At 67.1% G+C, this 113,413-nt stretch carries 106 protein-coding genes, 4 tRNA genes and 1 pseudogene (1 of these 111 cut by a window edge); 27 read left to right on the top strand and 84 right to left on the bottom strand.

The window, feature by feature from the left end:
- The 14 genes from rplE to rpsJ form a co-directional block, all read right to left on the bottom strand.
- Positions 1 to 516, bottom strand: a 516-nt coding sequence (gene rplE / locus AHIS1636_RS09485) for a 50S ribosomal protein L5 (RefSeq protein ID WP_264795589.1), incomplete at its 3' end; no start/stop codon positions are given.
- On the bottom strand, positions 516 to 881 hold the full coding sequence (gene rplX, locus AHIS1636_RS09490) for a 50S ribosomal protein L24 (protein WP_264795590.1): 366 nt from the start codon (positions 879 to 881) through the stop codon (positions 516 to 518). The genes rplE and rplX, both read right to left, overlap by 1 nt.
- A gap of 3 nt (positions 882 to 884) precedes the next feature.
- Positions 885 to 1,253, bottom strand: a complete 369-nt coding sequence (gene rplN, locus AHIS1636_RS09495) for a 50S ribosomal protein L14 (RefSeq protein ID WP_005267743.1) — start codon at positions 1,251 to 1,253, stop codon at positions 885 to 887.
- 383 nt (positions 1,254 to 1,636) lie between these two features.
- Complete coding sequence (gene rpsQ, locus AHIS1636_RS09500) at positions 1,637 to 1,927, bottom strand: 30S ribosomal protein S17 (protein ID WP_264795591.1); 291 nt, start codon at positions 1,925 to 1,927, stop codon at positions 1,637 to 1,639.
- Entirely contained in the window at positions 1,924 to 2,253 is a 330-nt protein-coding gene (gene rpmC / locus AHIS1636_RS20365; RefSeq protein ID WP_275116372.1) for a 50S ribosomal protein L29, read from the bottom strand. The genes rpsQ and rpmC overlap by 4 nt, the downstream gene beginning before the upstream one ends.
- A gap of 2 nt (positions 2,254 to 2,255) precedes the next feature.
- The gene (rplP, locus tag AHIS1636_RS09510; RefSeq protein WP_264795592.1) at positions 2,256 to 2,672 is read right to left on the bottom strand and encodes a 50S ribosomal protein L16; all 417 of its coding nucleotides are present in this window, start codon (positions 2,670 to 2,672) and stop codon (positions 2,256 to 2,258) included.
- Positions 2,673 to 3,500, bottom strand: coding sequence for a 30S ribosomal protein S3 (gene rpsC / locus AHIS1636_RS09515; RefSeq protein WP_262105799.1), 828 nt, complete (start codon positions 3,498 to 3,500; stop codon positions 2,673 to 2,675).
- Entirely contained in the window at positions 3,501 to 3,866 is a 366-nt protein-coding gene (gene rplV, locus AHIS1636_RS09520; RefSeq protein WP_005267738.1) for a 50S ribosomal protein L22, read from the bottom strand.
- A gap of 39 nt (positions 3,867 to 3,905) precedes the next feature.
- Positions 3,906 to 4,187, bottom strand: coding sequence for a 30S ribosomal protein S19 (gene rpsS, locus AHIS1636_RS09525; protein ID WP_262105800.1), 282 nt, complete (start codon positions 4,185 to 4,187; stop codon positions 3,906 to 3,908).
- Between the two features lie 12 nt (positions 4,188 to 4,199).
- A complete protein-coding gene (rplB, locus tag AHIS1636_RS09530) occupies positions 4,200 to 5,039 on the bottom strand; it encodes a 50S ribosomal protein L2 (protein WP_264795593.1) in 840 nt (279 codons plus the stop codon).
- Positions 5,040 to 5,069: 30 nt separating this feature from the next.
- Positions 5,070 to 5,375 carry a 50S ribosomal protein L23 gene (gene rplW, locus AHIS1636_RS09535; RefSeq protein WP_139005744.1) on the bottom strand — a complete coding sequence of 102 codons (306 nt, stop codon included), beginning with the start codon at positions 5,373 to 5,375 and terminating at the stop codon, positions 5,070 to 5,072.
- The gene (rplD, locus tag AHIS1636_RS09540) at positions 5,372 to 5,974 is read right to left on the bottom strand and encodes a 50S ribosomal protein L4 (protein WP_264795594.1); all 603 of its coding nucleotides are present in this window, start codon (positions 5,972 to 5,974) and stop codon (positions 5,372 to 5,374) included. The genes rplW and rplD overlap by 4 nt, the downstream gene beginning before the upstream one ends.
- A 4-nt stretch (positions 5,975 to 5,978) precedes the next feature.
- Positions 5,979 to 6,632, bottom strand: coding sequence for a 50S ribosomal protein L3 (gene rplC / locus AHIS1636_RS09545; protein WP_264795595.1), 654 nt, complete (start codon positions 6,630 to 6,632; stop codon positions 5,979 to 5,981).
- Positions 6,633 to 6,648: 16 nt separating this feature from the next.
- Entirely contained in the window at positions 6,649 to 6,957 is a 309-nt protein-coding gene (rpsJ, locus tag AHIS1636_RS09550; protein ID WP_003803825.1) for a 30S ribosomal protein S10, read from the bottom strand.
- A 524-nt stretch (positions 6,958 to 7,481) separates the two neighbouring features.
- Here rpsJ and AHIS1636_RS09555 point away from each other — a divergent pair.
- Positions 7,482 to 8,954, top strand: a complete 1,473-nt coding sequence (locus AHIS1636_RS09555) for a GH1 family beta-glucosidase (protein WP_264795599.1) — start codon at positions 7,482 to 7,484, stop codon at positions 8,952 to 8,954.
- A gap of 30 nt (positions 8,955 to 8,984) precedes the next feature.
- On the opposite strand, the gene AHIS1636_RS09560 is transcribed toward AHIS1636_RS09555, so the two are convergent.
- Complete coding sequence (locus AHIS1636_RS09560; protein ID WP_264795600.1) at positions 8,985 to 9,125, bottom strand: hypothetical protein; 141 nt, start codon at positions 9,123 to 9,125, stop codon at positions 8,985 to 8,987.
- A gap of 132 nt (positions 9,126 to 9,257) precedes the next feature.
- Between AHIS1636_RS09560 and AHIS1636_RS09565 the strand changes: the two genes are divergently transcribed.
- Entirely contained in the window at positions 9,258 to 9,659 is a 402-nt protein-coding gene (locus tag AHIS1636_RS09565) for a VOC family protein (RefSeq protein WP_264795601.1), read from the top strand.
- A 105-nt stretch (positions 9,660 to 9,764) separates the two neighbouring features.
- Here the strand turns inward: AHIS1636_RS09565 and tuf are convergent, their stop codons facing one another.
- The 19 genes from tuf to rpoB all read right to left on the bottom strand — a co-directional run bounded on the left by tuf (position 9,765) and on the right by rpoB (position 36,286).
- Complete coding sequence (gene tuf, locus AHIS1636_RS09570; protein WP_264795602.1) at positions 9,765 to 10,955, bottom strand: elongation factor Tu; 1,191 nt, start codon at positions 10,953 to 10,955, stop codon at positions 9,765 to 9,767.
- A gap of 230 nt (positions 10,956 to 11,185) precedes the next feature.
- Positions 11,186 to 13,288, bottom strand: coding sequence for an elongation factor G (gene fusA, locus AHIS1636_RS09575; RefSeq protein WP_264795603.1), 2,103 nt, complete (start codon positions 13,286 to 13,288; stop codon positions 11,186 to 11,188).
- 68 nt (positions 13,289 to 13,356) lie between these two features.
- Positions 13,357 to 13,827 carry a 30S ribosomal protein S7 gene (gene rpsG, locus AHIS1636_RS09580; protein ID WP_264795604.1) on the bottom strand — a complete coding sequence of 157 codons (471 nt, stop codon included), beginning with the start codon at positions 13,825 to 13,827 and terminating at the stop codon, positions 13,357 to 13,359.
- A 1-nt stretch (position 13,828) separates the two neighbouring features.
- Positions 13,829 to 14,203 carry a 30S ribosomal protein S12 gene (rpsL, locus tag AHIS1636_RS09585; protein ID WP_262105810.1) on the bottom strand — a complete coding sequence of 125 codons (375 nt, stop codon included), beginning with the start codon at positions 14,201 to 14,203 and terminating at the stop codon, positions 13,829 to 13,831.
- Positions 14,204 to 14,466: 263 nt separating this feature from the next.
- Positions 14,467 to 16,557: an acyltransferase family protein gene (locus AHIS1636_RS09590; protein ID WP_264795605.1), complete on the bottom strand. Its 2,091-nt coding sequence runs from the start codon at positions 16,555 to 16,557 to the stop codon at positions 14,467 to 14,469.
- 71 nt (positions 16,558 to 16,628) lie between these two features.
- Positions 16,629 to 18,731, bottom strand: coding sequence for an acyltransferase family protein (locus AHIS1636_RS09595; RefSeq protein WP_264795606.1), 2,103 nt, complete (start codon positions 18,729 to 18,731; stop codon positions 16,629 to 16,631).
- A gap of 138 nt (positions 18,732 to 18,869) precedes the next feature.
- On the bottom strand, positions 18,870 to 19,661 hold the full coding sequence (locus AHIS1636_RS09600; RefSeq protein ID WP_264795607.1) for an IclR family transcriptional regulator domain-containing protein: 792 nt from the start codon (positions 19,659 to 19,661) through the stop codon (positions 18,870 to 18,872).
- Positions 19,662 to 19,695: 34 nt separating this feature from the next.
- Positions 19,696 to 20,337 (bottom strand): 3-oxoacid CoA-transferase subunit B, encoded by a 642-nt coding sequence (locus tag AHIS1636_RS09605; RefSeq protein WP_264795608.1) that lies wholly within the window; start codon positions 20,335 to 20,337, stop codon positions 19,696 to 19,698.
- Positions 20,334 to 21,032, bottom strand: a complete 699-nt coding sequence (locus AHIS1636_RS09610; protein ID WP_264795609.1) for a 3-oxoacid CoA-transferase subunit A — start codon at positions 21,030 to 21,032, stop codon at positions 20,334 to 20,336. The genes AHIS1636_RS09605 and AHIS1636_RS09610 overlap by 4 nt, the downstream gene beginning before the upstream one ends.
- 15 nt (positions 21,033 to 21,047) lie before the next feature.
- On the bottom strand, positions 21,048 to 22,259 hold the full coding sequence (locus AHIS1636_RS09615; RefSeq protein WP_264795610.1) for a thiolase family protein: 1,212 nt from the start codon (positions 22,257 to 22,259) through the stop codon (positions 21,048 to 21,050).
- 176 nt (positions 22,260 to 22,435) lie between these two features.
- On the bottom strand, positions 22,436 to 22,852 hold the full coding sequence (gene pcaC, locus AHIS1636_RS09620; RefSeq protein ID WP_264795902.1) for a 4-carboxymuconolactone decarboxylase: 417 nt from the start codon (positions 22,850 to 22,852) through the stop codon (positions 22,436 to 22,438).
- A 48-nt stretch (positions 22,853 to 22,900) separates the two neighbouring features.
- Entirely contained in the window at positions 22,901 to 23,698 is a 798-nt protein-coding gene (locus tag AHIS1636_RS09625; RefSeq protein ID WP_264795611.1) for an alpha/beta fold hydrolase, read from the bottom strand.
- Positions 23,695 to 25,104 (bottom strand): lyase family protein, encoded by a 1,410-nt coding sequence (locus tag AHIS1636_RS09630; RefSeq protein ID WP_264795612.1) that lies wholly within the window; start codon positions 25,102 to 25,104, stop codon positions 23,695 to 23,697. Before AHIS1636_RS09630 ends, AHIS1636_RS09625 begins: the two co-directional genes overlap by 4 nt.
- A 6-nt stretch (positions 25,105 to 25,110) precedes the next feature.
- Positions 25,111 to 25,683 (bottom strand): protocatechuate 3,4-dioxygenase subunit alpha, encoded by a 573-nt coding sequence (gene pcaG, locus AHIS1636_RS09635; protein ID WP_264795613.1) that lies wholly within the window; start codon positions 25,681 to 25,683, stop codon positions 25,111 to 25,113.
- Positions 25,683 to 26,510, bottom strand: coding sequence for a protocatechuate 3,4-dioxygenase subunit beta (gene pcaH / locus AHIS1636_RS09640; RefSeq protein ID WP_373875814.1), 828 nt, complete (start codon positions 26,508 to 26,510; stop codon positions 25,683 to 25,685). The genes pcaG and pcaH overlap by 1 nt, the downstream gene beginning before the upstream one ends.
- Before the next feature lie 121 nt (positions 26,511 to 26,631).
- On the bottom strand, positions 26,632 to 27,828 hold the full coding sequence (locus tag AHIS1636_RS09645) for a 4-hydroxybenzoate 3-monooxygenase (RefSeq protein ID WP_262105821.1): 1,197 nt from the start codon (positions 27,826 to 27,828) through the stop codon (positions 26,632 to 26,634).
- 50 nt (positions 27,829 to 27,878) lie between these two features.
- On the bottom strand, positions 27,879 to 28,694 hold the full coding sequence (locus AHIS1636_RS09650) for an IclR family transcriptional regulator (RefSeq protein ID WP_264795614.1): 816 nt from the start codon (positions 28,692 to 28,694) through the stop codon (positions 27,879 to 27,881).
- Positions 28,695 to 28,769: 75 nt separating this feature from the next.
- Entirely contained in the window at positions 28,770 to 32,660 is a 3,891-nt protein-coding gene (locus AHIS1636_RS09655; RefSeq protein WP_264795615.1) for a DNA-directed RNA polymerase subunit beta', read from the bottom strand.
- 107 nt (positions 32,661 to 32,767) lie between these two features.
- The gene (rpoB, locus tag AHIS1636_RS09660; protein ID WP_264795616.1) at positions 32,768 to 36,286 is read right to left on the bottom strand and encodes a DNA-directed RNA polymerase subunit beta; all 3,519 of its coding nucleotides are present in this window, start codon (positions 36,284 to 36,286) and stop codon (positions 32,768 to 32,770) included.
- Positions 36,287 to 36,762: 476 nt separating this feature from the next.
- On the opposite strand from rpoB, the gene AHIS1636_RS09665 reads away from it, so the two are divergent.
- On the top strand, positions 36,763 to 37,965 hold the full coding sequence (locus AHIS1636_RS09665; RefSeq protein ID WP_264795617.1) for an acetyl-CoA C-acetyltransferase: 1,203 nt from the start codon (positions 36,763 to 36,765) through the stop codon (positions 37,963 to 37,965).
- 15 nt (positions 37,966 to 37,980) lie between these two features.
- Positions 37,981 to 38,457, top strand: a complete 477-nt coding sequence (locus tag AHIS1636_RS09670) for an aminoacyl-tRNA deacylase (protein ID WP_264795618.1) — start codon at positions 37,981 to 37,983, stop codon at positions 38,455 to 38,457.
- An 83-nt stretch (positions 38,458 to 38,540) separates the two neighbouring features.
- Here the strand turns inward: AHIS1636_RS09670 and rplL are convergent, their stop codons facing one another.
- The 11 genes from rplL to AHIS1636_RS09725 all read right to left on the bottom strand — a co-directional run bounded on the left by rplL (position 38,541) and on the right by AHIS1636_RS09725 (position 54,610).
- Positions 38,541 to 38,918, bottom strand: coding sequence for a 50S ribosomal protein L7/L12 (rplL, locus tag AHIS1636_RS09675; protein WP_264795619.1), 378 nt, complete (start codon positions 38,916 to 38,918; stop codon positions 38,541 to 38,543).
- Between the two features lie 71 nt (positions 38,919 to 38,989).
- Entirely contained in the window at positions 38,990 to 39,565 is a 576-nt protein-coding gene (rplJ, locus tag AHIS1636_RS09680; protein ID WP_262105827.1) for a 50S ribosomal protein L10, read from the bottom strand.
- A gap of 316 nt (positions 39,566 to 39,881) precedes the next feature.
- The gene (locus tag AHIS1636_RS09685) at positions 39,882 to 41,084 is read right to left on the bottom strand and encodes an MFS transporter (protein ID WP_264795620.1); all 1,203 of its coding nucleotides are present in this window, start codon (positions 41,082 to 41,084) and stop codon (positions 39,882 to 39,884) included.
- Positions 41,085 to 41,096: 12 nt separating this feature from the next.
- On the bottom strand, positions 41,097 to 41,846 hold the full coding sequence (gene narI / locus AHIS1636_RS09690; protein WP_264795621.1) for a respiratory nitrate reductase subunit gamma: 750 nt from the start codon (positions 41,844 to 41,846) through the stop codon (positions 41,097 to 41,099).
- A complete protein-coding gene (gene narJ, locus AHIS1636_RS09695) occupies positions 41,846 to 42,466 on the bottom strand; it encodes a nitrate reductase molybdenum cofactor assembly chaperone (RefSeq protein WP_264795622.1) in 621 nt (206 codons plus the stop codon). Before narJ ends, narI begins: the two co-directional genes overlap by 1 nt.
- Positions 42,466 to 44,253, bottom strand: a complete 1,788-nt coding sequence (narH, locus tag AHIS1636_RS09700) for a nitrate reductase subunit beta (protein ID WP_264795623.1) — start codon at positions 44,251 to 44,253, stop codon at positions 42,466 to 42,468. Before narH ends, narJ begins: the two co-directional genes overlap by 1 nt.
- Entirely contained in the window at positions 44,253 to 47,972 is a 3,720-nt protein-coding gene (locus tag AHIS1636_RS09705) for a nitrate reductase subunit alpha (RefSeq protein WP_264795624.1), read from the bottom strand. Before AHIS1636_RS09705 ends, narH begins: the two co-directional genes overlap by 1 nt.
- 96 nt (positions 47,973 to 48,068) lie before the next feature.
- A complete protein-coding gene (locus AHIS1636_RS09710) occupies positions 48,069 to 49,772 on the bottom strand; it encodes a glycoside hydrolase family 10-like protein (protein ID WP_264795625.1) in 1,704 nt (567 codons plus the stop codon).
- 91 nt (positions 49,773 to 49,863) lie between these two features.
- The gene (locus tag AHIS1636_RS09715) at positions 49,864 to 50,970 is read right to left on the bottom strand and encodes a GNAT family N-acetyltransferase (RefSeq protein WP_264795626.1); all 1,107 of its coding nucleotides are present in this window, start codon (positions 50,968 to 50,970) and stop codon (positions 49,864 to 49,866) included.
- A 9-nt stretch (positions 50,971 to 50,979) separates the two neighbouring features.
- On the bottom strand, positions 50,980 to 52,323 hold the full coding sequence (locus AHIS1636_RS09720) for an extracellular catalytic domain type 1 short-chain-length polyhydroxyalkanoate depolymerase (RefSeq protein WP_264795627.1): 1,344 nt from the start codon (positions 52,321 to 52,323) through the stop codon (positions 50,980 to 50,982).
- Positions 52,324 to 52,699: 376 nt separating this feature from the next.
- Positions 52,700 to 54,610, bottom strand: coding sequence for a glycoside hydrolase family 15 protein (locus AHIS1636_RS09725; RefSeq protein ID WP_264795628.1), 1,911 nt, complete (start codon positions 54,608 to 54,610; stop codon positions 52,700 to 52,702).
- 188 nt (positions 54,611 to 54,798) lie between these two features.
- Here AHIS1636_RS09725 and AHIS1636_RS09730 point away from each other — a divergent pair, with 188 nt between their 5' ends.
- Positions 54,799 to 56,214, top strand: a complete 1,416-nt coding sequence (locus AHIS1636_RS09730; protein ID WP_264795629.1) for an MFS transporter — start codon at positions 54,799 to 54,801, stop codon at positions 56,212 to 56,214.
- A gap of 149 nt (positions 56,215 to 56,363) precedes the next feature.
- Here AHIS1636_RS09730 and rplA read toward each other — a convergent pair whose 3' ends face one another.
- The 5 genes from rplA to AHIS1636_RS09755 all read right to left on the bottom strand — a co-directional run bounded on the left by rplA (position 56,364) and on the right by AHIS1636_RS09755 (position 59,176).
- Positions 56,364 to 57,071, bottom strand: a complete 708-nt coding sequence (rplA, locus tag AHIS1636_RS09735) for a 50S ribosomal protein L1 (RefSeq protein ID WP_264795630.1) — start codon at positions 57,069 to 57,071, stop codon at positions 56,364 to 56,366.
- Between the two features lie 127 nt (positions 57,072 to 57,198).
- Positions 57,199 to 57,630: a 50S ribosomal protein L11 gene (gene rplK, locus AHIS1636_RS09740; protein ID WP_264795631.1), complete on the bottom strand. Its 432-nt coding sequence runs from the start codon at positions 57,628 to 57,630 to the stop codon at positions 57,199 to 57,201.
- 126 nt (positions 57,631 to 57,756) lie between these two features.
- Positions 57,757 to 58,611, bottom strand: coding sequence for a transcription termination/antitermination protein NusG (gene nusG, locus AHIS1636_RS09745; protein WP_264795632.1), 855 nt, complete (start codon positions 58,609 to 58,611; stop codon positions 57,757 to 57,759).
- Between the two features lie 110 nt (positions 58,612 to 58,721).
- Positions 58,722 to 58,988: a preprotein translocase subunit SecE gene (gene secE, locus AHIS1636_RS09750; RefSeq protein ID WP_264795633.1), complete on the bottom strand. Its 267-nt coding sequence runs from the start codon at positions 58,986 to 58,988 to the stop codon at positions 58,722 to 58,724.
- 115 nt (positions 58,989 to 59,103) lie between these two features.
- Positions 59,104 to 59,176 (bottom strand) — tRNA-Trp (locus AHIS1636_RS09755).
- A gap of 296 nt (positions 59,177 to 59,472) precedes the next feature.
- Here AHIS1636_RS09755 and AHIS1636_RS09760 point away from each other — a divergent pair.
- The gene (locus tag AHIS1636_RS09760; protein ID WP_264795634.1) at positions 59,473 to 60,681 is read left to right on the top strand and encodes a pyridoxal phosphate-dependent aminotransferase; all 1,209 of its coding nucleotides are present in this window, start codon (positions 59,473 to 59,475) and stop codon (positions 60,679 to 60,681) included.
- A gap of 5 nt (positions 60,682 to 60,686) precedes the next feature.
- Here AHIS1636_RS09760 and AHIS1636_RS09765 read toward each other — a convergent pair whose 3' ends face one another.
- From AHIS1636_RS09765 to AHIS1636_RS09775, 3 genes are read right to left on the bottom strand one after another with little or no spacing between them, the layout of a single operon-like run.
- Positions 60,687 to 62,021 (bottom strand): FAD-dependent oxidoreductase, encoded by a 1,335-nt coding sequence (locus AHIS1636_RS09765; protein WP_264795635.1) that lies wholly within the window; start codon positions 62,019 to 62,021, stop codon positions 60,687 to 60,689.
- Between the two features lie 36 nt (positions 62,022 to 62,057).
- Positions 62,058 to 62,708: a LuxR C-terminal-related transcriptional regulator gene (locus AHIS1636_RS09770; RefSeq protein WP_264795636.1), complete on the bottom strand. Its 651-nt coding sequence runs from the start codon at positions 62,706 to 62,708 to the stop codon at positions 62,058 to 62,060.
- Positions 62,705 to 64,111 carry an ATP-binding protein gene (locus AHIS1636_RS09775; protein WP_264795637.1) on the bottom strand — a complete coding sequence of 469 codons (1,407 nt, stop codon included), beginning with the start codon at positions 64,109 to 64,111 and terminating at the stop codon, positions 62,705 to 62,707. The genes AHIS1636_RS09770 and AHIS1636_RS09775 overlap by 4 nt, the downstream gene beginning before the upstream one ends.
- Before the next feature lie 126 nt (positions 64,112 to 64,237).
- Here AHIS1636_RS09775 and AHIS1636_RS09780 point away from each other — a divergent pair, with 126 nt between their 5' ends.
- From AHIS1636_RS09780 to AHIS1636_RS09800, 5 genes are all read left to right on the top strand, one after another.
- A complete protein-coding gene (locus tag AHIS1636_RS09780; protein ID WP_264795638.1) occupies positions 64,238 to 65,917 on the top strand; it encodes a PspC domain-containing protein in 1,680 nt (559 codons plus the stop codon).
- Complete coding sequence (locus AHIS1636_RS09785) at positions 65,914 to 66,177, top strand: hypothetical protein (RefSeq protein ID WP_264795639.1); 264 nt, start codon at positions 65,914 to 65,916, stop codon at positions 66,175 to 66,177. The genes AHIS1636_RS09780 and AHIS1636_RS09785 overlap by 4 nt, the downstream gene beginning before the upstream one ends.
- A 60-nt stretch (positions 66,178 to 66,237) precedes the next feature.
- A complete protein-coding gene (locus AHIS1636_RS09790) occupies positions 66,238 to 66,492 on the top strand; it encodes a PspC domain-containing protein (RefSeq protein ID WP_264795640.1) in 255 nt (84 codons plus the stop codon).
- Positions 66,493 to 66,650: 158 nt separating this feature from the next.
- A complete protein-coding gene (locus tag AHIS1636_RS09795; RefSeq protein ID WP_264795641.1) occupies positions 66,651 to 67,679 on the top strand; it encodes an ATP-dependent 6-phosphofructokinase in 1,029 nt (342 codons plus the stop codon).
- A gap of 26 nt (positions 67,680 to 67,705) precedes the next feature.
- Positions 67,706 to 68,413, top strand: coding sequence for a GNAT family N-acetyltransferase (locus AHIS1636_RS09800; RefSeq protein ID WP_264795642.1), 708 nt, complete (start codon positions 67,706 to 67,708; stop codon positions 68,411 to 68,413).
- A gap of 86 nt (positions 68,414 to 68,499) precedes the next feature.
- Here AHIS1636_RS09800 and ygfZ read toward each other — a convergent pair whose 3' ends face one another.
- The 3 genes from ygfZ to AHIS1636_RS09815 form a co-directional block, all read right to left on the bottom strand.
- Positions 68,500 to 69,582, bottom strand: a complete 1,083-nt coding sequence (ygfZ, locus tag AHIS1636_RS09805; protein WP_264795643.1) for a CAF17-like 4Fe-4S cluster assembly/insertion protein YgfZ — start codon at positions 69,580 to 69,582, stop codon at positions 68,500 to 68,502.
- A 45-nt stretch (positions 69,583 to 69,627) separates the two neighbouring features.
- The gene (locus AHIS1636_RS09810) at positions 69,628 to 70,230 is read right to left on the bottom strand and encodes a nitrobindin family protein (protein ID WP_264795644.1); all 603 of its coding nucleotides are present in this window, start codon (positions 70,228 to 70,230) and stop codon (positions 69,628 to 69,630) included.
- A gap of 207 nt (positions 70,231 to 70,437) precedes the next feature.
- Positions 70,438 to 71,181, bottom strand: a complete 744-nt coding sequence (locus AHIS1636_RS09815; protein WP_264795645.1) for a hypothetical protein — start codon at positions 71,179 to 71,181, stop codon at positions 70,438 to 70,440.
- Positions 71,182 to 71,339: 158 nt separating this feature from the next.
- Here AHIS1636_RS09815 and AHIS1636_RS09820 point away from each other — a divergent pair, with 158 nt between their 5' ends.
- From AHIS1636_RS09820 to AHIS1636_RS09860, 9 genes are all read left to right on the top strand, one after another.
- Positions 71,340 to 72,050, top strand: a complete 711-nt coding sequence (locus AHIS1636_RS09820; RefSeq protein WP_264795646.1) for a winged helix-turn-helix transcriptional regulator — start codon at positions 71,340 to 71,342, stop codon at positions 72,048 to 72,050.
- Positions 72,051 to 72,088: 38 nt separating this feature from the next.
- Complete coding sequence (gene mshD / locus AHIS1636_RS09825; RefSeq protein ID WP_264795647.1) at positions 72,089 to 73,078, top strand: mycothiol synthase; 990 nt, start codon at positions 72,089 to 72,091, stop codon at positions 73,076 to 73,078.
- A gap of 66 nt (positions 73,079 to 73,144) precedes the next feature.
- Positions 73,145 to 75,373 carry an RNA degradosome polyphosphate kinase gene (locus AHIS1636_RS09830; RefSeq protein ID WP_264795648.1) on the top strand — a complete coding sequence of 743 codons (2,229 nt, stop codon included), beginning with the start codon at positions 73,145 to 73,147 and terminating at the stop codon, positions 75,371 to 75,373.
- A gap of 23 nt (positions 75,374 to 75,396) precedes the next feature.
- Positions 75,397 to 76,344, top strand: a complete 948-nt coding sequence (locus tag AHIS1636_RS09835; RefSeq protein ID WP_264795649.1) for an NUDIX hydrolase — start codon at positions 75,397 to 75,399, stop codon at positions 76,342 to 76,344.
- 55 nt (positions 76,345 to 76,399) lie between these two features.
- Positions 76,400 to 76,930: a ferritin gene (locus tag AHIS1636_RS09840; protein WP_275116375.1), complete on the top strand. Its 531-nt coding sequence runs from the start codon at positions 76,400 to 76,402 to the stop codon at positions 76,928 to 76,930.
- An 87-nt stretch (positions 76,931 to 77,017) separates the two neighbouring features.
- Entirely contained in the window at positions 77,018 to 77,851 is an 834-nt protein-coding gene (locus AHIS1636_RS09845) for a thymidylate synthase (protein ID WP_275116373.1), read from the top strand.
- Positions 77,848 to 78,390 carry a dihydrofolate reductase gene (locus AHIS1636_RS09850; protein ID WP_264795651.1) on the top strand — a complete coding sequence of 181 codons (543 nt, stop codon included), beginning with the start codon at positions 77,848 to 77,850 and terminating at the stop codon, positions 78,388 to 78,390. Before AHIS1636_RS09845 ends, AHIS1636_RS09850 begins: the two co-directional genes overlap by 4 nt.
- Positions 78,391 to 78,457: 67 nt before the next feature.
- The gene (asd, locus tag AHIS1636_RS09855; RefSeq protein ID WP_264795652.1) at positions 78,458 to 79,603 is read left to right on the top strand and encodes an aspartate-semialdehyde dehydrogenase; all 1,146 of its coding nucleotides are present in this window, start codon (positions 78,458 to 78,460) and stop codon (positions 79,601 to 79,603) included.
- Positions 79,604 to 79,858: 255 nt separating this feature from the next.
- Positions 79,859 to 80,284: a hypothetical protein gene (locus AHIS1636_RS09860; protein WP_264795653.1), complete on the top strand. Its 426-nt coding sequence runs from the start codon at positions 79,859 to 79,861 to the stop codon at positions 80,282 to 80,284.
- A 16-nt stretch (positions 80,285 to 80,300) separates the two neighbouring features.
- On the opposite strand, the gene AHIS1636_RS09865 is transcribed toward AHIS1636_RS09860, so the two are convergent.
- The 5 genes from AHIS1636_RS09865 to AHIS1636_RS09885 form a co-directional block, all read right to left on the bottom strand.
- Positions 80,301 to 81,410: a UDP-N-acetylmuramate dehydrogenase gene (locus AHIS1636_RS09865; protein WP_264795654.1), complete on the bottom strand. Its 1,110-nt coding sequence runs from the start codon at positions 81,408 to 81,410 to the stop codon at positions 80,301 to 80,303.
- Entirely contained in the window at positions 81,400 to 81,828 is a 429-nt protein-coding gene (locus tag AHIS1636_RS09870; RefSeq protein WP_264795655.1) for a MaoC family dehydratase, read from the bottom strand. Before AHIS1636_RS09870 ends, AHIS1636_RS09865 begins: the two co-directional genes overlap by 11 nt.
- Positions 81,825 to 82,274, bottom strand: coding sequence for a MaoC family dehydratase N-terminal domain-containing protein (locus AHIS1636_RS09875; protein WP_264795905.1), 450 nt, complete (start codon positions 82,272 to 82,274; stop codon positions 81,825 to 81,827). Before AHIS1636_RS09875 ends, AHIS1636_RS09870 begins: the two co-directional genes overlap by 4 nt.
- A gap of 100 nt (positions 82,275 to 82,374) precedes the next feature.
- Complete coding sequence (locus AHIS1636_RS09880) at positions 82,375 to 82,614, bottom strand: DUF3188 domain-containing protein (RefSeq protein WP_264795656.1); 240 nt, start codon at positions 82,612 to 82,614, stop codon at positions 82,375 to 82,377.
- Between the two features lie 118 nt (positions 82,615 to 82,732).
- Positions 82,733 to 83,299, bottom strand: coding sequence for a type 1 glutamine amidotransferase domain-containing protein (locus tag AHIS1636_RS09885; RefSeq protein ID WP_264795657.1), 567 nt, complete (start codon positions 83,297 to 83,299; stop codon positions 82,733 to 82,735).
- Positions 83,300 to 83,709: 410 nt separating this feature from the next.
- Between AHIS1636_RS09885 and AHIS1636_RS09890 the strand changes: the two genes are divergently transcribed.
- The gene (locus AHIS1636_RS09890) at positions 83,710 to 83,997 is read left to right on the top strand and encodes a hypothetical protein (protein ID WP_264795658.1); all 288 of its coding nucleotides are present in this window, start codon (positions 83,710 to 83,712) and stop codon (positions 83,995 to 83,997) included.
- 68 nt (positions 83,998 to 84,065) lie between these two features.
- Positions 84,066 to 84,200, top strand: a complete 135-nt coding sequence (locus AHIS1636_RS09895; protein WP_264795923.1) for a hypothetical protein — start codon at positions 84,066 to 84,068, stop codon at positions 84,198 to 84,200.
- 127 nt (positions 84,201 to 84,327) lie between these two features.
- Here AHIS1636_RS09895 and AHIS1636_RS09900 read toward each other — a convergent pair whose 3' ends face one another.
- The 9 genes from AHIS1636_RS09900 to AHIS1636_RS09940 form a co-directional block, all read right to left on the bottom strand.
- Complete coding sequence (locus AHIS1636_RS09900) at positions 84,328 to 85,182, bottom strand: DeoR/GlpR family DNA-binding transcription regulator (RefSeq protein ID WP_264795659.1); 855 nt, start codon at positions 85,180 to 85,182, stop codon at positions 84,328 to 84,330.
- Positions 85,183 to 85,241: 59 nt separating this feature from the next.
- Positions 85,242 to 86,033, bottom strand: coding sequence for a triose-phosphate isomerase family protein (locus AHIS1636_RS09905; RefSeq protein WP_264795660.1), 792 nt, complete (start codon positions 86,031 to 86,033; stop codon positions 85,242 to 85,244).
- Complete coding sequence (locus AHIS1636_RS09910; protein WP_264795661.1) at positions 86,030 to 86,536, bottom strand: ribose-5-phosphate isomerase; 507 nt, start codon at positions 86,534 to 86,536, stop codon at positions 86,030 to 86,032. The genes AHIS1636_RS09905 and AHIS1636_RS09910 overlap by 4 nt, the downstream gene beginning before the upstream one ends.
- Positions 86,529 to 88,310 (bottom strand): dihydroxyacetone kinase family protein, encoded by a 1,782-nt coding sequence (locus AHIS1636_RS09915; protein ID WP_264795662.1) that lies wholly within the window; start codon positions 88,308 to 88,310, stop codon positions 86,529 to 86,531. The genes AHIS1636_RS09910 and AHIS1636_RS09915 overlap by 8 nt, the downstream gene beginning before the upstream one ends.
- A 72-nt stretch (positions 88,311 to 88,382) precedes the next feature.
- A complete protein-coding gene (locus tag AHIS1636_RS09920; RefSeq protein ID WP_264795663.1) occupies positions 88,383 to 89,375 on the bottom strand; it encodes a D-ribose ABC transporter substrate-binding protein in 993 nt (330 codons plus the stop codon).
- A gap of 20 nt (positions 89,376 to 89,395) precedes the next feature.
- Positions 89,396 to 90,538 carry an ABC transporter permease gene (locus tag AHIS1636_RS09925; protein WP_264795664.1) on the bottom strand — a complete coding sequence of 381 codons (1,143 nt, stop codon included), beginning with the start codon at positions 90,536 to 90,538 and terminating at the stop codon, positions 89,396 to 89,398.
- Between the two features lie 17 nt (positions 90,539 to 90,555).
- On the bottom strand, positions 90,556 to 92,076 hold the full coding sequence (locus AHIS1636_RS09930; protein ID WP_264795665.1) for a sugar ABC transporter ATP-binding protein: 1,521 nt from the start codon (positions 92,074 to 92,076) through the stop codon (positions 90,556 to 90,558).
- Complete coding sequence (locus AHIS1636_RS09935) at positions 92,073 to 92,765, bottom strand: DUF2291 family protein (RefSeq protein WP_264795666.1); 693 nt, start codon at positions 92,763 to 92,765, stop codon at positions 92,073 to 92,075. The genes AHIS1636_RS09930 and AHIS1636_RS09935 overlap by 4 nt, the downstream gene beginning before the upstream one ends.
- Positions 92,762 to 93,781, bottom strand: coding sequence for a zinc-dependent alcohol dehydrogenase family protein (locus AHIS1636_RS09940; protein WP_264795667.1), 1,020 nt, complete (start codon positions 93,779 to 93,781; stop codon positions 92,762 to 92,764). The genes AHIS1636_RS09935 and AHIS1636_RS09940 overlap by 4 nt, the downstream gene beginning before the upstream one ends.
- A 238-nt stretch (positions 93,782 to 94,019) precedes the next feature.
- Between AHIS1636_RS09940 and AHIS1636_RS09945 the strand changes: the two genes are divergently transcribed.
- On the top strand, positions 94,020 to 95,153 hold the full coding sequence (locus tag AHIS1636_RS09945) for a zinc-binding dehydrogenase (protein ID WP_264795668.1): 1,134 nt from the start codon (positions 94,020 to 94,022) through the stop codon (positions 95,151 to 95,153).
- A 207-nt stretch (positions 95,154 to 95,360) separates the two neighbouring features.
- Here AHIS1636_RS09945 and AHIS1636_RS09950 read toward each other — a convergent pair.
- The 8 genes from AHIS1636_RS09950 to AHIS1636_RS09985 all read right to left on the bottom strand — a co-directional run bounded on the left by AHIS1636_RS09950 (position 95,361) and on the right by AHIS1636_RS09985 (position 104,149).
- Positions 95,361 to 95,437, bottom strand: a tRNA-Met gene (locus AHIS1636_RS09950).
- 57 nt (positions 95,438 to 95,494) lie between these two features.
- A tRNA-Thr gene (locus AHIS1636_RS09955) sits at positions 95,495 to 95,566 on the bottom strand.
- Positions 95,567 to 95,847: 281 nt separating this feature from the next.
- A complete protein-coding gene (locus AHIS1636_RS09960) occupies positions 95,848 to 97,767 on the bottom strand; it encodes a DEAD/DEAH box helicase (protein WP_264795669.1) in 1,920 nt (639 codons plus the stop codon).
- 420 nt (positions 97,768 to 98,187) lie between these two features.
- Positions 98,188 to 98,736 (bottom strand): PadR family transcriptional regulator, encoded by a 549-nt coding sequence (locus AHIS1636_RS09965; RefSeq protein ID WP_264795670.1) that lies wholly within the window; start codon positions 98,734 to 98,736, stop codon positions 98,188 to 98,190.
- Positions 98,736 to 100,760, bottom strand: a complete 2,025-nt coding sequence (locus tag AHIS1636_RS09970) for an NADPH-dependent 2,4-dienoyl-CoA reductase (RefSeq protein WP_264795671.1) — start codon at positions 100,758 to 100,760, stop codon at positions 98,736 to 98,738. Before AHIS1636_RS09970 ends, AHIS1636_RS09965 begins: the two co-directional genes overlap by 1 nt.
- 72 nt (positions 100,761 to 100,832) lie before the next feature.
- Positions 100,833 to 101,507 (bottom strand): MOSC domain-containing protein, encoded by a 675-nt coding sequence (locus AHIS1636_RS09975; protein ID WP_264795672.1) that lies wholly within the window; start codon positions 101,505 to 101,507, stop codon positions 100,833 to 100,835.
- 90 nt (positions 101,508 to 101,597) lie between these two features.
- Complete coding sequence (locus AHIS1636_RS09980; protein ID WP_264795673.1) at positions 101,598 to 102,758, bottom strand: cystathionine gamma-synthase; 1,161 nt, start codon at positions 102,756 to 102,758, stop codon at positions 101,598 to 101,600.
- A gap of 14 nt (positions 102,759 to 102,772) precedes the next feature.
- A complete protein-coding gene (locus AHIS1636_RS09985; protein ID WP_264795674.1) occupies positions 102,773 to 104,149 on the bottom strand; it encodes a cystathionine beta-synthase in 1,377 nt (458 codons plus the stop codon).
- Positions 104,150 to 104,254: 105 nt separating this feature from the next.
- On the opposite strand from AHIS1636_RS09985, the gene AHIS1636_RS09990 reads away from it, so the two are divergent.
- Positions 104,255 to 105,223: a DNA-3-methyladenine glycosylase family protein gene (locus AHIS1636_RS09990; protein WP_264795675.1), complete on the top strand. Its 969-nt coding sequence runs from the start codon at positions 104,255 to 104,257 to the stop codon at positions 105,221 to 105,223.
- On the opposite strand, the pseudogene AHIS1636_RS09995 reads toward AHIS1636_RS09990, so the two are convergent.
- Positions 105,220 to 106,708 (bottom strand): annotated as a pseudogene (locus AHIS1636_RS09995) (AMP-binding protein); the annotation flags it as partial. The gene AHIS1636_RS09990 and the pseudogene AHIS1636_RS09995 sit on opposite strands and share 4 nt — an antisense overlap.
- A 15-nt stretch (positions 106,709 to 106,723) precedes the next feature.
- Entirely contained in the window at positions 106,724 to 107,110 is a 387-nt protein-coding gene (trxA, locus tag AHIS1636_RS10000; protein WP_264795676.1) for a thioredoxin, read from the bottom strand.
- 173 nt (positions 107,111 to 107,283) lie between these two features.
- On the opposite strand from trxA, the gene AHIS1636_RS10005 reads away from it, so the two are divergent.
- Entirely contained in the window at positions 107,284 to 107,691 is a 408-nt protein-coding gene (locus AHIS1636_RS10005) for a hypothetical protein (RefSeq protein WP_264795677.1), read from the top strand.
- A 50-nt stretch (positions 107,692 to 107,741) separates the two neighbouring features.
- On the opposite strand, the gene AHIS1636_RS10010 is transcribed toward AHIS1636_RS10005, so the two are convergent.
- The 4 genes from AHIS1636_RS10010 to AHIS1636_RS10025 all read right to left on the bottom strand — a co-directional run bounded on the left by AHIS1636_RS10010 (position 107,742) and on the right by AHIS1636_RS10025 (position 112,446).
- Entirely contained in the window at positions 107,742 to 109,352 is a 1,611-nt protein-coding gene (locus AHIS1636_RS10010) for a hypothetical protein (RefSeq protein WP_264795678.1), read from the bottom strand.
- Between the two features lie 12 nt (positions 109,353 to 109,364).
- Complete coding sequence (locus AHIS1636_RS10015) at positions 109,365 to 111,683, bottom strand: penicillin-binding protein (protein ID WP_264795679.1); 2,319 nt, start codon at positions 111,681 to 111,683, stop codon at positions 109,365 to 109,367.
- 240 nt (positions 111,684 to 111,923) lie between these two features.
- Positions 111,924 to 112,005, bottom strand: a tRNA-Tyr gene (locus tag AHIS1636_RS10020).
- 138 nt (positions 112,006 to 112,143) lie between these two features.
- Positions 112,144 to 112,446, bottom strand: a complete 303-nt coding sequence (locus tag AHIS1636_RS10025; RefSeq protein ID WP_264795680.1) for a hypothetical protein — start codon at positions 112,444 to 112,446, stop codon at positions 112,144 to 112,146.
- A 248-nt stretch (positions 112,447 to 112,694) separates the two neighbouring features.
- On the opposite strand from AHIS1636_RS10025, the gene AHIS1636_RS10030 reads away from it, so the two are divergent.
- Together AHIS1636_RS10030 and AHIS1636_RS10035 are read left to right on the top strand one after the other, a co-directional pair.
- The gene (locus AHIS1636_RS10030; RefSeq protein ID WP_264795681.1) at positions 112,695 to 113,186 is read left to right on the top strand and encodes a YajQ family cyclic di-GMP-binding protein; all 492 of its coding nucleotides are present in this window, start codon (positions 112,695 to 112,697) and stop codon (positions 113,184 to 113,186) included.
- Between the two features lie 167 nt (positions 113,187 to 113,353).
- On the top strand, positions 113,354 to 113,413 hold the start of the coding sequence (locus AHIS1636_RS10035; protein WP_264795682.1) for a DUF7455 domain-containing protein. It continues 99 nt past the right edge of the window; the window shows 60 of its 159 coding nt (coding positions 1–60); the start codon lies at positions 113,354 to 113,356; the stop codon falls past the right edge of the window.

Consider the following 113,413-nt stretch of genomic DNA (forward strand, 5'->3'; position numbering starts at 1 on the left):
CGCGTCGGTCTTGGCGGTGGTGACTACGGTGATGTCCATACCGCGTACACGGTCAATCTTGTCCTGATTGATCTCGTGGAACATGGACTGTTCGGTCAGACCGAAGGTGTAGTTGCCGTTGCCGTCGAACTGCTTGCCGTTGAGGCCGCGGAAGTCGCGGATACGGGGCAGGGCGAGGGTGACCAGGCGGTCGATGAATTCCCACATGCGGTCGCCGCGCAGCGTAGCGTGCGCACCGATCGGCATGCCTTCGCGCAGCTTGAACTGTGCGATGGACTTGCGGGCCTTGGTGACCTGCGGCTTCTGGCCGGTGATCTGGGTCAGGTCGCGGACGGCGCCGTCGATGAGCTTGGAGTCCTTGGCGGCATCTCCAACACCCATGTTGACGACAACCTTGACCAGCCCGGGGACCTGCATCACGTTGGCGTAGTTGAACTCGTCCTGCAGGGCCTTCTTGATCTCGCTGGCGTAGCGAGTCTTCAGACGGGGGACGATCTTCGTGACAGTCTCAGTCATTAGAGGTCCTTCCCGGAGCCCTTGGCAACGCGGACGCGCACAGTGCGCTCCCGGCCATTGCGCTCGACGGTTTCGGTGCGGTAGCCAACACGGGTCGGCTTCTTGGTTTCGGGATCGACAACGGCCACGTTGGAGATGTGGATCGGGGCCTCGACAGTCTCGATGCCGCCGGTCTTCGTGCCGCGCTGCGACTGGCCGACCTTGGTGTGCTTGGTGACGCGGTTGACGCCTTCAACCAGCACGCGGTTGGTCTCCGTGTAAACCTTCAGGACCTTGCCCTGCTTGCCGCGGTCGCCGCCGCGGTCCTGCTTGGCGCCGGTGATGACCTGGACCAGGTCACCCTTCTTGATCTTGAACTTAGCCATGGGTTAGAGCACCTCCGGAGCAAGCGAGATGATCTTCATGAACTTCTTGTCGCGAAGCTCACGGCCCACCGGGCCGAAGATACGGGTACCGCGGGGGTCGCCGTCGTTCTTCAGGATCACTGCAGCGTTCTCATCGAACTTAATGTAGGAACCGTCCGCGCGGCGGCGTTCCTTCTTGGTGCGAACGATGACAGCCTTAACGACGTCACCCTTCTTGACGTTGCCGCCGGGAATTGCGTCCTTGACGGTGGCAACGATAACGTCGCCAATGCCTGCGTAGCGACGTCCCGATCCACCGAGAACGCGGATGGTCAGGATTTCCTTGGCACCCGTGTTGTCGGCGACCTTCAGTCGCGACTCCTGCTGAATCACTTATAACTCCTGTCGTCGCGCCGGTTCTCATGGAAATGAGCCTTGCGGAACGGATATGGGATACCCCGCACCGTGCTCCCCCTGCCCGCGCGTGAGCGCAAAGCCGAAGGCGGTTGCGGGAATTTGCCTATTCTGTCCATGCGGAAAGGTGGATAGTCTTCCCAAACGGCACAGGCAAGATTACTAGTTTATTACCAAGACACCCCGGACGCGAAATTCAGCTGAATCTGCGGCCAGGGGCTCGTATTTTCAAGGGGATCGCTCCCCTTCAAACCCATCCCCGGACAACTCGCCGGCTGCTGCCGGAACGTGACCGGGGCGGGAAACCTAAGGGGCCGGACCCGCCCGCCGTGCGGGCGGGTCCGGCCTGCAGGAACCAGGTCCTACTTAGCCTTTTCGATGATCTCGACCAGGCGCCACCGCTTGGTGGCGGACAGCGGACGAGTCTCGGCAAGCAGAACCAGGTCGCCGATGCCGGCGGTGTTCTGCTCGTCATGGGCCTTCACCTTGGTGTTGCGGCGCATGACCTTGCCGTAGAGGGCGTGCTTCTTGCGGTCTTCGATGTCGACGACGATGGTCTTGTCCATCTTGTCGGAGACCACGTAACCGCGGGCGGTCTTCCGGTTGCCGCGAGCCTGTGCTGCTTCAGTCACAGATGCTTCCTTCTCACTCATTTGGCATCATCCTCGGCGGCCGGGGTCTCGGCGGCTTCCGCGGACTCGGCCTTCTTGGACTTCTTTGCCTTCTTCTCAGCCGGAGCTTCCTGGGAAGCTACAACCTCGGGCCGGATACCCAGCTCGCGCTCGCGCAGCACCGTGTAGATGCGGGCGATGTCGCGCTTGACGGCGCGCAGGCGACCATGGTTTTCCAGCTGACCGGTGGCGGACTGGAAACGGAGGTTGAACAGCTCCTCCTTGGACTTGCGCAGCTCCTCGACGAGACGGTCCTTGTCGAAAGTCTCGAGCTGATCGGTTGCGAGTTCCTTCGAACCAACTGCCATTTCTATTCACCACCTTCGCGACGCACGATGCGTGCCTTCAACGGCAGCTTGTGGATCGCCAGGCGAAGGGCCTCGCGCGCTACCTCTTCATTGACACCGGAGAGTTCGAACAGAACCCGTCCCGGCTTGATGTTGGCTACCCACCACTCCGGCGAACCCTTACCGGAACCCATGCGGGTTTCGGCCGGCTTCTTGGTCAGCGGGCGGTCCGGGTAAATGTTGATCCAGACCTTGCCGCCACGCTTGATATGGCGGGTCATGGCGATACGGGCCGCTTCGATCTGGCGGTTGGTGACGTACGCAGGCGTGAGAGCCTGGATACCCCACTCGCCGAAGCTGACCTGGGTGCCGCCGGTAGCGTTGCCCGTGCGGGACGGGTGGTGCTGCTTGCGGTGCTTGACTCGACGTGGGATAAGCATTTAAGCCTCTCCTCCTTCTGCAGCCGGAGCGGCTGCTTCCGCAGCGGGAGCCTCGGCCTTGGGGGCCTCGGCAGCTGCAGAGCGGTCAGTACGACGGCGGCGGTCACCACGGTCAGCCGGGCCACGGCCCGGACGGTCGCCACGGCCGCGCGAGGACGGAGCGGCGGCCTGCTGGGCAGCCAGTTCCTTGGCGGTCACGTCGCCCTTGTAGATCCAGACCTTCACGCCGATGCGGCCGAAGGTGGTCTTGGCCTCGAAGAAGCCGAAGTCGATGTTCGCGCGCAGGGTGTGCAGGGGCACACGGCCTTCGCGGTAGAACTCCGACCGGCTCATTTCGGCGCCGCCCAGACGGCCGGAGCACTGGACACGGATGCCCTTGGCGCCGGCGCGGGTTGCGGACTGCATGGCCTTCTTCATCGCGCGGCGGAAGGCCACGCGGGAAGTCAGCTGCTCGGCGATGCCCTGGGCAACCAGCTGCGCTTCGATCTCGGGGTTCTTGACCTCGAGGATGTTCAGCTGGACCTGCTTGCCGGTCAGCTTCTCCAGCTCGCCGCGGATGCGGTCTGCTTCGGCGCCGCGGCGGCCGATCACGATGCCCGGACGGGCAGTGTGAATGTCCACGCGAACGCGGTCACGGGTGCGCTCGATTTCAACCTTGGCGATACCTGCACGCTCCATGCCGGTGGACATGAGCTGGCGGATCTTGACGTCCTCGCGGACGAAGTCCTTGTAGCGCTGGCCGGCCTTGTTGCTGTCAGCGAACCAGTGGGAGACGTGGTCGGTGGTGATACCGAGGCGGAATCCGTGCGGGTTTACTTTCTGTCCCACTTACTGGTCCTCCTCTTTCTCCGGGGTAGCGACAACAACCGTGATGTGGCTGGTCCGCTTCTTGATGCGGTACGCGCGGCCCTGGGCCCGCGGCTGGAACCGCTTCATCGTCGGGCCCTCATCGACAAAGGCCTCGCTGATGTAGAGGTCGCTCTCATCGAAGGCAACGCCGTCACGGTCCGCGAGGACGCGGGCGTTGGCGACTGCCGATGCGAGTACCTTCGAAACCGGCTCCGAAGCTGCTTGCGGGGCAAACTTCAGAATTGCCAGAGCCTCATTCGCCTGCTTGCCACGAACAAGGTTGACGACGCGCCGGGCCTTCATAGGCGTTACGCGGATGTGGCGCGCAATAGCCTTGGCTTCCATTGCTTTCCTTCTCTCGTCTTCTGCCGTACGAGCCAGCGCCTAGCGGCGCTTGCCCTTACGGTCGTCCTTCACATGGCCGCGGAAAGTCCGCGTCGGGGCGAATTCGCCGAGCTTGTGCCCGACCATCGACTCGGTGACAAACACCGGAATGTGCTTGCGTCCGTCGTGTACGGCGATCGTGTGCCCGAGCATGTCGGGGATGATCATCGAACGGCGGGACCACGTCTTGATGACGTTCTTGGTGCCCTTTTCGTTCTCTGCAGCTACCTTCACGAAGAGGTGCTGATCGACGAAGGGGCCTTTCTTCAGGCTGCGTGGCATGTTCCCAGGCTCCTATCGCTTGTTCTTGCCAGTACGACGGCGACGCACAATGAGCTTGTCGCTTTCCTTGTTGGGGCGGCGGGTACGGCCCTCGGGCTTGCCGTTCGGGTTGACCGGGTGGCGGCCACCGGAGGTCTTGCCCTCGCCACCACCGTGCGGGTGGTCGATCGGGTTCATGGCCACACCACGCACGGTCGGGCGGATGCCCTTCCAGCGCAGACGGCCGGCCTTGCCCCAGTTGATGTTGGACTGCTCGGCGTTGCCGACCTCGCCGATGGTTGCGCGGCAGCGCACGTCGACGTTGCGGATTTCGCCGGAGGGCAGACGGAGCTGGCCGTACTTGCCTTCCTTGGCGACGAGCTGGACCGAAGCGCCGGCGGAGCGGGCCATCTTGGCGCCGCCGCCCGGACGCAGTTCAACTGCGTGGATAACGGTACCCACCGGGATGTTGCGCAGCGGCAGGTTGTTGCCGGGCTTGATGTCGGCGCCGGCTCCGGCTTCGACAACGTCGCCCTGCTTCAGCTTGGCCGGGGCCAGGATGTAGCGCTTGGTGCCATCAACGTAGTGCAGCAGTGCGATGCGGGCGGTGCGGTTGGGATCGTATTCGATCTCGGCAACCTTGGCGGGCACGCCGTCCTTGTCGTGGCGACGGAAGTCGATCAGACGGTACTGGCGCTTGTGGCCACCACCCTTGTGGCGGGTCGTGATCTTACCGGAGTTGTTGCGGCCGCCCGTCTTGGACAGGGGGCGGACCAGCGACTTTTCCGGAGTCGACCGCGTGATTTCAGCGAAGTCGGCTACGCTCGAGCCGCGGCGGCCCGGGGTAGTCGGCTTGTATTTACGGATTCCCATAATTTATTTCCTCGTTAAAGTGGTCTCCGCTTAGGAAAGCGGACCGCCGAAGATGTCGATTGTGCCTTCCTTCAGGGTGACAATCGCGCGCTTGGTGTTCTTGCGCTGTCCCCATCCGAAACGGGTGCGCTTGCGCTTCCCGGCACGGTTGATGGTGTTGATCGAGTCGACCTTGACGGAGAAGATCTTCTCCACGGCCAGCTTGATCTCGGTCTTGTTCGAGCGCGGGTCGACCAGGAAGGTGTACTTACCTTCGTCGATCAGGCCGTAGCTCTTTTCCGAAACGACGGGTGCAATGACGACGTCGCGGGGGTCCTTAGCGGTGGTCGCGCTCACTTGGCGTCCTCCTTGTTCACAAATGCCTCGTAGGCAGCCTGGGTGAAGACCACGTCGTCGGAAACGAGCACGTCGTAGGTGTTCAGCTGATCCACGTAAATGGTGTGAACTTCCTCGATGTTGCGCAGGCTCAGGGCCGCGACATCGTTGGCACGCTCGATAACGACAAGCAGGTTCTTGCGGTCGGTGACCGAACGCAGTGCCTCGATGGCGCCCTTGGTGGACGGCTTCTCGCCGGACACTACAGCGTCGAGGACGTGGATACGGCCGTGGCGGGCCCGATCCGACAGGGCGCCGCGCAGGGCAGCGGCCTTCATCTTCTTCGGGGTGCGCTGGCTGTAGTCGCGCGGGGTCGGACCGTGGACGATGCCACCGCCGGTCATGTGCGGCGCACGGATCGAACCCTGGCGGGCGCGGCCGGTGCCCTTCTGCTTGAACGGCTTGCGGCCTGCACCGGAAACCTCGGCGCGGGTCTTGGTCTTGTGGGTGCCCTGGCGGGCAGCAGCGAGCTGGGCGACGACGACCTGGTGCAGCAGCGGCACGTTGGTCTGGACGTCGAAGATCTCTGCCGGCAGGTCAACCTTTACAGTGTTAGCCATTGGACTAGGCTCCCTTCACAGCGGAACGGACGAGAACGACCGACCCGCGGGCACCGGGGACGGCACCCTTGATCAAGAGCAGCGACTTCTCGGTGTCAACAGCGTGAACGGTCAGGTTCAGCGTGGTGTGGCGGACGGCGCCCATGCGGCCGGCCATGCGCAGACCCTTAAAGACGCGGCCCGGGGTGGAGGCGCCGCCGATGGAACCCGGCTTGCGGTGGTTCTTGTGGGCACCGTGGGAAGCGCCGACGCCGGAGAAGCCGTGGCGCTTCATGACACCGGCGAAACCCTTACCCTTGGAGGTTCCGACGACGTCGATCTTCTGACCGGCTTCGAAGGTTTCCACGGAGAGTTCCTGGCCGAGCTCGTAGGACTCGGCGTCCGAGGTGCGCAGCTCAACGAGGTGGCGGCGGGGGGTGACACCGGCCTTCTCAAAGTGTCCGGCCAGCGGCTTGGACACCTTGCGGGGGTCGATCTGGCCGTAGCCGATCTGGACGGCGGTGTAACCGTCAGCATCTGCATTGCGCAGCTGAGTGACGACGTTGGAGTCGGCCTGGACGACGGTCACCGGCACAAGGCGGTTGTTCTCGTCCCAAACCTGGGTCATGCCGAGCTTGGTGCCCAGCAGTCCCTTTACCTGGCGTGTAGTGGTAGACATAGTAATCCGCACTCCCCTACAGCTTGATTTCGATGTTCACGTCTGCAGGCAGGTCAAGACGCATGAGCGAGTCAACGGCCTTCGGCGTGGGGTCAATAATGTCGATCAGGCGCTTGTGAGTACGCATTTCAAAGTGCTCACGGCTGTCCTTGTACTTGTGCGGCGAACGAATAACGCAGTACACGTTCTTCTCGGTGGGCAGCGGCACGGGGCCGACTACCGTTGCGCCTGCACGCGTGACCGTCTCAACGATCTTCCGTGCTGAAACATCAATGACCTCATGGTCATATGACTTCAGACGGATGCGGATTTTCTGTCCCGCCATGGCGTCTCCGCTCTCTTTCTCAGTGCTGCTCTGTTAATTTCCAGTTCTGCGCCCCCGGAAGGCCCGCGCGGGCTTACCTGGCGCGCCTCCAACAGGCTGAATCCGGAAATTTCCGGGTTCCTCACCCTGACGAGGCTCCGACCCCCGCGCTCGGGCGTGTCGCATGCATTCTGCATAGCTTCGCCCGGCAAGATTGGGGTGGGTTATATTTGGGCTCCTCGCTTCATGGAACCTGACCCTGCACCGGGCATTATCCCGGCCGGGACGCGGTCGCGCATGAAGACACACGGAAGCGCTTGAACAACTCATCTAGTGTGGCAGATATCGTCACGAAACGCGAATCGAGGGCCGGGTGCCGCAGTTGCCTGTCAGCTGCGGCTAGAATCCCGCCGGCCGTGGCGCGCGCATCGGCCGGCGGCCGGAAAGGGTTCCTGCGGATGGGACCGTGACTAGTCTAACCCGAGGTGAGATGCTACTTGCTACCGGCCAGGGTGCGCCGGTCCAGTGAGCGCAAGGACCAGTCGATGGGTATTTCGCCCGAAAGCCTGGCGGCCATGATTCCGCCCGATTTCACGCTCGGGGTCGCCACCGCGGCCTTCCAGATCGAAGGCGCGCCGGCAGAGGACGGCCGCGGCCCCTCCGGCTGGGACGCATTTGCCGCGGAACCAGGGCGCATCGTGAACGGGGACACCGCCGACGTCGCCTGCGACCACTACCACCGGATGGTCGACGACGTGGGGCTGATTGAGGCGCTCGGCGTCGACTCCTACCGGTTCTCCCTCTCCTGGCCGCGGATCCAGCCGGATGGACGGGGCGCCGCCAATCCCGCCGGCATCGGCTTCTACGACCGCTTGCTCGACGAACTCCTCGAACGCGGCATCTCTCCGATGTGCACGCTCTACCACTGGGACACACCGCTGCCGCTCGAGGGAGCCGGCGGGTGGCTGAACCGTGAAACCGCCTATCGGCTGGCGGACTTCGCGGAGATTGCCGCGTCCGCCTTCGGTGACAGGGTGCACCGCTGGGTCACGGTCAACGAACCGACGACCGTCGCGCTGAACGGCTACGGCCTCGGCATCCATGCGCCGGGACATCCCGGACTCTTCGACGCCGTGCCGGCTGCCCACCACCTGGTGCTCGCGCACGGGCTGAGCCTGCAAGCCCTGCGCGGTGCGAACGTGGCCGGGGAGATCGGCATCACGAACGTCTACTCCCCCGTGGTAGCCGCGCGCGAAGGCTTCATCAACGCCCGCCTGGTCGAACTCTTCGACGTCCTGCACAACGGCATGTTCTCGGACCCGGTCCTGCTCGGCCGCTACCCCGATGTGAACCCGCTGCTCATGCCCTTCCTCCACTACCTGACGGACGTCAGCGGCGAGGACCTGGCGATCATGTCGCAGCCGCTGGACTTCTACGGGCTGAACTACTACTTCCCCACCAGGATCGCTCCCGGGCCGGGACCGAGCACCGGCCCGGACGCCGTTCCAGAGGGACTGCCCGACCATAAGCTCGAGGACACAGCCGATCTGCCTTTCCACATCACCGGCTGGGCGCAGTATGAGCGCACCGGGTTCGGCTGGCCCGTGGCCCCCGACTACCTCGCGGTGGCGCTGACCGAAATGGCCCGCCGCTATCCGGGGCTCCCGCCGGTCTTCATCACCGAGGGCGGCGCAAGTTTCCAGGACGTAGTGGTGCGGGACGCGCTCACCGGCGAGCCCAGCATTGCCGACGTCCAGCGCATCAATTACCTCGCCGACCATCTGGCATCGGCCATCGGCGCGACGTCGCGCGGCGGACCTGCCGAAGCCATCGACCTGCGCGGCTACTACGTGTGGACGCTGATGGACAATTTCGAATGGGCGGCAGGCTACAGCCAGCGGTTCGGCCTGGTCTACGTCGACTTCGAAACGCAGCAGCGGATTCCCAAGTCCTCCTACCGGTGGCTGCAGGACGTTGTGTCCCTGCGGGCCGAGGACCTGAGTATCGGCTCCCGCTGACCTCGGAGGTGCCGGGGCCGGGTGCCCGGGTTACTGCTTGCCGTAGTTATTGGCCCGGCGGATCCGCTTGGCCCGTTCGATCTCGTGCCGGAAATAGCGCCGCCCCCACATCACCGCGCTGGCGACGGCGACGACGACGCCGATGACAATCCAGAAAACGATCCACTCCATGCTCCGATCCTACTGCCGTCCCGGTCCCGGCAGCGGCAAATAGTCCGCCAGCCGCCGGTGGCAAATTCGTGCCGGTTCCACAGGTCCGGGCGGTCCGGACGAGACTAATCTGGATAGTGTCCGAATGCTGCAATGAGGGAGCTGGACTTCATGCTCACCACAACGAAAATGACCACGGTCCTTCCGGTCAAGGACATGGACCGCGCGCGCGAATTCTACGAGAAGTCCCTGGGCCTGAAAGCCAAGGGACTCCTCGATGCGGATACCTTCATCTTCACCAGCGACGGCAACACCGCCCTCGAACTGCTGCGCCGTCCGGATCTTCCGGCGTCGGAGCATACGGCCGTCAGCTTCGAGGTCGCCGACCTGGATGCGGAAATGAAGGATCTGGAGAGCCACGGTGTCAGGTTCGAGGACTACGACCTGCCCGGGCTGAAGACCGAGAACCACATCGCCACCTCCGAGCACGAGCGGTGCGCCTGGTTCACCGATACGGAAGGGAACATCCTCTGCCTGCATCAGAACCTGATGTAACCGGCAGTTAAAACAGGAAGCCCCGCTGCAGTGCAGCGGGGCTTCCTTAGTTCGGTCCGGTTCCGCCAGGACCACTAGGCCGTTGGCGGAACCTACGAAACCAAGTTACTTGGTGATCTTGGTAACGCGGCCCGAACCAACGGTGCGGCCACCCTCACGGATAGCGAAGCCGAGGCCCTCTTCCATAGCGATCGGCTGGATCAGCTGGACGCTCATCTCGGTGTTGTCGCCCGGCATAACCATTTCGGTGCCTTCCGGCAGGGTGATAACGCCGGTGACGTCCGTGGTACGGAAGTAGAACTGCGGACGGTAGTTCGAGTAGAACGGGTTGTGGCGGCCGCCTTCATCCTTGGACAGGATGTAGACGTTGGCCTCGAAGTCGGTGTGCGGGGTGATGGAACCCGGCTTCACGACGACCTGGCCGCGCTCTACGTCTTCGCGCTTGATACCGCGGAGCAGCAGACCACAGTTCTCGCCAGCCCATGCTTCGTCGAGCTGCTTGTGGAACATCTCGATACCGGTGACCGTGGTCTTCTGGATCGGGCGGATGCCGACGATCTCGACCTCGGAGTTGATGGCGAGGGTGCCACGCTCGGCGCGGCCGGTAACAACGGTACCGCGGCCGGTGATGGTGAAGACGTCCTCGATCGGCATCAGGAACGGCTTGTCCTTGTCGCGGACCGGGTCCGGGATGGACTCGTCCACAGCATCCATCAGGTCCTCAACGGACTTGACCCACTGCGGGTCGCCCTCGAGGGCCTTCAGGCCGGAAACGCGGATGACGGGAGCGTTGTCGCCGTCGAACTCCTGGGAGCTGAGCAGCTCGCGGACTTCCATTTCGACGAGGTCGAGGAGTTCCTCGTCCTCAACCATGTCAGCCTTGTTCAGCGCGACCAGCAGGTAGGGAACACCAACCTGGCGGGCCAGCAGAACGTGCTCGCGGGTCTGGGCCATCGGACCGTCGGTAGCGGCAACCACGAGGATCGCGCCGTCCATCTGAGCTGCACCAGTGATCATGTTCTTGATGTAGTCAGCGTGGCCGGGAGCGTCAACGTGTGCGTAGTGACGCTTCTCGGTCTGGTACTCGATGTGCGAGATGTTGATGGTGATACCGCGCTGGCGCTCTTCCGGGGCAGAGTCGATAGCTGCGAAGTCACGCTGCTCGTTGAGATCGGGGTACTTGTCAGCAAGCACCTTGGAAATGGCAGCGGTCAACGTGGTCTTACCGTGGTCAACGTGACCGATGGTACCGATGTTGACGTGCGGCTTAGTCCGCTCGAACTTTGCCTTCGCCACGGGTTCCTCCTAGGACGTTTTGAAAAGACATGCTCTCCGGCAACGCTTCTCGCTGCCGAAACCTGAACAAGTCTACTTCGGGCTTGGATATTTGGGGAAATTACAGGATCCGCCGGCCACGCACGTACTTGTGCGCCCCGCCAGCCTGCGTGCAGTCCCGTAGGCCGCGGCTCAGCCGCATGGACTGCGAGGTGGCTGCCGTCCCGGCGGACCGGGACGGCAACCGGAGATTACTCGCCGCGGGTCTTCTGGATGATCTCGTCGGCTACTGCCTTCGGGACCTCCGAGTAGCTGTCGAACTGCATCGAGTACACCGCGCGGCCCTGGGTCTTGGACCGCAGGTCGCCGATGTAGCCGAACATTTCGGACAGCGGAACGTTGGCGCGTACAACCTTCACGCCCGAGGCATCCTCCATGGACTGGATCATGCCGCGGCGGGAGTTCAGGTCACCGATGACGTCACCCATGTATTCCTCAGGGGTACGCACCTCGACGGCCATCAGCGGTTCGAGCAGGACCGGGTTGGCGCGACGAACGCCTTCCTTCAGGACCTGGGAACCGGCGATCTTGAACGCCATTTCCGAAGAGTCGACGTCGTGGTAGGCACCGTCGAGCAGGATCGCCTTGACGCCCACCATCGGGTAGCCCGCGAGGACACCCAGGCGCAGTGCGTCCTGGATACCGGCATCCACCGAGGGGATGTATTCGCGCGGGATACGGCCGCCGGTGACCTTGTTCTCGAACTCGTAGAACGTGCCGCCAGCGGTGTCCAGGGGCTCGAAGGAGACCTGGACCTTTGCGAACTGGCCGGATCCACCCGTCTGCTTCTTGTGGGTGTAGTCGACCTTTTCGACGGTCTTCTTGATGGTTTCGCGGTAGGCCACCTGCGGCTTGCCGACGTTGGCTTCAACCTTGAACTCGCGGCGCATGCGGTCCACCAGGATGTCCAGGTGGAGCTCGCCCATGCCGCCGATTTCGGTCTGGCCGGTCTCGTCGTTGAGGGAGACGGTGAACGTCGGGTCCTCATCGGAGAGCTTCTGGATAGCGGTCGACAGCTTCTCCTGGTCGCCCTTGGTCTTCGGCTCGATGGCCACGAAGATCACCGGCTCCGGGAAGCTCATGGACTCGAGGACGATCGGGTTCGCCGGATCGCACAGGGTGTCGCCGGTGGTCACGTCCTTGAGGCCGATGGCCGCGTAGATGTGTCCGGTGGTGACTTCGTCAACCGGGTTCTCCTTGTTGGCATGCATCTGGAAGAGCTTGCCGATGCGCTCCTTCTTGCCCTTGGTGGAGTTGATCACCTGGGCGCCGGAGGCAGCCTTGCCGGAGTAGACGCGGATGTAGGTCAGGCGGCCGAAGAACGGGTGCGTGACGACCTTGAACGCGAGGGCCGAGAACGGCGCGCTGGCGTCTGCCTGGCGCTCCAGGACGGTCTCTTCGTCGTTCACTGCGTGGCCCTGGATGCTGGGAACGTCCAGCGGGGACGGCAGGAAGTCGATCACGGCGTCGAGCATGGGCTGGACACCCTTGTTCTTGAACGCGGAACCGCAGTAGACCGGGTAGACCTCGGAGGCGATGGTCATCTTGCGGATGCCGGCCTTCAGTTCCTCGATGCTGGGCTCTTCGCCCTCGAGGTACTTCTCCATGAGATCTTCGGAGGACTCGGCAACGGTCTCGACCAGCTGCGCGCGGTATTCCTCGGCCTTGGCCTGCAGGTCTGCCGGGATCTCTTCGATCTCGTAGTCGGCGCCCATCTTGACCTCGCCGCGCCAGGTGAAGGCCTTCATGGTCAGCAGGTCGACGACGCCTTCGAAGCTGTTCTCGGCGCCGATCGGCAGCTGCATGACCAGCGGCTTGGCACCGAGGCGGTTGATGATGGTGTCAACGGTGAAGTAGAAGTCGGCACCGAGCTTGTCCATCTTGTTGACGAAGCAGATGCGCGGCACGTCGTACTTGTCCGCCTGGCGCCACACGGTCTCCGACTGCGGCTCAACGCCCTCCTTGCCGTCGAAGACGGCAACGGCGCCGTCGAGGACGCGCAGGGAGCGCTCAACCTCGACCGTGAAGTCCACGTGACCGGGAGTGTCGATGATGTTGATCTGGTTGTCGTTCCAGTAGCAGGTGGTGGCCGCGGAGGTAATGGTGATACCGCGTTCCTGCTCCTGTGCCATCCAGTCCATGGTTGCGGCACCGTCGTGCGTCTCACCGATCTTGTGGTTGACACCGGTGTAGAAGAGGATGCGCTCAGTGGTGGTGGTCTTACCGGCATCAATGTGGGCCATGATGCCGATGTTGCGGACCTTCTTGAGGTCGGTAAGCACGTCGAGTGCCACAGTTTCTCCCTTTTTAGGTGAGCAATTGGCGACGGCGGCGGATCACCGCCGTCGCCCGTAAAGCTCTGTTACCAGCGGTAGTGGGCGAAGGCCTTGTTGGACTCGGCCATCTTGTGGGTGTCTTCGCGACGCTTCACAGCGGCACCGAGACCGTTCGATGCGTCCAGGATCTCGTTCATGAGACGCTCGGTCATGGTCTTCTCGCGGCGGGCCTTGGAGTAACCGACCAGCCAGCGGAGGGCGAGGGCCGTGGAGCGGCCCGGCTTGACCTCAACGGGAACCTGGTAGGTTGCGCCACCGACACGGCGGGAGCGGACCTCGAGGGCGGGGCGAACGTTGTCCATGGCCTTCTTCAGGGCGGCCACGGGATCGTTGCCGGTCTTGGCGCGGGCACCTTCGAGGGCACCGTAGACGATGCGCTCGGCGGTGGACTTCTTACCGTCAACCAGAACCTTGTTGATCAGCTGGGTAACCAGCGGGGATCCGTAAACCGGATCTACGACGAGCGGCCGCTTGGGGGCCGGACCCTTGCGGGGCATATTACTTCTTCTCCATCTTCGCGCCGTAGCGGCTGCGAGCCTGCTTGCGGTTCTTGACACCCTGGGTATCGAGAGCGCCACGGACGATCTTGTAACGGACACCCGGCAGGTCCTTCACACGGCCGCCGCGCACCAGCACGATGGAGTGTTCCTGCAGGTTGTGGCCCACACCGGGGATGTAGGCGGTAACTTCGATGCCGCCACTGAGGCGGACACGGGCCACCTTCCGGAGAGCCGAGTTCGGCTTCTTCGGAGTGGTGGTGTAGACGCGGGTGCAGACGCCGCGCTTCATCGGGCTGCCCTTAAGCGCGGGCGCCTTGGTCTTATTGACCTTAGGTGAGCGGCCCTTGCGGACCAGCTGGTTAATCGTAGGCACTTACGTGATCTCCGTTTATCTAGGCTTTGCCTCGCCGGCTTTTCGCGAGGCCAGGCACTGTCGGTCGTCTTCGCAGCTGCGGTGAACGACCCTAGGCATGCAAAGGTGTGGCATTCACCGCGCAAGAACCCCGCGGACCGGAAACAGGCTCCGCCTCCGCCACGCAAGAGCGGGGAAAACGGCCTTCATCCACTGCCACACAAAACAATCGAGTAACAGTCTATCAGACAATCGCCGGCACCCCGCATCGCGGCCGCCTGCCCTCACGCACGGCCGCCCATGCTCTCGAGCAGCCGTTCCTCCAGCGTGGGAACGAGCGTGCGCATGTAGGTCCGGGTGACATGGTTCTGGTCGGCATAGATGAGGACATTGCCGATGACCGCGGGGCAGGTCGTATCGCCGCAGAAGGCGTCCGTGAAGTCGAGCACGCGCGCCTTCGGGGCGAGCCCGGCCGCCTCCCGGGTCAGGTCCTTCCCGGTCAGCCCGTCCCTGCGCGACTGCCCGCACTCCTCGGGCTCCTCGTAGTTCAGGGCCACGCAGTCGCGGGCCAGTCCGCCCTCGCGGCGGGGCAAGGGCGTGTCGACGATCGGATAGACGTCCACGCCGGCCTCGGCGAGCCGGTTCCAGTACTCCGCGAATCCTGCCGCGCCGGGACGGTGGCCGGTCTTCGTATCAACGAAATTGGCGCCGGCGTAGTAGGACGTGACCACAGCGTCGACGTCGCCCTCCCCGGTGAGCCGTTCCATGGTCTTCTTGTTCGGTTCGGTGCACTCCAGGTTTCCGTCCCGTTCCGCCAGCCGCATTTCCGGGTTGAACGGGCAGGAATTGTGCAGGTAGGTCAGCAGCCGCCAGCCGCGTTCCTTCGCGATTGGTTCCAGCGCTGCGAACCACTGGGCAGCGTGGGAATCCCCGACAAGCGCGACGGTGAAGTCCGAGTCCTTGTCGCCGAAGGTGCATTCCCGCGTCTCCGGCGATTCGGCCACGCTGGCGCAGTCCTTGCCGTTGAAGACATCCTTGGCAGCCAACCCGGGGTCCGGCACGATCACGTGGCTGTCGGCGGTGAACGTCCTGTCCGCCGCCCTGGTCATCGCGCCGCCGCCGAGATCCTCGGGCGGAGACGCCAGCAGGGCCTCCCCCTGCTCCGCCCGTTCCGCGAGGATGCGCTCCTGCTGGTTGCCCGGCACGAACGCGAGCGTTCCGACCAGGGCGGTGGCGGCGGCGCCGGCGGCGAGCGGGCGCCAGGCACGGGCGTGGAGCCAGCCGAACTTCCGCACCGGCGTCTCCACCCAGTAGAAGCTGAGGGCCGCCAGCGCGAACGAGGCGGCGAGCAGCAGCAGGCTGGGCGCCGGTCCGGGCTCCTTGCCGGCCAAAGTCTTGTAGAAGACGATCAGCGGCCAGTGCCACAGGTAGAGCGAGTAGGAAATGTTGCCGGTCCACTGCACCGGCTTGAGGTCCACGAGGCGGTGCAGTGAAAGCCTGCCCGAAGTGCGTCCCGCGGCGATGACGGCCATGGTCCCGAGGACCGGCAGCAAGGCGGCGGCCCCCGGGAACGGGTCCGCGCCGTCGAGCAGGAAGGCCGCCGCGGCAATAGCCGCCAGCCCCGCCAGGGCCAACAGGGAACGCAGCCGCTGCCAGCGTTCCGTGTAGCTCAGCCCCGCGGCCAGCAGGCCGCCAAGGCCGAGTTCCCAGATCCGCGTGGGGGTGATGAAATAGGCGGCCGGATTGCCGGTGTAGGTGAACCAGAGCGCGAAGGCCAGCGAGGCCGCCGTCACCAGGGCAAAAAGCACGACGGCGAGCCGCACCGGCGAGGGCGCGGAATGCCGGGAAGCGGAGGCGAAAGTGCTGCGCCGCTTGCGGATGACGGCGACCGCCAGCAGGACCAGCAGCGGCCAGAACAGGTAGAACTGCTCCTCCACCGCCAGCGACCAGAAATGCTGCAGCGCCGTGGCCGAGTCGGTGGCGGCCAGGTAGTCCACCGAGTCCGCGGCCAGTACCCAGTTCTGCAGGTAGAACGTGGAGGCCAAGGCCTGCGTGCCGACCTGCGCCCACTGCGTCATCGGGGCCAGCAGCAGCGTGGCGGCGAGCACCACGACGATGGTCAGCAGGGCGGCGGGAAGAATGCGGCGCACGCGCGCGGCCCAGAAGCTGCGCAGCGAGAGGGTGCCCGTACTTTCGACCTCGCGGAGCATGTGGCCGGTAATCAGGAAACCCGAGATAACGAAGAAGACGTCCACCCCGACGAAGCCGCCCGGCAGCCAGCGCGGCTCCAGATGGTAGGCCACCACCATGAGCACCGCGAGGGCGCGCAGGGCTTGGATTTCGGGCAGGAACTTGCGCCGGGCCTTCAACTGCATGCCTTGCAGTCAGTCATGTCCAGGTGAACAGCGGGTTGATACGACATGAACGCGCCGCGGCCGGACCCGGCTCAGCGGGTCTGTTTGGCCGCCACGAGCGCGCTTTCCAGCCGGTCGGCAAGCGTCAGGATGTAGGTCCGCGTGACGTGGTCGCGGTCGCGGTAGATCATGACGTTGCCGATCACCATCGGGCAGGAGTCGGCGCCGCAGAATTCGTCGGAGAGGTCCACCACCCGTGCCTGCGGCGCAAGCTTGGCCGCTTCCGGGGTCAGGTCCTGCCCGTCGAAGGCGGCCGAGCGCGGCTGGCTGCACTGCTCGGGGTCGTCATAGTTCAGGTCCACGCAGTCGCGCGGGTCCGCGCCGGCGCGGGCCGTGGGCGTGTCCGCGATCGGGTAGACATCGATCCCGGCGCCGGCGAGCCGGTTCCAGTACTCCGCAAAGCCGGCGACCCCCGGCCGGTGCCCAGTGCCCGCATCGTCGAATTCGGAGGACGCGGAGTAGGAGGTGATGACGGCGTCGATATCTCCGCGCCCGAGCAGGCGCTCCATCGTTGCGCGGTTCGGCCCGGTGCACTGCAGGTCGCCCTCGGTTTCCAGCGTGCGCGGCTCCGGATTGAACGGGCAGGAGTTGTGGATGTAGGTGAGCAGCTTCCAGCCGCGCTCCTTGGCGATCACGTCCAGCGCCGGCGTCCACTGTCCGACGTGCGAGTCGCCCACCACCGCCACCGTCGCGGCATCGGCATCTCCCCCGCTGTGGTCGAAGGTGCATTCCGGGGTCTTGGCGTCCGGCTTCTGCGCCACGCAGTCGCCGAACGCGAATTCGTCGTCGACGGCGACATTCGGGTCGGGGACGATCACCTTCTCCGGTCCCGCGAAGCTGCGGTCAGCCGCCCGGTCCATGGCGCCCGCCCCGAAGTGCGCCGGCGGCGCCTGCAGCAGTTGCTCGGTGTGCGCCATCCGCTCGGCCACCAGTTGGTCGCGCTGCTGCATCGGTGCCAGGGCCAGCAGCCCGACGACGCCCATTGCCACGAGCCCGGCTGCGATCGGCCGCTTGGCATGCCCGCGCAGCCAGCCCGCCCGGCGCACCGGCGCTTCCACAAAGTAGTAGCTCAGGGCGGCCAGCCCCACCGAGGCGGCGGCCAGCAGCAGGCTCGCCAGCGGTCCCGGGGCGCGGTCGGCCAGCGTGCGGAAGTACATCAGTACGGGCCAGTGCCACAGGTACAGCGAGTAGGAGATGTTGCCGAGCCATTGGACGGGCCGGGCGTCCGTCACGCGGTGAAGCGACAAGGCGCCGTCGGTGCGTCCCGCCGCGATCACCGCGATGGTGCCCAGGACCGGCAGCAGGGCGGCGGTGCCGGGAAAAATGGTGGCGCCGTCGAACATGAACGCGGCCGCCAGGATGGCCGAAATGCCGCCCAGCGCCAGGAACTTCCGCAGCCGCGGGTGCCCGGCGCCGTCCCTGAGCACCACCGCCAGGACGCCGCCAAGCGCCAGCTCCCAGATCCGGGTCGGGGTGATGAAGTAGGCGGCCGGGTTGCCGGAATGGCTGAACCAGATGCCGAACGCGAGGGACGCCGCCGCCACGATGGCAAGCGCGGGCAGGACGCCGCGGACCATATTCCGTCCGGCCCTGCGGGCGAGCACGGCCGCGGCCAGGACCAGCAGCGGCCAGAACAGGTAGAACTGCTCCTCCACCGCCAGCGACCAGAAATGCTGCAGCCCGGTGGCGCTGCTGGCCGAAGCCATGTAGTCCACGGACTCCCCCGCCAGCACCCAGTTCTGCACGTAGAAGACGGAGGCCAGGGCTTGGGAGCCGATCCGCTCCCATTGCGTCATCGGGCTTAACACGAAGGTCGCGAGGCAGACGACGGCGATGGTCACCAGCGACGCCGGCAGGATCCGGCGTGCGCGGGCGGCCCAGAAGGCGCCGAGCGAGACCCGGCCGGTGTCCCGCAGCTCACGCAGCAGGTGGCCGGTGATCAGGAACCCGGAGATGACGAAGAAGACATCGACGCCGACGAAACCGCCGCGGAGCAGCCACGGCTGGAAGTGGTAGACGACCACCAGCAGCACCGCCAGGGCCCGCAGCGCCTGCACCTCGGGCAGGAATTTCCGGGGCTTGCGGCTCGGGCTCTCCTTCGGGCGTGCGGCATCTGGGCTCGCGGTCGACAGCATGCCCGCCAATATAACAAAAAGGTAACAGGGGGGTCGAAAACCGGCTAGTGCCGGGCGCGATGGTTCCGGCCTGGAGGCTGCCGGGCGCGGAGCGGCCCGGAACCGGCTAGTGCTGGGCGCGGAGCGGCCCGGAACCGGCTAGTGCTGGGCGCGGAGCGCGTCGGTCACCTTGGCCGACGCGGCCTGGAGTTTGGGCAGCGCCGTCGCGACGGCCGCCTCGAGGTCCACGGTGCTGTCCGCCAGCGAGGCCTGCATCGACATGTTCAGCGCGGCGGCGACGCTGCCGTCCGGGTTCAGGATCGGCACGGCGACGGAGCGCAGGCCGTTCTCGAGTTCCTGGTCCACCAGGGACCAGCCCTGCCGCCGGACCTTGTCCAGCTCGGCGCGCAGGGCCTCGACGGTTCCGATGGTCTTGGCGGTCAGCGGCCGCAGCTCGACCTTCGCGAGGTACTCCTCGAGTTCCAGCGGCGGCAGGCCGGCCAGCAGGACCCGCCCCATCGACGTGGCGTAGGCCGGGAAACGCGTGCCGACGCTGATCCCCACGGTCATGATCCGGCGCGTGTGGATGCGTGCGATGTAGACGATCTCGCCGCCGTCGAGAATGGACGCGGACGTGGATTCGTGCAGCTCGGCGGAGAGTTCCTCCAGCACGGGCTGCACCAGCTGGGGAAGGGACTGACCCGCCAGGTACGAGTACCCGAGCTGCAGCACCAAGGCTGTCAGCTCGAAGACCCGCCCGTCCGTCCTGACATACCCCAGGTCGACCAGGGTATGCAGGAAGCGGCGGGCGGTGGCACGGGTCAGTCCCGTTCGTTTCGAGACCTCGCTGAGGGTCATGCTGATGTTGTCGGCATCAAAGGCCCGGATGACGGCCAGGCCGCGGGCCAGCGACTGGACGAACTGGTCGCCCGGCAGTTTGGTCTCGGTCATGTTCCCCTGCTGCAGTTCTGGACGTGCTGTCCGGCTACTCGGCCGGCAGCAGCTTCACATCCATTTTGGACTGCAGTTCCTCGATAGTGGTTCCGAAGGTCTCGCGCACGCGGACGCCGTCTTCGCTGATCAGGAAGACAGCCTCATTAGTGTATACGCGGGTGACACAATTCACGCCCGTCAGCGGGTACGTGCACTCGGGCACCAGCTTGGACTTGCCGTCCTTGGTGAACAGGGACATCATCACGTACACGTCCTTGGCGCCGGTGGCCAGGTCCATCGCACCGCCGACGGCGGGAATGGCGTCCGGCGCGCCGGTGTGCCAGTTCGCGAGGTCGCCGGTGGCGGAAACCTGGAAGGCCCCGAGCACGCAGACGTCCAGGTGGCCGCCGCGCATCATCGCGAAGGAGTCGGCGTGGTGGAAGTAGGACGCGCCGGGCAGCTCCGTCACGGGGATCTTGCCTGCGTTGATCAGGTCCTCGTCGATCTCGTCACCCTGGGCCTGCGGGCCCATCCCGAGCATCCCGTTCTCGGTGTGCAGCGTGACATCCTGCTCCGCGGTCAGGTAGTTCGAGACCAGGGTCGGCTGGCCGATGCCCAGATTGACGAACGATCCGGGGGCAATGTCCTTGGCGACGAGCCGGGCCAGCTCGTCCTTGGTCAGCTTCTCGCTCACTGGTTCACCTCATGTTCCGTAACGGCCGGGGCCTTCCCATCGATCTTCACGACGGTGTCCACGTAGATGCCCGGGGTCACGATGACCTCGGGATCCAGCTCCCCGGTTTCGACGATCTCGTTGACCTGGACGATGGTGTGCTTGGCCGCCGCCGCCATGATCGGGCCGAAGTTGCGGGCCGTCTTGCGGTACACCAGGTTGCCGGTCTTGTCCGACTTCAGGGCCTTGATCAGCGCGAAGTCCGCGTAGATCGGCGACTCGAGCACGTAGCCCTTGCCGTCGATGACGCGGGTCTCCTTGCCCTCGGCCAGCATGGTGCCGTAGCCGGTGGGCGTGAAGAAGCCGCCGATGCCGGCGCCGGCGGCGCGGATCCGTTCGGCGAGGTTGCCCTGCGGCACCAGCTCCAGTTCGATCTCGCCCGCCCGGTACGCGGCATCGAAGTGCCACGAGTCGGACTGCCGCGGGAACGAGCAGATGATCTTCTTGACCTTGCGCTCCTTGATCAGCAGCGCCAGGCCGGCGTCGGCCTGTCCGGCGTTGTTGTTGACCACGGTCAGGTCCTTGGCGCCGCAGGCGAGCAGCGCGTCGATCAGCTCCATCGGCTGTCCGGCGTTGCCGAAGCCGCCGATCAGCACCGTGGCGCCGTCATGGATTTCGGCTACTGCGTCCTGAGCCGATTTGGCAATCGTGAGCATACGCTCCGTGCCTCCTTACTTCTTGGTTGCGTTGACGTTTTCGAGCACGACGGCGAGGCCCTGGCCGACGCCGATGCAGATGGCGGCGACGCCCCAGCGGTCGCCGGTGGCCTCGAGCCGGCGGGCCAGCGTGCCGAGGATGCGGATGCCGGAGGCGCCCAGCGGGTGGCCGATGGCGACGGCGCCGCCCCAGGCGTTGACGATCGCCGGGTCGATGTCCCAGTTGTCGATGCAGGCCAGGGACTGCGCGGCGAAGGCCTCGTTGAGTTCGACGGCGGCCACGTCGGCCCAGCTGATCCCGGCGCGCTTGACGGCCTGGTTGGCTGCCTCGACCGGCGCGAACCCGAAGAACTGCGGCTCCAGCGCGGCGGCGCCGCGGCCGGCGATGCGGGCCAGCGGCTGCAGGCCGAGCTCGGCGCCCGCGGCCTCGCTGCCCAGCAGGGCGGCGGACGCGCCGTCGCTCAGCGGGGAGGCGTTGCCGGCGGTGACGGTTCCGCCCTCGGGGCCGTCGGAGACCGCGCGGAAGACGGTCTTGAGGCCGGCGAGCTTCTCGGCGGAGCTGTTCGGGCGGATGGTCTCGTCACGGGTGAGTTCGGTGCCCGGGACGGTGATGACCTGGTTGTCGTACTTGCCCTCGTTCCAGGCGGCGTCGGCGAGGTTGTGCGAGTTCGCGGCGAACTCGTCCTGGCGTTCGCGCGAGATGCCGTGCCTCTCGCGCAACTGCTCGGTGGCCTCGCCCAGGGAGACGGTCCACTCCTTCGGCATCTTCTTGTTGACCAGGCGCCAGCCGAGGGTGGTGGAGGCGAGCGTCATGTCGCCGGCCGGGTACGGCTTCTCGGTCTTGGGCAGCACCCACGGGGCGCGGCTCATGGATTCGACGCCGCCGATGAGGATCATGTCCGCATCGCCGGTGTTGATCTGGCGCGAGGCGATGATCGCGGCGTCCAGGCTGGAACCGCAGAGGCGGTTGACGGTGGTGCCCGGGATCGAGGTGGGCAGGCCGGCCAGCAGGGCCGCCATGCGGGCGACGTTGCGGTTCTCCTCACCGGCGCCGTTGGCGTTGCCGAAGATGACCTCGTCGATGCGGGCCGGGTCCAGGCCCGGAGCGCGCGCTACCGAGGCCTTGACGACCTCGGCGGCCAGATCGTCAGGCCGCACGCCTGCCAATCCTCCGCCGAACTTTCCAAACGGGGTGCGGATAGCGTCATAAACGTACGCCTGGTTCACTATGGGCTCCTTCGACCGCACCTCGTCCGGGCACGGGCTCTGCTCCGGTGCGGCCGCCGCGTCCACCGACAGCCGCGGCCGCACCACTGGAAATGCTCGTCATGCCGCACTGGGGCCGCCTTCAGGAACCTTTTGGGGTTCGTATGACGAACACCTGTACGACATAAGAACTATAGCTAGTCCGTTCCGGCCTCGTCAAGGGTGGCGAAGACGCCCTGGGCGACCTTGAAGGCCACGTTCGCCGCCGGGACGCTGCAGTAGATGGCCGACTGCAGGATGACCTCCTTGATCTCGTCCCGGGTCATCCCGTTGGTCAGCGCGGCACGCACGTGCATGGCCAGTTCTTCCCAGTACCCGTTGGCGATCATCGCCGTGAGCGTGATGGCGCTGCGGGTGGTGCGCGGCAGGCCCGGGCGGGTCCAGATGGTGCCCCAGGCGTACCGGGTAATCAGCTCCTGGAAGTCCTGGGTGAAGTCGTCGATCCCGGCGTTGGCGCGGTCGACGTGGGCGTCCCCGAGGACCTCGCGGCGGACGGCCATGCCGTCGTCGTATACGTCCTGCTGGGTCTTGGCCGGATCGAAAGTCCGGGTCATTTCACTCACTTGCGAGTGCTCCTTCGGTGTGGATTGCGGGTGGTCTGCTCAGGCGGCGAGGAAGAACTCGCGCAGCAGCTTGGCGGTTTCCTCCGGTGCCTCCAGCGGCGCCTGGTGCGCGGCGGAAGCAACGACGGCGGCGCGTCCGTTGCGCACCCCGGCCGCCGTGGCCTCCGCGAACGGCGGCGGGCAGACCTCGTCCTGGCCGCCGGCGATCGCGATCACGGGCGTGCCGATTTTGCCGAGGCGGTCACGGACGTCGAAGCCGGCCAGTGCCTCGCAGGCGTGGGCGTAGGCGAAGCGGTCGGCGTTCTGCAGCGTGTGCAGCAGCCGCGTGGTGGCCTCGGAGTTGGCCTCGATGAAGCCCGGGGCGAACCAGCGCTGGGCCGAGCCAACGACCATGGTCGGCGTGCCCGAGTTCCGGACGGTCTCGGCCCGGTCGAGCCAGGCCTGCGGTTCGCCGATCTTGGCCCCGGAGCAGAGGACGCCGATGCCCTTGAACAGGTCGGGGTAGTCCAGGCCCAGCTGTAGGCCGAGCGCGCCGGCCAGCGAGACGCCGGCATAGTACAGCGGCGCTGCTGCCTCGATGTCGCCGGAGGCACGCAGCTTCTCCACGACGTTGGCGACAGCGGTGGCCAGTTCCGCCACCGTGAACGTTTCCGCCGAGGCCGGGCTGGCACCGTGGCCGGGCAGGTCGAGCCCAACGACGTGGAAGTCCGCGAGGAAGGGCACCGCGTCGATCCACAGGGCCTGGGCGCCGGTGCCAAGCCCGGCGCCGGCCAGCAGGACGGGCTTGCCGGCGCCGCCGGCCGAGAGCAGGGTGGGGGTGATTTCGGGGACGGTCATGCTTGGCTCCATTCTGCAAAGTGCTTGGTGATCCGGTTGATCAGTTCGTCGCTCTGGCCCAGGTAGTTCGCCGGGTCCAGCAGCGCCTCCAGCTGCGCGTCCGGCAGGTCCTGCTCCGGCACGGCGCGGCGCAGCTGCTCGGCGAACGGCGCTCCCCCGGAGAGGGAATCGTTCACCAGCGCCTGGACCTTGGGCTTGCCCGAACCGGGCGTCCCGCCGTCCAGCAGCGGGGCGACCGCGGCCATGATCTTCTCGCTGACCACGAGCGGCCCGGTGATGGCGAGGTTCTGCTGCATGCGGTCCCGGTGGACCACGAGGCCGCCGGCGAGTTCGGCCAGGTGTTCCGCCGCTCCCCCGGCCAGCCGCAGCAGCTGGCGCAGCGCCTGCCACTCGACGTGCCAGGAACCGTCCGGGCGCTCGTCGATCGCGCCCGCCGCGGCGGCCTGCACCTGTGCCAGGTAGCCCGGCGCGGCCAGCGCAGCGCTGCGGATCAGCACGGACAGGACCGGGTTCTGCTTCTGCGGCATCGCTGAGGAGACGCCCCGGCCCTCGGCGCGGGGTTCGGACAGCTCGCCGAACTCCGGCCGGCTCAGCAGCAGGACGTCGTTGGCGACCTTGCCGGCGGCCGCCAGCACGTCCGCCAGTGCCGCGGCCAGCGCCGTCACGGGCAGGCGGTTGGTCTGCCAGGGGGCGACCGGATCGGCCAGTCCCAGGCGCCCGGCGAGCCGCGCCGCAAGACCCAGCGCCCCGCCGTCGTTGTTCTCCCGGGAGTCAGCGACCGAGGTCAGCGCGGCCATGGTACCGGCCGCCCCGCCCCACTGCAGCGGAAGCCGGGAGGCGGCCTCGGACAGCTGCACGCCGGACTGCCCGACGCCGGCAAGCCAGTTGGCTGCCTTGAGTCCGAAGGTCGACGGGAGCGAGTGCTGCGTCAGCGTCCGCGCCACCGTGACCGTGCCGCGATGGTCCTCGGCAAGCTTGGCCAGGGAACGGGACGCCGCCTTCAGGTCGTCCGTGATGACCTGGAGGGCGCGGGAGGCCATCAGCAGCAGGGCGCTGTCCAGGATGTCCTGGCTGGTGGCGCCCTTATGGATTGCAGCCGCCGCGGCGGGGTTCCCGGGCTTCACCTGCGCGCGCAGGTCAGCCAGCAGCGGGATCACGGGGTTGCCGCCGCCCTGTGCCCGCTCGGCCAGCGACGCGGCGTCGTACTGCTCGGCCACCGACGCGGCCGCCACGGCGGACGGGATGCCGGCGTCGATGTAGCCGGCATCCGCCAGCACGCGGACCCACTCCAGCTCCACGTCCAGCATGGCCTGGATGAACTTGTAATCGCTCGTTAAACGGGACACTGCTGTCCCGGCCGAGGCCGGGGACAGCAGCCCGAAATCAGCGTTATCCGCTGTATTCATCTGTAATTAGGCTCCCGGGTAGCTCAGGAAGACCGTCTCGTTATTGCCCTGCAGCCGGATGTCGAAGCGGAGGTCGCCGTTCTCCTCACGGGTGGCGATCAGCGTCCGGCGCCGGTCCTCGGGCAGCGAGGACAGCAGCGGGTCGTTCGCCAGGGCCTCGGTGTCCTCCGGCAGGTAGATGCGGGTGAACAGCCGGTTCAGCAGGCCGCGGGCGAACACCGTCAGCAGGATGAACGGCGCCTTGCCCTCTTCGGTGGGACCCGGGTTGACGGTGGTGAAGGTGTAGTGGCCGACGTTGTCGACGGCGACGCGGCCCCAGCCGGTGAAGGTGTGGTCGTCGCGCACCAGCGAGCCGTCCTTGCGGGAGATCTTGCCGTGCTCGTCCGCCTGCCAGATCTCCAGCATGGAGTCCGGGATCGGTTCGCCGTGGCCGTCGCTCACGACGCCGTGCAGCCGGATGGAGCCCGGGTGGGCGCGGTGCACCAGTTCGTGGCCCTTCTCGAAGGGCAGAGCGTAGCCGTAGAACGGGCCGATGGTCTGGCCCGGGGTGGCGACAAGCTTGGTGGTTGCCTCAGTCATTATTCTGCGTCCTCGTCTTCCATCCAGGTCCGGTTGCTGCCGGTGAGCACGATGTCCCAGTTGTAGCCGGTGTTCCATTCATGGCTGGTGATGCTGTGGTCGTAGGTGGCCACGAGGCGGTCGCGGGCCTTCTGGTCCGTGATTGACTGGTAGATCGGGTCCAGCGAAAACAGCGGATCGCCCGGGAAGTACATCTGGGTGATCATGCGCTGCGTGAAGTCCGTGCCGAACAGGGAGAAGTGGATGTGGGCCGGGCGCCAGGCGTTGTGGTGGTTCTTCCACGGGTACGGGGCCGGCTTGATTGTGGTGAACCGGTAGGAGCCGTCGTCGCCGGTAATGCAGCGGCCGACGCCGGTGAAGTTCGGGTCGATCGGGGCCGGGTGCTGGTCGCGCTTGTGCACGTAGCGGCCGGCGGCGTTGGCCTGCCAGATCTCGACGAGCTGGTTGCGGACCGGGCGGCCGTCGCCGTCGAGCACCTTGCCCTGGACCACGATGCGCTCGCCCAGCGGTTCGCCGTTGTGCTGGATGGTCAGGTCGGCTTCCAGCGCGTGCACGTCGCGGTGGCCGAAGGCCGGGGACCAGAGTTCAATGGTCTCCGGGTCCGTGTGGTGCAGGTCCTTGGTGGGGTGGCGCAGCAGCGAAGAGCGGTACGGCGCGAAGTCGATCCGCGGCTGCGTCTCCTCCGCGCCGCCGTCCTCGACGCTCTTGCGGTACGCCGCGTGGATGTCGTTGATTTCCTTGTTAATGGTCTCCTGCGAGTCCGCGGTGGCGGCAGGATCCAGTACATGGCTGTTCTCGAAACTTTCCGACTGCATTTCGGTGCTCATCGAGAACTCCTTTCTTGCGTTGCTTGGAACGTGGATGGACGCAGATAAATCGTAGATCGCGGATCGGACCCGCGGGCGGCCGGCTGTGGCCGCCCGCGGGTCCAATCGACGGAACCTGGTGCTAGCTGTGCGGCCAGCCGGTGTAGGACTCGGCCAGGTACTGCTGGCCGTAACGCGAGCTGACCACGGTCTGCAGCTCGCCCAGCGCGCGCTTGACCTCGAAGGGGTTGGCGTCCTTACGGGTGTGCAGCATGTTGGTCATCCAGTAGGAGAAGTTCTGGGCCTTCCACACGCGCTTCAGGGCGCGGTCGCTGTAGCCGTCGAGCAGTTCCTTGGACTTGGTGCTGTAGTACGAGTCGATGGCCTCGAAGAGGACCTTGACGTCGGCCAGGGCGAGGTTCAGGCCCTTGGCGCCGGTCGGCGGAACGGTGTGTCCGGCGTCGCCCGCCAGGAACATGTTGCCGTAGCGCATCGGCTCGCAGACGTAGGAACGGAACTTCAGGATCATCTGCTCGAAGATCGGGCCGCGCTTGAGCTGGAAGCCGTCCGGGCCGTCCACGCGCTTCTGCAGTTCGTCCCAGATCTGGTCCTCGGTCCACTTCGAGGCGTCCTCGTTGGGGTCGGCCTGGAAGTACATGCGCTGGACGGTCTCGCTGCGCTGCGAGATCAGTGCGAAGCCGTGCGGCGAGTTTGCGTAGATCAGTTCGTCGGAGCTCTTCGGGGCCTCGGTGAGGATGCCGAACCAAGCGAACGGGTACTCGATGAAGTTGTCCGTACGGTACTCCTGCGGGATGGCCCACTTGCAGATGCCCTGCGAGCCGTCGGCGCCCACGAGGATCTCGCAGTGGATTTCGAAGAGCTGGCCCTCGGAGTCAGTGAAGCGGATCTTCGGGGTGTCCGTGGTCATGTCCAGCACCTCGGTGTCGGTGACCGAGTAGCGGACGTCGCCGCCGTCGCGCTTGCGGGCCGCGGCCAGGTCGACGAAGACCTCGTTCTGCGGGTAGAGCGTGACGGTCGCGCCGACGAGATCCGGGAAGTTAAGGCGGTGCGATTCGCCGTTGAAGCGCAGGTCGATGCCCTCGTGCTCCATGCCTTCGGTCAGGACGCGGCCGTTGACACCGGTGTCGGTGAGCATCTTGACGGAGCCGGCCTCAAGGATCCCGGCCCGGTGGGTAGTGCGGATCGTCTCGTGGTCGCGCTTCTCCACCACGATGTTCTCGATGCCGGACTTCGCCAGCAGGTGGGACAGCATGAGGCCGGCGGGGCCGCCGCCGACGATGCCGACCTGCGTCTTGATGATCTGCGCGTTCGCGCTCATAATGCTCCTTCAGTGGATCAGGGGAGGACTTTGATCCAGTGTGACTGAGCCTACAAGCGGTCCGCCTTCCCAATCTCATTCAATGGGAATTGCGACGGCGGCGCTTCTGTTCCGCTCGGGATCTCCCCTACCGCGCGGGCAATCCCGCGGGCTCCGGCCATCAGCACCGGCACGAGCGACTGCAGGTTTTCGAAGCCGAGCGGCAGGACGACGCCGATCGCAGCGATGGCGTGCCCGCTTCGCCCGAGGACGGGCACGGCGAGGCCGGTCGTATCGGTGTCCACCCGCCCGTCGAAGGCGGCATAGCCGCGTTTGCGGATTTCCACCAGGTGGCGGCGGAAGTCGAAGGAGACGGCGTCCACGCTGGCCACGGCCTCGGGGTGCCGGGTCAGGTACGACTCCTGGACGTGGTTCGGCGAGTATGCCAGCTGGACCATGCCCAGCGCGGTCCGGTGCACGGGCATCCGGCCCGCGATCTTTGCCTGGTTGACCACGGACGTGCGGCTGGACAACCGCTCGATGACCAGAACGTCGTCGTCCTTGAGGATGGCCAGCTGGGTGTGCTGGCGGACCACCGACTGGATGTCTTCCATGAAGGGCATCGCGGCCTGCGCCATGTCCACGGCCGGCGAGCTGCGGTTGGCCAGCTCCCAGAGCCGCAGCCCCAGCCGGACCTGGCCGTTAGGTTCCTTGCTCAGCAGCTCGTGCCGGGCCATCTCGTCCACGAGGCGGTAGGCGGTGGCCAGCGGGACGTCGGCACGGCGCGAGAGGCTCGCCACGGTCATGGAGGACTTCGTGGCGTCGAAGGAGCTCAGGATCCGGACGAACCGTTCCAGCATCGAATCCCCGGAACGCGAATTGGCCATATGCCTAGGTTCTCACGTTAACGCGGCAGCGCCCCCTGCTCCCGCGGTGCGGGTGCAGGGGGCGCTGCCGGATCTTTAGCGGTAGTCGCCGCCCATGTCGTAGTCATCCAGCGGGATGGCATGGAACTCGGGCGTCAGGCCGCCGTCGACTCCGGGGTAATCGAAGTCGCTGAAGGCGCTCGGGCCTGTGAAGAGGTTGGCCTTGGCCTCCTCGGTCGGCTCGACCGTGACATTGTTGTACCGCTCCAGGCCGGTGCCGGCCGGGATCAGCTTACCGATGATCACGTTCTCCTTCAGGCCCAGCAGCGGGTCGGACTTGCCTTCCATGGCCGCCTGGGTCAGGACCCGGGTGGTCTCCTGGAAGGAAGCCGCGGACAACCAGGACTCGGTCGCCAGCGATGCCTTGGTGATGCCCATCAGCTCGTCACGGCCGTTGGCCGGGGTCTTGCCTTCGGACACAGCCTTGCGGTTCTCGGCCTGGAAGCGGCTGCGCTCGGCGAGCTCACCCGGCAGCAGGTCCGTCTCGCCGGACTCGATGACGGTGATGCGGCGCAGCATCTGCCGGACGATGACCTCCACGTGCTTGTCGTGGATGCCGACGCCCTGGCTGCGGTACACGCTCTGGACCTCGTCCACCAGGAACTTCTGCGCCTGGCGCGGGCCGAGGATACGCAGCACCTGCTTCGGGTCCTTGGCACCGACCACCAGCTGGTCGCCGACGTTGACGTGCTGGCCGTCTTCGACCAGCAGCCGTGCACGGCGCAGCACCGGGTAGGCGACTTCCTCGGATCCGTCGTCCGGAGTGACGATGATGCGCATCTGGCGCTCGCCGTCCTCGATGGACACGCGGCCGGCAACCTCGGACATCGGAGCCACACCCTTCGGGGTACGGGCCTCGAAGAGCTCCTGGATACGCGGCAGACCCTGGGTGATATCGCCCGCGGAGGCTACACCACCGGTGTGGAAGGTACGCATGGTCAGCTGGGTGCCCGGCTCGCCGATGGACTGTGCGGCAATGATGCCGACGGCCTCGCCGATGTCCACGGTCTTGCCGGTGGCCAGCGAACGGCCGTAGCAGAGCGCACAGGTACCGACGGCGGACTCACAGGTGAGCACGGAGCGGATCTTGACCTCGGTGACACCGGCGTTGATCAGCTGGTCGATCAGCACGTCTCCGACGTCCGAACCGGCGGCGGCCAGCACGTTGCCATCGGAGTCGACGACGTCGACCGCAAGGGTACGTGCGTACGCCGAGTTCTCCACGTCCTCGTGCCGGTGCAGCTCGCCGTTCGAGTCCACGGTGGCAATCGGCGTGTTCAGGCCGCGCTCGGTGCCGCAGTCCTCTTCACGGACGATGACGTCCTGCGACACGTCCACCAGGCGTCGGGTCAGGTAACCCGAGTTGGCGGTACGCAGCGCGGTATCGGCCAGGCCCTTACGGGCACCGTGCGTCGCGATGAAGTACTCCAGCACCGACAGGCCCTCGCGGTAGGAGGACTTGATCGGACGCGGGATGATTTCACCCTTCGGGTTTGCCACCAGGCCGCGGATACCGGCGATCTGGCGGACCTGCAGCCAGTTACCACGGGCACCGGAGGACACCATGCGGTTGATGGTGTTCTCCTTGGTCAGGCTCTTGCGCATCGCGTCGGCAACCTCGTTGGTGGCCTTGTTCCAGATGTCGATCAGTTCCTGGCGCCGCTCGTCGTCGGCGATCAGGCCCTTGCCGTACTGGGACTCGACCTTGGCAGCCTGAGCCTCGTAGCCTTCCATGATGGCGGGCTTCTCGGCAGGTGCGGCGATGTCGGAGATAGCGACGGTCACGCCGGAACGGGTCGCCCAGTAGAAACCGGCGTCCTTGAGGTTGTCCAGCGTGGCCGCGGTGACGACCTTCGGGTAGCGCTCGGCCAGATCGTTGACGATCGACGAGAGCTGGCCCTTGTCCGCAACCTTCTCCACCCAGGGGTAGTCCTCAGGCAGGGTCTCGTTGAAGAGCACCTGTCCGAGCGAGGTTTCGATCAGCGCCGGCTGTCCTTCTTCCCAGCCTTCCGGAGCCGCCTGGTCCGGGCCCGGAACGAAGCCCGGGACACGAATCTTGACGACCGCGTTCAGGTGCAGCTCGCCCGCGTCGTGGGCCATGATGGCCTCCGCCGGGCTGCCGAACACGCGGCCTTCGCCGGCGGCACCTTCGCGCTTAGTGGTCAGGTGGTGCAGGCCGATGATCATATCCTGCGAGGGCAGGGTGACCGGACGGCCGTCGGACGGCTTCAGGATGTTGTTCGAGGACAGCATCAGGATGCGGGCCTCGGCCTGGGCCTCCGGGCTGAGCGGCAGGTGCACGGCCATCTGGTCGCCGTCGAAGTCCGCGTTGAACGCGCCGCAGACCAGCGGGTGCAGCTGGAGTGCCTTGCCTTCAACGAGCTGCGGCTCGAAGGCCTGGATGCCGAGGCGGTGCAGGGTTGGTGCACGGTTGAGCAGCACCGGGTGTTCGGTGATGATCTCTTCCAGCACGTCCCAGACCTGCGGACGGTAACGCTCCACCATCCGCTTGGCGCTCTTGATGTTCTGGGCGTGGTTGAGGTCCACCAGCCGCTTCATGACGAACGGCTTGAAGAGCTCCAGCGCCATCTGCTTCGGCAGGCCGCACTGGTGCAGCTTCAGCTGCGGACCGACGACGATCACGGAACGGCCCGAGTAGTCGACGCGCTTGCCCAGCAGGTTCTGGCGGAACCGGCCCTGCTTGCCCTTGAGCATGTCGGAGAGCGACTTGAGCGGACGGTTGCCCGGTCCGGTGACCGGACGGCCGCGGCGGCCGTTGTCGAACAGCGAGTCGACCGCTTCCTGCAGCATGCGCTTTTCGTTGTTCACGATGATCTCGGGCGCACCGAGATCCAGCAGGCGCTTCAGGCGGTTGTTGCGGTTGATCACACGGCGGTACAGGTCGTTCAGGTCGGAGGTCGCGAAGCGGCCGCCGTCCAGCTGGACCATCGGGCGCAGTTCCGGCGGGATCACCGGGACGGCGTCCAGCACCATGCCCAGCGGGCTGTTGGTGGTGGTCAGGAACGCGTTGACGACCTTGAGGCGCTTGAGCGCACGGGTCTTGCGCTGCCCCTTGCCGTTCTTGATGACGTCGCGCAGCGACTCGGCCTCTGCGGCCAGGTCGAAGGTCTCCAGGCGCTTCTTGATCGCCTCGGCGCCCATCGAGCCCTCGAAGTACAGGCCGTAGCGGTCGCGCAGCTCGCGGTAGAGGCCCTCGTCGCCCTCGAGGTCGGCGACCTTGAGGTTCTTGAAGCGGTCCCAGACCTGCTCGAGGCGGTCGATGTCCGCATCGGCGCGCTTGCGCACGTTGGCCATCTGGCGGTCCGCGGAATCGCGGGCCTTCTTCTTGTCGGCGGCCTTGGCGCCTTCGCCTTCGAGGCGGGCAAGCTCGTCCTCGAGGTCGCGGGCGATCGCCGCGATGTCGGAGTCGCGGGTGTCGGCCAGCTGCTTCTTCTCCAGGTCGTGCTCAACCTGCAGGTTCGGCAGTTCCTCGTGGCGGCGTTCCTCGTCCACGCTGGTGATCATGTAGGCAGCGAAGTAGATGACCTTCTCGAGGTCCTTCGGCGCCAGGTCCAGCAGGTAGCCGAGGCGGGAAGGAACACCCTTGAAGTACCAGATGTGCGTGACCGGAGCGGCCAGTTCGATGTGGCCCATGCGCTCGCGGCGGACCTTGGCGCGGGTGACCTCGACGCCGCAGCGCTCACAGATGATGCCCTTGAAGCGCACGCGCTTGTACTTGCCGCAGTAGCATTCCCAGTCGCGGGACGGGCCGAAGATCTTCTCGCAGAAGAGGCCGTCCTTCTCGGGCTTGAGCGTGCGGTAGTTGATGGTTTCCGGCTTCTTGACCTCACCGTAAGACCAGTCGCGGATTTCTTCCGCGGTGGCAAGGCCGATTCGCATGAGGCCGAAGGAGGATTCGCTGGACATATGGTCCCTGTTCTCTCTTGTTCTCTAGATCTGAATGTCTTTGACGGGTACGGAAAGAGGTACGACGGCGGGCGGCCGGCTTGTCGGCGCCGGCCACCGCTGCGTCGTTAGACCTCTTCTACAGAGCTCGGCTCGGCCCGCGACAGGTCGATGCCCAGCTCTTCCGCGGCCCGGAAGACTTCTTCATCCGAGTCACGCATTTCAATCGTGGTGCCGTCCGTGGAGAGCACTTCCACGTTCAGGCACAGCGACTGCATTTCCTTAATCAAGACCTTGAAGGACTCGGGAACACCCGGCTCGGGGATGTTCTCGCCCTTGACGATGGCCTCGTAGACCTTCACGCGGCCGTGGATATCGTCGGACTTGATGGTCAGCAGTTCCTGCAGGGTGTACGCGGCACCGTAGGCCTCGAGGGCCCACACTTCCATTTCACCGAAGCGCTGGCCGCCGAACTGTGCCTTACCGCCCAGCGGCTGCTGGGTGATCATGGAGTACGGTCCGGTGGAACGGGCGTGGATCTTGTCGTCCACCAGGTGGTGCAGCTTCAGGATGTACATGTAGCCCACCGAGATGGGGTCCGGGAACGGCTCGCCGGAGCGGCCGTCGAACAGCCGGGCCTTGCCGGAGGAACCGATCAGGCGGTCGCCGTCGCGGGTGACGTTGGTCGAGGCCAGCAGCCCGGTGATCTCGTGCTCGCTGGCACCGTCGAACACCGGCGTGGCAACCGTCGTCGAACCCGACTGGCGCGGCAGGTTCGGCAGGTTCTTGACCCACTCCGGATCGCCCTCGATGTTCCAGCCCTGCTTGGCGACCCACCCGAGGTGGATTTCCAGCACCTGGCCGACGTTCATGCGGCCCGGAACACCCAACGGGTTCAGGACGATGTCCACCGGGGTACCGTCCTCGAGGAACGGCATGTCCTCGACCGGCAGGATCTTGGAGATGACGCCCTTGTTGCCGTGGCGGCCGGCGAGCTTGTCGCCGTCCGTGATCTTGCGCTTCTGGGCAACGTAGACGCGGACCAGCTGGTTCACGCCCGGGGGCAGCTCGTCGTCGTTGTCGCGGTCGAAGATGCGCACGCCGATGACGGTGCCGGACTCGCCGTGGGGCACCTTCAGGGACGTGTCGCGGACTTCGCGGGACTTCTCGCCGAAGATCGCGCGCAGCAGGCGCTCTTCCGGGGTGAGTTCGGTTTCGCCCTTGGGGGTCACGCGGCCCACCAGGATGTCGCCGGCCTCGACCTCGGCACCGATGTGGATGATGCCGCGCTCGTCCAGCTGGGAGAGCACTTCCTCGCTCACGTTCGGGATGTCGCGGGTGATCTCCTCGGCACCAAGCTTGGTGTCGCGGGCGTCGACCTCGTGCTCCTCGATGTGGATGGAGGTCAGCACGTCGTCGGAGACGATGCGCTGGCTCAGGATGATGGCATCCTCGTAGTTGTGCCCTTCCCAGGACATGAAGGCCACCAGCATGTTCTTGCCCAGTGCCAGTTCGCCCTGGTCCGTGGAGGGACCGTCGGCGATGATGCTGCCGAGCTCGAGCCGCTGGCCCTCGGCCACCAGGACGCGCTGGTTGTACGCGTTGCCCTGGTTCGAACGGGCGAACTTCATGATCGGGTAGTGCGTCTCGGTTCCGTCGTCGTTCAGGACGGTGACCAGGTCGGCGGACACCTCGGTGACCACGCCGGCCTTGGCGGCCACGACGGAGTCCCCGGCGTCGACCGCCGCGTAGCGCTCCATGCCGGTACCGACCAGCGGTGCCTCCGAGCGCAGCAGCGGCACGGCCTGGCGCTGCATGTTGGCGCCCATGAGCGCGCGGTTGGCGTCGTCATGCTCCAGGAACGGAATCAGGGCGGTCGCCACGGACACCATCTGGCGCGGGGAAACGTCCATGTAGTCCACGTCCGTGGCCTCGATCAGGACCGGCTCGCCCTCGCCGCCGCGCTGGCGAACCAGCACGAGCTCTTCGGCGAAGCGGTTGCCCTCGTCCAGCGGCGCGTTCGCCTGGGCGATCACGCACTCGATCTCGTCATCCGCGGTCAGGTAGTCGATCTGGTCCGTGACCAGGCCGTCGACGACCTTGCGGTACGGCGTCTCGATGAAGCCGAACGCGTTGATGCGGCCGTAGGAGGCGAGCGAGCCGATCAGGCCGATGTTCGGGCCTTCAGGGGTCTCGATCGGGCACATGCGGCCGTAGTGCGACGGGTGGACGTCACGGACCTCCATGCCGGCGCGGTCGCGGGACAGGCCGCCCGGGCCGAGCGCGGACAGGCGGCGCTTGTGGGTCAGGCCGGCCAGCGGGTTGTTCTGGTCCATGAACTGCGACAGCTGGGAAGTTCCGAAGAACTCCTTGATGGCTGCCACGACCGGGCGGATGTTGATCAGGGTCTGCGGAGTGATGGCCTCCACGTCCTGGGTGGTCATCCGCTCGCGGACCACGCGCTCCATGCGGGACAGGCCGGTGCGGACCTGGTTCTCGATCAGCTCGCCGACCGCGCGGATGCGGCGGTTGCCGAAGTGGTCGATGTCGTCGACCTCGACGCGGATCTCGTGGTCCTCGCCGTCCCGCTTGCCCGGGATGGCCTTCTCGCCGGCGTGCAGCGCGACCAGGAACTTGATCATGGCGACGATGTCGTCCAGGTTCAGGACCGAGGCGTTCGGATCATCCAGCGGCGTTTCGACGCCGAGCTTGCGGTTGATCTTGTACCGGCCGACCTTGGCCAGGTCGTAACGCTTCGGGTTGAAGTACAGGTTCTCCAGCAGGGAACGTGCAGCGTCGACCGTCGGCGGCTCCCCCGGACGGAGCTTGCGGTAGATGTCCAGGAGTGCGTCTTCCTGGGTTTCGGTGGTGTCCTTTTCCAGGGTGGCGCGGATGGAATCGTACTCGCCGAAGGTCTCCAGGATCTGGCCTTCGGTCCAGCCCAGGGCCTTCAGCAGCACGGTGACGGACTGCTTGCGCTTGCGGTCGAGGCGGACGCCGACCTGGTCGCGCTTGTCGATCTCGAGCTCGAACCAGGCGCCGCGGGAGGGGATGATCTTCGCGGTGAAGATGTCCTTGTCGCTGGTCTTGTCCGCGGTGCGCTCGAAGTAGGCGCCCGGAGAACGGACCAGCTGGGAGACGACGACACGCTCGGTGCCGTTGATGACGAAGGTGCCCTTCTCGGTCATCAACGGGAAGTCGCCCATGAACACGGTCTGCTGCTTGATCTCGCCCGTGTTGTTGTTCATGAACTCCGCCTTGACATACAGCGGAGCGGAGAAGGTGGCGTCGCGGTCCTTGCACTCCGCCATCGTGTACTTGGGATCGGCAAATTCCGGCTCGGAGAAGCTCAGGGACATGGTGCCCTGGAAGTCCTCGATCGGGGAGATCTCTTCGAAGATGTCGGACAGACCGGAGGTCGTCGCTACGCCCTGGTTGTTTTCTTCCTGGGCCTTCTTGACCCGCGCCTTCCAGCGCTCATTGCCGACCAGCCAATCGAAGCTGTCCGTCTGAAGGGCAAGGAGGTTGGGGACATCCAGCGGTTCGTGAATCTTAGCGAATGAGATCCTGCGGGTGGCTCCATCGTTCGACGAGGCGTCCAGCAGGCTGTTAGCGGTATCAGTATTAGAGGTGCTCGAGGCGACCAAGAGAGGGATCCTTCCACAGACCTTCAGGCTTGTACGCGCCTCCTCACTTCCGGCACACCGAAGTGCCGGTACAACCTGACCGGATCCGCTATATGATCCAAGCCCACGCCGGATTCCTGTTAAATACAGGAAGGCGTGGCAATGCCCACCGCTATATGAAGGCCGAAGGTTAAGAGGGAAGACGCAAATAATTATTCTACGCCGCGGTTTTGTGATTGTCCAGCGGACGGCAGAATAGCCGGAGGATGCTTCGGCCGCAACGGTCTTCCTCCGGTGTGTCGGCGATTGACGCCCAACCGACGCCAACCCCGGACCAGCGGGCCGGCCCGAGCGTGCGTGCCTCTCCCCCGGCATCAGCTTGGAACAACGCTTCGGTCCGCCGTGTTCCATTCTATGGGAACGCGTCGATTTCCGGCGCCAGCTAACTGTAGCCTTTGTGCAACCGCAATTTCAAGGACGAAAGCGAGCAAACGGCAGTGTCAGAGAACCAAACGGACCGGAACGACGTCGTCATTCTGGGCGGCGCACGCACTCCCCTCGGGCGCCTCAAGGGGCAGCTGGCCGCCTTCAGCGCGGTCGAACTCGGCGGCAAGGCGATTGCCGGCGCCTTGGAACGCGCGGGTGTCTCGCCGGACGCGGTGGACGCGGTCATCATGGGGCAGGTCGTCCAGGCCGGGGCCGGCCAGAACCCCGCGCGCCAGAGCGCCATCGCGGCCGGGATCGGCTGGAACGTCCCGACGGTGACCATCAACAAGGTCTGCCTTTCCGGGCTCGCCGCCATCACCGACGCCGCCCGGCTGATCCGCAGCGGCGAGGCCAGCGTCGTCGTCGCCGGCGGCCAGGAGTCGATGACCAACGGGCCCCACGTGCTTCCCGGCTCGCGCCAGGGCTTCACCTACGGCAGCGTCAACCTCATCGACTCGGTGGCCCACGACGGCCTCACCGATGCCTTCGACCATGAGTCCATGGGCTCTTCCACCGAGCGGCGGAACGCGGAGCTCGGCATCGGCCGCGAAGCCCAGGACGAAGTCGCCGCCGCCTCGCACCAGCGGGCCGCCGCCGCGGCCGAGGCCGGGATTTTCGACGGCGAGATCGTTCCGGTCACCGTGCCGCAGCGCAAGGGCGACGACCTGGTGCTCACGCGGGACGAGGGCGTGCGGCCGCAGACCACGGTGGAGACACTGGCCCCGTTGCGGCCGGCCTTCGCGAAGGACGGAACCATCACCGCCGGAAACTCCTCCCCGCTCTCCGACGGCGCCGCCGCCGTCGTTGTCACCTCCCGCGGATATGCCGAAGACAACGGACTGCCTTGGCTGGCGGTTGTGGGCAAGCCCGGACAGGTGGCGGGCCCGGACACATCACTGCATTCGCAGCCGTCGAACGCGATCTCACAGGCCCTGAAGCGGGCCGGCTGGACCACCGCGGACCTGGATTTCATCGAGATCAACGAAGCGTTCGGTTCCGTCGCCGTGCAGTCGCTGAAGGACCTGGACTACCCCGCGGAGAAGTGCAACCTGCACGGCGGCGCCATCGCGCTGGGCCATCCCATCGGGGCTTCCGGCGCACGCCTAGCGCTGCATGCCGCGCTCGAGCTGCAGCGGCGCGGCACGGGCAAGGCGGCGGTGTCCCTGTGCGGCGGCGGCGGACAGGGCGAAGCCCTGCTGCTCTACCGGGACTAGGGACCAGGAGGGCACATGCCCGAAGAGACCGGGATGGAACGCTTCCTGGCGGACGCGGAGCAACGAGGCCTCGACGTCGAGGTTGTACCGCGTCCGCCGGCGCGGAGCCTCGCGGAAGCGGCGGAACTGCTGGGCATCCGGCCCGCGGACATCGTCAAGTCGCTGGTCGTCAAGCACAAGGACGGTTCGTTCCTGTTCGTCCTGGTCCCGGGCGACCGGCAGATTTCCTGGCCCAAGCTGAGGGCCCTGCTGGGCGTCAACAAGCTCTCGCTGCCGCCGGCGGACGTCGCCTTCGAAGCCACCGGCTACCCGCGCGGGACCATCACGCCGCTGGGCAGCACGACGGCCTGGCCCGTCTTCGCCGACGCGGCGATCGCGGGGCGGCGCATCTCGATGGGCGCCGGGGACCACGGCCACTCGGCCTTCCTCCAGGCCGATGCGCTGATCGACGCCCTCGGCGCCACCACCGCCGATATCAGCGAGCCGGCCTGACCGGCGGACCGGGCGTGCAGCCCGGAAACAGCAGAAGAGCCCCGCACAACAGTGCGGGGCTCTTCTGCGTGAAGCTAAGGAACTTACTTGACGGTGACGGTAGCACCGGCAGCTTCGAGGGCTTCCTTGGCCTTCTCGGCGGCTTCCTTGTTGGCGCCTTCGAGGACCGGCTTCGGAGCGCCGTCGACGAGGTCCTTGGCTTCCTTCAGGCCCAGGGAAGTCAGGGCACGAACTTCCTTGATCACTGCGATCTTCTTGTCGCCGGCAGCCTCGAGGATGACGTCGAATTCGGTCTTCTCTTCGGCGGCCTCAGCGGCGCCACCGGCGGCCGGGCCCGCAACGGCAACGGCAGCAGCGGTAACATCAAAGGTCTCTTCGAAGAGCTTGACGAAATCGGACAGCTCGATGATGGACAGTTCCTTGAAAGCTTCGATGAGCTCTTCGTTGGTGAGCTTCGCCATGGTAGGCGTCCTTCCTGTAAGTGGTGTTCAGCGCTTCGGCCTGGCACCAAGAGTTGTGGTTGGGAAGAGAATCAGTTCTCTTCTGCGGCAGCCTCGGCCGGAGCCTCGGTTGCCTCTGCAGCGGGAGCTTCTTCGGCGGGAGCCTCGGCTGCGGCCGCGCCCCCGTTCTCCTCCAGCTTGATGCGCAGAGCGTCGACGGTGCGTGCCAGTGCGGACATCGGGGCCTTGAGCACACCGGCCACGCGGGCCAGCTGGAACTCGCGGGACTCGAGAGCGGCCAGCGCTGCAACAGCGGAAGCGTCCAGGGACTTGCCCTCGAAGAATCCGGTCTTGATGACGAGCTGCGGGTTGGACTTTGCGAAATCCGTCAGGGACTTGGCGGCTGCAACAGCGTCACCCTTGATGAAGGCGATAGCAGTAGGTCCGGCAAGCTGGCCTTCGAACGCGTCGATGCCGGCTTCCTTGGCTGCAATGCCAGTCAGGGTGTTCTTGACGACGGAGAACTTGGTGTCCTGGCCGAGAGAAACACGCAGCTCCTTGAGCTGTGCAACAGTAAGCCCGCGGTATTCGGTTAGGACTGCAGCGTTGGATTCCTTGAAATCAGTGGTGATTTCCGCAACTGCTTCCACCTTGTTTGGCGTTGCCATAACCCTCCTTCCGGGGAATAGTGCCGGTGGATCGGGCCGCACGCATAAAAAACGCCCCGGGCAGATGCACGGGGCTTCGCCTCGACATGCGGAGCCAGGTCCGGCATGGAGGATTGCTTCGTTCACCTGCGCAGGCCGTCCCAATGCATGGGACTTTCGGTTCATTTCCAAGGGAAATCAACGACCGGCGGTCTTTGGTGCCTCAAGCTTACGGGATGCGTCCCCCGCTCACCAAATTGACGACGTCGTCCGCCTCGCGACGGCGCGAAGCCGGCCCGCCGCCGGGGTGCTGCGCCTGGGACCTTGGGCCGCGGCATCAGCGGGATACCGGCACCTTGCGCCGGTCGCCCTTCAGGAAGATCAGCGTGTAGGCGAAGGCGACCAGCGCCGTGCCGACGAGCAGCAGCAAGCCGATGGCATAGCTGTTCTCCTCGGCATCGTACGTGGCCCCCATAATCAGCGGCGGGAAGTAGCCGCCCAGTCCCCCGGCCGCGCTGACGATTCCGGTAACTGCGCCGACCCGCTCCGGCGGCGAACTCGTGCCTACCCAGGCGAAGACACCGCCGGTGCCGAGGCCGAGGGCGCCGGCCATGGCGAGGAAGGTCAGGCCGGCCGGGATCTCGCCGTCCGGCCGGAGGTTGACCACGAAGGCGAGGACGGCGACCGCGGCGAGGGACAACAGGACGACGGGCTTGGACCCGATTTTGTCCGCAATGACGCCGCCGATGGGCCGTGCGATGACCGCGGCGAGGGCGAAGCCTGCGGTGCGGGTGCCGGCCCCGGTGGGATCCATCGCGTAGATGTCGCGCAGGTAGGTCGGGAGGTAGTTGCTGAAGGAGACGAAGCCGCCGAAGACGATGGCGTAGAGGAAGCACATCTCCCAGGTCACCCTGAGCTTGGCCGCCGCCACGAGCTTGGGCACCACCGGATTCCGGTTGGGCTGCCAGTCCGGTGCCTCCCGCATCCGGAACCAGACGAGGGCGGCGACGCCCACCAGCAGCGCCGCCACCAGCAGGTGCGTGGGCAGGTAGCCGATCCAGCCGACGAGCCGCGGCGTCAGGAAGGCCGAGAGCGCAGTGCCGCCCATGCCCGCGCCGAAGACGCCCGTTGCGAAGCCCCGCCTGGACGGGTGGTACCAGGGGCTGACAAAAGGAATGCCCACCGCGAAGACGGTTCCGGCCACGCCGAGCAGGAAGGCGCAGGCCACCAAGAGCACGTAGGACTCCATCATGCCCGCCATGGCTACCAGCAGGACGGCGGGCGCCGCGGCCAGCAGCACGGCCGTGAACATCTTCCGTCCGCCGAACCGGTCCGTCAGGGCGCCCGCGACAATGCGGCCGAGCGATCCCACGAATACCGGCATGGCGACCAGCACCGAGGTCTGCGTCGGGTTCAGGTCCAGTATGTCGGTGTAGCGGGCGCTCAGCGGCGCAATAATCGTCCAGGCCCAGAACGCCGTGACCGAGGCGGTCGTGGCCAGCGCCAGGTTCCCGGCCTGCCCGGGGGTGCGAGGTTCCATCGCGGCGTCTCCCTACTTCCGTTGCCGGTCCCGCGTTCCGACGGGTTGCCAGCCGGGATGCTGTTCGCGGCTCCCGGGGCCGCGGCGCACGTCCCGGCTGCGGTAGATGATGTACGGCCGGAACAGGTAGTGCAAGGGGGCCGTGAAGGCATGCACCAGCCGGGTGAACGGCCAGATCATGAACAGCAGCATGCCGATCAGCGTGTGCAGGTGGAAGGACAGCGGCGCGCTGGCCATGGCGGCGATGTCCGGCTGGAAAATGAAGAGGGACCGGAACCACGGCGCCACGGTCTCGCGGTAGTTGTGCCCGTGGCCGCCCAGGAAGACGCTCGCCAGCGTGGTCCAGAGGCCGAAGACGATGGCCGCGACCAAAACGACGTACATCAGCTTGTCGTTCTTCGTCGTCGCCATGAAGACCGGCCCGGTCCGGCGCCTGCGGTAGACCAGGATGATGATGCCCCCCAACGTGCAGACCCCGGCTATCCCGCCGACGAACAGCGCGTTGAAGTGGTAGAAGTCCTGGCTCATGCCGACGGCTTCGGTCCAGGACTTCGGGATGACCAGGCCGAAGAAGTGGCCGGCGATCACGGCCAGGAGGCCGAAGTGGAAGACCGGCGAGCCGATGCGCAGCAGCCTGGACTCGTACAGCTGCGAAGAGCGGGTGGTCCAGCCGAACTGGTCGTACTTGTAGCGCCAGATGCTGCCGCCGACCAGGATCGCGGCCATGACGTAGGGCAGGACGCCCCAGAGCAGAATGTCCATCAGTGCCTTCCCTGCATCGGAAGCAATCGGGGATCATAGGGCTCCAGGCCCACGCTTTCGGCCGGCGGGCCCAGGCCGGCCATCTTCATCACTTCCTGCCGGTCCGCCGGCGAAGCCCCCGGCAGCGTGCCGCAGACAGCCCGCAGGATGCCCGCGTGGGGCAGGCCGTCGTCGACTAGCGCGAGGCGTAGCATTTCCAGGCTCGCGCGGTACTGGATCAGCAGCTTCCGCCCGGCCTCAAAGTCCACCGTGGCGGCAAACTCCAAGACCATGGGCAGGTAGTCGGGCAGCTCGCCCCGGGTGTTGACCAGCATCCCGCTGTCCCGGTAGACCCGCTTGAAGCGGGCCAGGACTTCGCCGCGGCGCCGGGTGTCGCCGTCGGTCCAGTAGGACAGGTGCAGGGCGTGCCGCTTGCTGAGGTCGAACTCCTGGACGTAGCTGGCCTGGACTTCGGCCAGCGGCGTGGAGGCCAGGCCGTCCAGCACGTCCGCGAAGGCGCTGCCGAGTCCGCCGGATTCCGCCAACGCCGCCTGGATCAGGGGGACGCGGGCCAGCAGTTCCCCGTCCGGATAGCCCAGGCACCAGGAGGCCGCTTGGTAGGTCACCCGCTGCTGCCGCATCACGGCTCCCGGCCCTGCCGGCCCTCCGCGGGGCTTCCGTCCGGTCCCTCGGCCACCGGCGGCCCGTAGTCCGGACCCGGGCCCGCCGTTCCGCCCCCGTGGGCCGGGGAGTCCGGCGCCATCTGCGGAGTGTCCTGCGACTCCGGGAACAGCCCGCGCGGAACGCCGCGGCCGTCCCAATTGAGCAGGTTGACCCGCCCGCGCAGCTCTCCGGGTTCGGCCTGCCCGCCCGAAGTCTGCCGCTGCTTCAGGGCGTAGAAGTTCTCCACGGCCACGGGCGTGGGCCTGCCGCTGGCTTCTCCGAACGGCTCGGACGGATACATGCCCGGCCCCTCGTCAAAGTCCAGCGAGCAGCCCATCTCCTCGAGGTTGTGGGCCTGCTCAACGTGCGCCTTCGGGATCACGTAGCGTTCGTTGTACTTGGCAATCGCCATCAGCCGGTACATCTCGTACATGGCCTCGGATTCCATCCCGACCGCTTCCGGGATGGAATCGTCCGGGTCATTGCCCAGGCTGATTCCGCGCATGAAGGAACGCATGGCGGCGAGCTTGCGGAGCACACCGGTCACGATTCCGGTGTCCCCGGCGGTGAAGAGCTCGGCGAGGTACTCGACCGGAATGCGGAGCGACTCGATCGCCCCGAACAGGTTGCCAGCGTCCTCGGCGTCGTGGCCCTGTTCGCTGAGCAGGTCGACCACCGGGGACAGCGGCGGCACGTACCAGACCATCGGCATCGTCCGGTATTCCGGATGCAGGGGCAGCGCCACCTTGTAGACCTTGGCCAGGTTGTAGACCGGCGAGCGCCGGGCGGCATCCAGCCAGTCTTCCGGGATGCCTTCCCCGCGGGCCGCGGCGACCACCTCGGGATCATTGGGATCCAGCATGAGGTCCAGCTGGGCCTGGTACAGCAGCTTCTCGTCCTCGATCGACGCGGCGGCGGTGACCCGGTCCGCGTCGTAGAGGAAGATGCCGATGTAGCGCAGCCGGCCCACGCAGGTTTCCGAGCAGACGGTCGGGATGCCCACCTCGATGCGCGGGTAGCAGAACGTGCATTTTTCGGCCTTGCCGGTCTTGTGGTTGAAGTAGATCTTCTTGTAGGGGCACCCGGTCACGCACTGCCGCCAGCCGCGGCAGCGGTCCTGGTCCACCAGGACGATGCCGTCTTCCGCCCGCTTGTAGATCGCGCCGGAGGGGCAGGAAGCCATGCACGACGGATTCAGGCAGTGCTCGCAGATCCGGGGCAGGTAGAACATGAACGTCTGCTCGAACTCGAACTTGATCCGCTCCTCGGACTCCTTGCGGATCCTTTCGACGACGGGATCCAGGTGGCCCATTTCGGCGGCCCCGCCCAGGTTGTCGTCCCAGTTGGCGGACCACTCGACCTTCGTGTCCTTGCCGGTGATCAGCGACTTGGGCCGTGCTACCGGAAAGTCGTCCCCCAGCGGGGCATCCGTCAGCGTTTCGTAGTCATAGGTCCAGGGCTCGTAGTAGTCCTCCAGCTCCGGCTGGACCGGGCTGGCGAAGATGCCCAAAAGTTTCTTCAGCCGGCCGCCCCCCTTGAGCTTGAGGCGTCCGCGGCGGTTCAGTTCCCACCCGCCGCGCCACCGTTCCTGGTCCTCGTAGCGGCGCGGGTATCCCTGGCCAGGCCGCGTTTCGACGTTATTGAACCAGACGTATTCCGTGCCGGCCCGGTTGGTCCACGCCTGCTTGCACGTGACCGAGCAGGTATGGCACCCGATGCATTTGTCGAGGTTCATCACCATGCCGACCTGAGCCATGACCTTCATCAGTACGTGACCTCCTGCGAGCGCCTGCGGATTGTCGTGACCATGTCCCGCTGGTTTCCGGTGGGGCCAAGGTAGTTGAACGCGTACGCCAGCTGGGCGTAGCCGCCGATGAGGTGCGTGGGCTTGACCAGCAGGCGGGTGTTGGAGTTGTGGATGCCGCCGCGGCGGCCCGTGGCCTCGGACTTGGGCACGTCGATGGTCCGTTCCTGAGCATGGTGGACGAAGACCACGCCCTCGGGGATGCGGTGGCTGACGATTGCGCGGCAGACGTAGACGCCGTTGGCGTTGACGCACTCGACCCAGTCGTTGTCCGACACCCCGATGGACGCGGCGTCCCCGGTGCTGATCCAGCAGGTCGGACCGCCGCGGGACAGCGAGAGCATGAACAGGTTGTCCTGGTACTCGGAATGGATCGACCACTTGTTGTGCGGCGTGAGGTACCTGACCGTGACCTCGCGGGATCCGTCCGCGCCGAGCCGCGGTTCGCCGAAGAGGCGGTGCATGTCCAGCGGCGGCCGGTAGATCGGCAGGGCCTCGCCCACATCACGGAGCCAGTCATGGTCGAGGAAGAAGTGCATCCGGCCGGTGAGCGTGTGGAACGGCTTGAGCCGCTCGATGTTCGTGGTGAAAGGTGCGTAGCGCCGGCCGCCGGTTTCCGAGCCCGACCATTCCGGGGAGGTGATCACCGGCACCGGCGCGGACTGGGTGTCCGCGAAGGTGATGTGCTTTTCTTCCGACCCCAGCGCGAGGTCCACCAGTTCGCGGCCGGTCTGCTTCTCAAGTTCCCGGAAGCCGTGGACGGCCAGCTCGCCGTTTGTGGTTCCGGAGAAGGTCAGGATGGCTTCCGCGAGCTTGGCGTCCGTCTCGATGGCCGGCCGCCCGTCCGCCGCGCCGCCGAGCATCACGCCGTTCTTCCTGGCCAGCCAGCCTAGGGCGTGGTCCAGCTTGTAGTTCACGTTCTTGACGGTGAAGCCGAGCTTGTCTGCCAGCGGTCCGACCGCGGACAGTTTGTCCGCGATCGCCGTGTAGTCGCGTTCGACGACGGTGAACACCGGCATCGTCTTGCCCGGCACGGCGGGGGTGGTTCCGTCCCGCCAGTCGCGGACCACGCCGCCGGGCTGGGCGACCTGGCCGGCGGTGTCATGCTGCAGCGGCACGCTGACCAGGTCTTTGCGGACCCCGAGGTGGGTGGCCGCCTGCCGGGAGAATTCCGCCGCCAGCTCGTGGAACATCTCGAAGTCCGACTTGGTCTCCCACGGCGGGTCGATGGCGGGAGTGAACGCGTGCACGAACGGATGCATGTCGGTGGAGGACAGGTCGTGCTTCTCGTACCAGGTGGCGGCGGGGAAGACGATGTCGGAGAGCAGCGTCGTCGACGTCATCCTGAAGTCGGCCGACATCAGCAGGTCCAGCTTGCCTTCCGGCGTCTCCTCATGCCACGCAACCTCCCGGGGCCGGGCCATCGAGGCCTCGGCCTCATTGCCCATGACGTTGTGGTGCGTGCCCAGCAGGTTCTTCAGGAAGTACTCGTTGCCCTTGGCGGACGATCCCATCAGGTTGGACCGCCAGAGCACCAGTGTCCGAGGCCAGTTTTGCGGTGCGTCCACATCCTCGATCGCGGGATTCAGGGTGCGGTCCCGGAGCCTGTCGGCCACGTAGCCGGCCGCGCTGCCTGCCAGGCCGGCACCCACGGCTCTTTCCGCCTCGTCCGCGAGGTCCAGCGGGTTCCGGTCGAACTGGGGATAGAACGGCATCCAGCCCAGCCGCGCGGACTGGGCGATCGCGTCAGCCGTGTGCTTGCCCTTCAGGTGCCCCTCCGCCAGCGGCGAATTGAGCGAGTCGGCCGAGTAGCCGTCATTGCGCCACTGCCCGGTGTGCATATACCAGTACGATGTGCCCGTCATGGTCCTCGGCGGGCGCGACCAGTCCAGGGCGTTCGCCAGCGACACCCAACCGGTGATCGGGCGCGTTTTTTCCTGCCCGACGTAGTGCGCCCAGCCGCCCCCGTTGCGGCCCATCGATCCGGTCAGCAGCAGCAGTGACAGGATGGAACGGTAGGTCGCGTCACCGTGGAACCACTGGCAGATTCCGGCGCCCATGATGATCATCGAGCGGCCGCCGGACTGCTCCGCGTTCCGCGCGAACTCGCGCGCGATCTTGATGCACTTCTTCGCGGGGACGGAAGTGATCGCCTCCTGCCACGCCGGCGTATAAGGCGTGGCACCGTCGTCGTAATCCTCCGCCCACTCCCCCGGCAGCCCGGCGCGCCCGACGCCGTACTGGGCCAGCATCAGGTCGAAGACCGTGGTCACGAGCTGGCTGCCGACGCGGCGCACGGGCACGCCGCGCCGCAGCACGGAGCCGGCCCCGTCCGGCGCTTCGAAGCACGGCAGCTTGATCTCCGCGGTCTCGCCGCCCGCCTCGTAGAGGCTCAGCCGGGGTTTGACGTCGCCAAGTTCCAGGTTCCATTTGCCCCGGCCGGACTCGCTGTAGCGGAAACCCATGGACCCGTTGGGGACCACCGGCCGGTCCGTCACCTCGTCCAGCAGTACGGTCTTCCACTCCGCGTCCTCGCCGCCGTCCAGGTCAGGCAGGTCCGCCGAGGTCAGGAACTTGCCCGGGACCAGGGAGGAGCCGTCCGGGGACGGTGTCAGGGTCACCAGGAACGGCAGGTCGGTGTACTGCTTGACGTAGTCCAAGAAGAAGGGCACCTGGCGCTCAACGAAGAATTCCTTGAGTACCACGTGCCCCATCGCCATCGCGAGCGCTGCATCCGTGCCGGCCTGCGCCGGGAGCCAGTCGTCCGCGAACTTGGTGTTGTCCGCGTAGTCCGGGCTGACCGTGACGACCTTGGTCCCCCGGTAGCGGACCTCGGCCATCCAGTGCGCGTCCGGCGTCCGGGTGACCGGGACGTTGGAGCCCCACATCATCAGGTAGGTCGAGTCCCACCAGTCCCCCGACTCGGGGACGTCCGTCTGGTCACCGAAGACCTGCGGGCTGGCGACCGGCAGGTCCGCGTACCAGTCGTAGAAGCTGGTCATCACGCCCCCGATGAGCTGGATGAAGCGCGTGCCGACGCAGTGCGAGACCATGGACATCGCGGGGATCGGCGAGAAGCCGGCGCAGCGGTCGGGTCCGTAGGTCCTGATCGTGTGCACGTGGGCCGCGGCCGCCATCTCGATGGCTTCCTGCCAGCTCACCCGGACCAGGCCGCCCTTGCCGCGGGCCTGCTGGTACTTCTTCCGGCGCACCGGGTCGCCGACGACGTCCGCCCACGCCAGCACCGGGTCCTTCAGCCGGGCCTTGGCCTCGCGGTACAGCTCCAGCAGCACGCCGCGGGCATACGGGTAGCGCACGCGCGTGGGCGAATAGGTGTACCAGGAGAAGGCCGCACCGCGGGGACAGCCGCGCGGCTCATACTCCGGCCGGTCGTTGCCGACGGACGGATAGTCGGTCTGCTGGGATTCCCAGGTGATGATGCCGTCCTTGACGTACACCTTCCACGAGCACGAGCCGGTGCAGTTCACGCCGTGGGTGGAGCGGACGACCTTGTCGTGGCTCCAGCGGTCGCGGTAGAAGACATCGCCCCTCCGCCCGCCCTCCCGGTACACCGCGCGGCCGTCGTCGCTCTCGTCCCAGCGGGTGAAAAACCGTCCGAGGGCCAGCATCGCGTCCGAAGCGCTGCCGTCGGTTCCAGGTTTGATGGGTCCGGCTGCCATGGCTTCACCCTACGAAACGAATTGGCGGATGGCCAGAGAAATTGGTATAGGGCCTCCGGAATTTGGCCCGGCGCCGCCCGCGCTGTTAACCGGGCGTCAGGCGCGGATGAAAATGGCCGACGCGGCCGCGGACTCCACCATCAGGTCGCTGAGGGCGACGACGACGTACCAGTAGGTGTGTCCGCGCGCCACTCCTGTGTCTACGAATCTCTCCGGGTTGCCGCGCCTGAAATGGACGCGGCGCAGGGCGCCGGCCTGGGAGGGGATGTACGCGGTGGAATTGGCGCCGGCCTCCCAGCGGTAGATGGCGTAGTGCCGCGGGAGCGTTCCGGTGGTGGCTCCGCGCCAGACCAGTTCGACGCCGGTTCCATTCCATGTCGCGCTGCTGATCACGGGGGCGTAGGGACGCTGGGCACCGAGGTGCGACATGACCGGGGTCATCGCGACCCGGCGGTAGAACTTGTTCTTGACCAGCGTCATGCTGCCCAGTGCGTTGGCGCGCACGGACTTGGCGGAGAAGTAGACCTGTCCGGCCACCCTCGGCGTCGCCCGGCATTTGGCGGTGTGGTCGTAGAGCTCCCGGGCATCCTGCCAGTCCGCGCCCTGGGCCGGGTCGCCGACCTTGTAGGCGGCCTCGCCGATGTAGAGCTTGCAGTTGGTGCCCGCGACCTGCGCGGACCACCACTGGACCAGCGTGTTGTAGTCCGCGGCGGGATTGCCCTGGTGCCAGTAGAGCTGGGGAACGACGTAGTCCAGCCAGCCCTGCTTCACCCAGTTCCGCGAGTCGGCGAAAATCCCGTCGTAGCTTTGGAAGCCGGACGTGGCCGAGCCGCGGCTGTCGGTGGAGCTGTTCCGCCAGATGCCGAAGGGGCTGATGCCGAAAAGCATCCGCGGTTTCGTCGCGAAGATGCGCGTGCTCAGGTCCCGGACGAAGAGGTTGACGCTGCGGCGGCGGAAGTCCGCGAGGCTCTCCCCCGGGAGCTTGTAGGCGTTGTAGGCGGCGCTGTCCGCAATGGTCTGCCCGGCAACCGGATACGGATAGAAGTAATCGTCCAAATGGATGCCGTCGACGTCGTACTTGGCGACGACCTCCGCGATGACCTTGATGATGAAGCTGCGCACCGCGGGAAGTCCCGGGTTGTAATAGCGCCGGCCGCCGTACGCGAAGGTCCAGCTGGGGTTCTTCCGCGCGGGGTGGGAAGCGACCAGGTCGGACAGGCTGGCGGTCATGGAGGCCCGGAACGGATTGAACCACGCGTGCAGGTGCAGGTTGCGGGCGTGGGCCTGGCTGATGGCGTAGCCGAGCGGATCGTAGCCCGGGTTCCGGCCCTGCGTTCCGGTCAGGTAGCGGGACCAGGGCTCGCCGGCGGTCGAGGGCCAGAAGACGTCGCCGGACGGGCGGACCTGCAGCATTACCGCGTTGAGGTTCAGGCTGCGGGCGAGGTCCAGCCAGCCGCGGAGTTCGGTCTGCTGCGCCGCCGCGGTGAGGCCGGCGCGGGACGGCCAGTCGATGTTCACGACCGTGGAGAGCCAGAAACCGCGGAACTCATGCTTGGGCATGTCCGTGACGCGCGGCGCTTCACGTGCGGTGATCCGGTAGACGCGGTTGATGACGGCGGCAGCCAGGCTCAGCTCGAGCGGGCCGTCCGGTCCGGCCTCCGTGACGGCCCGGGAGAGCCGCCCGCCCAGGAGCCCTGCGGCGCCGAGCACTGCCACTGCCGCGGCTGCGGTGAACTGGCGCCGCGAGAACGGCAGTTCTGTTTGCCCTCTCTGGCTTGTTTGGTTTTCCCTTCCGGCCATGACCCGCTCCCCAACGTGGAAGGTACCGCTGTATCCACGTTACGCCCGGATCGGCTGCCCCTAAAGAACAGCTGGATAACGGTTGGGGCGCTCAGGCAGCGGGTCCCGCCAGCCTCTTCTGCCAGGCGGCCTCATGGCCCACCGGCACGAAGCCGAGCTCCAGGTTGATGGCCAGCATGTGCCCGTTCTCGGAGGCATTCCAGGTCAGCAGCCGGCGGGCCTCCGGCCAGATGGCGGCGGCCCGCTGCAGGTTGGCAGCCTTCACGAGCATGCCGAGGCGGTGGCCGCGGTGGGAGCCGAGGACCAGCGTGTCGTCCTGGAAGACCACCTCGGGCTGTTCGCGGTAATGCTCCAGCACGGTGTGGCCCGCGAGTTCGCCGGTCGGGCGGTGCAACGCCGCGGCCACCAGCGTGCGGGCGCCCTTGGCCCGCGCTTCCGCTTCATGGTGGCGCACCCGGTCGGCGTCCCAGCGCTCTTCCCCGTATTCCAGCAGGCCCTGCGGGATGTCGGTGCTCATGCGCTGGCGCAGCCGGGCGTATTGGCCGACGAATTCCGGCGGGCAGCTGTCCTCCCACACGATGAGGCCGTAGTCCGCCCCCGCCCGCTCCTGGGCCGCGGCCAGCAGCGCTTCGGTCCGCGCGGCGTCGGGCGGCAATGCCAAGGCCGAAATCCGCTCGACCTGTTCCAGTACGAAGCCGGAGGCCAGGGCGAAGCGGGCCGACGCAGACTCGGCCGGCAGCGCATCCGGGCCCGAGCGCGGCAGCACTGCCGCCGCGGATGGCTCCGCCGGCAGGCCTGCTTGCTTGGCCCAGCTCATCAGGACCTGCCGCCCCGCGGCCGCGGCCTCCTGTTCGGCCATCCGGAGCAGCCTGGTTCCAATGCCGCGGTGCCGGTACTCGGGATGGACCATCACGTGGACGAAGGCGTTCTCCAGGTTGTCCGCCAGCGGAAGCTCCAGCAGTGCGCGTCCGACATGCCGGCCGCGGTCCTGCGCCGCCCAGAGCCGCGACACGGCGTAGCCGCTCGGCCGCGAGGACTCCAGGCGGGTGGCGGGGCTCGCCCAGAAGTCATTGTTGCCCCACGCCAGGCCGTTGACCAGGTTGGCCAGCTGCGCGGAAGCAACGAAGTCCGCCGCGCCGGCGGACTCCAGCGAGTCCGGAACCGCCAGCGCGGCGATGCTGATGGAACCCTGCTTCATCGATGCAGACTACCCCGCGCAGCCGGAGGCAACAACGAAGTATCCGGGCGCCGTCTCCCTCAGCGTGGTGACCGTGCTGTCCCCTTGGCCCATGTAGCCTTGGGAACCGGCCGCGTAGTAGGGGTTGTAGGGGTTCGTGCCGTAGCTGACCGCCCGTCCCCTGGCCTTATGTTCGGCATTGGAGGTACTGCCGCAATAGAGGGCGTCCGGGTCATTGTCAACGACGACGTTGGCCGCCGCGACGGCACTCCTCCCGGCCCGGTCCACGGCGGTGGCAGTAACCGTCACCGCCCCGTTGGACTGCCCGCCAGTGTCCCAGCTCCAACTGTACGGTGCGGCCGGGTCGGTGCCGAGCAATTGCCCTCCCGCGCGGAATTCGACCCGGTCCACGCCGTTGTCATCTGCCGCGGCCGCTTCGAGCTGGACCGTTCCGGACACCTCGGCACCCTCCTGCGGGTTGAGCAGCTGCACCGTCGGGTCCTGTGTGTCCTCAACCGGTTCACCGCCCGCCACCCGGCGGTTGTTCTCGAAAAAGAAGTCCGTGATGTAGGCCGGGTAGTTGATGCTGTTCGTGGTGACATAGCTGCCGCCGGGCCCGCCGCCCGCGGGCCAGTTGTGCCCCATGCCGGTGTTCTGGATCAGCGAAACCCGCGGTCCCTCGGCGTCCGAGTAGAGCGTCCCGGAGCCAGTGGTGTTGTTGCCGGCCAGCCCGGAGAGGCTGAATTGGCCCGTGGTCCCCGCTCCGTAGATCTCGGCCATGACGCCGGCGTTCAGCACGTTGTAGCCCGGAGCCACGGTGGTGTCGTTGCTGCCGTAGATGACGCTGGCCACTTGGGTCTGGAAGGCGGCTCCGGTGCTGCCGGCAAAGTTGCGGCAGGTCTGGACTCCTTGGGACTTGGAGACGGCGACGGAGCCGATCTGTCCCGAGGTGGTTCCGACGGTGGGACCGGCATTGATCCCCACGCCGGCGAAAACGTCCGGAGCCAGGCAGCCCATGACCATGGTTTCCCCACCGCCGGATGAGAGGCCGGAGATGTAGAGCTGGTCCTTGTCCAGGTTGAGGTCCGCGCGCGCCAGCAGGCTCTGCGCCAGCTGCAGGAGATTGTCATCGTGCCGCGACGGATTGCTCCGGCTGTGGTTGGCATCGTAGTAGTCCCAGCAGCCGAGCAGGACGCCGCCGTTGGGAGCGTCGGGCGCAGCAACCACCATGCCGTAGGCATCCGCGACGGCCTGCCAGTTGCCCGCGCTGGCCAGGGTCGAGGCTGTCTGGACGCAGCCGTGCAGGTTGATCATCAGCGCGCGTTTGCCCGCCAGGGCCGGGGCGGTTGCCGGAACGTAGAGCTTTACGTTCATCCCCGCAATGGATTCCGTTGCCCAGGAACCCGTTGAAGCCGCACCGGCGCTGCTGGTTTCGGCGCTGCAGCCGGGCAACGACTCAAAGCCGGGAGGACAGGCCAGCGCACCGGCGGAAGCCCCTGCTGGTGGAGCTCCCACAGCCAAAGCCGCTGCAAGGCCAACAGCGGCGGCCCCCGCCGCCAGGAATCGGGTCAAAGGTTTAACATGCATTCCAAGTCCTCCGCTCAACGCCATTGTTGCCACCCAAGACTAGGAAGCCCGCGAGGGGCCGACAATGACCAATTGTGCAGAGCGGTACTGCAGCGCTGCAGGGTACGGCGTCCCGGCAGCGCGGTTCCCGGGGATGGTCCGGGACGACGCCCTTGGGTCCCGGTCAGGCTTCGGCGGCCCGCGCCTCCTGGGCTGCTGGCTGCGGGGCAGGTATGGCCGGGGCCGGACTCCCCGCAGTGGAGGGCTTCGCATCGAGCTGGCGGTTGAGCGTGATCGCCGCGTCAATCAGTGCCAGATGTGTGAAGGCCTGCGGGAAGTTGCCGATCTGTTCGCCGGTGAGCGCGATTTCCTCCGAATACAGCCCGAGATGGTTGGCGTACGTCAGCATCTTTTCGAACGTGACGCGCGCCTTGTCGAGCTGGCCGGCCCTGGCCAGCGAGTCGACATAGGCGAAGGTACACAGGGAGAACGTGCCCTCGGAGCCGCGGAGGCCGTCGGGCGAAGCTTCGGGATCGTACCGGTAGACCAGGCTGTCGCTCACCAGCTCGCCGTCCATCGCCTGCAAGGTGGAGAGCCACATCGGGTCCGTCGGGGTGATGAATCCGACCGCGCTCATCCGCAGCAGCGACGCATCCAGGACATCGGTGCCATAGTGCTGCCGGAATGCCTTGCGGGCCGGGCTCCATCCCCGCTCCATGATCTGGTTGTAGATGGCGTCCCGTTCGGCACGCCAGCGGTCCAGAGGGGCAGGACGTCCGTGGCTTGTGGCGAGGCGGATGCCCCGATCCAACGCCACCCAGTTCATCAGCCTGCCGTAGGTGAAGTCCTGCCGGCCTCCCCGGGTCTCCCAGATGCCCTCCTCGGGCTGGTCCCATTCCGCGCTGACCCAGTCCAGCAGGGCGCACATCTTCAGCCATCCTTGATGCCCCATGACGAGCCCGTGCTGGTCGGCAAAGTAGATGCTGTCGATGGCTTCTCCGTAGATGTCGAGCTGCAGTTGCCCGGCCGCTCCGTTGCCGATGCGGACGGGGCTCGATCCCTTGTAGCCCTCCCAATGCTCGATGACTTCCTCCGCGAGGTCGCTGGAGCCGTCGACCCGGTACATGATGTTCAGCGGCCCGCTGCCGCTGCCGGCTTCCTGTTCCTCGACCCGGTCCTTCAGCCAGCGGCCCAGCGCGGCGGCTTCCTCCGTGTATCCGAGGCCGAGCAGGGAGTAGACCGAGAAGGAAGCATCGCGCACCCAGGTGTAGCGGTAGTCCCAGTTCCGTTCCCCGCCGATCTGCTCGGGAAGCCCCGCGGTGGGGGCCGCCACCAGGCCGCCGCTCGGGGCGTAGGTCATCAGCTTGAGCGTGATCGCGGAGCGGTTGATTGTCTCGCGCCAGCGGCCCGAGTACGTCGAGAGCCCAAGCCAGTGCTTCCAGAAGGCCACGGTTTCGTCGAACAGATGCAGCACCTCGGACACCCGTACCTGCCGGATCGGACCTGCCGTACCCGTCTCGAGGACCAGGCCGCGGGTCTGGCCGGCCCCCAGGCTGAGCTCCGCGTGCACGTCGCCGTTCCCGTCCGCACGTGCCTGCGCGAGGCGCTCGTCCTCCGGCTCGCGGACGACGTGCATGGTCATCGACGTCCGGGGGCCTTCGAAAACCGCGCCGTCCGCGGTCAGGTGCGTCGTATGCTGCTCGCGGGCGTAGTCGAAACGAGGCGCGACGTCGATGGCGAAGCCCATCTCCCCCCGGACGCAACGGACCATCCGGATCAGCCGGTGCCTGTCCGAGGCGACGGCGCCGGTTACGGGCATGAAATCAATCAGCTCACCGACGCCTGCTTCGCTCATGAAGCGCGTGACCAGGACCGCCGTATCGGGAAAGTACAGTTGCTTGCTCGCAAAAACCTCCGCCGTGGGACGCGTCCGAAGATGGCCTCCGTGCCCGTGGTCGAGCAGCGCCCCGAAGATGCTCGGGGAGTCGAACCGCGGCGCACAGAACCAGTCGATGGATCCGTCCGTGGTCACGAGTGCCGAGGTCTGGAGGTCTCCGATGAGGCCATGGTCAGAGATGAGCGGGTAGCCAGTCATCGGGGTCCTTTCGCTGCGCCTGGACGGCACCTGCCATCGGACGGCAGGATTCGCACCCTCAGTATCGGGCCGCCCCGGCGGCGGCGAATCACCCGCAGCGGGTGATGTCACGCGCCCGCGGCTGCGGGCACACTCAAGGTGCAGCGCCGTGTGGGCGACGTACCAGTTCCGCGGAAGGCGGGTGCCGTATGAGCGGGAGCAGTGTTTCGCAACGCCCGTCGAGCGCCCTGCGCAAGGTGCTGGTTCCGCTTGCCCTGGCCCAGTTCATCTGCAGCTTCGCCGGCTCCAACATGAACGTCATGATCAATGACATGAGCGAGGACCTCGACACGACCGTGCAGGGCATCCAGACGGCCATCACGATCTTCCTGCTCGTCATGGCCGCGCTGATGATTCCCGGGGGGAAGCTGACCGACCGTTACGGACGGAAGCGCTGCCTGCTGGTCGGCCTCGCGGTCTACGGGGTCGGGGCCTTGATCAGCGCTGTCGCCCCGGGGCTGGGCATCCTGATCCTCGGCAACTCGATCCTCGAGGGAATCGGTACCGCGCTCCTGATCCCGCCGGTGTACATCCTCACCACCCTGCTCTTCACCAACACCGCCTCGCGTGCACGGGCGTTCGGAGCGATCAGCGCGATGGGAGGCGTGGGCGCTGCTGCCGGCCCGCTGATCGGCGGCCTCATCACCTCCGCGATCAGCTGGCGGGCAGCCTTCGTCTTCCAGGCGCTGATCATTGTCCTGATCATCCTCCTGAGCCGCCACATCGAAGACCCCTTGCCGCCGGACCCGACGAGCATCTTCGACAAGGGCGGCGCGGTCCTATCGGCCGTTGGCCTCATCCTCGTGGTCATGGGCATCCTGGCCGCGGACAACAGCACGTGGCTGATGGTTTCCCTGCTCGTCGCCGGCGCCCTCGTGCTGCTGTGGTTCTTCCTCTCGATCCGTGCCAAGGAGCGTGCCGGGAAGGAGCCGCTGCTCTCGACGAGCCTGTTCCGCAACCGCACCTCCAACCTCGGGCTCGTCACCCAGAACATCCAGTGGCTGGTGCTGATGGGGACGTCGTTCACGGTTGCCGCCTACCTGCAGGTGGTGCGCGGCTACAACGCCATCGAGACCGGCGTGATCTTCACGGCGGCAACGGCAGGACTGCTGCTGTCCTCGTTCGGAGCCGAACGCTTCGCGAAGCGGCGGGCGCAGCGGACCCTGGTCATCCTGGGCTTCGCGTTCACGGCGGGCGGCATTGCGCTCCTGCTTGCCATGGTGGGCGACTCGTCGACCCCCTGGGCGCTGGCGCCGGGCCTTTTCCTGATCGGGTTCGGAATCGGGGTCATGCTGACCCCATCGGTCAACATCGTCCAGTCCAGTTTCAGCGAAGAGCAGCAGGGCGAAATATCGGGCCTGTCCCGCAGCGTGTCCAACCTCGGGTCCTCACTGGGCACAGCGATTGCCGGGACCATCCTCGTTGCGGGCCTCAGCCACGGCGGATACGCCGCCGCCATGGCCGCGCTGGCGGTCGCCGGGATCATCGGACTCATCGTTTCCCTGTTCCTCCCCCGCGGCAAGACGCCGGTAACCTCGGCGGCGGACCAGCCCCGGTCCGCCTGAGATCCGTACGCGGCCGGCGGACCCGCTCCCTCGCGCGGCCGGCAGCACTGTCCCTACGTGCCGGCCCTGCAGGCAGCTTCCGCCCCGACACGCAGAAAGGCACCCGCAGCCTGAAATGGCTGCGGGTGCCTTTGTGCGGCAGTGCTGCGTTACGCCGCGGTGACGACCTTGGTCACGTTCGGGTCGACGGAGATGCCGGGGCCGAAGGTGGTGGACACCGTGGCCTTCGAGATGTAGCGGCCCTTGGAAGCGGACGGCTTCAGGCGAAGCACCTCTTCCAGAGCAGCGGCGTAGTTCTCGGCCAGCTTCTCGGCGTCGAAGGACACCTTGCCGATGATGAAGTGCAGGTTGGCGTGCTTGTCGACGCGGAAGTCGATCTTGCCGCCCTTGATGTCATTGACAGCCTTCGCCACGTCCGGGGTGACCGTTCCGGTCTTCGGGTTCGGCATCAGGTTACGCGGGCCGAGGACCTTGCCCAGCCGGCCGACCTTGCCCATCAGTTCCGGGGTCGCGACCGCGGCGTCGAAGTCGGTCCAGCCGCCCTGGATCCGCTCAATCAGGTCATCCGAACCCACGAAGTCGGCGCCCGCGGCGATGGCTGCTTCAGCCTTGTCGCCGGTGGCGAAGACCAGCACGCGGGCGGTCTTGCCGGTGCCGTGCGGGAGGTTGACCGTGCCGCGGACCATCTGGTCGGCCTTGCGCGGGTCAACGCTCAGGCGGAATGCGACCTCAACGGTGGCATCGAACTTGGAAGGGTTGGATTCCTTCGCCAGGGTGATCGCCTCGAGCGGGGCGTACTGCTTGCCCGCCTCGATCTTGGCTACAGCTGCCTCATATGCTTTGCTGCGCTTTGCCATCTGCTTTTTCTCCTTATGCAGTTGTGGTCTGCGGACCGCGCCCGGCCCTGCCACAACGACGGCGACCCGCGGGTCATGCGGAAGGTTCCGCCGTCGTTCTTTGTATTGTCTTGTTACCGCCGGGGACTTAGCCCTCTACGGTGATGCCCATCGAGCGGGCGGTGCCGGCGATGATCTTGGCCGCGGCCTGGATATCGTTGGCGTTCAGGTCTTCCATCTTCGAGGAAGCGATTTCCTCGACCTGGGCCTGGGTCAGCTTCGCGACCTTGACGGTGTGCGGAGTGGCGGAGCCCTTCTGCACGCCTGCAGCCTTCTTGATCAGCTCGGCGGCCGGCGGGGTCTTCGTGATGAAGGTGAAAGAGCGGTCTTCGTAGACCGTGATTTCAACGGGGATCACGTTGCCGCGCTGGGATTCCGTGGCGGCGTTGTACGCCTTGCAGAACTCCATGATGTTCACACCGTGCTGGCCAAGTGCAGGACCGATCGGCGGGGCCGGGTTGGCGGCGCCTGCCTGGATCTGCAGCTTGATGAGGCCGGTGACCTTTTTCTTGGGGGCCATATCGGGTCCTTCTCTTCTTTGCGTACCGGAGGCACAGGAGCGTGCCGGCGGTGGTTGGCCACCCTGGCGAGGCGGCCGGCCGCGCAGGACGGGTAAAGCGGGCCGGCCTGCGCGAAGTTTTCGGGATTAGTGGATCTTGGTGACCTGGTTGAACGAGAGCGTCACCGGAGTTTCGCGCTCGAAGATGGTCACCAGCACCACCAGCTGCTGGGACTCCGGCTTGATCTCGGAGATCGTGGCCGGGAGGGTCTCGAACGGGCCGTCGTTGACGGTGACCGACTCGCCGACCTCGAAGTCCACGGCGATCGGCGCAGCGGCTTGGGCTGCCTTGGCCGGCTTGCCGGCCTCCGGCTTGGCCGCGGTCACGGTGTGCTCGAGCATGGAGAACACTTCGTTCAGGCTCAGCGGCACCGGATTGTGGGCGTTGCCGACGAAGCCGGTGACACCCGGGGTGTGGCGGACGGCGCCCCAGGAGGCGTCAGTCAGGTCCATGCGGACGAGGACGTAGCCGGGGATGCGCACGCGGTTGACGATCTTCCGCGTGGTGTTCTTGATCTCCACGACCTCTTCCATGGGGACCTGGATCTCGAAGATGTAGTCCTCCATGTTCAGGGTCTGGATACGGGTCTCCAGGTTGACCTTCACACGGTTTTCGTAGCCGGCGTAGGAGTGGATGACGTACCAGTCGCCGGGCTGCCGGCGAAGCTTGGCACGGAAGGCTTCGACCGGGTCTTCCTCCGGCTCGGTTTCCTCGGCGGCAGGCTCCTCGCCCTCGCCGGCTTCTTCCGCGGCGGCCTCGGCGTCATCGCCGGCCTCTTCGGCGACGGGCTCCTCGCCCTCGCTGGCTTCGTCGGCGTCGGCAAGGTCCTCGGCAACGTCGAAAGCCGGCGCCTCATCGGCGCCGGTCACTGCGGCCTGATCCGGTGTCTCCAGATCAGCGGTTTCCTCGGTGTTCTGCGACTCGAGTTCCTGCTCGGACACTTAGCTTCCTGCTTTCTTCTTCAGCTCTGGTTGGTTCGCTCTGCCTGCCTGCCAGGCCCGCGCGTTGCCCGCCGTTTCCGGTACGAACGGCAGAATCCTGAGCAAGGACGCTACTGTTCCGGCGCTCCGTCACCGAAGATGAACATTGCGCCCTGACCGAAGACGAGATCCAAGACTGTCACGATCAGCATCATGATGATGACGAAGCCAATCACCACGAGCGTGTAATTGAGCAGTTCCTTGCGGGTCGGCGTCACGACCTTCTTCAATTCCGCGATGACCTGGCGGATGAAGAGGATGATTTTGCCGAAGAATCCACGCTTTTCGGGGCTCTGGCCCGACGGGCGTCTCGAGCTTCCGGCAGCCGTTTCGGTCAACCTGTGCCTCACTCATCTAGTCCGGTAGCCGGTGAGCCGGTCCGCGACCGGCAGCACCGCTGGCGTCACGCCATGACTTGCTTGAACTGCTGCTTCCCGCCGAGACGGTAATGCGCAGGGCAGACAGGACTCGAACCTGCAACCTGCGGTTTTGGAGACCGCTGCGCTACCAATTGCGCCACTACCCTTTGGGTTGATCCACGAGCACCGCCACCTCAACAGGCGCGGCACATCATGGCGTTCTTCAACACCGGAGATCAAGTGTACGTCAGGGAAACCCTTTAGTCGAACCGACCTCGTCCTCCCCTCCAAGGGGGACTCTCCATTATGCAACATTTTTCGGCCCGGTGCCGAACCGGCGTCCTCATCCGCGCGCTCCGTGCGGGTCGTGCGTCCGGCCGCTTCCGGTCACGCGGGACAGGCGCGGCGGCAAAGCTTTAGACTGGCCGGGAACAGTTTTGACGCTTAATCAGACGGGAAATCCATGCCTGCCAACGCGCGCATCTCACAGCGCATCGCCGCCATTGCCGAATCCGCCACCCTGGCTGTCGACGCCAAGGCCAAAGCGCTGAAGGCAGCCGGCCGCCCGGTCATTGGGTTCGGTGCCGGCGAGCCGGACTTCCCCACCCCCGACTACATCGTGGAGGCAGCGATCGATGCTGCTCGCCAGCCGAAGTTCCACCGCTACTCCCCCGCCGGCGGGCTCCCCGAACTGAAGCAGGCCATCGCGGAGAAGACCAAGCGCGATTCCGGATACGAGGCGGAGCCCGCCCAGGTCCTCGTGACCAACGGTGGCAAGCAGGCCGTCTACGAGTCCTTCGCCACCCTCCTCGATCCGGGTGATGAGGTCCTGGTCCCGACCCCCTACTGGACCACCTATCCGGAGGCCATCCGGCTTGCCGGCGGCGTCCCGGTCGAGGTCTTTGCAGGCCCTGAACAGGGTTACCTCGTCACCGTGGACCAGCTGGAAGCAGCCCTGACCGAGCGGACCAAGATCCTGCTGTTCGTCTCGCCGTCGAACCCCACCGGCGCCGTGTATTCACCGGAACAGGTCGCCGAAATCGGAAAGTGGGCCGCTTCCAAGGACCTCTGGGTCGTCACGGACGAGATCTACGAGCACCTGACCTACGACGGCATGCCCTTCACCTCGATCGCCACCGCCGCCCCGGAACTGGGAGACAAGGTGGTCATCCTCAACGGCGTGGCCAAGACCTACGCGATGACCGGCTGGCGGGTCGGATGGATGATCGGGCCCAAGGACGTCATCAAGGCGGCGACGAACATGCAGTCGCACGCCACCTCCAACGTCGCCAACGTGTCGCAGATGGCGGCCCTGGCTGCGGTCTCCGGGCCGCTGACTGCCGTCGACGAGATGAAGGTCGCCTTCGACCGCCGGCGCAAGGCGATGGTCACGGCGCTCAACGAGATCGAGGGTGTGGAGTGCCCGACGCCCAAGGGCGCGTTCTACGCCTACGCGGACGTCCGGGGCCTCCTCGGCAAGGAGATCGGCGGCATACGTCCGGCGACATCGGCCGAGCTGGCGTCGCTCATCCTGGACAAGGTCGAGGTGGCGGTGGTGCCGGGCGAGGCCTTCGGCCCCTCCGGGTATGTCCGCCTGTCCTACGCCCTCGGCGACGAGGACCTGGCCACCGGCGTCGGCCGCCTGCAGGAGTTCCTCGGCACCGCCAGATAGGCACCTCAGCGCCGGGCAAACGGCGGCGCGTGCTCCGGCAGGGGGCCGAAGGCGATCATGCGCGCCGGTATCGCGCGCAGCGGCGGCAGGTGCCGAGCGGCGAAGACCAGCAGCCGCGGCACGCCGGCCGGACTGTCGCCGCGCTTTGCAGAAAACAGGACCTTGTGCAGCCGGCGCTGCGCCTCCTGGACCAGCACGGTGGGCACCTGCCGCCGGCGCTGGATCCTGGCAAGGTCCCGCCTTCGCACCTGGCCGCGCCGCAGCGGCGCGGCCAGGAGGCGGGCGGCCGCGACGGCGTCCTGGATCGCCAGATTGATGCCGACTCCGCCCGCCGGCGACATGGCGTGGGCTGCATCGCCGATGCAGAGCAGGCCCTCGCGGTACCAGCGGCCCAGCCGGTTCAGCCGCACGTCGAGCACGTGGACGTCGTCCAGGGATCCGATCGCGCCCAGCCGGTCCGCGAAGTCGGGCCGCAGCTTGCGCACCCTCTCGCGGAAGCGCTCGACCCCCTCGGCCCGAATCCGGGCGTCCTCGCCCTTGTGCGTCAAATATCCGATTTGGAAAAAGTCCTGGCGGAAGAGCGCCACCATCGCTTCGTCGGGGCCGAAGGATGGCACGATGCTGGCGATCCCCCCGGCCTCATGCTGGAACCGGGGAAGCCGGAACCACCAGACGTCGAAAGGGACGGCAAACTCCCGCGGAGTGAGTCCGGCGAGCCGCCGCAGGCTCGAATCCCTTCCGTCGCACGCAACCACCAGTTCCGCTCGAAGTTCGGCCTCGGGCGCCGCGTCCACGGCCGCGCGGGGCTGCCCGCTGCCGGCATTCCTGTCCCGGTAGCGCACGCCGGCCACCCGGCCATCTTCGTAGACCAGCCCGGTGACTTCCGTATTCATCAACAACCGGAACGTCGGTTCGCTGGCTGCGGCCTCCGCCAGGAAATTCAGGAAGTCCCACTGCGGCAGCATCGCGACATAGTTGTACGGCGCCCGCAACCGTCCGAAGTCACCCACGGGAAGCCTGCCGCCGGCCGGCAGGGGCAGCTGGAAATTGTCGAGCCGGCTTTGCGGCAGCCGGCGAAAGTCCTCGCCCAGGCCGAGTTCGTCGAGCAGCCGGATGGTGGAGGCGTGGACCGTGTCCCCGCGGAAGTCCCGGAGGAAGTCCGCGTGCTTCTCCAGAACGGCAACTTCCAGGCCCGCGCGGGTTAATAGCAGGCCGAGCATCATTCCGGCCGGCCCTCCCCCGGCCACGATGCAGGAGATCCTCCGGCGTGCGGCTCCGCCCCGGCGTTCCGGGTCCTGGCGCCGCTGCGGATGTTCCGTTCCCTGGGGCGTGGCTGCCATGCTCCAGTGTAGATCCGCCGGCGGGCGCCGGTGGATCTACAGGATGCGGCGGTCCACGGCCCAGCGGGTCAGTTCGTGCCGCGAGGAGAGCTGGAGCTTGCGCAGCACGGCCGAGACGTGCGTTTCCACCGTCTTGATCGAGATGAACAGCTCCTTGGCCACTTCCTTGTAGCTGTAGCCGCGGGCGATCAGCCGCATCACTTCCAGCTCCCGGGCCGACAGCTTGTCCAGCTCGTCGTCCACCGAGGCGACGGCGGCGGTACCGAACGCGTCCAGCACGAACCCTGCCAGCCGTGGCGAAAACGCGGCGTCTCCACCGGCCACCCGGGCCACGGCGTCGGAAATCTCCGCCCCGGAAATGGCCTTGGTGACGTAGCCCCGCGCTCCGGCCCGGATAACGGTCACCACGTCTTCCGCCGAATCGGAGACGCTCAGGGCGAGGAACCGGGTCCGGCCCAGCAGCGCCGCGCACCCCGCTACAACTTCCGCACCGCCCCCGCCGCGTCCCCCGGGCAGATGCACGTCCAGCAAAACGACATCCGGCGCGAGCGCGTGGATCGCCTCGATGGCTCCCTCCACGGTCGCGGCCTCGCCGACCACCTCGATCCGCGCGTCCAGGTCCGCTTTGAGGCCCGACCTGAAAATGGCGTGGTCGTCGACGACCACGGTGCGGATTGGTGAAGTCATGATGCGGTTCCTTCCTCGGGGTACTGCAGGCTCAGGTGCACCTCGGTGCCATTGCCGGTGTTGCGGATGCGCGCCTCGCCGCCGTGCCGTTCCATCCGGTTGACCAGGGACTCCCGCACGCCCAGCCGGTCAGCCGGCACGGCGGCCAGGTCGAATCCCGGACCGCGGTCGCGGACGAATACCTCGGCGCTGCCCGGACGGCACTCCAGGTAGACCGAGATGCTGCCGCCCGCGTGCTTGGCGGCGTTCTGCACCGCCTCGCGGGTGGCGTGGACCAGGGCCTCGTGGCGGTCGGTCACCGCGGTGTCACCGACGGCGACGACGTCCACCGGCTGGCCGTAGGCGTCCTCGATTTCGGCGGCCACCGACTTGATGCGGTCCACGAGGTTGCCCTGTTCCTGCCGCTTGTCCCGGTAGAGCCACTCGCGCAGTTCCCGCTCCTGGGCGCGGGCCAGCCTGGTGACGTCCTGTTCCGATGACGCGCGGTTCTGGATCAGGGCCAGCGTCTGCAGCACCGAGTCGTGCAGGTGGGCCGCGATCTCCGCCCGCTCCGTTTCCCGGATCCGGCCGGACCGCTCGGCCTCGAGGTCCTTCCAGTACTTCAGGCCCCAGGGCGCCAGCACAAGCGCCACTCCGGCCAGCACGGCGAGAGAGGCGAACATGGCCGGCCACATCAGGTCCCAGCTGATCGAGCCGGACACCATCGCGAAAATCCCGGCGATGACCAGCGCCAGTCCGATCCCCAGACGCACCGCACCCTGGGCACCGCTGGCACCGGCCCGGTCCATGATTCCGGCGCGGCGCGTATTGTCCAGCTGCATCCAGGCAATCACGGCGCCGCCTGCAATCGCGGCCAGCGGAAGCCAGGTTCCCCAGGGCACCTTGAAGCCGGCCATCTGGGCCACGATGGCGGCGCCGGCCAGCACCAGGCCCGCGCCGAGCACGATCTCCCAGCCGGCGCGGCGCATCAGCCACGCGGCCGCTCCGCCGTTCGAGGGCACGGCCGCGGCTGTCCCGCGGCCGTCCGGGTACCCTGCGATTGTTCCCGCGCCGGCGCCCCCGGCTGCGGCGGCTGCGGCACCCTCGGCCGCGGTGCCCTCGGCAACTCCGGCGGCAGCCCCGGTCCGGTAGTCCGCAGGGCCCGGCCGGGCGCCGAAGCCGCGGGCAAAATTGCCGGCGACGTCGCGGGGGTCGAAGGCCCGGGTCTCATTGCGCGCTGCCTCGTCCGCCGTCGGCACCAGCAGCCAGAGCCACGCGTACAGCAGCAGGCCCGCTCCCCCGCCGATGGCCAGCAGGACCATGGCCGCGCGCACCAGCTGCACGGGCGCTCCCAGATGGTCCGCCAGCCCGGCGCAGACGCCGGCGATGAGCCGGTCATTGGAACGGACGAGGGGTGCGCGCATGGCTTAATCCAAACACGGCCGGCCAGCCGAGCGGGACCGTGGTCAGGGAGACTTCGGGGCAGGTCGGGGAAGGTTCAGGGTAGCCCCCCATAGAATCCGCGCCACCGGCGTTGGAATGATCGGGGTATGACTTCCAATCCCTCTGGTCCCACCGGCCCGGAACGCCCCGGGGACGTGTCCGGCGGGGACGCTGCCCCCGAAGACCGGCAGCAGCCCATTGACCATACCGACGGCGGACCCTCCCCGAGCGGCGACGCGCCCCCGGGCGGCAGCATCCCGTCGGGCGGCGGTATCCCGCAGGGCGGCGGCGTTCCGCCGGGCACGAACACTCCGCCGGCCGGTGCTGTGCCTCCGGGCGGCAGCATCCCGCCGCCGGCGCCCGGCGGTGTTCCCCCGTTGCCCGGCAGCGTTCCGCAGCCGGACAGCAACAGCTTCTTCAACTGGTTCCGCAGCCTGGGCATGCCGCGCGGCGCGGACCGCTGGATCGGCGGCGTCGCATCCGGCGTCGGACACCGCACCGGTCTGGACCCTGTGCTGGTGCGCGGACTCTTCATCCTGGTGGCACTGTTCGGCGGCTTCGGTGTCCTCCTCTACGGCCTCGCATGGGCCCTGCTCCCGGAGGCCGACGGGCGCATCCACGCCGAGGAGGCTGGCCGCGGCCGCTGGACGGCGGGGATGACTGGCGCGCTGATCGCGACGATCCTGGGCCTGTTCGACCGCCCGTTCGGCTTCTTCCGCGACGGCGACTGGGGAGTCGGCGCGTACCTGTGGGCCGTGGTGTGGGTCGGTGCGCTCGGCTACTTTATCTACTGGCTGGCGACACGCAACCGGAACAATCCGCCGGCGGCGGGGAACATGGGCTATCCGTCGGCGGGATATCCCGGAACAGCCGCGCCGACCGCAGCCTATGGCCGCCCCGGTCCGGCAGTTCCGGCTGATGCCGGACCTGAGGCCGGTGGCCCGCGCCAGTCCGCCCCGGGCGGCCCGACGAGCAGTTTCCGTGCAGGCCCGGCCGGGCCTGCCAGCGGCCTCGGCGAGGAACAGGCACGTCCCGCCGCCGGCAGCTTCGGCTCCACGCCCGGCATGGCCGCACCCCTGTACACCCCGCGGCCTCCGGTCCCGGCTCCGCCGCGGCCCCGGCGCCTCGGTCCCTCGGGGGTGAGCATCGCCCTCACGCTCGGAACCGCGATGGTGGCTGCCGGCGTCGTACTTGCCCTGCCGCTGCTGCTGGGCACCGCTGCGGGCGTGGCCATCCTGCCGGTGGCCGTGGCGGCCGCACTGCTGTGCATCGGGGCCGGCATCGTGGTCCTCGGGCTGCGGGGCCGCACCTCGGGCATCCTCGGTTTCCTCGCCGCCGTCGGCATCGTCCTGTCCCTCGTAACCACGGCCGGCGTGCAGTGGACCACGGCGAACTACTCCATCGGCACCCGGACCACCTGGACCAGCGAATCCGGTGCCCCGCCGACTGAGGGCTACAGCATTGTGGCGAGCCAGGGCAGGGTGGACCTGAGCGACCTCGGCGCCGGCAGTTTCGGCGGACCGGCGGTGGTGCCGGTCAACACGGTGGCCTCGAACGTCGAGATCGTTGTCCCGGCCGCCAAGCAGGTGGAGGTCCGGTCCTCGCTGGCCATGGGCAACATCGAGTACCCGGGTTCGGCCGGCGCCCAGCGTCGGTCCGGATTGTGGCAGCCGGCCACGTTCACCATCAACGACGACGGCTCCTCGCCCGATGTCATCTTGCAGATCAGGGGCGCAGCCAGCAATGTGGAGATTGTCGAAGCGCCGGAAAGGGGTAGCTCGTCATGAGTTCGCGAACCAGTAACGACGGCGGCATCATCAGCGGCCCGAGCACCGGCACCATTGTGTGGGGGCTGATCGCGGTGGCGGTCAGCCTGCTGGTGCTGCTCAGCGTACTATTTGGCCTCAGCTTCGATTTCGGCCAGGTCCTGATCGTACTGCTGATCGGCTCCGGCCTGGCCCTTGTGGCCGGCGGCATCTGGGGCGTGCTGCGCACCCGGGACAAGGCCTCCGACCCGTACCGCTCCTCCGACCGGGACACACCGTAGCGGCGGCCGCCGGCCCCCGGTCCCCAGCTCCCAGCCATCGAGACGAAAGAACCTGCATCCATGGACTCCTTCTACCGCTTCCTTCGATCCATTCCGCTGCGCCGCGGCCCCAACCGCTGGCTGGGCGGAGTCTGCGGGGGCATCGCCGCGAAGTTCGGCTGGGACCCGACCGTCGTCCGGATCGTGACGCTCCTGCTCTTCCTGGTGCCGGGAATCGGCGTTGCCGGCTACCTGGTGGTGTGGCTGCTCCTGCCGAACTACGACGACAGCATCGCCCTGGAGCGACTGCTGGCCAGCAAGCGACTGGGCCGCTAAACGCACCGCACCGCCGCACCCGGGGCCCCCGCAGATCATGCGGGGGCCCTGCCTTTCCCGCACCGGGATGTGATCCGCCTCAAGGTCTGTCTAGAATCGACTGGGGCCCGACGGCGCGCTCCGGACTTACGAGCAGGCGCGAAGAAGGTGGGTTCGAAGTGAAGATCGGCATCATGACCAGCGGCGGCGACTGCCCCGGCCTGAATGCGGTGATCCGCGGTGCCGTGCTCAGGGGCATCAAGACCTACGACCACGAATTCGTCGGCTTCCTCGACGGGTGGCGGGGCGTGGTGGACGGCGAATGCATCGGCCTGCCGCGGCACAAGGTCCGCGGCATTTCCAAGCAGGGCGGCACCATCCTGGGCACCTCGCGCACCAACCCGTACGACGGGCCGAACGGGGGCCCGGAGAACATCGCTGCCACACTTGCACGGCTGGGCGTGGACGCCGTGATCGCGATCGGCGGCGAAGGCACACTCGCCGGCGCCAGGGAGCTGACGAACGCGGGCCTGAACATTGTCGGCGTCCCCAAGACGATCGACAACGACCTCGACGCCACGGACTATTCCTTCGGCTTCGATACCGCCGTCCAGATCGCGACCGAGGCGATCGACCGCCTGCGCACGACGGGCGAGGCCCACCACCGCTGCATGATCGCCGAGGTCATGGGCCGGCACGTCGGCTGGATCGCCCTCCATGCAGGCATGGCCGCCGGCGCCCACGCCATCCTGATTCCTGAACAGAAGGTCTCCATGGAGCAGGTGGCCGCCTGGGTGACGGAGGCCTACGAGCGCGGCCGCGCACCGCTGGTGGTCGTGGCCGAGGGCTGGGTTCCCGAGGATGAGGACAAACCGTGGGCCGAACGCGGTGTGGACGCTTTCGGCCGGCCGCGGCTGGGCGGCATCGGCGAGCACCTGGCGCCGGAGCTGGAGCGGATGACCGGCCTGGAAACCCGGGCCACCACGCTCGGCCACATCCAGCGCGGCGGCGTGCCCTCGGCATACGACCGGGTCCTCGCGACCAGGCTGGGCATGGCCTCCGTCGACTCCGTGTCGGACAAGCGCTGGGGCACCATGGTGGCGCTGCGCGGGACCGAGGTCGTCAGCGTCGGTTTCCAGGAAGCCGTCGGGAACCTGAAATTTGTTCCGCAGCATCGCTACGATGAGGCGGCTGTCCTCTTCGGCTGAGCTTCAGCTGCGCGTAGGCTGTCAGCATGAAATTGGACTCAGGCACATGCGACATTGTGCTGCTGGCCTGGGCACGGCTGCTGGGCTTCGAGGACACCGCTTTCGCCGGGGACGTCGGGCGGCTGACCCGCATCAATAACGACGCCGGGAAGCTCACCTTTGTGCGCCTGTTCGGCCGGTCTGCGCTGGTGGGACCCGAGTGGGCGCTGGAGGCGGCCGCCGCATACTCCGACAGCGAGCTGGCGGAGCATCGCACGTTGCTGCAGCTCAGCCGGGGTTACGGCGGAAACGGTGCCGGCAAGGCGCAGCTGTATTTCGCCGACGACCTCCCGCTCGTGCAGCCGGACGAGGAAATCACGGTGTCCACCTTCACTGACGATGCGCTGCGGCTGGAGGCGTTGTGCCCGCCGGACGACGTCAACGAGGTCTGCCTGAGCGGCATGGACAAGTCGTTCGTGCTGATGGACGGCGCGGATCCGGTGGCCGGCGCGGGCTTCCAGGAGTGGCAGCAGATCCTGGGGCATATCTCCGCCCTGACGCTGCCGAAGTTCCGGCAGCGCGGCATCGGCTCGCTGGTTGCCGCCATCGCCGGCCATGAGGCGCTCACCGCCGGACTCATTCCGCAGTGGCGCGCGCACGAAGCGAACGCGGCGTCCAGGGCGACCGCGCTCTCTTTGGGATTCGTCGAAGCAGGAACCCAGACCTCGGTCTACCTGAAAGCGGGCGCCCCCTAGCCGAGGACCCGGGACCGGCGCGTTGGCCGGCCCGGTGATGTCCCCGACCCGCCGTCACCGGAGGGTTTCCCGGTCCGCCGGCCCGGTTAGCGGGGACCGCGCAGCAGGCCGGCGGGACGGCCGACGACCTGGCCGGCGTCGGGGGCCACGATGGCTTCCTGGGCGGCATCGTAGGTGGCGTCGCCGTCGACCACCAGGAGGGTCGCCGACGGGTCCACCGAGCGCTTGACCACGGCGAGGGCCACCGGCCCCATTTCATAGTGCTGGACGGTGGACGTCACCCGGCCGACGGCACGTTCACCGAACCGGACTTCGCTGCCGCGGGCGGGCAGGGTGTGCTGGGAGCCGTCCAGTTGGAGGAAGACCAGCCGGCGCGGCGGGTGGCCGAGGTTGTGTACGCGGGCGATGGTTTCCTGCCCCTTGTAGCAGCCCTTGGCGAGGTGCACGGCCGTGCGCAGCAGGTCCAGTTCGTGCGGGATGGTCTTGTCGTCGGTCTCGAAGCCGAACCGGGGCCGCCAGGCCGCCACGCGGAGGGCCTCCGCGGCCCAGACGCCGGCCAGCTCCCGTCCGGCCACGGCGGCTTCCAGCCCGTCCGCAGGAACCAGGTACTCGAACCAGGTGCGTTCCCGGCCGGGGTGGCTGGATTCCTCGATGCCTGTGTAGGCGTAGCCGCCGGCGCCGATCCCGGGCCAGGGGTCCTGCCAGGCGAGGCGCTCCTCGAACCCGGCCTGCGCAGCGGCGGCACCGACGACGGCCCAGTCCCCCGATACGTCGGCTACGTCCACGCGCAGCATGAACTTCATGCTCGAGAGCCAGGCGGCGAGGCCTTCGGCTTCGAAGGACTCGACGATCAGCCAGCTCGTGGCGCCGTCGTCGATGATGCTGACGTCGTATTCGATCCGGCCCTGCACAGTCAGCAGCAGGGTCTCGCGCGATTCGCCGGGCTTCAGGTCCAGCAGCAGCTGCGAGGAGAGGGTGTTCAGCCAGTTCAGCCGGTCTTCCCCGGCTACCGTCACGACGCCGCGGTGGGACAAATCCACCACCGCCTCGCCGCGGGCGAGCAGCCTCTGTTCGCGCAGCGGGTCCCCGTAATGGGCGGCGACGCCGGCATCGGGTTCGGAGGCTTCGACGGCTCCGGGGCGTGACAGCAGGGGGCTTCTGTAGCTCATATCCGTGGTCAACGTCCTCGGGTCAGGGTGCATTCCCGCCCGGGCTCAGGCGAGCTTCTTCAGGATGGCGGATGCGTGCGCCTTCAGTTCCATGCCCTGGCTCGACGAAACGTCCCAGCGCCAGAACAGGTCCCCTTCGACCAGGCCGAAGATCCGGGTGGCGGCGTTGTACTCCTTGGACTGCGAGCCCCGCATTACCATGTCCGTTGCGAGCTGGATCTGGGGCCCCTTGATCTGGCCGTAGTACAGTTCGCAGATTCCGCCGGGGTGCACGATGGTCGCCGTGATGTCGAAGCCGCCGGCTTCGTTGCGCAGTTCCTCGACCTCGTCCGCCGACTTCAGCGCCGGAACGATTTCCGCCGGGATCAGCCCCGGTCCGACGTCGGCGTCATTGAGCTTGCGGTCCAGCGCCCAGAAGCCCGACTCAACGGACAGCGGCCGCAGCTTGGTGCCGTCCTCGTCGGTGAGCCAGCTCTCGGCGTCGTACTGCAGGAAGGGCAGGCCGTGCTGGCGGAAGGTGACGGACTGGAAAAAGTACTCCGAATCCGCGTCACCTTCACCGAGCCGGCCGGCGCCCTCCCAAGTGCCCAGCAGCCAGGACAGCGGCACCAGCTCCGGTGTCAGGTCGGTAGGTAGTTCCATCGGCATGGCCGAAGATCAGTCCCTTACCTCTGGCCCTTGAACAGGCGCCACACGACCAGCCCGGCGAACCAGGCCATGGACAAACCGGCAACAACAAGCAGGGTCAGGAAGAAAATCTCAAGAGCAAGATGCGACATAGCTCCATACTAACCGGCGGGTCCGAGCGGTGCCGACGCGTTACGCCACGTCGGACGACGCGTCCAACCGGCTCCGTCAGCCCAGCAGCATCTTTTCCAGGAAGTAGACGAGCCCGCCCGACGCCATCACCGGGGCGGCTCCAACCGCCAGCACGGCCGGCAGCTGTTCGGGTGTGCCCTCCACCAGCACCAGGCGCCGGAAGCAGACAACGACAATGCCGACGAGGGCTCCCACGACGGCGGCGGGCAGCAGCGGGACGTCAGAAGTGACGGCGGCGCCGAGCATCCCGGTCAGCACCGCGAGCAGCACGCCCAGCGGCGCCACCAGGCGGTCCGGCCAGGGCAGCACGCAGACCGCAATCGCCATCAGCATGCTGATTCCGGTGACCAACATCATGCCCGTGTCGGCCTCATTGTCGGAGAGCCGGTCGGCGGCCACCCAGCCGGCGCCGAACACCGCGAGCACCAGGCCGGTGCTGGCCCCGAAGGTCGATTCGAGGCGGTGCGGCTGCCCGGTCCCGCGGACCAGCTGCACCATGAAAACCGCCATCACCCCCAAGGCGACGACGACGACCGTCCACGCCAGCGCCATGCCCGATGGTGCAATCGAGGCCAGTACGACGGCGACGACGCCGGCGAGCGAGATCACGGTGGAGAGCGTCTTGCGGGCCGGGATGCCGAGCAGCTGCGGCCAGCCCAGGCCGACCATCAGCGCACCCGCGCAGGCGACGGCGACAACCGCCGCTGGCGACCAGTAGCTTGCGCCGATCACGGCACTTAACAGCACGGCTGCAACGACCGCGACGATCCACGTTCTCACCCGGCCATCCTGCCTCATTACGTGAATGAGTGCGACAACACTCACTCCCCCGGCCCCTCGGCGCTATACTTGTGCCCAATCATCCGCACCCTGCTACAGCCTGCCCGCCGGATGATTCGCCCGTCGATGTGCGCCGAATCAGCCTTCGGGGAGGAAACATGCCGCACATTCTGCTCCTGACCAACAGCCCGGGCTCCTCGGTTGAGGTGCTCCCCGCCTTGGAGCTGCTCAACCACAAGGTCCGCATCCTTGCGGCCGAGCCGACCGCCCTGCTCGAGGCGGACCCCGCCGACGTCGTCCTGGTGGACGCGCGCAAGGACCTGGTGGGCGCCCGCAGCCTGACCCAGCTGCTGAAGGCCACGGGACTCGGAGCCCCGTTGATGCTGGTGCTTACCGAAGGCGGGATGGCCGCCGTATCCGCCAACTGGCTGGCGGACGATGTGGTCCTGGACAGCGCCGGTCCGGCCGAGGTGGAAGCGCGCCTGCGGCTGGTCGTCGCCCGCGCCAACCACGCCGAGGAGGAAACCAGCACGGAGATCCGCGCCGCCGGCATCGTGATCGACGAGGCCAGCTACACGGCCCGCGTTGGCGGCCAGCCCCTGAACCTGACCTATAAGGAGTTCGAGCTGCTCAAGTACCTGGCGCAGCACCCGGGGCGCGTCTTCACACGTGACCAGCTGCTGCACGAGGTCTGGGGCTACGACTACTACGGCGGCACGCGCACCGTGGACGTGCACGTGCGGCGGCTGCGGGCCAAGCTGGGCTCGGACAACGAGGGCCTGATCGGCACCGTGCGCAACGTCGGCTACCGCTTCACGCTGGCGCGCTCCGGCGAGGCCACGGAAACCGGAGCCGAACAGTCCGTCTGAAGCCCGCCCGTTGCACCGGCCCGCGCTAGGCTGTGGTCATGAACGCACTGTCTTCGTCCGACTGGCCGGTACAGATTTTCAAGGGTGCTCCCGACGCCGAGGTGCTGGGCAGCGTCCGCGCCCTCGCGGCGGCCGCCGAGGAGGCGGACGGGAACCCGCCGCTCTCCGAACAGACCTGGGTCAACCTCAGGGCATCGGATCCCGACCAGCTGCTCGTGCTGGCCGCCTATGCCAACGAGGAGAAATCGGACCCGGCCAGGGCCACCGCGCTGGCGGGCGTCGCCGTCGTCAATTTCCCCGCCCATGGCGAAGACGCCGGCGTGCTGGAACTGGTGGTGCACCCGGAGTACCGCAACCAGGGCGTGGGCACCGGCCTGGCCGCCGAGCTGCAGGAGCACGCCGAGCTGCCCGCCCTGCGCGCCTGGTCGCACGGCGACCACGAGGGGGCGGCCAAGCTGGCCGGACGCTTCGGGTTCACCCCGGTGCGCGAACTATGGCGCATGCGGCTGACCCACGCGCAGCAGCTCCCCGACGTCAGGCTCCCCGAAGGCGTTTCCATCCGTGCCTTCGTGCCGGGCCGGGACGAGCAGGACTGGCTGGCCGCCAACGCCGCTGCCTTCGCGCACCATCCCGAACAGGGAGGGCAGACGCTGGCCGACCTGGAGGCGCGGATGGCCGAACCGTGGTTCGATCCCGAAGGCTTCCTGCTGGCGGTGGATGATCACGACGGCGCACTGCTCGGCTTCCACTGGACCAAGATCCATCCGGGCACCGGCTCGCATCCTGCCATCGGCGAGGTCTACGTGGTCGGTGTGACGCCGAAGGCGCAGGGCACCGGGCTGGGGAAGGCGCTAACGGTCGCCGGCATCAAGCACCTGCATGCCAAGGGCCAGCAGGCCATCATGCTCTATGTCGACGGCGACAACGCACCGGCGGTGGCGCTCTACCGCAAGCTCGGCTTCACGCGGTGGGACACGGACGTGATGTATGCTCCCGCCGCGGCCTCGGGCGGCCGGAACGAGGGATAACCTAGTCTCATCGGCCCCGCCACGCCCGGGGCGCTCGCACCACCCTTGAAGCTGAGGAGACCTCCCATGGCTACCGAATCGGCAACTCCGGCTGCCGCCTACCGGCTCGGCTCGTCCGAAGCGGTCCCCGCCCGCGCGACCCAGGACAGGATCGACATTCCTGAGTTCGCGCCGTCGCTGGTTCCGGACGGCAATTTCACTCCCGACGACAGGTTCCTTGACCGGGAAATGAGCTGGCTGGACTTCAACGCCAGGGTGCTGGAACTGGCCGAGGACCCGGACCTGTACCTGCTGGAGCGGGTGAACTTCCTCTCGATCTTCGCCTCCAACCTGGACGAGTTCTTCATGGTCCGCGTGGCCGGGCTGAAGCGCCGCATCGCCACGGGCATCGCGGTGCCCTCCGCCGCCGGGACCAGCCCGCTGGAACAGCTGGAACAGATCATGGTCGAGGCTCACCGGCTGCAGAGCCGCCATGCCCGCGTCTTCGCCGAGCACATCCGGCCGGAGCTGGCGTACGAGCACATCCACGTGGTCCGCTGGTCCGAGCTGACGGACCAGGACCGCGACTCCCTGACCGCAATGTTCAAGGAGAAGGTCTTCCCGATCCTCACCCCGCTGGCGGTGGATCCGGCCCATCCCTTCCCCTACATCTCCGGGCTGTCGCTGAACCTCGCCGTGGTGGTGCGCAACCCCGTCAGCGAGAAGGAGCTCTTCGCCCGCGTCAAGGTGCCGGACCAGCTGCCGCGCCTGATTTCCATCGACGGCCCGCGGGCCGGCTCGATCCCGGGCCGCACCGCGCGGTTCATCCCGCTCGAGGACATCATCGCCGAGCACCTGGACCTGCTCTTCCAGGGCATGGAGATCCTGGAACACCACACCTTCCGCGTCACCCGCAACGAGGACCTGGAGGTCGAAGAGGATGACGCCGAGAACCTGCTGCAGGCGCTGGAAAAGGAACTGCTGCGCCGCCGGTTCGGGCCGCCGGTCCGGCTCGAGGTCACCACGGACATCAACCCGAGCGTCCGCGAACTGCTGGTGCGCGAACTCGGCGTCGAGGAGTCCGAGGTCTTTGCCCTGCCCGCACCGCTGGACCTGCGCGGCCTGAGCGTCATCTCCGGCATCGACCGCAATGACCTGCACTTCCCGAAGCAGCTGGCCCATACCAGCCGCTACCTCAACGAGAGCGAGACCTCGAAGGCGGCCAACGTGTTCGCCGCGATGCGCCGCCGCGACATCCTGCTGCACCACCCGTACGACTCCTTCTCCACCTCGGTCCAGGCCTTCCTGGAACAGGCGGCCGCGGACCCCAAGGTCCAGGCCATCAAGCAGACCCTGTACCGGACCTCGGGCGACTCCCCCATCGTGGACGCCCTGATCGACGCCGCCGAAGCCGGCAAGCAGGTGCTGGCCCTGGTGGAGATCAAGGCCCGCTTCGACGAGCAGGCGAACATCGACTGGGCGCGGAAGCTCGAACAGGCCGGCGTGCATGTGGTCTACGGGATCGTGGGGCTGAAGACCCACTGCAAGCTCTCGCTCGTGGTGCGCCAGGAGGGCGACCGGCTGCGGCGCTACTGCCACATCGGCACCGGCAACTACCACCCCCGGACGGCGCGCTACTACGAAGACCTGGGCCTGCTCACCAGCAACGACCAGATCGGCGAGGATCTCTCCAAGCTCTTCAACCAGCTGTCCGGCTACGCCCCCAAGTCCACGTTCAAGCGGTTGCTGGTTGCCCCGCGTTCGGTCCGGAGCGGCTTGATCGACCGGATCGAGGCGGAAATCACCAACCGCAGGGCCGGGCTGCCCGCGCGCGTGGTTATCAAGGTCAACTCCATGGTGGACGAGGCCATCATCGACGCCCTGTACCGCGCCTCGCAGGCGGACGTGCAGGTCGACGTGATTGTCCGCGGCATCTGCGCGCTCCGCCCGGGGGTCCCGGGGCTGAGCGACAACATCCGGGTCCGGTCCATTCTGGGCCGCTTCCTTGAGCACTCCCGCGTGTTCTGCTTCGGCAACGCCGGCGATCCGGTGGTCTTCATCGGCTCCGCGGACATGATGCACCGCAACCTCGACCGCCGCGTGGAGGCCCTCGTCCAGCTCGCTTCGCGCGAAGACATCGCCGAGCTGATGGCCCTGATGAACCGCTACCTGGACCCCGGAACGGCCAGCTGGCACCTGGACAGCTACGGCCGCTGGACGCGCCATCACAAGGACGACGCGGGCAACCCCCTCAGCGACATCCAGTCCTGGCTGCTGGCCAGCCGGGACCGCCAGCGCTCGGGCACCCGGCGTTGAGCGCGAAGGGCAAGACCCAGACGATGACCGATCAGGAATCCCCGGCCCGGGACATCACCGTGACCGCCGCCGGGGCACTCTGCTGGCGCGCCCGGCGGGGCCGGCTGGAGGTGCTGCTCATCCACCGTCCGCGCTACGACGACTGGTCCTGGCCGAAGGGCAAGCTGGACGCGGGCGAGACCAACCCGGAATGCGCCGTCCGGGAAGTCATGGAGGAAGTCGATGTCACCGTGCAGCTGGGCATCCCGCTGCCCTCCATCGAATACCCGGTCGCATCGGGGCTGAAGAAGGTCTACTACTGGGCCGCCAAGCTGGAGAAGTGCACGCCGCGGCCGGACGGCTCCGAAGTGGACGAGATCCGCTGGTGCACGCCGGACGAAGCGTCACGAATGCTCAGCAACCCGTCGGACCGGGAGCCGCTCCAGGCCCTGGTGGACGCACATCGGCGCGACGAGCTGGAAACGTATCCGTTCGTCGTCGTACGCCACGCCAAGGCGCGCCCCCGCTCATCCTGGGCCCGGCCGGAAGGCGAACGGCCCCTTGCCGCGACCGGACAACGCCAGGCGCTGGCCGTGTCCCGGCTGCTCGGCGCCTGGAAGCCCAAACGGATCGTCTCCAGTCCGTGGACCCGCTGCATGCAGACCATCATGCCGTATGCGCAGTTCACCAATGGCCGGATCCGGACGGTGGACGCCATCACCGAGCACAGCGCGCACCGGAACCCAAAGAAGGCCCGCGCCGCGATCAAGGGACTGCTGGACAAGCGCAAGTCCACCGCCGTCTGCACGCACCGCCCCGTGCTGCCGCAGGTCATCAAGGTGCTCAGCGCCCACGCCTCGGACGAGCTGGCCGCACAGCTGCCGTCCAAGGATCCCTACCTGAAGCCCGGCGCAGTGATCGTCTGCCAGGTCAGTGTGCACCACCCCGGCCGGATTCTCTCCGTCGAGCACTACGACGCCTACGACGACTGACGCGTCCCTAACCGGAGGCACGTGCTTCCGGTCCGCGTCCCCGCCGTTTAGGCTGCTGGATATGAGCACATTCAACGAGCTTCTCGCGGAGCAGATCGGGCATGAGTTCGCCGCGTCCCAGCAGTACGTCGCCATTGCCGTCTGGTTCGACAACGAGGACCTGCCCCAGCTGGCCAGGCACTTCTACCGGCAGTCCATAGAAGAGCGCAACCACGCCATGATGCTCGTGCAGTACATGCTGGACCGGGACCTGAAGATCAGCATCCCCGGCGTACCCGCGGTGCGCAACGACTTCGCCGACGTCGTGGATCCGATCCGGCTGGCGCTCGAACAGGAGAAGACCGTCACCCGGCAGATCGAGGCCCTCTTCGCCGCGGCCCGGGCCGAGACGGACGCACTGGGCGAGCAGTTCATGCTCTGGTTCCTCAAGGAGCAGGTCGAGGAAGTCGCCTCCATGTCCACGCTGCTAACCATCGCCGAACGGGCGGACAACCTCTTCGACATCGAGAACTTCATGGCCCGGGAGTCCGTGGGCGACGACGGACGCGACTACGGCGCCCCCGAAGCCGCCGGCGGCTCCCTCTAGCCGCCCCCGGGTCCGCCCCAGCGGCGCGCTTAGCACACCGCCATACCTAGGTCGGTGGCCCGGCGCTGCCCGGCTAGACTGGAGGGCGTGACGTCTACGCCCCCTTCCCCAGCGGCCCGGCCGATTCCCACTCCCTATGAGGACCTGCTGCGCGACGTCCTCGCCAACGGGACGCAGAAGGCGGACCGCACCGGCACCGGCACCCGGAGCGTCTTCGGCCGCCAGATCCGCTACGACCTGGCCGAGGGCTTCCCGCTGGTCACCACCAAGCGCGTGCACTTCAAGTCCGTGGCGCTGGAGCTGCTCTGGTTCCTGCGCGGGGATTCCAATGCGCGGTGGCTGCAGGAGCGCGGCGTGCGCATCTGGAATGAATGGGCGGACGACGACGGCGAGCTGGGTCCCGTCTACGGCGTACAGTGGCGCTCGTGGCCCACGCCGGACGGGGGCCACATCGACCAGATCGCCGAGCTCGTCGAAGGGCTGAAGGCGAATCCGGACTCGCGCCGGCACCTCGTCTCGGCCTGGAACGTGGCCGAGATCAAGAACATGGCGCTGCCGCCGTGCCATGCCTTCTTCCAGTTCTACGTGGCGGACGGCAGGCTGTCCTGCCAGCTCTACCAGCGCAGCGCGGACATGTTCCTGGGCGTGCCGTTCAACATCGCCTCCTACGCCCTGCTGACCCTGATGGTCGCGCAGCAGGTCGGCCTCGAGCCGGGCGAGTTCATCTGGACCGGCGGGGACGTCCATATCTACGACGACCACCTGGCCCAGGTCAACGAGCAGCTCAGCCGGGAACCGTACCCGTATCCGCAGCTGAACATCCTGCGCAAGCCCGCGAGCATCTTCGACTACGAATACGAGGACTTCGAAGTGGCCAACTACCGGCACCACCCGACCATCAAAGCGGCGGTGTCCGTATGAGCGCCGCGGACCGCAGGGTAGTCGGCCTGCTCTGGGCGGAGAGTTCCAACGGCGTCATCGGGCGCGACGGAGACCTGCCATGGCACCTGCCCGAGGACCTGGCCCATTTCAAGCGCACGACCAGCGGCCATCCGGTGGTCATGGGCCGCAAGACCTGGGAATCCTTCCCGGAGAAGTACCGGCCGCTGCCCGGCCGGACGAACATCGTGATCAGCCGCCGCCCTGAGCTGCGCCGCGAGGTCGAGGCCGCCGGTGCCGTCGCCGCCGGGTCCCTCGACGAGGCCATGGCTGCCGCGGCAGCGAGCCCCGGCAGCGGGGAAATCTGGATCATCGGCGGCGGGGAAATCTTCCGCGACGCCACTGCCCTGGCCACCACCGCCGTCGTTACCGTCATCGACGTGGAGACGGACGGTGACACCTACGCCCCGCAGCTGGGCGGCAGCTGGACGCCCGAGGCCCGTGATCCGGCCGAAGGGTGGCTGACCTCGTCCAACGGTACGCGCTACCGGATCGAGCGCTGGACGCAGACACCGGCCTGACCTTCTCCGGCGAGACCGGGGTCACGTTTTTGCCGCTGCTCAGGGCCACTGACCTAGAATGGATGGCATGACTTCAGCAGCAGCTTCTGCCCCTGCCCGGTCCGTCGGCCTCATCGGCTGGCGCGGCATGGTCGGCTCCGTCCTCATGCAGCGCATGCAGGACGAGGGCGATTTCGACCTGATCAATCCTGTTTTCTTCTCCACCTCGAACGCCGGCGGCCAGGCCCCCGCGTTCGCCGAGGGTGCCGGCACCCTGCAGGATGCCTACGACATCGAGACGCTGGCCAAGCTGCCGATAATCGTGACCGCCCAGGGCGGCGACTACACCTCCGAGGTCTACCCCAAACTGCGCGACGCGGGCTGGGACGGCCTGTGGATCGATGCGGCATCGACCCTGCGCATGGCCGATGACGCGATCATCGTGCTGGACCCGGTCAACCGCGACGTGATCGACGCCGGCCTGGACCGAGGCGTGAAGAACTTCGTCGGCGGCAACTGCACCGTCTCCGCGATGCTGATGGGCCTCGGCGGCCTGTTCAAGAACGGCCTGGTCGAGTGGGGAACCTCGATGACCTACCAGGCGGCCTCCGGCGGCGGCGCCCGGCACATGCGCGAACTGCTGAACCAGTTCGGCACCCTGCACGGCGCGGTCGCAGCGGAGCTGGCGGACCCGGCGTCCGCCATCCTCGAGATCGACCGGAAGGTCCTCGCCCAGCAGCAGGATCCAACGATGGACGCCTCGCAGTTCGGCGTGCCGCTGGCCGGCTCCGTCATCCCGTGGATCGACAAGGACCTCGGCAACGGCCAGTCGAAGGAAGAGTGGAAGGCCGGCGCGGAGACCAACAAGATCCTGGGCCGCGCCTCCGGACAGCGCATCCCCTTCGACGGGCTGTGCGTGCGCATCGGCACCATGCGCTGCCATTCCCAGGCGCTGACGCTGAAGCTCACCGAAGACCTGTCCGTCGCGGAAATCGAACGGATCATCGACGCCGACAACGAGTGGGCCAAGGTGGTTCCGAACACCAAGGAAGCCACGGTGGAGCAGCTGTCTCCGGTCAAGGTGGCTGGCACCCTGGACATTCCGGTGGGGCGCATCCGCAAGCTCGAAATGGGCCCGGAGTACATCAGCGCCTTCACCATCGGCGACCAGCTCCTTTGGGGCGCCGCCGAGCCGCTGCGCCGCATGCTGCGGATCGCCACCGGCAACCTCTAGTCCGCGCCGGCCGCCACGTTTTGCGGCCGCACGCTTCACGGAGCCCGCTCCCCTCCTGGGGAAGCGGGCTCCTGCCTTTCGGAGCGCTGTGACTCCGGCCGGTCGCGGGACGGGCCACCGTCCGTCGCCGCCCGCATGTCCTACACACCCGGGCCGGGCGGCCGGGCATTCCACAAATCGATTCGACACGCCGGGCCGGAGCATCGAACCGGGATAGCGTGGAAGCGTTCCCTTGGCCGCGGCGGAAGGCATCCGATGAACAGACCCTGCGTGGACCGGTTGCTGGGTGTCTTCTTTTTGTTCTGCAGCGCGGAGCAGGAGCCGGCCACGGTGGAACGCAACGAGCGCGTCCACGCGCATCTAAGGAAGTACCTGGACGCCTGCGGCGATGACTACGTGAACCTGGAGCAGCTGCAGCTCCTGGCGCTGGAACGGCAGTTCCGGCCGGACGGTGCCTTCGCGCGGCTGATGGGCGCCGACGAATTCCTCGCGGCGCTGCCGGCCTTCCTGTCCCCGGTGTGGCTCTTGGGCCGCCGGCTCGACCGGAAGGTCCAGATCAGCATCAGCAGCAAGCTGGTGCACTGGTTCTGCACGAAGCGGCTGGTGGATTTTCGGGCCCACCGCGAGGACCTGATCCTGTTTCGCAAGGCGCAGGATGCGGCCAGCCAGCGCGGCCCGTGAGGGCGTCCCGTGAGGGTTAGAGCGAGCAGCCGATCAGCAGCGGTTCCGGGTGCAGCCTGATACCGAAGGCGCTTTCAACGCCGTCGCGGACGGTCCGTCCGATGGCGAGGATGTCGGCGGCCTCGGCATTTCCGCGGTTGGTGATCGCCAGCGTGTGCTTGGTGGACAGCGCGGCGCGGCCGCCGGCCACCGTGAAGCCGTCGATAGCCCCGTTGGCGGTCCCTGCCAGGCCGAAGCCCTTGCCGAAACCGGACCGGTCGATCAGCCAGGCGGCGCTGAGCTTCACCTGGTCGCCCGCCGGCCAGCGCGGCGCGTCGGACGGCAGGTGTTCCGCCGCAGCCGGCGGAACGATGGGGTTGGTGAAGAAGGAGCCGGTGCTGAAGGTGTCGCGGTCAGCCGGGTCCAGCACCATGCCCTTCGATGCCCGGAGCCGCAGGACTTCGCGGCGGACATCGGCGGCGGGCGCCTGCTCCCCCACCTCGACGCCCAGTGCCCGGGCCAATTCGGCATAGCGCACCGGAGCGCCCAGCGCGTCGCGGCGCAGGCGGAACCGGACCGCCAGCACCACATAGCGCGGCGAGCCGTTCAGGGTCGTCTGCTTGAGCAGAGAATCGCGGTAGCCGAAGCCAAGCTCGCCGTTGGTGAAGGTCCGTACCCGGGCCTCCTGCCGGTCCCAGACGCGGACGTTCTCGAGCGTGTGGGACACCTCGGCTCCGTACGCCCCCACGTTCTGGACCGGCGTAGCTCCGGTCAGCCCGGGGATGCCCGAGAGCGCTTCCAGTCCCGCCAGTCCCTGTCGGACGGTGGCCTCGACGAGCTCGTCCCACTGCTGGCCCGCTTCGACGTCGAGCAGGACGGTCCCGTCCGCGGCGCCGTCCCCGGAGACCGCGTAGCCCGGATTCGCGATCCGCAGGACCGTTCCCGGGTACCCGTCGTCGGAAATCACCAGGTTGGAGCCGCCGCCGATGATCAGCAGGTCCTCGCCGTGCTCGTCGGCCGAGCGGACCTCGGCAATGACGGCCTCTTCGGACAGGGCCTCGATGTATTTCGCCGCCGGACCTCCCACCTGGACGGTGGTCAGCGGGGCCAGCTGCACGCCTGCTGCGGCCTCGCTGCTACCAGGCACGGACCACGGCCTGCGCTTTGACCAGCACCTTCTGGCCGGCGGAGGTGACCGTGAGGTCCACCCGGACGGTCGAGTTGGCCTCGTCGACGGCGCCGATGACGCCCGTGACCTCAATCGTGGCGCCCGGACCGTCAAGGTCCTCGACGACCACCGGCTTGGTGAAGCGGGTTTGGTAGTCGACGACCGCGCCGGGATTGCCGATCCAGTCCGTCACGACCTGCACCGCCGCACCCATCGTGAACATGCCGTGGGCAATGACGCCCGGCAGGCCGACCTGCTCGGCGAAGCGGCCGTTCCAGTGGATCGGATTGAAGTCGCCGGAAGCACCGGCGTAACGGACCAGGTCCGCTCGGGATACGTCAATGGCAGCCGTGCCGATCTCCTGGCCGACGGACAGCTCGTTCAGGGCAACAGTCACTGGCCTTCCCCTCTCACCAGGATGGACGACGTCGTGGTGGCGATTCCCTCGCCCTCCGCGGTGCTGATTTCGGCCCGCGTAGTGATCATCGCGCCGCCGCCCATGGACCGGACCTGGTCCACGTGGAGTTCGGCCACGAGCTCGTCTCCGGCCACGATCGGCCGGTGGTGCACGAAGCGCTGGTCGGCGTGAACCACGCGGGAGAAGTCGATCCCGGCCTCGGGATCCTCGATCAGCTGGGAGTCCGCGCGCTGGGCCACGATGATGGCGAAGGTCGGCGGGGCCACCAGGTCCTTGTAGCCGAGCTCCCGGGCCGCCTCAACATCGTAGTGGGCCGGATGCGTCGCCTTGACCGCGCGGGCGAACTCGCGGATCTTCTCGCGGCCAACACTGTATGCATCACCGGCCGGATAGACGCGGCCGGTGAGCTCGGGGTTGACCCCCATCTGCTCTGTCATGGAACTCCTTTGAGCGGGCGGAAACAAGCTTGGACAAGCCTAGTGCAGCGCCACCGGGGACGCTGTACGGAAGCCGGTACCGGAAGGGTCAGCTGCCCCTGCCGGACCGCGCGGCCGCCTGGCGGGCCCGGGCGTCCCGGGCACGGACCACCAGGCCGGCGAGGTGGGTCAGCAACCCGGTGATGATGAAGGCCAGCGCTGCCCACGTCAGCGGCTGCACACTGGCGACAGCGGCAACGACGGACAGCAGGATGCCGACGCCGATGAGGACCATGGCGGAGATGACCAGTTTGCGGTACAGCGGCGAGCCAAGATCCCACGGGTTCATGCTCCAAGGTTATCGGTTGGAGGCGCAGATCCCTCAACCGGGCGGGGCCGCCCCCGCCCCTCGACAACGACGCCGGGACCCGCGCAAGGCGGTCCCGGCGTCGTTGTCCAGGGTCTGGTCAGGCGGTTTGCCCGCGGTGCTTGCCCTCGGCGACTTCTTCGATGAGCTTAGCGTTGAACGCTTCAAGGTCGCCCGGGTTGCGGCTCGTCACGAGGCCCTGGTCCACGACGACTTCCTCGTCCACCCAGGTCGCCCCGGCGTTCTTCAGGTCGGTGGCGAGCGTGTGGTACGAGGTCAGCTTCCGCCCCTCGGTAACGCCGGCCTCGATCAGGATCCACGGACCGTGGCAGATCGAGGCCACCGGCTTCCCGCTCTCGAAAAAGGCCCGGGTGAAGTCCACGGCGGCCTTCTCGACCCGCAAATGGTCGGCGTTGACGACGCCGCCGGGAATGACCAGGGCATCATAGTCCGCCGCGTTGGCAGCATCGGCGGCCACGTCGACGGGGAACTTGTCCGCCTTGTCCACGCCCTTGAAGCCCTGCAGTTCGCCCGTCTTCGGGGCGACCAGCACCGGTTCCGCACCGGCGTCCTTGACCGCCTGCCACGGGCTGGTGAGTTCGACCTGCTCGACGCCGTCCGTCAGCAGGAAGGCGATCTTCTTTCCGGAAATGCTCTGTTCAGCCATGATTCCTCCAGTTCTTCGCAGAATCTTCGGGAGTTCTTCCCGCGTTCCACGCTAGCGAGGGAAGCGGGAACTAAGCAAGCTGACCATCTTGCAGCCCCACACGCAGCCAGGCTGGACGGCCGGCCGTCCCCTGCCTCCGGCAGGTCTCGATCCGGGACTGGCCTTCGCCGCATCATAACGATCTGACATTGGCCTCTGCCCCCGGCCCGCCGCGAGTGGGATGATCGTCTCCCGGCCCTGCGGCATTTCCCCAACTGCCGTTTTCTTCAGCCGGCCACGTTATGCAGCGCTCCCGCTGGAAGGAGAATCCGGTGCCCGACCCCAATCGCGAACACGCGCAAATCATGCGAGACCTGTCGTTGCAGATGCTGTCGACATTTCCTACGGCCTCCGTCTTTCACTGGCAAGTCGTGGAGGACCCGAAGACGGACGAGCCGCACGCCTACATAACGATGCTGCTGGATCATGAGGGCGGACGCCTCGACGAATTGTTCCCGCCGGGCAATGTCGACTGGACGGGCTACGCAGAGCAGCAGATCGTCCGCCGCTACGAGCGGCAATTGGGCTGGGCCAGCAACGAACGCGATGCCTCCTACGTCTTCTCCGTGAAGGATGCCCGCGAAATCACGGACCCCGAGGGAACCTGCACCATCGATCCCGGCTACGAAAACCACCCGGGCCTGGAGTGGCTCCGGTAGGACCCTCCTCGAAACAATGTGGGCCGCACCTTGGGAGCCGCCGCCGACAAGCCGCGCCCCGACCGCTGATGACCGTTGCGCTGGGTTCGCTGCCGCGTGAGCAGTACGGCCATGCCAGTGCCATCATGGACGCGCTGCAGCAGCTGGCTGGCGCCGCGTGCGCGCCGATGGTGCGCCGCCTCCCGGAAAGCACGGACCACTAAATACGGTACGGAGCCAACGGAAACCCACGGCAACGACAAAAGGCAGGTCCTGCGGCTGAACCAGCCCGCTGACCTGCCTTGTCCCTTGGTGGCGGTGCCGGGACCCGATCCTCGGACTTCTCTCCCTTCAGGACCTGGACGCCTGTACGTGGCTGTGCTTGGGGGAGGCGTCCGAATGCGAATGGTTGCGGGCCACCACCACGTGAATGTTCCGGGATTCCAGCCGGGCGATGTCGTCGCGCTTGGTCCGCGAATCGACCACCACAGCGTCGAAACCGGACAGCGGCGGCAGCGCGTGCAGCGCCCGCTTCTCGAACTTGGTGTGGTCCACCAGGAGCAGCCGCTTGGCGGAGGCCTCGAACATTGCCCGCTTGATATCCACTGTCGCCTGGCTCTGGTGGAAGCACACATCGTCGGTGATGGCGGCGGCTGACATGACGAACAGGTCCGCGCGCAGGTTCCGTATGGCCTCGGTGGTCATTCCTCCCATGAACGAACTGCACCAGTTGTAGTAGGTGCCGCCAAGAGCCACCAGGGTAATGCCGCGGGCACCCTTAAGCTCATCGATGACGGTCAGGACGTTGGTCAGTACCGTCAGCGGGGCGCGGGAGGGAAGCATTTTCGCCAGCTCCAGCACGGTAGTGGAATCGTCCACGAAGATCGCCTGGCCGGGTTCGACGAACTCCAGTGCAGCCTTGGCGATCTCCTTTTTCTCCTCCCGCTGCTGACCGGCGCGGTAGACGTCGCTGGATTCGACCAAGCTGGATGAGAGTGCGGTGGCCACGCCGCGCGATTTGCGCAGCAAGCCCCTGGCCTCGAGCTCGTCCAGGTCCCGGTGGACGGTCATCTGGCTGGTGCCGAACCGCTCGGCCAGTTCATCGATGCGCACCGCGCCTTCGGCCATCACCATCTCCGAAATGGTCCGCTGCCGTTCGAGCTGCCGGGACAGCCGCGTGGTCGCGTTACCCCCCTCGGCCTTCATGTTTCCTCCTGAACTGTGGCCCCCCGGCGGTGCGCCCGCCGCGGACTGGACCTTCAACCTTACTTGCCAGTGGCTGCATCATTGGTGCCGCGCGCCGCCGCCTCCGCAAGGATGCCGGACAACGCGCCAACGTCGTGCGCGAACCTGCCCAGGAACAGTCCGTCGACCTCCGGTCCCAGACGGGTCAGCAGGCCGGGGCCGGCGCTGCCACCGTAGATGACCCTGTATTCGGCGAAGCCGCCCGAGGCGGCGAGCCAGGTCTTCAGCCGGGCGCAGACTGTGCGGATGTGCCCGGTCGAGGCCGGCTCCCTGGAGCCGATCGCCCAGACCGGCTCGTAGGCGACGACGATGGGGGCCTGCCGGTTCCCCTCCGCCACCGCTGCGGCGAGCTGGGCGGTGCAGGCCTCGGCTGCCGCTTCCGCCGGCAGGCGCTGCTCCTCGCCGACACAGATGACCGGGATCAGGCTGTTGCGCTGGGCCGCCACGGTCTTGGCGGCCACGGCCCGGTCGTCTTCGCCGAAGAGCAGGCGCCGTTCGGCGTGGCCGACCTCCACGTACCGGCAGCCGGCCTCGTGCAGCTGTGCTCCGCTTACCTCCCCGGTGAACGGCCCCATGTCCTCCCAGTGGAGGTCCTGCGCCCCCAGCTGCACCGGCCCGCCGGCGAAGGCCTGGCCGGCGGGCACCAGGGCGGGGAAGCTGGGCAGGATGAACAGCGTCGTTTCCCCGCTACGGAGGGCGGGATGGTCTGCCGCCATCCGCGCCACTTCCCGGCACCAGCTGACGGTCTGCGCGTGGCCGAAGTACATCTTCAGGCTGACACCGAGCAGCGTTGGGGCCGGCGGCTGGATCATCCGGATACCGGAGGTTCCGGGGCACCCTGCCGGACGGCCGCGCCCTTGGTTTCGTAATCGGTCATCAGCTGGACCTTCTTCGCGGAGGGCGACGATTCGTCGAACTCGTAGGTGAGCCATTCCTGCGCCAGCCGGCGGGCCAGTTCGATCCCGACCACGCGCTGGCCGAAGGTCAGCACCTGGGCATTGTTGCTCAGCACCGAGCGCTCCACCGAGTAGCTGTCGTGGGCGGTGACGGCGCGGATTCCGGCCACCTTGTTCGCCGCGATGGCCACTCCGAGCCCGGTGCCGCAGACCAGCAGCGCCCGGTCGGCCTCACCGTTGGCGATCAATTCGGCCGCGGCAATGGCGATGCTGGGGTACGCGGTATTCTCCTCGTCCCCGACGCCAACGTCCACGACCGACTCCACCCGGTCGCTGGCTTCCATGTCGGCCTTGATCTTCTCCTTATAGGCCAGGCCGGCGTCGTCGCTTCCGACGACGATGCGGAGCTTCTTAGCCATGTGTCTCTCCTTTACGTTCGCTTTCCTGCGGTCCCGGCTCCCCTTCGTGGAGCTGGCGCCCGATGGTGCGGGCGACCAGAGCCATGGACACGGCTCCCGGATCGGGGGTCCCCAGGCTTTTCTCGGCCAGCGGGCGGGCGCGTCCCATCTTCGGCAGCATCTGCGCTGTCGCTTCGGCCGACCGGTCGGCGACCTCGGCTGCCCGGTCCCAGGCTGTCCGCAGGGACTTTCCGGAGCCGACCTGCTCGCTGAGCGCGTCGCTGAAGGGCAGCAGAACATCGAGGAGGGTCTTGTCCCCGAGGCTGGCCTTGCCGAATTCCATGATCTTCCGGCCCGCGTCGGCGATGCCCGCGGACACGGCGGCGGCGTCGGGGGGCAAATCGTTGCCCACGCGCGCACCGACCGCGTTCAGCGCCATGCCCCACAGCGCGCCCGATGTGCCGCCGGCCTTGTCCGCCCAGGCGTCGCCAGCCAGGCGCAGCAGCGTGCCGGCGCCGGCGCCGTCAGCCAAGGCTTGCCGCCCCGCCGCCGATGCCGCGGCGGCCCCGCGCTGCATCCCGATCCCGTGGTCCCCGTCGCCGGCGACCGAGTCGAGCCGGCCCAGTTCGGCGGCGTTGTCGTCCAGCACCGCTTTGACTGCCTCGAGGATGGCCTGGACGCCTTCGGCAGCCTGGCGCGAGGCAGCCGTGGCCGGTGGCAGTTCCTCGACGGCAGACTCCGCCTGCTCGCCGGCGGCATCACCCTGCTCCGCCTCATCCACGGCACCCTTGCGGTACGCCGGTGTGCTGGCCGGGGCGGTCCAGTACCGCTCCAGCTCCTCGTCGAGCCAGAACAACGTCAGCGACACCCCGGCCATCTGGAAGCTGGTGACCAGTTCCCCTACTTCGGGTTCGACGACGGTGAGGCCAACGTCGTCAAGCATCTGACGGATGCGCCGGTATACCACGAACAGTTCCTCCGACTTGACCGCGCCCAGCCCGTTGAGGATCAGCCCCACCCGGCCGCCGCGGACATCGCCGCCCGCCGCCACATCCTCGGGCAGGTCTGCCAGCAGCGTACTGACGAACAGCTCCGCCGCCTCGTCCGCGGTGGGCAGGTCCTGCTCGCTGATGCCGGGCTCGCCATGGATACCCAAACCTACGGCCATCTTGCCGGGCGGCACTGTGAAAAGAGGTTCGGACGAGCCCGGCAGCGTGCACCCGGCGAAGGCTACGCCGAAGGAGCGTGTGCGGTCGTTGGCCCGGGCGGCGACCCGAACCACCTCGTCGAGATCCGCGCCGGAGTCGGCGCAGGCTCCGGCCACCTTGAACACGGTCAGGTCGCCGGCGATGCCTCGCCGCTTGGCGGTCTCCGCCAACGGGGCGCTGGAAATATCGTCAGTCACCCTGACCGTACGCGCGGGGATCCCCTCGGCTTCCAGGCGCTCCTGTGCCTGGGTGAAGTTCAGGACGTCTCCGGCGTAATTGCCGTAGCTAAACAGCACGCCGCCGCCGGTGTGTGCGGCTTTGGCCACAGAATAGATCTGCTGGGCGGACGGTGAAGCAAAGATGTTTCCCATGGCCGCCCCGTGGGCCAGCCCCGGACCGACCAGGCCGGCGAAGGCGGGATAGTGCCCCGAACCGCCACCGACAACCACGGCCACATGGCCGTGGGGCGGCCGGCTGCTGCGGACCACGCCACCGGGTACCCGCCGGACCCATTGCGGGTAGGCGGCGACGAATCCCTCGGTCAGCTCATCGGTGAAATCCTCGGGATGGTTGAACAGGTAAGCCATGGGGAAGGTTCTCCTGGACCAAAGTGATAAGGGAGCGGGGCGGGCCGGCGGACGACCCGCCCCGCGGTGCCGCTATTCGCTGAGCGTGAATGCGGAGGTGTACTTGTCGGTGTTCTCCTTGGTGATCAGCGTGCAGTCGAAGGCCTGTTTCTCGGTGTCGGCGCCGGTCTTGCCCGTCTTCAGGTAGCTGTCGACTTCCTCCACGACCTTCTTGGAGAAATCCGCCACCGGCTGCAGGACCGTGTAGCCCATCGAGCCGGCCTTCACCGCATCGACGGCATCCGGGGAGCCGTCGAAGCCGCCGACCTTGACGGACTCCAGCTTGCCGGCCTCCTTCAGGGCCGCGATCGCGCCGAGTGCCATCTGGTCGTTGCCCGCAAGCACGCCCTGGATGTCAGGATGCGCCTGCAGCATCGACTGCATTTTGTCGTGGCCCTGCTTCTGGTCCCAGTTGGCCACCTGGGCGTCCGCCCGCTTCAGGTCCGGGTACTGGGACAGGACCGTGGCGTAGCCGTTGGACCGGGTGGCGGCGTTGTTGTCCGAGGGCGCGCCGAGCAGCTCGACGTAGGTTCCCTTGCCGCCCATGGCCTTGACGAATTCCTGCGCTCCGAGCGCGGCGCCCTGGGCATTGTCCGAGACGAGCTGGGCCTTGGCCAGGCCCTGCTGGTTGATCTCGGCGTTGACCAGGAAGACCGGGATGCCGGCGTCGGTGGCCTTCTGCACGGCACCGACGGATCCGTCTGCATTCGCCGGGTCCAGCACGATGGCAGCGGCTTTGTTGGTGATGGCGGTATCGATCAGATCGCTTTCGGCCTTGGTGTCGCCCTTGTGGGCGGTCACGTTGACCGTGTAACCGAGCTTCTCGCCCTCTTCCTTGACCACGTTCCCTTCGGTGGCCCAGTAAGGATTGGCGGGATCATTCACAATGGTGAAGATGAGGTTGCTGCCGCCCGCGCTGCCGGTGGCCTCTCCGGTGCTGCCGGTTTCCCCTCCCGTGTTACCGCAGCCGGTCAGCGCCGCAACGGTCAGGGCCGCAGCCAGTGCCGCGATCGCTTTCAGTTTCATGGACATACCTTTCCTCAGTGTCACGGTTTCGCAGTGTTGACGGCCGGTGGGGTACCGGAGGATCCGGGGCCGGCACCGGCCTGGCCTGGCGGCGGGGCGGATGGGGCCCCCGCGTTCTTGATTCGCTTGGAGCGGACCTCGATCCGGTTGAGCATGACGGCGATGACGATGACGGCGCCCTTGAAGACCATCTGCCAGTACTCCGAGACGCCGATGATCACCAGGCCGTCGGAGAGGAAGCCAATGACGAAAGCACCGAGCAGTGTGCCCCGGATATTGCCGCGGCCCCCGGAGAGGGCCGCGCCGCCGATGACCACGGCGGCGATGGCCGTCAGCTCGAAGGAGTTGCCGGCGGTCGGGTTGGCGGAGGTCAGTTCGGAGGCGATGATCACGCCGGCGATCGCAGCGCAGGTGCCGGAGGCAACGTAGATGCGGATCTGGACCTTCTTGACCGGAATGCCCGACAGTTCCGCGGCGCGTTGGTTGCCGCCGGAGGCGTACAGCCAGCGGCCGAAGGCGGTCCGGTTCAGCAGGAAGCTGCCGAGCAGGGCGATGACGATCATCACCATGACGCCCGTGGGGATGCCGAGGATCCGGTTGAAGCCCAGCAGGTCGAACCCGGTGTTCCCCAAGGCAGGGTCGCCGCGCAGGTTCGGGTAGGTCAGGCCGCCCGTGATCAGCAGCGCGGCGCCGCGGACAACGTACAGAGTTCCCAGCGTGGCGACGAACGGCGCGACCCCGGCCTTGGCCACCAGCATGCCGTTGACCCAGCCGACGAAGGCGCCGACGGCAAGTGCGCAGACGGCGCAGACCCACACCGCCGGGTAGAGGGTGACCTCCATGCCCGGCAGCTTGACGCCCTGCATCAGGAAGCCGGCGATCACCCCGGACAGGCCCACGGTGGACCCGACGGACAGGTCGATGCCGCCATTGAGGATCACCAGCAGCATGCCGATGGCCAGAATCGCGTAGACGGCGACGTGCGCCGACATCGTCAGCAGGTTATTGACGGTGAAATAGTTCGGCGACAGGAAGGAGAAGATGACGATGATGACGATGAGGGCGATAAACGCCCGTCCCTCCAGCAGTAGCTTGGGGATGTCGAGGCCGCCCGAGGGCCGCCGGGTCCTGGCCGGGGCGTCCGCTGACGTTGTTTGACTCATGTCCGGTTTCCGTTCATTTAGGCTGCGACAGCGGATTCGCCCGAAGCCGCCATGATTTGCTCTTTAGTGGTCGTTGCCGCATCAAACTCGGCGGAGATGCGGCCCTTGCTCAGCACAATGACCCGGTTCGCGATGCTCAGGCACTCACCGACTTCCGAGGTCGAGTACAGGACCGCCAGACCCTGTTCAGCCAACTCACTGAGCAGGCCGAATACCTCGGATTTGGCGCCGATGTCGATGCCGCGGCTGGGCTCGTCCAGCAGGATGACTTTGGGATTGGTGGCCAGCATCTTGCCGATGACGACCTTCTGCTGGTTGCCGCCGCTGAGTGAGCCGATGGCGGCGTTCGGGCCGGCGGTCTTGACCCGCACGTCCTTGATCATTTTCTGGATCAGGTCCTTCTCCTCCTGGCGGGAGAGCACCAGGCCCTTCAGGAATGTGCCCAGGCTTGCCAGCGACAGGTTCCGGCCGACCGACATGGTCTGTACCAGCCCGTCACGCTGCCGGTCCTCGGGGACGAGCCCGAGTCCCAGCGCGATGCGCTCGGAGATATTCAGCCCGGAGATGTCCTGGCCAAGGACCGTGAAGCTGCCTCCGACCAGCGGGACCCGCCCGGCCAGTGCCTCAAGCAGCTCCGTCCGTCCAGCCCCCATCAGCCCGTATATGCAGACGACTTCGCCGGCCCGCACATCGATGGAGACGCCGTTGACGGACAGCCGCTCCGGGTTGGCCGGGTCGGCAACCATGGCCTGGTCGATCCGCAGCGCCACCTCGCCGAAGTGTTCGGGGCTGGGCGGGCTGCCCAGATCGAAACCGCGGCCGACCATGTTGCCCACGATCCAGTCCAGGTCGACATCGGCGATCTCTGCCTGCGCCACGATCAGCCCGTCCCGCAGCACCACGGCATGGTCGGAGATCTCGATCGCCTCCTCGAGGTGGTGCGAGATGTAGACGATGGACACTCCTGCAGCCGTCAGGTCCCGTATGACCTTGAACAGGACTTCCACTTCCGAGGCGCTCAACGCGGACGTTGGCTCGTCCATGATCAGGATCCGCGCATCGACCGAGAGCGCGCGGGCGATTTCGACGATCTGCTGCTGGCCCAGCCGCAGATCGGACACTTTGGTGTCCGGGTCGATCGGCTCCTCAAGGCGCTCCATCAACTCCTTGGCGATCCTGCGCTCGGCGGCATAGTCGACCATGCCCGCCTTGCCGGTGATCTCCCGGCCCATGAAAATGTTGTCCCGCACGCTCAGGTTCGGGCTCAGGCTCAGCTCCTGGTGAATGATCGAGATCCCGCGGTCCCGGGCCTCCACGGTGTCGGCAAACTCCACCGGCTCTCCGCGCAGCTCCAGGCTGCCCGAGGTGGGCTGCTCGATACCGGAGAGGATCTTCATCAACGTGGACTTACCGGCCCCGTTCTCGCCGAATAGTGAGGTGACCCGGCCCTTGAGGACCTCGAAATCCACACCCTTGAGCGCCTGGGTGCCGCCGTAGCGCTTGGTCACGTTCTGTGCACGGAGAACGACCTCGTTCACGGCGCCTCTCCGATCTGCACGGGGGTGATGATGTAGGCGGACGGGTTGATCAGGCTGAACGCGCCGACCGCCGCGATTTTCTTGCCCGCCAGCGAGGCCGCATCAACCTTGGACAGCACCTGGTCCTTGACCTGCTTATTCAGTTCCGCGCCCACGTTCTGGTAATCGATCTGGTTCTTGAACTGGGAGAACTCCACCTTGCCCGTGGCGTCGCGGACCGCCGTGCCGTTGATGGCCGGACCCATCTGCAGCAGCACCTTGATATCGGACGGAACGCCTTCAACCTTGACCGGCAGCTGTCCATTGGCCTCCGGCTCTCCGGCGGTGCCGGTGAACTTAACCGAATAGACGGCGGGCGAGGAGCCGGAGACCACCCCGTACTTGTCGGCGGCGGCGTCGGGGTCGGCGGCAATCGCCTTCTGCACGACGGCCAGTTCAGTCGCCCGCTTGATGATGTCCGGCGCGATTTCCGAACTGAACTTTTCCTGGGCGTAGGACTCGGGGCTGAAGGTTCCCGGCACCGCCTCGGTTGCTTCCTTGCCCGTCAGGATCTTCGTGCTGAAGAACATCAGGATCAGCACGACCAAGACGACGGCGGCGGCAATCAGCCGACCGGGAGTGAAGACGGATTTCTTCGGCTTGCCGGGCCTTGGGGCTTCCGAGGCTGGCGTTCTCGTCTCTGTGCTCATCGCAGGACCTTGGATTCAGTGTCGTTAGGACGGATCTGCAGCTTGCGGCCGGAACCCTCGCGGAACATCTCCAGAGCCTTGGCGTAGTCGTCCAGTGTGAAGGAATGGCTGATCATCGGAACACTCCGGACGGCGCCGGCTTCGAACATTTCGACGGCCCGTCCGAAGGTGTTCAGCACCGCCATGGTGCCGACGATGTTAAGTTCGTCCCGGTAAACGCGGAACGGAGAGTAGGCGGCCTTCGCCTCAGCGGGCGCGACGCCAAAATGCTGGAAGGTGCCGCCGGCCTTGACCCGCGGCAGTCCGTCCTCAATGGCGCGGACCACCCCGGTGCAGTCGATGACCACGTCCCACTGGTCCCGGTCGGCCTCGTCCGCGCTGGTATAGACGTGCTCGATGCCCACCTCCTCGGCCGCCTCGCGGCGGGCCGGGCTCAGGTCGACGATTGTCACGCTGGCGGCGCCGGCCCGAGGAGCCAGCTGGGCCATGAGCAGCCCCATCGTCCCGGAGCCGTAGACCAGGTAGTGCTCACCCATCTTCCGGGGCAGGATGTCATAGCCGCGGATGGCGCAGGCCAGCGGCTCTACCAGGGCGGCCTGGTGCAGGTCGGTTTCAGGTTTGAGGCGGAAAACGTTGCTGACAGGTGCTTTGAGGTACTGTGCCGCGGCCCCGTCGCTGGCAACCACCCCGAGACCGTTCCAGCTTCGACACAGATTGCTCTTGCCGTTGAGGCAAAACTCGCACTCACCGCAGGTTGTGCTGGGATTGACCACCACGTGTTCCCCCACCGCCAGGCTGGTCACCTCGCTACCCACCTCGACCACCACGCCCGAGGCCTCGTGTCCGGGGATCAGCGGAAACACCGTCCCCTCGAATTCGCCGTCGAAGACATGGGTGTCGGTGCCGCAGATGCCTACGGCCGCCACCTGGATCACAACTTCGCGGGGGCCTGGGGCAGGGTCCGCGACATCGCGGAGGGCCAACTCTCCCGGGGCTTCAAAAACTATCGCTCGCATACAGATGACGCTCCCGTCCACAGGGCTAATCAGGTTCGGCACCCGCCGGCGGTGGTGTTGTTCCCGTCATTGGGGCATACAGCAGTCTGTTATTTTGTGACCTGCTCGTGTTATAAACATAAGGTAGCTGTGAGGTAAGTCACTGTCAATGGGTGCCATTCGAGCCGCTATCGCACAGAACGAGACTCGCGCCGCGGACTAATCTTGTAACCTAGGTCACAATTTCCGAGGAGGACCGATGTCCACCACCACTCCTGCACCCGAAGCCGCAGCCCAATCCGGGCTGCCCGAGACGATGGAGGCCGTGGTCTGCCACGGTCCGGAGAACTACACGCTTGAGCGGGTGCCAGTTCCGGTCCCCGGGCCGGGCGAGATGCTGATGAAGGTCGAGGCCGTCGGCGTTTGTGCCAGCGACCTGAAGTGCTATCACGGGGCGGCAAAGTTCTGGGGCGACGAGAACCGGCCGGCCTGGGCCCAAAAGGAAATTACTCCGGGGCACGAGTTTGCCGGCATCATCATTCGGGCCGACGACGAGGCCACCGCCCACCACGGCGTGGACGTCGGCGACCGCGTCACCTGCGAACAGATCGTCCCCTGCGGGCAGTGCCGCTATTGCGTACGGGGCGAGTACTGGATGTGCGGGCCGCACGACATGTTCGGCTTCCGGAACTACCACGGCGGCATGGCCGAGTATCTCGTAGTGCCCAAAATCGCACGTCCACACCGGATCTCGAAGGACCTACCGGCCCACCACGCAGCCTTCGCCGAACCGCTTTCCTGCTCCCTGCACGCCGTCGAGCGCGCCGGCATCACCTTCGACGACATCGTCGTCATCGCCGGCTGCGGCCCTATCGGCCTGGGCATGGTCGCCGGCGCCAGGGCCAAGGCGGCGCTGACAGTGGTGGCGCTGGACATGTCCGACGACAAACTGGCGCTGGCCCGCAAATGTGGCGCCGACGTCACCATCAATGTGGGCAAGCAGGACGCGGTGCAGTTGATCAAGGACATGACCGACGGCTACGGCGCCGACGTCTACATCGAGGGCACCGGCCACCCCTCGGCAGTCGGCCAGGGCCTGAACCTGCTGCGCAAGCTCGGCCGGTATGTGGAGTATTCGGTGTTCGGTTCCGACGTCACGGTCGACTGGTCAATCATCAGCGACGACAAGGAACTGGACGTGCGCGGCGCCCATCTGGGGCCACACTGCTGGCCCGCTGCAATCAAGATGCTCGAAGCCGGCATCCTGCCGATGAACGAGATCTGCACCGACCAGTTCTTACTCAAGGACTTCCAGGCGGCCTTGGACCTGGTCGCCGACACCGCCGGCGCCTCCGTCAAAGTCTCCATCCTGCCCGGCCGCACTCCAGAGTGACGGCACCGGACATGCGGGAAGTGCCCGAGAGAGGGGTGGCGCCGCCGCTCCCCACCATCAGAGGGAACGGCATTGCGGATGGCCCCTGCCGCCCCGGCGCATCCGCAAGGCCGCGTCCCCGCGTTGCGGATGGGCGCTGCCTCGGCGGGCAGATAGCAGGAAAGGCAGGCCCTTCGGCTCTGAGAGCCGCCGACCTGCCTTTTCCTTTGGTAGCGGTGCCGGGACTCGATCCCGGGACCTCACGATTATGAGTCGTGCGCTCTAACCAGCTGAGCTACACCGCCACGAATGGGAACGCCCGCGCTGCGCCTTTCGACACAGACGCGGGCTCCGCCATTCAGAGCCCCCCACCGGAATCGATCCGGTGACCTCGTTCTTACCAAGAACGCGCTCTACCACTGAGCTAGGGGGGCAACGGAGAAATACATTACCAGCAGATTCGGTCAGAGTGAAATCGAAATGGCCTGTTTGTGTCCAGCCCCACATAAACCGGCTCCAGCCAGCGTTTTTGCGGCTTGGCGCGGGCCCTGGAGACGCTCCTCGCTCCGCGCCGGTCCGGAACGCCCCGGTCCCGCAATCCAGGCGGCGGATCGGGTCATGCCGTGAGATTGCGCACAAAAGCGGGAGGCACCCGCAGCCTGCCTGGCTGCGGGTGCCTCCCGAAAGGGGCCAGCTGGAGCGCTGGGCCGTGTTCCTAGTAGCTGGTGTGCCGCGGCTTCCGTGCGCCGGCTCCGTGGCCGAAACGGGACTCCCCGCGGTCCCCGCGGTCCTTGCCGAAGCCGCGCTCGCCGTCGTACTTCTTCTTGTAACCGCCGCGGTCGCCATCAAACTTCTTCTTGAACCCGCGGTCGCCGTAGCCGCCACGGCTGCCGGCGAAATCCTCGCGGTCGCGGCGCGGCTTGCGGCCGGAGTCGAGCTCGAGGTGGATGAGCTCTCCGCCGATCCGGGTCCTGGACAGGGCGCGGAGCTGGTCCTGGGACAGGTCGGAGGGCAGCTCGACCAGAGAGTGGTCGCTGCGGATGTCGATGCCGCCGATCTGGGCGGAGGTCAGGCCGCCCTCGTTCGCCAGGGCGCCGACGATGGAGCCGGGCATAACCCGCTGCCGGCGGCCGACGGCAATCCGGTAGGTGGCGTTGCCCTCGGTCAGCGGGCGGCTGGGCCCGCGGGAGCCGAAGCCGTCCTTCTTGCCGTTGGCCAGGCGCGCCTGCTTGGCGGGCGGCGCCGGCAGTTCCTCCATCAGCAGCGGACGTCCGCCCTGGGCCATGTGCGCCAGCGCGGCGGCGATCTCCACGGCGGTCACGTCGTGGTCGGCCTCGTACTTCGCCACGAGCTCACGGAAGACGCTCAGGTCCTCGGACTCCAGCGTTTCGGTGATCCGGCCGGCGAACTTCTCGAGCCGGTTGGCGTTGACGGAGTCGACGGTCGGCAGGTGCATCAGCTCCACGCTCTGCCGGGTGGCCTTCTCGATGGCGCGCAGCAGGTACTTCTCGCGCGGGGTCATGAAGAGGATGGCGTCGCCGGTGCGGCCGGCGCGGCCGGTGCGGCCGATCCGGTGGACGTAGGACTCCGTGTCATGCGGGATGTCGTAGTTGATGACGTGGCTGATCCGCTCGACATCCAGGCCGCGGGCGGCGACGTCGGTGGCCACCAGGATGTCCACCTTGCCTTCGCGCAGCGCTTCCACGGTGCGTTCACGCTGCTGCTGCGGGATGTCGCCGTTGATGGCGGCGGCGGTGAAGCCGCGGGCCTTGAGCTTGTCCGCCAGATCCTCGGTGGCCATCTTGGTGCGGACGAAGGCGATCACGCCGTCGAACTCTTCGGTCTCCAGGATCCGCGTCATCGCGTCGAGCTTGTGGGCGCCCATGACCTGGACGTAGCGCTGGCGGATATTGGAGCCGGTCGACGTCTTGGACTTGACCGAGATCTCGGCCGGATCCTTCAGGTACTTCTTGGCGATCCGTCGGATGGCGCTCGGCATGGTGGCCGAGAACAGGGCAACCTGCTTCTCCTCGGGGGTCTTCGAGAGAATCTGGTCTACCTCTTCGGCGAAGCCCATGCGCAGCATTTCGTCGGCCTCGTCCAGCACCATGTACTGGAGTTCGGACAGGTCCAGCGAGCCCTTTTCGATGTGGTCGATGACGCGGCCCGGGGTGCCGACGACGACCTGGGCGCCGCGGCGCAGGCCGGCCAGCTGGGGGCCGTAGGCGGAGCCGCCGTAGACCGGGAGGACGGTGAAGTCCTCCATGTGGGCGGCGTAGGAGGAGAAGGCCTCGGCAACCTGCAGCGCGAGTTCGCGGGTCGGCGCGAGCACCAGGATCTGGGTCTTCTTGGTGGCGGGCAGTTCGGCCATCCGGGACAGGGCCGGGATGGCGAAGGCTGCGGTCTTGCCGGTGCCGGTCTGGGCCAGCCCGACGACGTCACGGCCTTCCAGCAGGACCGGAATGGTCGCGGCCTGGATGGGCGACGGCTTCTCGTAGCCGACGTCGGTCAGGGCCGCCAGGACACGGCCGTCAAGGCCGAGGTCGGTGAAGAGTACGGTTTCTTCCTCGGGTGCAGCCTGGGCCGGCGCAGCGGCTTCGGTTTCGGACACGGTGGAGGTGGGATTTTCGGACACGAAGGTTCCTCATATTCATTTCGGGGAACGGAAGCCACGCAAAGCATGGCCGTCTCAAGGAGACGGCGACGTCCTGGGAGGCTCATTGACACAAGTCCGGCGCTGTTGCAATCCCGCGGCAGGACTTTCCGTCACAGCTGCTGGCCGCCTCCCGGCGGTCTGTATGACGCTTTCGACAGCCGGCGCTCCCAAAATGAAACTGTCCGCAATAGCTGCGGACCCAACACACCAATCAGACGCGACGCGCCGAAGTAAGGGAATACCGGAGTGGGGGATGTATCCAGTGTACGGCATCCGCGCCGGCTGCAGGTCCGCGCAAGTACGACGGCGGCGGTGAGCTTGGGCACAGGTGCCCGCCGGGCAGCAGGCGGCGGCAGGCAGGCGGATGGACCCGCTGGCGGCGTGGGGACGCCTCCCCGGTCAAAGCCCGTCCAGGGTGTCCTCGGCCCACTCGATCCAGGCCTGCTCGAAGACGATGCCGGCCTCCAGCACCGCGCGCTGCAGGCGGCTGCCGCGCCCGGTGTCGCCGGCTCGGCTCGTGCTGCCGGTGCGGCCCGGCGGGAAGGTCCGTTCCTTCAGGTCGAGGTAGGTCCTGAGCTGGCGGCGGTGGAGCTCAACATGCCGGCGCAGTTCGGGCCCGATGTCGGGTGCGCCCAGGACGGCGGAGGCCCGGAGGCGGATCATCAGTTCCTCGCGCACCGGCCGCGGATCCTGCTGCCGTCCGGTCCAGTCCGCCAGTTCCGACCGGCCGGCAGGCAGGACCTCGTAGTCCTTGGCGCGGCCGCGGGAGGAGCCCCGGCCGGTGGAGCGGACCATGCCGTCGCGCTCCAGGACGCCCAGTTCACGGTAGATCTGCTGGTGCGTCGCCGGCCAGAAGAAGCCGAAGGAACGGTCGAAGCGCCGCGCCAGCTCCGCCCCGGACCCGGGCTTCTCCAGCAGCGCCGTCAGGATGGCGTGGCGCAGCGACATCAGATCACCGCGGCCAGCCGGACCGCCTGGTCGATGGCGCGTTTGGCGTCCAGCTCGACGGCCACGTCCGCGCCGCCAATCAGGTGGACCCTAAAGCCCGCGGATTCGAGGTCCGGCAACAGCTCGCGGCGGGGTTCCTGGCCGGTGCAGAGCACCACTGTGTCCACGGCGAGCACCCGCTCCGTGCCCTCGACGCTGAAGTGGAGTCCGGCGTCGTCGATCCTCCGGTAGGTCACGCCGGGGATCATGGTGACGCCCTTTTCCTTCAGCTCCGTCCGGTGGATCCACCCCGTGGTCTTGCCCAGGCCGGCGCCGATCTTGCTGCTCTTCCGCTGCAGCAGGTAGGCCGTCCGCGCCGCTGGCCGCGGCCGGCAGCGGGACAGGCCGCCGGCAGCGGCGTACTGCGCGTCGATCCCCCACTGCACGCGGAAGAGCTCCGGATCCAGCGCCTCGCTGGGGCCGGCCTCGGTGAGGAAGTGCGCGACGTCGAAGCCGATGCCGCCGGCACCGAGGATGGCTACGGTGGCGCCGACCGGCTTCCTGCCCTGCAGCACGTCGAGGTAGCCCAGCACGGAGGGATGGTCCAGCCCCTCGATCTCCGGCACCCGCGGCAGCACGCCCGTGGCCAGGACGACCTCGCCGAATCCCTCGGCCTGGAGCGCCCCGGCCGTCGCACGCGTCCCCAGCCGCACGTCGATCCCGCCCAGTTCCAGCTGCCGCCGGAAATACCGCAGCGTCTCGCGGAACTCTTCCTTCCCGGGGATCCGCGCGGCCAGGTTGAACTGCCCGCCGATCCTGTCCGCCGCTTCGAAGAGCGTGACGCGGTGCCCGCGCTCGGCGGCGGCGAGCGCGAAACCCAGGCCTGCCGGCCCGGCGCCCACCACGGCGAGCCGCTTCTTCTCCTCGGCCGGCCGCAGGAATAGCTCGGTTTCGTGTCCGGCGCGCGGGTTCACCAGGCAGGAGCTCACCTTGCCGGCGAACGTGTGGTCCAGGCAGGCCTGGTTGCAGGCGATGCACGTATTGATTTCGTCGGCCACGCCGCGGGAAGCCTTGAGCACGAATGCCGGGTCCGCCAGCAGCGGCCGCGCCATCGAGACCATGTCCGCGCAGCCGTCGGCCAGCACCTGCTCCGCGGTCTCGGGGGTGTTGATCCGGTTGGTCGCGATCAGGGGAAGACCGGTCCGTCCCATGAGCTGCTTGGTGACCCAGGCGAAGCCGGCCCGCGGTACCGACGTGGCGATCGTGGGAATGCGCGCCTCGTGCCAGCCGATGCCCGTGTTGATCAGCGTGGCCCCCGCCGCCTCGACGCCTTGCGCCAGCTCGATGACCTCGGCCAGCGAGGAACCGCCCTCGACCAGGTCCAGCATGGACAAGCGGTAGATGAGGATGAAGTTTGGCCCTACCCGCTCCCGGGTCCGGCGCACGATCTCGAGGGGGAAACGGATGCGGCTGCCGTAGTCCCCGCCCCAGCCGTCCGCGCGCCGGTTCGTCCGGGCCGTGATGAACTCATTGACCAGGTAGCCCTCGCTGCCCATGATCTCCACGCCGTCGTACCCGGCCGACTGCGCCAGCCGCGCGGCATTGGCAAAGTCCTCGATGGTCTGCTCGATCTCTGCGGCGTCCAGTTCCCTCGGCACGAAAGGACTGATCGGGGCCTGCTCCGCGCTGGGGGCCACCAGGTCCGGATGGGCGGCGTAGCGCCCGGCGTGCAGCAGCTGGAGGGCGATCCTGCCGCCGGCCGCATGCACCGCTTCGGTGACCGTCCGGTGCTCCGTGGCCTCTTCCGGGGTGGACAGCATGGCGGCGCCGGGAGCCAACCTTCCCGCCTCGTTCGGCGAGAAGCCGCCGGTGACAATCAGGCCGACCCCGCCGCGCACGCGTTCCGCATAGAACGCGGCAAGCCTCTCGAATCCGCCGGGCCGTTCCTCCAGGCCCGTGTGCATGGAACCCATCAGCACCCGGTTGGGCAGCGTGGTGAAGCCTAGGTCGAGGGGTTCCAGCAGGCGGGGATACGGACCGGTCACACTGCGCTCCTTTGCACAACAAGTTGCATAAACGCTATGCCACGGCCCCTCAGGTGGCAAGAGCCGCGGCGGTTACGGCGCCGTCGCCGGAGCCCCGGCCTTCGCCCGCTTCAGCGCCCGGCGCACGGCCCGGACAACGTTGCCGCCCAGAGTGATTTCGCCGTCGTTCTCCGACTGCAGCAGCGCCCGCGCCTGCTCAAGGTCCAGCCCGCCGGAGACGTCCGCCACGGTCACCCCGTGCGTCGGACGGTAGAGCACCTCGATGCAGCCCCCGGCGGCGATCGCTCCGGCCGCATCCACCTTCAGGTAGGCCCCGGGCAGGCCCCTGGCCAGGAAGCGCTTGGCCCATTGCGGCTGGTCCATGTGCCGGCCGAAGGTGGCGCACGGGATGCGCGGCATGGTGACCGTCACCGTCACGGCCCCGCCGATCCGCCACCGCTCCCCCACCAGCGCACCGCTGACCGGCAGCCCCTCGGTCCGCAGGTTCTCGCCGAAGAGTCCGGCGGGAATGTCCCGGCCCAGCTCCACGGCCCACTGTGCGGCGTCTTCGGCGGCGTAGGCGTAGAGCGCCTTCAGTTCCCCGCCGTGGTTCTTCCTGTCGGCCTGGACGTCCCCGCGCAGCCCGAGCTCGTGGACCGCCACCGGCCCGGCCACGGGACGCTTATCGATCGCGGTGATTCCCACCTTGCTCGCGTCGGGTTTGAGCGCGTGGACGCGGCAGACGGCGAGCAGGGTTCCGTGAGTCATGAGGTCAAGTCTAGGTACGACGACGGCCGCCCGCCTTTCGTGCAGAAGGCGGGCGGCCGTCGTCGTTGGTTTGGGTCAGCAGGCGGACGCTTAGAGTCCGGCGAATGCCTGCTCGAGGTCGGCGATCAGGTCCTCGACGTCCTCGATGCCCACCGAGAGCCGGATCAGGTTCTCCGGCACGGCCAGCTCGGTGCCCTTCACGGACGCATGCGTCATCTGGGACGGGTAGTTGACCAGCGACTCGATGCCGCCGAGGGACTCGGCCAGCGTGAAGACGCGGGTCGATTCGGCGATCTTGCGGGCGGCGGCCTCTCCGCCGTTGAATGACACGGACACCATTCCGCCGAAGCGGCGCATCTGCTTCTTGGCCAGCTCGTGGCCCGGGTGGTCCGGCAGGCCCGGGTAGTAGACGGCTTCCACCTCGGGGCGGCCCTGCAGCCATTCGGCGACGGCCTGGGCATTGGACGAGTGCCGGTCCATGCGGACGCCGAGGGTCTTGAGGCCGCGCGTGGTCAGGAACGCGTCGAGCGGGCCGGAAACGGCGCCCACCGCGAACTGGACGAAGCCGACCTTCTCGGCGAGTTCGTCGTCGTTCAGTGCCACGGCGCCGCCGATCACGTCCGAGTGGCCGCCGATGTACTTGGTGGTGGAGTGCACCACGATGTCCGCGCCGAAGGCCAGAGGATTCTGCAGGTACGGCGATGCGAAGGTGTTGTCCACGACCAGCAGCGCTCCGGCCTCGTGGGCCACCTCGGCCAGGGCTTCGATGTCCGTGACCTTCATCATCGGGTTGGAGGGGGTTTCCACCCATACGAAGCGGGTCTTGTTGGCCTTCACCGCTTCGGCCACGCGAGCCTGGTCCGCCATGTCGACGACGGTGTGGCCAATGCCCCACGGGCCGAGCACGCGGTTGATCAGGCGGTACGTTCCGCCGTAGGCATCGTTGCCCAGCACGATGTGGTCGCCCGGCGCCATCAGCGCGCGGATCAAGCCGTCTTCCGCGGCGAGGCCGGAGGAGAAGGAGTAGGAGTACTTGGCCCCCTCAAGGGCGGCCAGCTGCTCCTGGAGCGCATCGCGGGTGGGGTTGGTGCCGCGGCCGTACTCGTAGCCCTCGCGCAGTCCGCCGATTCCGTCCTGGGCATAGGTGGAGCTGAAGTGGACGGGCGGGACGACCGCGCCGGTGCGCGGTTCGAAGGCCTGTCCGGCGTGGATGGCACGGGTATTGAAGCCGCCGGTGTTCTCTGCAGTCATGTGGTCCTCTTCCTTCAGCTCGTCAGATAGGTCAGCAGGTCGTGGCGGGTCAGCACGCCCACCGGTGCGCCCTCGAGGGTCACGAGCAGCGCGTTGGCGGTCTGCAGCTTTTCCCGCGCGGCCGACAGCGAATCGAGGGCGCCGATGAGCGGCATGGTCGCTCCCATGTGGTCCCCGATCTTGTCCGTCAGCTTGGCTTCGCCCTTGAACAGCTGGGCGGTCAGCGTGCGCTCGTCCACGGAGCCGAGCACCTCGCCCATCACCACCGGCGGTTCCTGCGAGAACACCGGCAGCGTGGAAACGCCGTATTCATTCATGATCCCGACGACGTCGCGGACGGACTCGGTCGGGTGGGTGTGGACCAGTTCCGGCATCCGGCCGTCCTTGCCCTTGAGGATCTCGCCGACCGTGGCCTCCTCGCCCGCGGCGATGAAGCCGTAGGAGCGCATCCACTCGTCATTGAAGATCTTGGCCAGGTAGCCGCGGCCGGAATCCGGCAGGATCACCACGACGACGTCGTCCGGGCCCAGGTCCTTGGCCACGCGCAGCGCCGCCACCACGGCCATGCCGGAGGAGCCGCCCACGAGCAGCCCTTCCTCCTTGGCCAGCCGGCGGGTCATCGCGAAGGACTCCGCATCGTTGACGGCCAGAACGTCGTCCGGCACGGACTTGTCGTAGTTGCCCGGCCACATGTCCTCGCCGACGCCTTCGACGAAGTAGGGACGTCCGCTGCCGCCGGAGTAGACGGAGCCTTCCGGGTCCGCGCCGATGACCTTCACAGGGCCGGAGGGGCGGTCCGCCGAGACTTCCTTCAGGTACCGGCCGGTTCCGGTGATGGTCCCGCCCGTGCCGGCGCCGATCACCACGTGGGTGACCTGGCCGTCGGTGTCGCGCCAGATCTCCGGTCCGGTGGTCTCGTAGTGGCTCTGCGGTGCAGCGGGGTTGGAGAACTGGTCCGGCTTGTAACCGCCGTCGATCTCGCGCACCAGGCGGTCCGAGACACCGTAGTAGGACTCCGGGCTGTCCGGGGCTACCGACGTCGGCGTCACCACGACTTCGGCCCCATAGGCCTTGAGCACGTCCCGCTTCTCCACCCCGACTTTGTCCGGCGTGACGAAGATGGACTTGTAGCCCTTCTGCTGCGCCACCAGGGCCAGGCCGACGCCGGTGTTGCCGCTGGTCGGTTCGATCACGGTGCCGCCGGGCTTGAGCCGGCCGTCCTGCTCGGCCGCTTCCAGCATCTTGACCGCGATCCGGTCCTTGATGGAGCCGCCGGGGTTGAAGTATTCAACCTTCGCCAGGACGGTGGCGGCGATCCCCTCGGTCACTTTGTTGAGTTTGACCAGCGGGGTGTTTCCGATCAGGTCCAGGACAGAATTGGCATACTTCATGCGCCCAAATCTACCGTTCCCCCCAACGGCACTCATAGCCGGCGCTAAGAAAGCTTCACATCCGAGGCGGCCGCCGCGGACCTCGGATCGTGCGACGATTAAGCCATGCCCCCGCTGACCGCCTCCGCCGCCCCGCGCGCCGATGCGGTCGCCGATATCACCCTCCCGGCGGACTATGACCTAGCCGGAACCCTGGGTGTCCTGGCCCGCGGCAAGCAGGACCCGACCATCCGGTTCACCCACGACGGCGTGTGGCTGGCGTACGCAGCGGCCGAGGGTCTGGTGTCGCTGCGGTTAACGGCCCGGCGCGGCCCGCACGGCACCACAGTCCACGCCAGGCTGTGGGGCCCCGGGGCGGCTTCCGCGCTGGCCGGGCTCCCCCGCCTGCTCGGCGTCGAAGACGACTGGAGCGCCTTCGACGATCCGGGCTTCCAGGCCACCCTCCCGCCGCTCGTGTCCCGCCCGCGCCGGCTGCATCCCGGGCTGCGGCTGCCCGCCACCGGCCGGATGGTCGACGCGCTGGTGCCCGCCGTCCTCGAACAGAAGATCACGACGATCGAGGCCCGCTACTCGTGGCGCTATCTGGTCAGCCGGCACGGTTCGCCCGCTCCCGGTCCCGCCCCCGCGGGCCTTAAGGCGGCCCCTTCCCCCGAGCAGTGGCGACGGATCCCTTCGTGGGAATGGCATCGCGCCGGCGTGGATTCAAAGCGTTCGGGCACCATCCTGCGCGTCTGCGGCGCGGCCTCCGGGCTGGAACGCCTGGCCGCCGCGGAACCGGGAGACGGACTGGCCGCCAAGCTGTGCTCGGTTCCCGGGATCGGCCCTTGGACCGCCGCCGAGACGACCCAGCGCACCCACGGCGATCCGGACTCGGTCTCGGTCGGCGACTTCCATCTGGCCGCGTTCGTCGGCTACGCCCTGACCGGACGCAAGACGGACGACGCCGGCATGCTGGAACTGCTGGAGCCGTGGCGCGGACACCGCCAGCGCGTGGTGCGGATGCTCGTGCTCAGCGGCTTCCGCAAGCCGGCCTTCGGACCGCGGCTGGCTCCGCAGGACCACCGCTTCCATTAGTTCGCGGCCGGACCGGCGCGCAGCCGCCCGGCGGCCGCCTCCCGCATCTCGCCCTTCCGGATTTTGCCGGAGACGGTCATCGGGAACTCCCGGTAAATCTCCACATACTTCGGGATTTTGTAGTGGGCCAGCCGGCCCCGGCAGAACCGGTCGATATCCGGGGCGGTCAGCTCCGCCGCTCCCGGCTTGAGGATGATGCAGGCCAGCAGCTCCTCACCGTACCTCTCGTCCGGGACGCCGATGACCTGGACGTCCTGGATGTCCGGGTGGGTGTAGAGGAAGCCCTCGATTTCGCGGGGATAGATGTTCTCGCCCCCGCGGATGACCATGTCCTTGATCCGGCCTTCGATGGTGATATAGCCGTCCTCGTCCATGCTCGCGAGATCCCCGGTATGCATCCAGCCGTCGGGGTCGACGGCCTCGGCGGTCTTGTCCGGATCGTTCCAGTAGCCCTGCATGACGCTGTAGCCGCGGGTGTGCAGTTCACCGATCACGCCACGCTCCACGGTTCTGCCGGTCGAAGGGTCAACGACCCGGTTCTCCAGGTGCGGCATGGTCCGCCCGACCGTTGAGGTACGCCGCTCGATGCTGTCCTCGCTGCGTCATGGTCGAGACCGGCGAGGTTTCGGTCATCCCGTAGCAGATGGCAACCTCCGCCATGTGCATGTCATTGATGACTCGCTTCATGATCTCCACCGGGCACGGCGAACCGGCCATGACGCCCGTGCGCAGGGTCGAGAGATCGTAGCCCGCGAAGTCCTGCAGCGAGAGTTCGGCGATGAACATCGTCGGCACGCCGTAGAGGGAGGTGCCGCCGTGGTCCTGGACGGCCTGCAGGGTTTCCGCCGGGGCGAAGCTGCGGCCGGGAAGGATGGCGGCGGCCCCGTGCGAGTAGATGTTCAGGTTGCCAATCACCATGCCGAAGCAGTGGTAGAACGGCACCGGCAGCACCACCCGGTCCTCGGGCGTGTACCCGAGCAGCTCGCCGATGGAATAACCGTTGTTCAGGATGTTCCGATGGGTCAGGGTCGCGCCCTTGGGGAAGCCGGTCGTCCCGGAGGTGTACTGCAGGTTGATCGGGTCGTCCGGCGCGAGCCCGGCCATCCGCTCCCGCAGGGCCTGTTCGGGAACCACCTCTGCGGCGCCGGCCACCCGGACAAGGTCCGTTTCCCCGGCACCTGCCGCACCGCCGTCGTTGGTGATGACCACGATTTGGGTCAGGTCCGGGCAGGACGCAAGCACAGCGCGCGCCATGCCGACGTAGTCGCTGCGGCTGTCCGACGGCGCGGTGATGAGCATCCGCATTTCGCACTGCCGGACAACGAACTCCAGCTCATGCAGGCGGTAGGCCGGATTGACGTTGACCAGGATCGCCCCGATCTTGGCCGTGGCGTACTGCACCAGCGTTCACTCGGCACAGTTCGGCGACCAGATGCCGACCCGGTCCCCGGCCTCGATGCCTGATGCCATCAGGCCGCGGCTGAGGGGCTATTGCTCCTGCTATTCTGCCTTGCCCTGGGCTGCCTCGGCCTGCTGCGCGGCGATCTGGGCGTGGACTTCCTTCATATCCAGTCCCTTGACCGCGTCGACGAGCTCGCCGAACTGCGTGGAGTTCAGTGCGCCGGGCTGGGAGAAGACCAGCACCTTCTCGCGGAAGGCCATCAGGGTAGGGATAGAGGTGATGCCGGCCGCCGCGGCGAGACTCTGTTCGGCTTCGGTATCGACCTTGGCGAAGACAACGTCCTCGTGCTGCTGCGAGACGGAATCGTAGACGGGGGCGAACTGCTTGCAGGGGCCGCACCAGTCGGCCCAGAAATCGACAAAGACGATGTCGTTCTCTTCGATGGTCTGCGGGAACTGGGCCTCGGTGATATTGATCGTTGCCATGTCCCCCACGGTATCGGTACACGGTCGATGTGTCGCCCCTGTTCGCTCACCGCATGAGCGCTATCCACAGGCGCGAGATGATGCCTTCCCGCGGCGACGCTGTCGTCCCTAGGGTCGGAACCAGACGATGCCGCGGCCCTGCCGCACCAGGGAGGCATTACAAGGAGGCACCATTGGAACGCCAAACGGCACTGGTCATCACCGCGGGGCTCCCCCTCGAATCCGCCATCCGCCAAAGCATGCGGCTGGTTGACGGCCTCCTGGAAGGCCTGCCCTACGCCCACGATTCCTCGAGGACCGAACTCTACGCGGCCGGAATGGCGGGCACGCTTCGGGCCAAGCTGGCCCTGCCGCGGAGGCTGCCCGGAGCCGATCCATTCGGCACGTCGTCCGGACCGCTGCGCTTCATCTGGTCCGGCGGGACATGGTTCACCCCGGGCAGCTGCCCGCCCGCGCCCCGTGACGACAACGGGGCGACGGCCTGGCAGTGGCTGCACTTCAACGCCCTGCACCGGATCCCGCCGGACTCGGCCTGTTTCCTCTGGGACATCTATCCGCTCGAGCCGGCCGACGCCGCGTAGCGGCCCGGCGGCCGATCACGGATTCACGAGCTCCCGGATTGGACGGATACTCAGCGCCGGTCCGCCGGCCGCGGGTCCCTGGGCTGCTCGGGCTCGGCAGGCTCCGGCGGCGGGGCTTGGGACAGGATGGCCGGTTCGCTGACCGCAGAGTCGCAGTCAACCTGCGCGGGGGCGGGCTCTTCCGCCTCTTCCTGCTTCTTGCTGTCCTTTTCGTCCTTGTCCTTCTCGTCCTCGTCCTTCTCGTCCTCGTCGGCCTTCCGGTCTTCGGCCTGTTGGCGGGCCTTCTCCGCGGCGTCGCGGTTGTCGGCCTCGCACTGGTCCAGAGCGTTCTCGTAGCGGTTGCGGGCATTGTCCTGGTTCACGAAGAACAGCGAGCGCTCCGCCAGCTTGGCCTGGTAGGCGTCGTAGGCCACCCAGAAGTCCGCCCAGTCCTCGCCGATCGCGTCCCAGGCCTTATTGACCTTGGCCACATCCGCGGCGTAGTCCTTGTACTCCGCCGCCTCATCCACGTAGCGGTCGTAGGCTTCCCAGTAGTCAAGCACGTCCTGCTGCCACCGGACGGTTCCATCCGCCAGCTTGTCCTTGGCCGCCTGGCGGCGTTTGGCGTTAGCCTGTTCCGCGGCCTGGGCGTCGAAAACCACCGGGCTCATTCCGGTGAAGGCCCAGCCGCAGCCCGGCCCGGTCTTGTCCTCGGCGAGCACGGCGACGTCGGCCTGCGTCACGGGATCCTCGTCCGGGCTGGCAGGCGTCTTCGGAACCTCCATCCGGTCCGGCATGGGCGGCCAGACCGGGTAAACCGGCTCGGCGGCCGGTCGGGCGCGCTGGATCTTGATCTTGGGACCCGGCAGGCCGACGGCTTCCGCCTCCGCGTCCTCCGACAGCCGGGGAAGCGGAAGGTCCCGCACGGAGACCTTCTGCTCGACGGTGTAGGGCTTGTATCCCTCGGTCGACCAGGGCGAACGGCGGGCATCGCCTGCTGTGGACTGCTGATCGGCGCAGACCCCTTCCAGCCGGTCCGCGAGGTGCCGGTCGAATTCCCGCGCGGCCTCGGAGAGCGGGGCTCCTTCCGCTCCGGAAATGAACACCAGCACGTCGCCGCGGCGGAAGGCCACCACCTGCGCGGAGTTGAATCCTTCGTAGGTCAGGACCCGGTGCGCCTCAACCCCGGGCTTCTTGCCGTCGAAGGCCCTGGACCGGACTGCGACGCTTCCCCCGGCGCACGAGTCCGCATCGTCGATCAAGGCATCCATGACCTCGGCGCCCAGACCCGCGGAGTAAGCCGTGGCCACGACTTGGATCCGCTGGCGGTCGACGCTGAACAGGCGCGACATCGCCACCGCCGGAGCGGTCCCTTCGGGCGGGCAGGAGAACGGCAGGGGCTGCGTGGCCGCACGCTGGACGCTGCCGCCGGTCTTCCAGCCCTTGGGCGCCTTCTCCAGTGCTCCGGCCAGCGACTCCTCGGCCGGGACATCCCGGATCTTGGCCGCCACCGGTTCCGGCGCCTTCTCCACGGCCGTCGCCTGCTCCGTCGGCTCCGGCTCGGAGCCGACCAAAGGGGCGCCGGCCAGGTGCAGGGCGAACAGGCCGGTTCCGGTCACCAGTGACAGGCTCAAGGCTCCGGCGGCGAGCGCCATGCCGGGGCGCTTCTCGAAGACTGACATAGCGGATCTCCCCTATCCCTTGTCCGGTACGGTGATCGCGGTGTCGCTGCCGTCGCTCAGCGTGATCGACACTTCCTGGCGGTACCGCAGCGATCCCCCGGCGCGCGGGGTCTGCGCCACGACCACGCCCGGCGGCTGGAGCGGATTGGGTTTGGCGGTTTCCTCGTTTACCACCGGCGTCAGGTTGTTCCGCAGCAGCACGGTGATAGCCTCATCCACCCTCATGCCCCGGACATCGGGAATGGACTTCTCGGTCTGCATCCCGAGGCCGACGGAGGCTGCGTCCGGAAGCGGCTCCGCGGACCTTCCCTTCAAGGCACCTTCCATGGTCGCTTTCCAGACCGGACCGGCCACCTCCGAGCCCGTCAGGTCGTAGTAGGTGGTGTCGTAGGCATCGACCTTGTCGAGCGGGTACTGCCCGCCGCCCCGGGGGTCCCCGAGCCAGACCGCGGTGGAGAGCTGAGGCGTGAGGCCCACGATCCAGTTGGCCGAAAAATCGTTGGTCGTGCCAGTCTTGGCGCCGGCCTCGCGGCCCTTGAGCTTGCCCAGGCCGCTGAGGGTGCCGCCGGACTTGAACGGTTCCTTCAGCGCGTCCGCCACGGTATCCGCCACGCCCGGATCGATCCCCTGGTGGCAGTCGGTGTCCGGAACCGGGAGTTCCTCGCCGTTGTCGGTGCGGACGGCCTTGGTGATGGTCACGGGATTGCACACGACACCGCCGCTGACGAAGGAGGCGTAGGCATTGGCCATTTCCAGCGGCGACACTTCATAGGCGCCCAGGGCCAGCGATGCCTCGTGGCCGCTCAGGCTTTCCGTCGGAATCGAGGTGATGCCCAGCGTCTCGGCGAACTTGGCCACGTCGATCACCCCGGTCCGCTCGATCAGTTTGACGAAGTAGACGTTGACGGATTTCCGGATGGCCTCGTAGGCGTCGATGTTGCCGTAGTTGATGAAACCGTAGTTGTGGAATCCCTCCGCCGGGTCATCGAGCGCCGGCGAATAGTACGGACCGCTGGAGTTGTAGCGCTGCGACGCCGGGACGCCCTCGCTCAGTGCCGCCCCGAGCACGATCGGCTTCATGGAGGACCCCACCTGGAACTCGCTCTTGGCGTAGACGACCTGCGTCTTGCCTTTGCCTTGGCCCCAGCCGCGGTTCTGCGTCACCGCGGCGATGTGCCCGGTTCCGGGTTCGACGACGGCCACACCCAGCGCGGCGCGGTTCTTGTCCCCCAGCGCCTTGGTGACTGCCTTGCGCCCTGCATCCATCGCTTGGCGGTCAAGTCCGGTCGTCAGGACCATGCCGCCGCGGGAGAGCCGGTCCGCCCGCTCCTCGGGCGTGGCACCGAATGCACGGTTCTCCAGGATCTCTTCGCGCACCAGTTCGCAGTAGAAGGGGTACTCCGAATCGCCGCAGCTCGAAGGCACCGATCCCCGCTCAAGTTCCAGCGGAGCCTTCCGAGCGGCATCCGCCTCGGCGGCCGTGATGGTGCCGTTCTTCTCCAGCACGCCCAGCACCGTGTTGCGGCGCGACGTCGCCGCCTCGGGATGCAGGAACGGGTCGTAGACGCCCGGTCCTTTGAGCATTCCCACCAGCAGCGCGGACTGCTGGAGGTTCAGCTTGGCCGCGGTGGTGTTGAAGTAGATGCGGGCGGCGGCTTCGACCCCGTAGGCACGGTTGCCGAAATAGACGGCATTGATGTACATCTTCAGGATCTCGTCCTTGCTGAGCGTCTGCTCAAGATGCACGGCGTATTTCGATTCACGGATTTTGGCGTTGTAGGTGTCTCCCGTGGCGACCGACTGCTCGGCCTCGTCCCGGGCATTGTTGACCATGATGTTCTGGACCAGCTGCTGGGTCAGCGTCGACGCGCCCTGCGTGTTGCTGGAGACCGCGTTGTTGACCAAGGCTCGGGTCACGCCGTAAGGGTCGACGCCATGGTGCTCGTAGAAGCGCACGTCCTCGGTGCCGACGAGAGTGTCGCGGAACGTCCGGGAAACGCTTTTCAGTTCGACATCAATGCGGTTCTCGCTGTAGAAGCGGGCGAACTCCTTGCCCTTGTTATCGAGCAGCACGGTGTGCTGCGGGAGGGAACGATCCAGCGGGACGTCGGACGGCAGCTCTTCCCAGAGATTCACCAAGGTGTTCGCCCCGGCGGCCACCGCCACGGCACCCGGAGCCACGAGCGTCCCCACACTCAGGGCCACGACCGCCACGGCACCGGCCCACACCGCCACACGGCGCCGCCATGTGCGATCCGGCTCCGCGTAGCCGGCCTGGGCGGACTCCATGAGTTCACCCAGGCTCGTCGAAGCCGTTTTCTTTCGCCCCATTCGGTTCTCCTGACAACTCAGAACGCCCCTTGGTACCAGCCACTCCAATGTGTCACCGGCTATCGGTATGTACAGAGTACGTGCAGTCCCACGGTCCTCAAGGGAACCAGTGGAGTGTTGCTGTCACATGACTAAAGAAGTCTCCGAAGAGCGCCTTGGGGAAACCCGGGACACGCCCGGGCAAAGAAAAGATCCCCGGATCCTGCATCGATGTGCGGGATCCGGGGATCTTCAGGCCCGTGGCAGATGAGGGATTCGAACCCCCGTAGGCAGTGCCAGCTGATTTACAGTCAGCCCCCTTTGGCCGCTCGGGTAATCTGCCGGGCGTCTTCAGCGAAGACCGCTTCCGTAAGTGGAAGCAAGACAACTTTACAGAAGATCTGCCGAAGAACGAAATCGGGTGGGTACGGGTCGTATTTCCGGCACGGGAGGCGCCTTCCGATGCCACCGCAGCGGTGCCCTATAGCCCGGCGCTGATCCGCGATTCGATCTGGGCGACGAAGTGCTTCGCCTGGGCCGGGGTGACCAGGCCCCAGGCGACCGCTTGGTCCATCTCGGCCCGTACTTCATCAAGGCGCTGGCTGGCGCTCGGCTCCCCCGCTTTCGCCGCACCCCTTGCCTCGGGCTGGCGCCGCTCCAGCAGGTTCAATTCCCGGCGGAGGTAGTTTGCTGCCCCCGCCGCCGCGGCCTCGGAGTGTACTGTCTCGAAGGCCGGAACGGCCGCCGTGGCCGGAGACGACCCCAAGACACCGAATGCCGTCACCGCGGCCGCAGTGAGGAATGACCCCGCCGCTGCTCGTATAGATCGGACAAGGTACCGCCGGCGGCTCCCCATGCAACGTGCTCCTTCGATAGTTTGGTCGTTCAAACAACGTCCTCAGTCTTTCCGGAAAGCTTGGACAAGTTCTGGCTGCTTGCTGAAGACAAGCTGGGAAGGGGGAACCGCCTTCGCGGCTACGGGACGAAGTAGGCTAGGCGCAGAGCACATCACCCTGACCAAGAGGAGGCAACATGGCCGGCGAATCATCGTTCGACGTCGTCAGCAAGGTCGACAAGCAGGAAATCGCCAACGCCCTGAATCAGGCGCAGAAGGAACTGGCGCAGCGCTATGACTTCAAGGGAGTCGGCGCGGAAGTCGATTTCAGCGGCGAGAAGATCCTGATGAAGGCCAATTCCGAGGAACGCGTGAAGGCAGTCCTTGACGTACTGCAGTCCAAGCTCGTCAAGCGCGGCATTTCCTTGAAGTCCCTCGACGCGGGCGAACCGTTCGCTTCCGGCAAGGAATACCGGATCGAAGCCGGGATCAAGGAAGGCATCGCCCAGGACCAGGCCAAGAAGATCAACAAGATCATCCGTGACGAAGGCCCCAAGGGCGTCAAATCGCAGATCCAGGGCGACGAGCTGCGCGTCAGCTCAAAGTCGCGGGACGACCTCCAGGAAGTCATCACGCTGCTGAAGTCCTCCGACCTGGACGTCGACCTCCAGTTCATCAACTACCGCTAGGCAGGGAGGGAACCGGGCGAATGCCCGGCCTCGCGCGCGAAACGGATTGCCAGGGGCCGTAGCTTGGAAACCGAAGCTACGGCCCTTGGGCATTCCAAGCCAGGCCCAAGCTTTGAAGGCCACACTGGGGGCAATGTAAACGCCACTACTACCTCCAGGAGCACGCCATGCTGTGTGACCGATGCGGATCCCACGCCTACGTCCATGTAGTCCTCGACACCGGCGGC

Origin of the sequence: Arthrobacter mangrovi (assembly GCF_026011795.1) — a bacterium.
Lineage (GTDB): Bacteria > Actinomycetota > Actinomycetes > Actinomycetales > Micrococcaceae > Crystallibacter > Crystallibacter mangrovi.

Coding starts and splice junctions, on each gene's coding strand:
- AHIS1636_RS09895 (WP_264795923.1), top strand. CDS start 84,066: ATGACCGTTGCGCTGGGTTCGCTGCCGCGTGAGCAGTACGGCCATGCC.
- AHIS1636_RS09940 (WP_264795667.1), bottom strand. CDS start 93,781: ATGCGAGCGATAGTTTTTGAAGCCCCGGGAGAGTTGGCCCTCCGCGAT.
- rplD (WP_264795594.1), bottom strand. CDS start 5,974: ATGGCTAACACTGTAAAGGTTGACCTGCCGGCAGAGATCTTCGACGTC.
- rplL (WP_264795619.1), bottom strand. CDS start 38,918: ATGGCGAAGCTCACCAACGAAGAGCTCATCGAAGCTTTCAAGGAACTG.
- AHIS1636_RS09555 (WP_264795599.1), top strand. CDS start 7,482: ATGGGTATTTCGCCCGAAAGCCTGGCGGCCATGATTCCGCCCGATTTC.
- AHIS1636_RS09785 (WP_264795639.1), top strand. CDS start 65,914: ATGAGTTCGCGAACCAGTAACGACGGCGGCATCATCAGCGGCCCGAGC.
- AHIS1636_RS09590 (WP_264795605.1), bottom strand. CDS start 16,557: ATGCAGTTGAAGGCCCGGCGCAAGTTCCTGCCCGAAATCCAAGCCCTG.
- AHIS1636_RS09875 (WP_264795905.1), bottom strand. CDS start 82,274: ATGGGGGTCAACCCCGAGCTCACCGGCCGCGTCTATCCGGCCGGTGAT.
- rplJ (WP_262105827.1), bottom strand. CDS start 39,565: ATGGCAACGCCAAACAAGGTGGAAGCAGTTGCGGAAATCACCACTGAT.
- rpsJ (WP_003803825.1), bottom strand. CDS start 6,957: ATGGCGGGACAGAAAATCCGCATCCGTCTGAAGTCATATGACCATGAG.
- narJ (WP_264795622.1), bottom strand. CDS start 42,466: ATGCGGCAGCAGCGGGTGACCTACCAAGCGGCCTCCTGGTGCCTGGGC.
- rpmC (WP_275116372.1), bottom strand. CDS start 2,253: ATGGCAGTTGGTTCGAAGGAACTCGCAACCGATCAGCTCGAGACTTTC.
- AHIS1636_RS09985 (WP_264795674.1), bottom strand. CDS start 104,149: ATGAAGTATGCCAATTCTGTCCTGGACCTGATCGGAAACACCCCGCTG.
- AHIS1636_RS10010 (WP_264795678.1), bottom strand. CDS start 109,352: ATGTCAGTCTTCGAGAAGCGCCCCGGCATGGCGCTCGCCGCCGGAGCC.
- narH (WP_264795623.1), bottom strand. CDS start 44,253: ATGAAGGTCATGGCTCAGGTCGGCATGGTGATGAACCTCGACAAATGC.
- rplP (WP_264795592.1), bottom strand. CDS start 2,672: ATGCTTATCCCACGTCGAGTCAAGCACCGCAAGCAGCACCACCCGTCC.
- rplK (WP_264795631.1), bottom strand. CDS start 57,630: ATGGCCCCCAAGAAAAAGGTCACCGGCCTCATCAAGCTGCAGATCCAG.
- trxA (WP_264795676.1), bottom strand. CDS start 107,110: ATGGCAACGATCAATATCACCGAGGCCCAGTTCCCGCAGACCATCGAA.
- AHIS1636_RS09685 (WP_264795620.1), bottom strand. CDS start 41,084: ATGGAACCTCGCACCCCCGGGCAGGCCGGGAACCTGGCGCTGGCCACG.
- AHIS1636_RS09915 (WP_264795662.1), bottom strand. CDS start 88,310: ATGGCTTACCTGTTCAACCATCCCGAGGATTTCACCGATGAGCTGACC.
- AHIS1636_RS09650 (WP_264795614.1), bottom strand. CDS start 28,694: ATGGCCAATTCGCGTTCCGGGGATTCGATGCTGGAACGGTTCGTCCGG.
- rplB (WP_264795593.1), bottom strand. CDS start 5,039: ATGGGAATCCGTAAATACAAGCCGACTACCCCGGGCCGCCGCGGCTCG.
- AHIS1636_RS09880 (WP_264795656.1), bottom strand. CDS start 82,614: ATGAACCCGTGGGATCTTGGCTCGCCGCTGTACCGCAAACTGGTCATC.
- narI (WP_264795621.1), bottom strand. CDS start 41,846: ATGGACATTCTGCTCTGGGGCGTCCTGCCCTACGTCATGGCCGCGATC.
- AHIS1636_RS09920 (WP_264795663.1), bottom strand. CDS start 89,375: ATGAAACTGAAAGCGATCGCGGCACTGGCTGCGGCCCTGACCGTTGCG.
- AHIS1636_RS09565 (WP_264795601.1), top strand. CDS start 9,258: ATGAGGGAGCTGGACTTCATGCTCACCACAACGAAAATGACCACGGTC.
- AHIS1636_RS09860 (WP_264795653.1), top strand. CDS start 79,859: ATGAACAGACCCTGCGTGGACCGGTTGCTGGGTGTCTTCTTTTTGTTC.
- ygfZ (WP_264795643.1), bottom strand. CDS start 69,582: ATGAGCTACAGAAGCCCCCTGCTGTCACGCCCCGGAGCCGTCGAAGCC.
- AHIS1636_RS09925 (WP_264795664.1), bottom strand. CDS start 90,538: ATGAGTCAAACAACGTCAGCGGACGCCCCGGCCAGGACCCGGCGGCCC.
- AHIS1636_RS09790 (WP_264795640.1), top strand. CDS start 66,238: ATGGACTCCTTCTACCGCTTCCTTCGATCCATTCCGCTGCGCCGCGGC.
- AHIS1636_RS09670 (WP_264795618.1), top strand. CDS start 37,981: ATGCCCGAAGAGACCGGGATGGAACGCTTCCTGGCGGACGCGGAGCAA.
- AHIS1636_RS09900 (WP_264795659.1), bottom strand. CDS start 85,182: ATGAAGGCCGAGGGGGGTAACGCGACCACGCGGCTGTCCCGGCAGCTC.
- pcaG (WP_264795613.1), bottom strand. CDS start 25,683: ATGACTGAGGCAACCACCAAGCTTGTCGCCACCCCGGGCCAGACCATC.
- AHIS1636_RS10030 (WP_264795681.1), top strand. CDS start 112,695: ATGGCCGGCGAATCATCGTTCGACGTCGTCAGCAAGGTCGACAAGCAG.
- AHIS1636_RS09715 (WP_264795626.1), bottom strand. CDS start 50,970: ATGAAGCAGGGTTCCATCAGCATCGCCGCGCTGGCGGTTCCGGACTCG.
- rplC (WP_264795595.1), bottom strand. CDS start 6,632: ATGTCTACCACTACACGCCAGGTAAAGGGACTGCTGGGCACCAAGCTC.
- AHIS1636_RS09725 (WP_264795628.1), bottom strand. CDS start 54,610: ATGACTGGCTACCCGCTCATCTCTGACCATGGCCTCATCGGAGACCTC.
- AHIS1636_RS09705 (WP_264795624.1), bottom strand. CDS start 47,972: ATGGCAGCCGGACCCATCAAACCTGGAACCGACGGCAGCGCTTCGGAC.
- AHIS1636_RS09780 (WP_264795638.1), top strand. CDS start 64,238: ATGACTTCCAATCCCTCTGGTCCCACCGGCCCGGAACGCCCCGGGGAC.
- AHIS1636_RS09965 (WP_264795670.1), bottom strand. CDS start 98,736: ATGTCGCTGCGCCACGCCATCCTGACGGCGCTGCTGGAGAAGCCCGGG.
- pcaC (WP_264795902.1), bottom strand. CDS start 22,852: ATGACCCGGACTTTCGATCCGGCCAAGACCCAGCAGGACGTATACGAC.
- AHIS1636_RS09905 (WP_264795660.1), bottom strand. CDS start 86,033: ATGATCCAGCCGCCGGCCCCAACGCTGCTCGGTGTCAGCCTGAAGATG.
- AHIS1636_RS09945 (WP_264795668.1), top strand. CDS start 94,020: ATGTCCACCACCACTCCTGCACCCGAAGCCGCAGCCCAATCCGGGCTG.
- AHIS1636_RS09770 (WP_264795636.1), bottom strand. CDS start 62,708: ATGACTTCACCAATCCGCACCGTGGTCGTCGACGACCACGCCATTTTC.
- AHIS1636_RS09765 (WP_264795635.1), bottom strand. CDS start 62,021: ATGGCAGCCACGCCCCAGGGAACGGAACATCCGCAGCGGCGCCAGGAC.
- AHIS1636_RS09910 (WP_264795661.1), bottom strand. CDS start 86,536: ATGGCTAAGAAGCTCCGCATCGTCGTCGGAAGCGACGACGCCGGCCTG.
- AHIS1636_RS09830 (WP_264795648.1), top strand. CDS start 73,145: ATGGCTACCGAATCGGCAACTCCGGCTGCCGCCTACCGGCTCGGCTCG.
- AHIS1636_RS09800 (WP_264795642.1), top strand. CDS start 67,706: ATGAAATTGGACTCAGGCACATGCGACATTGTGCTGCTGGCCTGGGCA.
- AHIS1636_RS09980 (WP_264795673.1), bottom strand. CDS start 102,758: ATGACTGCAGAGAACACCGGCGGCTTCAATACCCGTGCCATCCACGCC.
- AHIS1636_RS09775 (WP_264795637.1), bottom strand. CDS start 64,111: ATGCGCGCACCCCTCGTCCGTTCCAATGACCGGCTCATCGCCGGCGTC.
- rpsQ (WP_264795591.1), bottom strand. CDS start 1,927: ATGAGTGAGAAGGAAGCATCTGTGACTGAAGCAGCACAGGCTCGCGGC.
- AHIS1636_RS09885 (WP_264795657.1), bottom strand. CDS start 83,299: ATGGCTGAACAGAGCATTTCCGGAAAGAAGATCGCCTTCCTGCTGACG.
- AHIS1636_RS09595 (WP_264795606.1), bottom strand. CDS start 18,731: ATGCTGTCGACCGCGAGCCCAGATGCCGCACGCCCGAAGGAGAGCCCG.
- rplV (WP_005267738.1), bottom strand. CDS start 3,866: ATGGAAGCCAAGGCTATTGCGCGCCACATCCGCGTAACGCCTATGAAG.
- AHIS1636_RS09710 (WP_264795625.1), bottom strand. CDS start 49,772: ATGGCCGGAAGGGAAAACCAAACAAGCCAGAGAGGGCAAACAGAACTG.
- AHIS1636_RS09760 (WP_264795634.1), top strand. CDS start 59,473: ATGCCTGCCAACGCGCGCATCTCACAGCGCATCGCCGCCATTGCCGAA.
- AHIS1636_RS09610 (WP_264795609.1), bottom strand. CDS start 21,032: ATGCTCACGATTGCCAAATCGGCTCAGGACGCAGTAGCCGAAATCCAT.
- AHIS1636_RS09730 (WP_264795629.1), top strand. CDS start 54,799: ATGAGCGGGAGCAGTGTTTCGCAACGCCCGTCGAGCGCCCTGCGCAAG.
- AHIS1636_RS09820 (WP_264795646.1), top strand. CDS start 71,340: ATGCCGCACATTCTGCTCCTGACCAACAGCCCGGGCTCCTCGGTTGAG.
- asd (WP_264795652.1), top strand. CDS start 78,458: ATGACTTCAGCAGCAGCTTCTGCCCCTGCCCGGTCCGTCGGCCTCATC.
- rpsG (WP_264795604.1), bottom strand. CDS start 13,827: ATGCCCCGCAAGGGTCCGGCCCCCAAGCGGCCGCTCGTCGTAGATCCG.
- AHIS1636_RS09720 (WP_264795627.1), bottom strand. CDS start 52,323: ATGAACGTAAAGCTCTACGTTCCGGCAACCGCCCCGGCCCTGGCGGGC.
- AHIS1636_RS09935 (WP_264795666.1), bottom strand. CDS start 92,765: ATGAGCACAGAGACGAGAACGCCAGCCTCGGAAGCCCCAAGGCCCGGC.
- AHIS1636_RS09655 (WP_264795615.1), bottom strand. CDS start 32,660: ATGTCCAGCGAATCCTCCTTCGGCCTCATGCGAATCGGCCTTGCCACC.
- mshD (WP_264795647.1), top strand. CDS start 72,089: ATGAACGCACTGTCTTCGTCCGACTGGCCGGTACAGATTTTCAAGGGT.
- rplX (WP_264795590.1), bottom strand. CDS start 881: ATGGCTAAGTTCAAGATCAAGAAGGGTGACCTGGTCCAGGTCATCACC.
- AHIS1636_RS09975 (WP_264795672.1), bottom strand. CDS start 101,507: ATGACTCACGGAACCCTGCTCGCCGTCTGCCGCGTCCACGCGCTCAAA.
- AHIS1636_RS09600 (WP_264795607.1), bottom strand. CDS start 19,661: ATGACCGAGACCAAACTGCCGGGCGACCAGTTCGTCCAGTCGCTGGCC.
- rplA (WP_264795630.1), bottom strand. CDS start 57,071: ATGGCAAAGCGCAGCAAAGCATATGAGGCAGCTGTAGCCAAGATCGAG.
- AHIS1636_RS09810 (WP_264795644.1), bottom strand. CDS start 70,230: ATGCCGATGGAACTACCTACCGACCTGACACCGGAGCTGGTGCCGCTG.
- AHIS1636_RS10015 (WP_264795679.1), bottom strand. CDS start 111,683: ATGGGGCGAAAGAAAACGGCTTCGACGAGCCTGGGTGAACTCATGGAG.
- AHIS1636_RS09630 (WP_264795612.1), bottom strand. CDS start 25,104: ATGAATACAGCGGATAACGCTGATTTCGGGCTGCTGTCCCCGGCCTCG.
- rpsS (WP_262105800.1), bottom strand. CDS start 4,187: ATGCCACGCAGCCTGAAGAAAGGCCCCTTCGTCGATCAGCACCTCTTC.
- AHIS1636_RS09625 (WP_264795611.1), bottom strand. CDS start 23,698: ATGACCGTCCCCGAAATCACCCCCACCCTGCTCTCGGCCGGCGGCGCC.
- AHIS1636_RS09835 (WP_264795649.1), top strand. CDS start 75,397: ATGACCGATCAGGAATCCCCGGCCCGGGACATCACCGTGACCGCCGCC.
- AHIS1636_RS09850 (WP_264795651.1), top strand. CDS start 77,848: ATGAGCGCCGCGGACCGCAGGGTAGTCGGCCTGCTCTGGGCGGAGAGT.
- AHIS1636_RS09560 (WP_264795600.1), bottom strand. CDS start 9,125: ATGGAGTGGATCGTTTTCTGGATTGTCATCGGCGTCGTCGTCGCCGTC.
- pcaH (WP_373875814.1), bottom strand. CDS start 26,510: ATGAGCACCGAAATGCAGTCGGAAAGTTTCGAGAACAGCCATGTACTG.
- AHIS1636_RS09990 (WP_264795675.1), top strand. CDS start 104,255: ATGCCCCCGCTGACCGCCTCCGCCGCCCCGCGCGCCGATGCGGTCGCC.
- AHIS1636_RS09645 (WP_262105821.1), bottom strand. CDS start 27,828: ATGAGCGCGAACGCGCAGATCATCAAGACGCAGGTCGGCATCGTCGGC.